Source organism: Abyssibacter profundi (genome assembly GCF_003151135.1).
Taxonomy (GTDB): domain Bacteria; phylum Pseudomonadota; class Gammaproteobacteria; order Nevskiales; family OUC007; genus Abyssibacter; species Abyssibacter profundi.
The window spans coordinates 82501-194718 of sequence record NZ_QEQK01000007.1; the positions used below are offsets into that span (position 1 = coordinate 82501).

The following is a 112218-nucleotide window of genomic DNA, read 5'->3' on the forward strand; positions in this document are numbered from 1 at the left end:
GAAATCATCCCTCTCCAACATCCGCGCCACGGTGTGCTTAGACGCAAGCTGAATCATGTCGCTGGCCTGCATCGATCCAAACCATTCCGAATTGAAGCGAACTTCTGTACGCTCTGCATCCAGAATCTTGAAGACTTGCTCCTTATACGTCTGCGCGTTCTCCGCCACTTGCTCGGGGGTGAGCGCAGGGCGGGTCTCGCTCTTGCCGGTCGGATCGCCAATCATCCCGGTGAAGTCACCGATCAGAAAAACGACACGGTGGCCAAAGGACTGAAAGGCACGCATCTTGTTTAACAAGACGGTATGCCCTAGGTGCAGGTCTGGCGCGGTGGGATCGAACCCCGCCTTGATCGTCAACGGCCGCCCCTCACTGAGCCGCGCCGTCAGGTCCTCTTCGCGAATGACCTCCTCGGCACCACGAAGCAGTTCGGCGAGCTGATCGTCTGTATTGGGCATCAAAGATTCCAGATGTTGATGAAGCACTTTCTAGAAGTGCTTGCTAAGTGTTGGATTTTGTGATTATTTGCGAGGCTTAAGGAGTGGTTAAATCACAGCCCGAGCCCGCGGGAGGAGATGCAAGGCATGCCGATGTCCGGCCGAGATTATAGCTTACGACCCCGACGCACCCGGTCGAAGCTCGTGCCCGTCGTGCTTTCTGCCACGGCGATTTCTAGCGGCAGTCTGGCGGCGGTTCTCGCACTGCTGCCAGCCGAAGAAGCGACGACGCTGGAGGTCGCGCCACCGCGCGTGGGGGACCTTAGCCCCGTGCCCGTGGCGGGCGCACTAACGACACCGGCAACCCCTCGCGACAACTCGCCCATCGAAGCATTGGTCGAGGAGGCCCTGACGACCGAGGTCGCAGCGAACTGGCTGGAAATGACTGTTGCCAGCGGCGACACACTGTCCGGCCTGTTCGATCGTTACGGCTTGGCTGCGGCTGACTGGATGGCCTTGAGCAAAACAGCCGGTGCCGGCGAGGCGCTGACTCGCATCCGCCCCGGAGATCGCCTGCGGATTGATCGTGACGCGTCCGGCCGGGTGACTCGCCTCGAGTATCCACTAGACCAGCTGACCACGTTGACTGTGGAGCGCGGGGACGAAGGCCAGTTCGTGGCTGAGACCCTGACCGTCGACGTAGAGGAGCGGATTGCCTACGCCACCGGTGAGATTCATAGCAGCCTATTTGCAACCGCCAACGCGGCCGGCCTCAGCGACAAGCTGACGATGGAACTGGCGAACATCTTTGGCTGGGACATCGATTTTGCCTTGGACATCCGTCGTGGCGATCAATTTGCCGTGGTGTACCAACAACGATTCCTCGAAGGCGAGAAGATCGCCGACGGCGACATCCTCGCTGCCGAGTTCGTCAATCAGGGGCGGCTCATCCGCGCAGTCCGATTTGAAACACCAGAAGGCGACGCGGATTACTACACCCCGTCAGGCGATTCCATGCGCAAGGCCTTTATTCGCACGCCGGTCGACTTCGCAAGAATCAGCAGCGGCTTCAACCTGAACCGCAAGCACCCCATCCTGAACACAATTCGGGCCCACCGAGGCGTGGATTACGCAGCCCCGAGAGGTACGCCGATCAAGTCCACGGGAGATGGCAAAGTGATCTTTGCCGGAACCAAGGGCGGCTATGGACGCACGGTCATCGTTCAGCACGGGCGTCAGTACACAACGCTCTACGCTCACATGAACAGCTTCCGCAAGGGCATCCGGACCGGGGCACGCGTCCGTCAGGGCCAGACCATCGGTTATGTGGGCAGCAGCGGCCTGGCGACAGGGCCACACCTGCACTATGAGTTCCGCCTGGATGGCGTTCACCGCAACCCGGTCACCGTCCCCTTACCTCGCGCCCACCCCGTTCCGGCAGCTCTCAAGGCCGAGTTCACGCAGGCCACGGCACCCCTGGTTGCGCAGCTCAACGTGTTGTCTAAAACACAAGTCGCAGCTAACACGGCGGAGTGAACGAGCGCTTTGTCGGACTGATCTCAGGCACCAGCGCCGATGGAATCGATGCGGCGCTGGTGACGTTCGACCCAGACGGACGGTTGGCCGAGGCACCCCTCACGCTGACTTTGCCCTACCCAACAGCGCTCCGGCGTTCACTCATCCAATGCATGCGTCGCGACGCGGCGCTTCCACTGGATCGCCTGGGGCAGCTAGACCAACAAGTGGGCTTGGCGTTCTCTGCCGCGACACTGACTCTGCTTGAAGAGGCGAAACTGAGTCCATCGGCGATTCACGCCATCGGCTCACACGGACAGACGCTTTTTCACGCCCCGGATGCCGGGCTACCGCACACGCTACAAATCGGTGACCCCAACCAAATCGCAGCGGGTACGGGCATTCCCGTCGTCGCCGATTTCCGCAGAGCCGACATGGTCGCGGGCGGCCAAGGCGCGCCCTTGGCGCCTGGCCTGCACGCCGCGCTCTGGCGCTGTTCGGGCATCACGCGGGCCGTCATTAACCTCGGGGGCATTGCGAATGTCACGACGCTACCCGGTGACCCTGGCCAGGCCGTGACGGCCTATGACTCCGGCCCGGCGAATTGCCTGCTCGACCTGTGGCACAGCCGTCACCGGGGCGGCCCCGTCGACACCGATGGCGAATGGGCACGGACCGGCAAGCCCGTGGCCTCGCTGCTCAGTGCCATGCTCGCGGATTCCTACTTTTCCCGCCCCGCGCCCAAGAGTACCGGCCGGGAATACTTCGATGGGCAGTGGCTAGACAGTCACCTGGGCGCCCACCTGTCGCCGCTGCCGCCAGAGGATGTCCAGGCCACGCTGCTGGCATTGACGATCGAAACAGTGGCCCAAGCCATTGAGACCACGGCAGCTAAAGAAGCCTATGTCTGCGGCGGCGGCGCTCACAACTCGGCGTTACTGCAAGGCCTACGCATGCGCATGCCCGGTGTAAGCATCGCCGCCACGGACACGCTGGGACTCCCCGCGGACGATGTAGAGGCCGTTGCCTTTGCCTGGCTCGCCATGCGTCATACACGCCAACAAGCCGGCAATCTTCCCAGTGTGACGGGTGCTCGATACGCGGCGATCCTGGGTGGACGCTACCTGCCCCCCATCTCTGCTAGCGACCCAGGTTAGGTGGAGACGCTTGCGACTGCGATCGACTAAACGCCCGCCGCTACCGGCCGCGGCCTCCATACCCTCGTCCGCTAGCGCGGACACCCCCTAACTGAGGGGGAACGGCGCCTGCTAAACAGCAAACGAGTTGCCACAACCACAGGTGGTCGAGGCATTGGGGTTACGGATAACGAACTGGGCGGCCGCTGCGCGGCCGCGATTTGCTCACCGCAAATCGGTACCGGCCGGTCTCCACACCCCCGTCCGCTAGCGCGGACACCCCCTAACTAAGGGGGAACGGCGCCTGCTAAACAGCAAACGAGTTGCCACAACCGCAGGTGGTCGAGGCATTGGGGTTACGGATAACGAACTGGGCGCCGTTGACGTCTTCGCGGTAGTCGATTTCGGCGCCGCCCAGGTAGAGCACGCTCATCGGGTCGACGAGCAGGGTGACTCCGGCGTTCTCGATCTGGGTATCGCCCTCTTCAGGCGCCTTGTCGAATTTGAAGCCGTACTGAAATCCCGAGCAGCCGCCGCCCGTCACAAAAACACGCAGGCATTGCTCCGGATCCGATTCATCACGTAGCAACTCTCGAACCTTGTGCGCCGCGGCGTCAGTAAAAACCAACCCGGCATTCACGTCTGGCGTATGGAGTGATTCGCTCATAAGCATTGAGTGGGGACGGTGACCACCAGACTCAAGATGAAGCGGAAGTCGCCGGCTTACGCTCGGTGACCAGTTCCCGCTCGTCGGTTCCGGCAGGAACTGCCTTGGGCCGCTGATGCGTGATCGCCTCCACCTTGTCGGCGTCCTCGTGAACCATTTGTCCGTTCACTGTGGCGCCGCTGGCCATCTCGATCAGCTTGTAATAAACGTTTCCGTTCACCCGGGCCTTCGCTGACAATTGCAGCCGTTCGCCCGCATGCACATCCCCCTGGACCGTCCCATTCAAATTAACGTGCGGAACGCGCACATCCCCTTCAATAGAGCCGGTCTCGCTCACCGACAGCACGGCGGATTTGTCGGACGTCGCGACAATCTTCCCCTTGACCTTGCCATCGATATGCAAACCGCCAGCGAAGTGGATATCGCCCTGGATCTCGGTCTGCTTTCCGATCAGTGTATCGACGCGCGCACTGCTCACGGGTGCCTCCGGTTTCTCAGCCTTCTTGTTGAACATCTCACCCTCGTAAAATCTCGTCCCAGTCGAACTGGCGCTCGATCCGGTTGTTCGCGCCTTGAGGGTCCGCCGAAATCACCATGCGTGATGGAATAAACCCCTCGGGAAGCGCGAAATCGACGGCAATCTCCTGAAAAAACTTGAAGGAGAAATCGAAGCCGCCGGCATCACCTGACTTGAGTTCCCCCAAGTTTAACCGAAGCGGCTCGTCACCCTGCAGTCCATCGATCACGATGCTGGCTCGGCCGGAGACGCTACGATTGCCTCGCACAGACTGGACCAGGGTGACAACCGTCGTGAAGTGCCGTTCCTCGGACAATGCACGTAGGCTGACCGCATGTACACGCAGGCCTGCCCGCGTTTCATCCGGCTGGACGATGTCGCGGTAGAACACCACCTGCTCTCGCAGTTCCGCAAGCTCGGACTCCAACTCCTTGAGCGACGCCCGCACTGTGGCACAAGCCATTTGATCGATTTCGGCAGAGCGCTCGGTGAAGGTCAGCTGCTCTCGCAGCCGCTGATTCTCGCGCTCTAACTGGGCTGCCTGTTCCTGTAGGGCAGTGCGTTCACTGGCCAGGTCCTGGGCACGGGCACGCATCTTCGCCCAATCCCCACCGGCCACGCTCAAGGCCAGGCCGTACCCACCCCAGAGCAACAGGCCCACGACCACCGCCACGGCGCCCGCGATGGCCCAACGCAACCAGGGGCGCGGCTCGCGCTCATCGATGACAATGCGCGGGGCCATCAGGGCAAGGCCGCGGGCAAGGTGAGACCGGCCGCCTCATCCAGCCCGAACATCAGATTCATGGCCTGGATCGCCTGACCCGAGGCGCCCTTGACGAGATTGTCGATCACGCTGAGCACCGTGACACGACCCGGACGGGTCACATGCACCGCCAGGCGACAAACATTTGTGCCACGCACACTCCGTGTTTCGGGGTGGCTGCCGGCGGGCAGGACATCAACGAATGGCGTCTCCGTATACCGCTGCGCATACACCGCCTGGACATCAGCCACCGGCGCCTTGAGCGTGGCGTACACCGTGGCATGAATACCCCGCGCCATCGGCATGAGATGCGGGGTAAAGGTGATGTCCGCAGCCTGCCCGGCGTGCCGGGTCACCTCCTGCTCGATTTCGACGCTATGACGATGCCCGTCAACGCCGTAGGCTTTCACGTTCTCGCCCGCCTCGGCGAGCAGCATGGGAATCTTTCCACTGCGCCCCGCGCCGGACACGCCTGACTTGCAATCGGCAATGATGGGAGCCTGCGCCAGATACCCCGCCTCGGCCAACGGCAACAAGGCCAGTTGCACCGCAGTTGGATAGCACCCCGGACAGGCCACCAGCCGTGCCGTTGCCAAATCCGATGCCGCCACCTCTGGCAGCCCATAAACCGCCTCGGCCAGCAACTCAGGTGCCGCATGGGGTTGGCCGTACCACTGGGCGAAACACTGGGCGTCACGCAGTCGGAAATCAGCCGACAAATCGATTACTCGGACACCGCTGTCCAACAAGGCCCGCACCTGGTGCATGGCCGTGCCATGCGGTGTGGCGAAGAAGACCACGTCGAGCCCGCGGCCGCCATCGGGTAGCGACTCCACAAAATCCAGTGTGCTGTGGCCGCGTAAATGCGGAAACCAATCCGCAACAGCCGTCCCGGCAGCCTGCCGGGAGGTCACCGCCTCGATACTCAGCTGCGGGTGCCCAGCGGCCAGACGCAACAATTCGCCGCCCGTGTAGCCAGTCCCGCCGACGATTGCCGCTTTGATCATGCGTCTACTCGCTGTTCAGTTTCATACACTATGGCCATGGACCATCCGCCCATGCCCTCATCACCGCCGCCTCACGCCCTGCAGATCGGTCCGTGAGTCGCCAGATCCTGCATCGAGTGCGCGCGCCGCTGGATCGCATGCGCTATCGCCTGAGCGGCCTGGAAACGCCGCCCGGCCTGACGTTGCTATCCTTGCTGGGCACGCTGTGCGGGCTTGCCTGCGGCGGGGTGATTGTCCTCTTTCATGCGCTGATCGACCTGTTCCGCCATGGATCTGCCGGCCTGGATGACATCGCGCTGGGCGCTAGTGTAACGGTCCCACTCGCCGTCTGGCTGCCTATTCTCGGTGCGCTGATCGTCGGACTGGCCTACCAGTGCCTTGCCCGCGACAGCCGCGACGGCGGCATCGTGCATATCGTCGAACGATTGACCTACCACCAGGGAGAGTTCCCCTGGCGCAATGCGCTTGCACAGTTCATTGGGTCGGTGGCCGCCATCTGCACCGGACAAAGTGTCGGGCGTGAAGGTGTGGCAGCCCATATGGGCGCCACGACTTCCAGCTGGGTCGGCCAGTGGTTGCAGCTCCCGAACAACGGCATCCGCACCCTGGTTGGCTGCGGAACCGCGGCCGGCATTGCCGCCAGCTTCAATACACCGCTGGCCGGCGTGATCTTCGCCATGGAAGTGGTGATGATGGAATACACGCTGGCCGGGTTTGCGCCCATTATTCTTGCGGCCATCAGCGCCACAGCGGTCACGCATATCTGGGCCACCGATCATCCACAGCTGCTGGTGGATGCCGCTGAGCTGCAATCGATGATCGAGCTTCCGTACCTGGCACTTTGCGGCTGTGTGCTGGGCACCACCGCGGTGGCCTTTACACGGCTCACCCGGCTGCTAACGCGCTACCTGATGCCGCAGCCCATCTGGCTGCGCATGTTGCAGGCTGGCATTGTCGCAGCTCTCTGCGCCTGGGCGTTCCCGCAAACGTTTCAGTTCGGATTCGAATCCATCAATACCGCACTGGCGGCAGAATTCGCCCTGGGCGTGGCCCTGGGCGTGGCCGCCGCCAAGCTGGTGGCCACAGCGTTTGCCGTCTCCAGCCTGATGCCGGGCGGCATCATCATGCCCTGTCTGCTCATGGGCGCTGCAATCGGCCAGGCATTAGGCCTGATCGCAATGTGGCTGCTCGGCGACAGCGCCGCCGACCCCATGCTCTACGCCTTGCTCGGCATGGGCGCGATGATGGGCGCCGTGCTCCAGGCCCCCCTAACCGCCCTGATCGCCATTCTGGAACTGGCAGGCCGGACCGAGATGGTGTTTCCAGCCATGCTCGTCGTCATCACCGCCATACTCGTCGCCCGCGAGGGCTATCACAGCGAAAGCATCTTTCTGACCCTGCTCCGTGACCGGGGCCGCGACTACAAGAATGACCCGGTGTCGCAGTCGCTGCGACGCTCCAGCGTGGTCAGCTACATGGAACGCTCATTCCGCCTCACTCCGCTGAACATCACCCTGGCTGAGGCCCACGACATTGTCGGGCAGGACGCCCGGTGGATTCTCGCGCGTCGCGATGACGGCCGAAGCGGTTACTTGCTGCCGCTGGCAGATCTGCTGCGCTACATGCTCTCAGAGGCCGGCGAGTCACTGGCCGACGACGACACCATCGCCCTGCACAAGATCCCCGCCGTCAACCGTCTGCAGGCCGGCCCCATTCACCTGCGCGCCACCATGCAGGAAGCATTCGACACTTTGCGCCGAACCGAGGCCGAGGCGCTGTACGTGCAACGGCGGGTCCGTGGCGATGAGCGCACGATTTATGGTGTGCTGACCCGGGATGCCATCGAACGTGCATACCTGCGGTAAGTCGATATCGCCAACCCCGGCCAGCGCTTGCCGAGCGGCTGCCCAGCCCCGATCATCGCCGCCCCCATCCGATGCCCCTACCGATTACCGGAACCCGCCATGCTCTGGATTAAAGCTTTTCACGTCATTCTGATGGTCACGTGGTTTGCCGGCCTGTTCTACCTGCCACGACTATTCGTTTACCACGCGCAGGCGGCCGACCCGATCGGGCAGGATCGGTTCAAGACCATGGAGCGCAAACTGCTTGCCATCATGACCATTGGAGCCGTCGGAACCGTGCTGACAGGACTCTGGCTGCTGCTTGGTTGGTGGGCGGCTGCCTTGCCGCAGGCGGGCTGGCTACACGTGAAGCTCACCGCGGTCATCGCGCTGATCGCCTACCACCTATGGCTTTGGAAGGTGGTCCGTGTGTTTGCTGCGGATGCCAATCGCCGATCCGATCGCTTTTATCGGATCATGAATGAAGTGCCGGCAATTCTGTTGATCGCCATCGTGATCATGGCAATGGTCAAGCCGTTCTAGCAGCGGGGCGCCGCTGCGCACACCTCAAACGACGCGCGAGAGATTGGACTCGGCAGCCGGTACCGGCGCGGCCTCGCGCATCACGTCCAGGGCCGTGGGCAGGCACTTGGCACACTGCGTCCCCACACAAAGCTCACGCCGTAAATCGCGTAACGCACAGGGCGACGCCTGCACGCGCTCACGGATTTCGCGGTCGGAGACTCGATTGCAGACACAGACGATCATGAACCGTATGCAATCGCAAATAAGAGTGATTGTCAATTACATGCAGCAGCAAGGGCGACGAACGGCCGGCCTGTCGGCCTAGCCGGTCGGCGGCTGAATCAGCGGCCCCAATTCGTTCAATGCGCGGCGGTAGACATCCCGCTTGAAGAAAATCACCCGCTCGGCGGGCTCGTCCGGCCCAACCCACTGCCAGCGCTCGAACTCCGGCTCGTCATGGGCATCGAACCGAATGGCTGACTCGTCGCTGCGCAGCCGCAACAGATACCAGATCTGCTTCTGACCGATGCATAACGGCCGCTTGTTGCGGCGGACAAAGCGTTTGGGCAGGCGATACCGCAACCAGCGCTCGGTGCGTCCGAGACACTCGACATCATCGGGGTCCAGCCCCAGTTCTTCGTGCAATTCTCGGTACATCGCCTGCCGTGGCGACTCACCCCGGCTGATCCCGCCCTGCGGAAATTGCCAGGCATCCTGGCCAATTCGCTTGGCGATTAACAACTCACCCTTATCATTGGCGATGATGATTCCGACGTTGGCACGAAAGCCGTCTGCGTCGATCACGGTGGCTTGCCACTTCTGATTCTTGATTCCCCGCATTCTAGTACGAGATCGCATATGGCCCGCAACTTGGCACTTTTCGACCTGGACAACACCTTGCTGCTGGGGGACTCAGACTACAGCTGGGGCGAGTTTCTTGTTCGGGAAGGACTGGTCGATGCGCAGGACTATTTCGAAAAAAATCGAGCATTCCACGAGGACTACAAGGCCGGCCAACTCGACATGAATGCGTTCTTTGCCTTCAGCCTACAGCCCTTAATTGATCACGGGGTCACGACGCTGCAAGCACTGCGCCCCAAGTTCATGGAGACCGTGGTCAAACCGATGATCGCGCCCGGTGCAGCCGCGCTGCTGGACGCACACGCAGCGGACTTCCGCGTCATCATTACGGCCACCAGCAGCTTCATCACCCAACCGATTGCCGAGCATTTCGGCGTGGACCTGCTGATTGCCACGGATCCAGAGATCGTCGATGGCTGCGCCACCGGCCGCATCGCGGGTACGCCCTGCTACCAGGCGGGAAAGATCACCAAGCTACAAGACTGGCTGGCATCGAGCGCGCAGGCGTTTGAACAGAGCTGGTTCTATTCCGACTCCATTAACGACCTGCCGCTGCTGGAATGGTCAGATCATCCGCATGCCGTCCATCCGGATGATCGGCTGCGGGCCATTGCCGAGGCACGAAACTGGCCAATCCTAAGCCTGGAAACGGCCTAGGCAAGATCGATCCACTGAATTGATCGGCAAAGTTTAGCCGTCGCCAAGAACAGCCACTGCAGAGGCGCGCAGACGACCGTTTGTAGCCAATACGCTGGTGGTGTCCAGATCGATGGGGCCACCATCCAGGTCGGTGATGTCGCCACCGGCTTCGCGCAGAATCACGGTCAGAGCGGCGATATCCAGGATGTTCACATCCGATTCGATGACCACATCCAGCTTGCCCGAGGCGAGCAGGTGATAGTGGTAGAAATCGCCATAGCCACGAATGCGGTGGACCTGCTGGATCAGCTGCCCCAAAGACGCCCAGCGCGAACCGGCGGCCAGTGTTGGTACATTGCCGATCGACAGCGTGCTGCGCGCCAGGCTGTCCACATCGCTCACCTGGATCGGTGCACCGTTCAACCACGCACCCTGCCCCTGCTCGGCCCAGGCCACCTGCCCACCATCAAAGCACGGCGCTGACGACACACCCACCAGCAGATCGCCGTGATGCAGCAGCGCGATCTGTGTCGAAAAGAAGGGATACCCCCGGACAAAGCTCTTGGTCCCATCAATGGGGTCGATGAGCCAGACGTACTCTGCATCAATCGATTCGCGCCCCAGTTCTTCACCATAGAAACCATGGTCGGGGAACGCCCGGCCCAGGACAGCCTTGATCGCCTTTTCGCAGGCGATGTCGACCTCCGTCACCGGGCTGTCATCCGCCTTGATCTGCACATCGAACGCGCCTTGATAGCGTGATCGAATGATCTCGGCCGCAGCTTCTGCCGCCTCGAGGGCAGCCTGAACAAAGGGGGACGGGGTGGGTTGCGTCATGTTGGTTCCTGTCAGCTAGCGGGGCCAATGGCGCGGCATGGTCCGCGATTCGCCAGCATCTGCCAAGCCGCATCGTTGACCGCTCACTGAACAACACCGTAGGCTTCGCCGCGTTGTTGGATACGGGAAGTGGGTCATGCGCCAGTCGCGACCAAGCCCACGCTGCCCCCGCAACGGTAGGTGAGAACACCCGTCCGGCCCCTCACGCCACTGCGCCACGCGCGGGAAGGCTGCCGGATGGGCTCACGAGCCCGGAGACCGCCCAACTTCGAGACCCTTGTTCCTCACGGTGGGTGAGGCACTGGTTCCGCCCCGTCCGGCTACGACCGGTCGGCGGCTCGAGTCATGATCGGATGTCGCAGAATCTGTACAGCTTGACTGGCCCCATTACGCTGGCCCGGCACGGCCTGCGCGCAATGGCGTTGGCCGCCGGCGTGCTATGCGCCGCCGTGAGCGCGGCCCAATCCCCGGGCGACAGCCAAACGCTGCCCCCTGTGGAAGTCTCGGGACAGGCCAGCGAGATCGAAACCCTGGGCCATGTGGAGCGAATCAACACGGCTCGGGCGCGCGCCCGGGCCCTGGAACTCACCGACCTGCTCGACCAGCAGGCGGGGTTGCAGGTCCGGCGCAGCGGTGGCTTCGGCAGTTTCGCGACCGTCTCGGCGCGCGGTGCCTCGGCACAGCAGACCACGTTGACACTGAACGGGCTCCCGCTGGCGCCCACGATTTCGGGTGATTTCAATCTGGGGGCGCTCAGCCTCAAGCAAATCGATCACATTGATCTATATGCCGGCTACGCGCCCATCGAGTTCGCCGCTGCCGGCCCTGGCGGGGTCATTGACCTGCGCACGGACCCGGAGGGCTGGATGCCCAGCGGCTACGCCAGCACTGGCTCGGCCAGCACCTGGCAGGCCGGTGCCCGTACAAGCCTCGAGCATGGCCTCGCCCGCCATGGATTCAGCCTCGGCGTGGCGGCAAGCGACAACGACTATTCGATCCGTAACCCCAACCGGGCCTTCGACCCCTCCGACCCCGACCGGCGCCGCGAAGAACCCCGGCGCAATGCGGATGTGCGGCGCGTCCATGGACTGTATGTCGGCCGATGGGGCGCCGATGACGGACCGCGCATGGACAGCCTCATTCAGCTTCAGGATCAGGATCAGGGCATTCCGGACGCCCGCAACAGCACACTCGCCCGCACCCGCCTGGGTAGTCAGCAAGCCAATCTGCAAACCCGCATTCGCTGGAGCGAACCCGGCGTTTGGCCGCTTGGGCTCACAACACGCGGCTTCTGGCAGGCCAGCCGGCTCCGATACGACGATCGCCAGGATCAAGTCGGCATCTCCGCGCAGCTCACCGACACCCGGCAACACCACTACGGCGCGGACTTGCTGGCCAGGACAGAGCTGACACCGGCACTGCACTGGTCCGGTCTGGCCCGGCTGTCCCGCGAGACCTACCGCGCCACCGACCTGCTGCGGAATCGACAGGATAGCGGCGCGCGTCAGCATGCGCAGCTGGCCACCGAACTGCACTGGGAACGAGATTCGGCGCTAAGCAGCAGCGCCACGCTTCGGCACCAGATCGTGGAAGACCGCTTTGCGGCGCAGCGCCACCAGCGCGATACCGCCACGACCTGGCAGCTGGCGGCGCAGTGGTCGCCGACATCCCCCTGGCAACTGCACGTCAACGGTGGCCGGTCGATCCGACCACCCACCTTCTTTGAACGCTTTGGTGATCGCGGACTGTTTATTGGCAACAGCACGCTACGCCCCGAGTCCGGACGCAACCTCAACCTAGGCCTGGGCTGGGTCCATCTGCCCTGGCGCGCCAGCATCGAGGCCTACGCCAGCCTGCTGGACGATGCCATCGTCACCCAGTTCGACGTGCTATCAGGCATCGGACGCGCGGAGAACGCCGACAGCGCACGCGTCTGGGGCGCCGAAGCGCGATTAACCGGCACCTGGGGGCTGGGGCCAGCGGGTCGACTCAACCTGGTGCTACGCGCCGCGGCGCAGGACACCGAGAACACCAGCGCAGGCGTGCTCAACGGCAAGCAATTGCCCGGCCGCTTCCGCCAGAAAGGCTTCTCAAGCCTGACCTGGCTGCTGCCACGCGACTACGAGCTGTTCTACGAGGTGTTACTGGAACGCGGCCGCTTCTACGACAGCCTCAACAGCCGACCCGCCCCCGATGTTCAGGTCCACGACCTGGGCTTGCGCAAAGTGCTCCCACTGGGTCGATACCGCCTCGACCTGGGTGGCGAGATTCGCAATCTCACCGACCAACACACCCAAGATTTCAGCGCCCAGCCGCAACCGGGCCGCCAGTTCTTCGTCAGCCTCGAATGGGTGCTGGCGCCGACGCCCCACCATGGAATGGATTCATGACCCGACAAGCACCTCTCACAACACCCCGTCTGCTCCGCCTAAGCCTCCCCCTCGCAGCAGGCCTGCTCGCCGCCTGCGGCAGCTCTGACTCAGACATCGACCTCATTGTCGATGGGCCGCAACTGGCGGTGGTCACCACCACCGCATCCGATTTCACTAGCGGCGCACATGCTCTGGTCGAGATCGAGGCGCCCTACCAGACCACGGACGATCTGGATGCAGCGGAGTCTGACATCAGCGTGACCACCTACGGCGAACACATTTTCAAGCTCCGTCGCTTCAATCTCGACACGGTCACCAAGTACCGACTCGACGCACCGGCCACTCCGGTCTGGCAGTACTCCACGCTCGATGCCGATGACAGCAGCTCGGCCAATCCCTACGACCTGGTTTTCGCGGCCACCGACAAGGCGTTTCTGCTCCGCTACGGCAGCGACACCGCGTGGATTACCGACCCGAGCGTCGGCGCCAACCAAGAGGCTGACTTCAAGACCGGGGAGCTGGACCTGTCGGCCTACAACCCGCAGAACGAGGACGGCAGCACCGCGAGCAACCCGAACATGGCCGCCGGCCTGGTCGTCAATGGCCAGTTGTATGTCGCCATGCAGCGCTTCGATGACAACTTCAATCTGCATGACGCCTATGTCGCGGTCTTCGATCTCGGCACCGACACCGAAATCCAGACGGGCCAGGACCCGGTACTCCCTGGCATCCCGTTGCCCGTACGCAATCCCATGGCGCTGGACTATGACCCCACGCTAGATCGAATTTTCGTCGTCGGTGCCGGGTCGACCTTCCCGTCCAGCGACTACAGCGGCGGGATCGCCGTGATCGACCCCAGCAGCTTCGAAACCGAATTGCTGATCGATGACACGGCCAGCACCGGCAGTTTTGGCGCCATGGAAGTCGTCAGCCAGGACCGCGGCTACCTCATCACCTCGGCCGGCTTCGCCAACAACACGCTGGTTGCCTTCGACCCGCGCGACGGCAGCTTCTACAACAGCACGGCCGGTCAGCCGGGAGCGGTTGCCGGGTTGTCACAGACCAATCTGACGGCGCTGGCTGCCGATATCGGCGACAGACTCTGGGTCGGTCGTGGCTCGGACAGCAACCCCGGCCTCACCGTCATCGACACGCTGGATGACAGCGTCGTACAGTCGCTGATCCCGCTATCGCGCAACCCGGCGCGCGTGGTGTTCATCCGCGCCCGCTAGGCAGTAGCACGTCGACACCCGGCAGCGACGCTGCCGGGTGCTCACGCCCCACTCCAGAGGAGCCGCTTCCATGGGCCACCGACTCAGCAAGATCGTGACGCGCACCGGCGACGCCGGCACCAGTGGGCTGGCGGACGGCGAGCGTCTGCCCAAGACCCATCCAAGGTTCCAGGCCATGGGCGATGTGGACGAGTTGAACGCATTGCTGGGCGTGTTGTTGGCCCACCACATCGCGGAACGCTTCGCCGCGCCGCTCAGGCCGGTCCAGCATCAGCTCTTCAACCTCGGTGGCGAGCTCGCCATGCCCGGCCAGGCTCTGATCCGCGAGGACCATGTGGCGGCCCTGGAGCAGGCATTGGAACCACTGAATGCCGACCTGCCTCCGCTCAAGGAATTTGTGCTACCCACCGGCCCGCTGCCCGTGGTCACCACCCATCACGCCCGTGCTGTCTGCCGCCGGGCAGAGCGTGCGGTCTGGGCCGTCATGGAGGAGGACGACGACGCCTCACGACTGCCCGCGGTCTACCTGAACCGGCTCTCCGACCTGCTATTCGTCATTGCCCGGCAGCTTGCCCGGGCGGCGAATCCACAGGAACAGACCTGGCAGATCTAACAGCGCTCACGTGATCACATACCCGCTCGGTTCCTAGTAACAACCGAGGTCCTGGCCGGGTCAGCCAATCCGCCGGGATGTGATGCAGCTGTCGTTGGGCCACCGCCGGGATGGCCTCCAGTCGACGCCAGGGCCGCTCTCCGGTCGGGCTGCTGTACAGCAAGAGTTCGGGCCGGGCCGCCAGCACAGCCTCGCGGCTGACCTGCGGCGCAATCACCGGGGCATCGGCAAAGACATTGCGTCCGCCGCACCAGCGAATGACATCCGATGCCACATGCGCATCACTCAGCGTGTAGAGCGGCGACTCCGAGACCTGGTAGAACACGGCCACCGGCCGGCCCGTGCGCACGCGCAGCGCCTCCAGTCGCTGCTCGAATGCCTCGGCAGCCTCGCGACCGGCCTCAGCGCGGCCCAGCAACTGGCCGATGCGGCGCATCGCTGCGGCGACCTCGGGCAAACGTTGGACCTCGATGATCTCGACTGGCAGCTGCAACGCCCGCAATCGCTGGATCTCGGACAGCGGCGTTCCGCCGCCCCAGGCCAGCACAAGCGTCGGGCGTAGCGTGAGGATTTGTTCCTCGTTGAACTGGAATGCATCGCCAACCGAAGGCAAACCGCGAATCTCTGGCGGATGGTCCGAATAACGGCTGACGCCCACCAAATGATCGGCGCCCCCCACCGCCGCGACCAGCTCAGCCAGGTGCGGCGCCAGCGTGATCACGCGAGGGGCTGCGATACCCGTTAAGGGGCTGAGCAGCAGCATCAGCAGCACGGCCCGACAGCACCCGCGCGTCATCCCAGCCAGCCACCAATGGTGGGCAAAGCCAGCAATGCAAGCAGGACCAGCAACGCGCGGCCGCGCAAACCCAGCACGGCCTCCAGCGACGCTTCCAATGAGCGGCTGGGCGGCGACTGGCCACGGTCATCCTGAACGCTCAGCGCGCCGACACCGACAACCGCCAACTGGCGCCAGGTATCCGCCACCCAGTTCACGGCCGGGGTCTGCAGCACACGGTGCCGCTCGGCCAAGGCATCGTCCGTGCTGCCGGCCAGCGCGTAAAGCATCTGCGTGATCCGGGCGGGCACCCAGGCCATGATGCCGTGCAACCGCGTGGCGGGTTCGAGCGCGCGCGGACTGTCGCCCGCATCCTGCAGAACCCGCGGCAGTCCCGAGACGATCCGATACGCCACGGCCCCCACCGGCCCCAGCACGAAGAACCACATCAGTACGGCAAAACTGCGTTCGTGCGCCTGAATGCAAATCGCGGCGATCACGGAGCGGCGATCGTCGCCCTGACAGGCCTGCGTCAGCCGGCCCGGCGTACTCAACAAATCGGCGCGTAAACGATCAACAGCGGCCTGGTCACCATTTTCCTGGGCAGCGAGCAGCGCGTGAATCTCCTCACCCAGGTCCCTGGGCCCCAATGACAGCAGCAACACCAAGGTGGCGAACACGAACTCAAGCACGCCGTAGACCGCATCGGCCAACAGCCACTGCACGGCCAGCGTCACCAGCAGCGTGGGGCCCAGCAGCCACAGCAGCGCCCAGGGGGTATTCCACATGGCAGCCGGCGCGGATCGATGAAACCAGCGAACGTGACGCTCGAACAAGGCGTGCTCGCGCCAGCTCTCCAAATGACTGAGCGCACGCTCCAGCCCCAGCGCCAACACCATCGACAGCAGAATCATGCGGCCACCTCCTCCATCCGTGCCCGATACTGCGCCCAGTCGAACGCCGGGCCAGGGTCGGTTTTGCGACCAGGTGCGATATCGCTATGGCCGACGATACGGTCCGGGGTCACCCCGGGGTACGCATTTCGCAGTACGGCGGTCACCTCGGCAAGTCGCTCGTATTGCGCCGAGGCATACGGCGCGTCATCGACACCCTCCAACTCGATACCAATCGAGAAGTCATTGCAGCGTTCACGCCCGGCAAAACAGGATTGCCCGGCATGCCAGGCCCGCAACACGGTCGGCACGAACTGCAATAAGCCGCCATCTCGACGGATCAGCAGGTGGGCCGACACGCGCAATTGGTGAATCTCCGCAAAATACGGGTGCGCCGCAGGATCCAGTCGATTGGTGAACAAGGCCTCGATCCACGGCCCGCCAAACTGCCCTGGCGGCAGGCTGATGCCATGGATCACCAACAGGTCGATCTCGGCATCATCGGGCCGCTCGTCGCAATTGGGCGAGGGGCAGCGCCGCGCGCCCGACAGCCAGCCGGTTTGTGGATCAAGCGTCACCATGGACGCTAGCTTAACGGGACCGTGCACGGGACACACGCACGTAGCCGCGGCGGCGACCGACTGATGCGTTCGTGCGAAGCCTGCCGAGATTCCCTAGGCTTGCACCCTCTCTTCGTCGACCCGATTCGCATGCGCCCATTGTTGCTGCCACTGCTCGTTGCCGCCCTGTCCGGTTGCGCGGCGTTCACCGCTCAGACCACCGACTCGCCCCGCCCCTCGCCGGCGGTCGAGATTCCGTCGCTGGATATCCCGTACCAGGCCTTCACGCTGGACAATGGCCTGCGCGTGGTGATTCACGAGGATCACAAAGCCCCGATCGTCGCGGTCAATCTTTGGTATCACGTCGGCTCCAAGGACGAAACGCCGGGCAAGACGGGGTTCGCCCATCTGTTCGAACACCTGATGTTCAACGGCTCGGAGCATTACGATGACGAGTTCTTCCGGCCGCTGGAGAACGTCGGCGCCACGGGCCTGAACGGCACAACCAACGTGGATCGCACGAACTACTACGGGACCGTGCCTTCCGGTGCGCTGGACCTTGTCTTGTGGCTGGAGTCGGATCGCATGGGCCACCTGCTGGGTGCCATTACCCAGGACAAGCTCGACGAGCAGCGCGAGGTCGTGAAGAACGAGAAACGACAGCGAGCGAACCAACCTTACGGCCAGGTCTGGGAGCGAATTGCCGCCGCCACCTATCCGCAGGGCCACCCCTACAGCTGGTCGACCATCGGCTCGATGGCCGATCTGGAAGCCGCTTCGCTGGACGATGTGCACGCCTGGTTCCGTCGCTACTACGGGCCGAACAACGCGACGCTGGTCATTGCGGGAGATGTCGACACCGAGCAGGCCCTCGCTCGGGTGCGCCACTACTTCGGGGGCATCGAACCGGGGCCGGCCGTATCGCGCCGAACACAGTGGATTGCTCCCATGCAAGCACCCAAGCGTGAACGGATGGTCGATGACGTCCCCCAGCATCGGATCTACAAGGTCTGGAACATCCCCGGCCTGGACACCCGTGCTGCCAGCGAACTCAACCTGCTCAGCGACGTGCTGGGCAGCGGCAAGAACAGCCGGCTGTACCAGCGACTGGTTTATGAGGACCAGATCGCAACCGATGTCAGCGCCGGCATCTGGCCCAAGGAACTGGGCTCACAGTTCATCATGACGGCCACCGTACAGCCCGGCGGCGACCCGGCTGCGGTGGAAGCGGCCATGACAGAGGAACTGAGTCGCCTGCTCGCCGACGGCCCGCGCAGCGACGAGTTGTCCCGCGTACGAACCCGCGTAACCGCAGGCTTTATCCGGGGCGCCGAACGGGTGGGCGGCAGCTCCGGCAAGTCCGGCATTCTGGCCCGCTCTGCCGTCTTCGGCGGCAGCCCGGATGCCTACAAGCGGTATCTCGATGTACTGGAGAACGCCACGCCGCAGGATTTGCGGGAGGTCGGCCAGCAGTGGCTCGACGCGGGCGTGTACACGCTGGTTGTCGAACCCAAGGCATCGCTCGCCGCAACCACGGACGATCCGGTCGACCGCAGCCAGCTGCCGACGCCCGGCACGCCCCCGGATCTGAGACTTCCGACGGTGCAGACCACCACCCTGGCCAACGGCATCGAGGTCCTGCTCGCGCAGCGCTCGGCTGTTCCGTTGGTCGAGGTCCGCATGCTCTTCGATGCCGGCTATGCCGCCGACCAGTCGGCCCGGCCCGGCACGGCCTCGATGACCATGGCGATGCTCGATGAGGGCACGGCCACGCGCGATGCGCTGGGCCTGTCCGCCGAACTGGACCGTCTGGGCGCACGGCTGTCGGCCGGAGCCAATCTTGACCAGTGCCGTGTCAGCCTGTCAGCGCTGACCCCGCAGCTGCCGGCCGCCCTGGACATCATGAGCGATGTGCTGCGAAACCCGGCGTTTCCCCCCGATGAATTGGCGCGTATGAAACCCCGCTGGCTGGCCTCGATTGCACAAGAGAAGACGCGCCCGAACTCACTGGCGTTTCGCCTGCTGCCGCCACTGCTTTACGGACAAGACCATGCCTACGCGCAACCACTCACCGGGTCCGGCACCGAAGCCAGCATCGCCGCGCTGACCCGGGAGGAGCTCCAGCAGTTCCACCGCAGTTGGATTCGCCCCGAACGTGCAACGCTGGTCGTCGTTGGCGACATCGACATGGCCACGCTCAAGCCCATGCTCGAGCGGCGCTTTGGTGACTGGACCGTCGACGCCCCGGCTGCCCCACCCAAGACGCTCAATACCGTGGCCACACCCCAGCACCCGCGTGTCTTCCTGATCGACCGCCCCGGCGCTGAGCAGTCCGTGGTGCTGGGCGGCCAGCTGGTCCCGCGGCGTGGTGACATCGATGAGGCGGCGCTCCGCGCCATGAACGCGCTGTTCGGCGGCAATTTCACGGCGCGGCTCAACATGAACCTGCGCGAGGACAAGGGTTGGGCCTACGGCGCCAGCAGCTTTGTGCCGGATACAGCCGCACAGCGCCCATTCATTCTGTTCGCCCCAGTGCAAACCGACCGCACCGCTGATGCCATGTTGGAAATGCTGCGCGAGGCCCGGGCCTTCGGCGGGAGCGCGCCGGTGACCTCGGATGAATTGTCGGTAGCCAAGAACGGGCTCACGCTGGAACTGCCAGGCTCCAACGAAACCAGCCGTCAGGTGGCCGGCACGCTATCGGAATCGGTCCGCTTCGGCCTCGATCCGCGCTGGTACGAACAGTTTGTTTCCCGGGTCCAGGCACTGGACACCAGCACCATCGACCGGCTGGCACGCCGCCTGATCACCCCGGACCGGATGACCTGGGTCGTCATTGGCGACCTGGCCCGGATCGAACCGGAAGTGCGGGCACTGAATCTGGGACCGGTCCAGCGGCTGGATGCCGACGGCAAGGTCATCGCCTCGCCATGAGACCGCGCCCCGCCTCCGCGCCCACCGGCCGCTGTTCGAAGGTACAACGCCCGTGTTGATGCTGGCCGTGACCGGGATGCTGCTCGCAGCAGTGGCCGGCGTGATCCTGTTGGCCTGGACAGACGAATCACCGACGCGCAGCTGGCTGCGCGTCGGCCATGTGGTGTTGGGCGTCCTGACATTGACGCTGGTGCTCGTCGGCGCACACGACGCTGGTGTTAGCGCCCAGGGCGCCCTGATCGGCCTGGTGGGCTTCACCACAGCAACTGGCGGCACGCTGTTCCGCCAGCGGATGAAACAGGTCACACGACGCCGCAGAGCCCTGACAGCACATGTCGCGCTGGGCGCGCTGAGTCTGTTCGCGCTACTGGCTCTGGCCGGCGGTCTGGCTTAAGCCCGGAGGGCGGCTATTCGTCGACACCCAGTGGCCGGGTGAACGTGAACCGAGCCGGCTCAACCACCAAGGTGTCCGCGGCGTCCAACGGCGACTTGCCCTGGATGGCGGAAAACGGCACCGACAGCACGAACAGCCCGGCACCGGCCACCGTCGTCACCAACCCGATCGGGCGGACAATCAGCAGATCAAACGCCATGGCACCCGCCGTGGGTTCCTCGTAGGGTGAAGCCGAACTGGCGGCGGTAGCCACCGTCGCACTCAAGCCCAGGACCGTGGCAAACACAATTGCAGTTACTCGCCGCATGACGCACTCCCTAGCAGGTTCAAATCGACAGTAGGCCCGGCTGCAGCACGCTGTCAATCAGACGGGCTCGTCGCGGCGCGGCGGCTGATCCGGCGCGGCCCCGTGCGGTGCGGGCTCGGCAGCCACGGACTGATCCGACAGGGCGCGCCCCCGATCCAGCGGTGCTTCACTCACCCCAAAGCGTCGGGCGCCGGCGGCCAAGTGCGCGTACATGTCCTGGTAGTCGGCCGCCAATCGGTCCATCAACCCTGCGGTCTCGCGCAGATGGGTCTCCACATCGCGCTGGAGATCCGCCTGGGCCTTGGCATGCTCATCCACGGCCTGGCGTTGACGGCTCACACCGGCCCGCCCCACCAGGAAGCCGATCGCCCCGCCAATGACCAGGCCAATAAACAAGGCGACCAAACTGATCTCAGGTCCAAATTCCATGCGCACAACTCCTCGCAGCGATGTGTGAAGCAGCCGCCGCGGCTCGACGGCACGTGGCGGGCGTTTGACCATAGCGGATCAGACACGCTGGCTCCCACTCGGGTTCGTACAGGCCCGTTACAATCCCGCCCATGCAGACGGATGTCACCAACCGGGGCGCGCCGACCCCCATCCCCACATGACCGACGGAACGCCTCACCCATCGCCCCCGACACTGGCCGACTGGCTTGCATTGGAACCCTTTGGCCTGACGCTGTCCTCCGGCTTTTTCGGTTTTTTTGCCCATGCCGGCGTGGTGCAGGCACTGGCCGAGCGCAAGCTCCAGCCCGCCAGCCTTTCGGGGTCTAGCGCCGGCGCGCTGATTGGCGCCAGCTGGGCGGCCGGCCTGTCCCCCTCGGCCATTGCCGAGCGGCTGCTGGTGCTGGACAAGACCGATTTCTGGGACCCCTTCCCTGGGGCCGGCCTGATCCGTGGCAAGCGCTTCGAGCGCCTGCTGGAGAGCTGGTTGCCAGTGCAGCGACTGGAGGACTGCCGCGTTCCGCTGGCCCTGTCGGTGTATGACGTCTTCGCCCGCAAGACCCGCGTGCTCACGCAAGGCCCGCTGGCCCGTGCCGTACGCGCATCCTGCGCGGTACCCCTCATGTTTCACCCCGTGTGGATCCGAGGCCGCGCCTATCTGGATGGCGGCGTACAGGATCGACCCGGACTCGCGGGCATGACGCAATCCCGGGTGCTTTATCACCACCTCGCATCGCGCTCGCCCTGGCGCTCGGCCGACGGGGCGCACACGGTCATCCCCGAACGCCCCGGCCTGATTGCGCTGGTCCTCGACGACTTGCCCCGCGCCGGTCCGGACGCACTCGACCGTGGTGTCGAGGCTTACCACATGGCATTGGCGCTCACGCGTGCTGCATTGGACCAACCGGCGCCCGCCCACGTGCTGCACGTCGGGCCATGATCTGCGTCTACGAGGCCTCGGACCCGGTGAATGCAGAGATCGTCAAAGACTATCTCCTGTCCTGGGGGCTCGATGTCGTCATCCAGGGCCAGTTTGGCTGGGGCGGCCGCGGCGACCTGCCGGCCAACGCCTATCCACAGATCTGCGTCACCCGTGACAGCGACGCAACGCGCGCCCGTGAGTTGGTCAAGCAATGGGAGCGTGGCGAGGATCCGCGCCCGGCATGGACCTGCGGCGACTGCGGCGAGCGACTTGACGGTACGTTTTCGGATTGCTGGCGATGCGGGGCAGAGAAGCCATGAGTCCGCTTGCCATTGCCCTGTTCGAACCCGAAATCCCACCCAACACCGGCAACGTCATCCGGCTATGCGCCAACCTGGGTGCCGAGTTGCACCTGGTCGAACCCCTGGGTTTCGACATGGACGACAAGCGGCTGCGCCGCGCAGGACTGGATTACCACGAATTCGCCCACGTGCAACGCCATGCAAACCTCGAGGCGCTCGCGCAGGCACAGGGCCACCGCCGCTGGCTTTGCTGCTCGACACGGGGGGCCGAACGCTACGACCGGGTGCAATACCAGACCAACGACCTGCTGGTCTTCGGGCCCGAAACCCGAGGTCTGCCCCAGGCCGTGCTGGACGCTCAACCCGCCGGGCAGCGGGTGCGCATTCCAATGCGCCCAGACAATCGCAGCCTCAACCTGTCGAACGCGGTGGCGGTCATCGCCTACGAAGCCTGGCGGCAGCTGGGCTTTATCGGCGGCAGCTAAGCCCGGGCGAGGCTACTCCGTTTCGGCCCGCTGGGGCCGCGAAGACAGACTGAGCACCGCCGCAACAGGGGCAACGTCCTGGTAGAGCACCTGGTACACCTGCTCGGTGATCGGCATCTCGATACCCAGCTCATGCGCCAGCTCACGGACTTCGCGCGTCACCCGGTAGCCCTCGACGACCTGGCCGATGCCCTCAATGGCTTGGTCTACCGATTCCCCCCGGGCCAGTGCCAGGCCGAACCGCCGGTTACGCGATTGATCGTCGGTGCAGGTCAGCACGAGATCGCCCATGCCCGACAGGCCCATCAGGGTCTCGGAGCGCGCACCCAGCGCCTCGCCCAGCCGGCTCATCTCAACCAGCCCGCGGGTAATCAGTGCGGCGCGTGTATTGGCCCCGAGATTCAGCCCGTCAGCAATGCCGACGCCGATCGCCAAGACGTTCTTGACCGCGCCACCGATTTGCACCCCGACGATGTCGTCGGTGGTGTAGGCACGGAAACCAGCCCCGTGCAGGGCATCGGCGAACAGCTCGCCCGTCGCCAGATCGCGCGCACCGATGCTGACCGCGCTGGGCATGCCCTGGCCGATTTCCCGTGCAAACGTGGGTCCAGAAATAACGGCCAGTGGCCAGTCCTCGCCCAGCACCTCCGCAATCACGTCCAACGGCAGCTTGCGGCTATCGGGTTCCAGCCCCTTAGCGGCGCAGGCCACCGGAACACGGTTGTCCAGATGCTTGGCGACTTCGGCACAGGTTTCGCGCAGGGCGTGGCTGGGCACGGCGACAATCACCGCTTCCACACCATCCAGCGCTGCCTGCATCGCGGCCACGGGCTCCAGTGAATCGGGCAGCGGACAGCCGGGCATGTAGCGGGCATTCTCCCGGGCTTCGGCCATTTGCGTCATGGCCTCGGCATTACGCCCCCAGAGACGAACCCCGCGTCCCTGACGCGCCACCTGAATGGCTAGCGCGGTGCCGTAGCTTCCGGCCCCGATGACGGCGATGACGGATGGCGCGCTCAATGTCGGATCCCGTCTCCGTCACCATCGGCCTGCTGGGCCAGGTGCTGCTGGTAAACAGCATCGAAGTTCACCGGCTGCAGCAGCATCTGCGGGAATCCCCCGCGCTGCACGAAATCGTTCACCGCCTCGCGGGTGAAGGGAAAGAGCACGTTCGGGCAGTACGCGCCTAGCACGGCACGGCGCTCGGCATCGTCGGTAATGCCCTGCAGCACAAAAATGCCCGCCTGCTGAATCTCGCAGATGTAGGCGACCTCGGCCTCCTCACCCACCGTGGTGGTCACGGTCACGGTGAGGGTGACCTGGTAGGTCTCGCCCTCGACACGCTGGACGGCCGTATTAATGGACAAGTCCACCTTGGGCTCCCACTTGCGCGTAAAAATCTGCGGGGCCTTCGGGACCTCCAGCGACGCGTCGTGAATGAACACCTTCTGCATGACGACCTGCTTGGCGCCTGCTTGCTCTTCAGCCACTGCTTACTCCGTATCTTGTGAAAGGCCGGCGCGACAAGCACCTGGCCGTAGGTCTAGTTCGCCTGCACCAGTCGCGACAATTCGCCGCTGGCGTCCAGGGCATGCAAATCATCACAACCGCCGATATGCGTTTCGCCGATGAAGATTTGCGGCACGGTCCGTCGCCCGGCCCGCTGGGTCATGGCCTGGCGTGTCGCCGGATCGTCGTCGACCGCGATTTCGTCGTATGCCAGCCCGCGCGCCTGCAGCAGGCGCTTGGCCATGATGCAGTACGGACAGTATCGCGTGGTGTAAATCTGGATGGGAGGATGCATTTAACGCCCCTTGGTAACGGGCAAGCCGGCTCCCTGCCAGGCGTTGAGGCCACCGCGTAGTGGGAACACCTCGTCCCAGCCCTGCTTGAGCAGTTTCTCGCGCGCAGCCCCGGCGGCGGTGCCGATGGCGCAGTACAACAGCACCGGCTTGCTCTTATGCTTGGCGAGTTCCTTGTCGGCATCACCGATTCGCGCAAGCGGCAGGTTGAGAGCACCAATGATGTGGCCCTTGCGGTAGTCGGCTTGGGAGCGCACATCCACAATGACCGGCTCGCGGTCATTGATCAGGCGCACCGCATCAGCCGGTGACAGCTTGTGCCCCGAGCGCAACGCGATGGCGATCTCGTTGCCGATCACCGCAACGAGCACGACAATGAAGGCCGTGGTCAGGACCGGGTGCCGGGCCAGGAAGTCGAGTATCAAGTCCATACGATCGTTTTCGGAAACCGCTTGCGTGCAAAGCACAGGATTATCGCACTCGCCTGCATCGGGTAGAAGGCCGGCCCTCGGTTGCCGCCGCCTGCTCGTCGTGTTGCTGGGCGCCTGCCTGCTGCTGTCGATGCCCGCCAGCCGGGCCCAGGACGACGACCGTATGGCAGAGAATGCGGCCGAGCTCGAGCGCGTCCGGGCCCGCCTACAGGCCCTGAAGAAAGAGGTGGATCGCGACCGATCGCGCAGAGGGCAGCTCTTTGCGGAGCTCGAGGCCACCGAGACTCGGATTGGTGAACTGGCATCGACCATGCGCGCCCTGCAGTCCGACATCGACAGCGAGCAGACCCGCATGCAGGCCACCCGCCGGGATCGCGATGCGGCGCTGGGTGACATGGAGCGCGAGCGCGAGGCGCTGAAACACCAGATTCGCGCGGCCTATCAAATCGGCCGCCAGGGCCGCACCAAACTGCTGCTGAATCAGGAGGACCCGGCTGCCATCGGGCGCGTGCTGACCTATTACGACTATCTGGCCAAAGCCCGCAGCCAGCGCATCCAAGCCTTTGCGGAAGCGGCCCGCACCCTACGCGGGTTGGAGTCCCGGCTGGCACAGGAAATCAAATCGCTCGAAGCCTTGTATGCCAAACGCAAACGATCACTGGAGGCGCTGGAGTCGACAAGGACGCAACGCGAGACCGCGGTGGCCAACCTGGAGGCGAAGATTCGCGACTCCGTGCTGCAGGTGCGCCAGCTGGAGGCCGATGAGGCCCAGCTCACCGACCTGCTGGCCAGCCTCAAGGATGTGCTGGCCGACATCCCGCTGAATCTCGACGACGATCAACCCATCACCCAGCGCCGCGGCGCGGTGGACTGGCCGGTACGCGGCCGCCTGCTGGCCGGATTCGGTCAGCCCAAGGCGGGCAATATCCGTTGGAAGGGCCTCTGGATTGCCGCCGAAGAGGGCACCCCGGTCCAAGCCGTGGCCAGCGGCCGGGTCGCCTATGTCGGGTGGATGCACCGCTATGGCGTCCTCGTCATTCTTGAACATGACGACGACTGGTATTCCTTGTACGGTCACAATCAGACCGCTTTTGTGCAGGTGGGCGAGTGGGTGCGCCAAGGCGAATCGGTCGGCGCGGCCGGCAACAGCGGCGGACACCGCAACAGCGGGCTGTACTTCGAACTACGCAAGGGCCAAAGACCGGTGGACCCGATCCGCTGGCTGGCCGCGCGTTGAACAAGACCGCGCCCGGCGTGGTCACACTGTCGAACTACAGGGTCATCGGCCCGCGCGTACGGGGTTCGATGGGCATGCACCTTGCCTGACCACCCCCATGGTCAGCACGACGGTCCTCCACAGGGCCTGTACTATCATGCGCAGATGGCCGGGCTGCCCACCTATAAGACCCCGGTCCACGGAGAACTGAGATCATGACCAACCCCGTCAAAGCCGCGCTACTGCTCAGCACAGGCGCCGCACTGGGTATGCTGCTCACGCTGTCACAGGGCGTGTTTGCAGGCCGCGAAACCACATCCGAGCTTCCCCTGTCGGAGCTCCAGACCTTTGTGGAGATTCTCAACCGCGTTCAACAGGACTACGTGGAACAGGTTGACGACGACACGCTGCTGGAGTCGGCGATTCGCGGCATGCTGTCTGGCCTGGACCCGCACTCGGCGTATCTGGATGCCGACGAGTTCAAGGACATCACCATCTCGACCTCCGGCAAGTTCGGCGGCCTCGGCATTGAGGTACAGGGTCAGAACGGATTTGTTCGTGTGATCGCGCCGATTGATGACACGCCGGCACAACGCGCGGGTGTCGAGGCGGGCGACCTGATCATCAAGGTCAATGAAAAGCCGGTCAAAGGGCTGACGCTCACCGAATCCGTCCGCCTGATGCGGGGCGAACCCGGCACCAAGGTCACGCTGGAAGTCCTGCGAGAAGGCGAGTCGCAGCCGCTGCAAATCGACATCGTCCGCGACATTATCGAGGTCCGCAGCGTGCGCTCGCGCATGCTCGAACCCGGCTACGGATACCTGCGCATCTCCACATTCACCGGCGGCACAGGCCGGCTGCTAGAAGAGGAGTTGCAAAAACTGCGCGAGCGCAATGAGGGTGCGCTGCGCGGCTTGGTGCTGGATTTGCGGACCAACCCTGGCGGCGTGCTGAATGCTGCTGTGGATGTCTCCGACGCGTTTCTCGGCAAGGGCAAGATCGTGTCAATCAAGGGACGCAGCGATCAGGCCAACCGCATCTTCAACGCCACGCCGGGCGATCTGCTCGACGGCGCCCCGGTTGTGGTCCTGATAAACGAGGCCTCAGCATCCGCCTCGGAAATCGTCGCCGGCGCGTTGCAGGATCATCACCGTGCGGTGTTGGTCGGTGCCAAGACCTTTGGCAAAGGCTCGGTCCAGACCATCGTGCCGCTGAAAAACGACGCGGCGATCAAGTTGACCACCGCGCGGTACTACACTCCCTCTGGGCGCTCCATCCAAGCCGAGGGAATCGATCCGGATATCGTGCTGGAGCGCGTCAAGGTCGAGAAGCGGGATGGCCCACGCGCCATTACCGAAGCGGACTTGGCCGGTCGCCTGGACAACGACCAGGACAGCGACGAAACCGCTGACGACAACGCGATTGAGTCCGACCCCAACCTCGCCGAGAATGATTTCGGCTTGTTCGAAGCGCTCAACATTCTGAAGGGCCTGTCCATTCTGGAGCAGGCACGGCGCTAGAGCATCGTGACATGCGCTCCGGCCAGCGGCCGGGGCGCTGTGTCTCACCGGGGAAGACGCGACTCATGGGGATGAGCGCGTGGCAGACAGGACGAGAGTCAGGTGAAGGGATTCGGGGACATCACGACTTGGGCGCTGGGCGGGTTGCTGGCGCTTGCTGCGGCCACCGTGCAGGCACGCCCGCAGATTGCCATCATCATTGACGACCTGGGCTACGGGCAGGTGTCTGGGCAACGTGTACTCGACTTACCGGGCCCCGTGGCCTGCGCGTTCATTCCGGATGCCCCGCACTCCCCACGCCAGGCTCAACAAGCCCATGTGGCCGGCAAGGAAGTCATGCTGCATCTACCGATGGAGCCGCAGAACGGCGCCCGGGCGCACCCGACGACGCTGACCACGCACAGCACGGCCGATGATGTGGAGCAGATGCTGCACCGGGCCATGCGCGACATCCCCCACGTGGTCGGCGTGAACAACCACCAGGGCAGCCTGCTCACCGAACAGACCACGCATATGCGCTGGCTGATGGATGCGATGGATGCCTATCCGCACCTGTACTTTGTCGACAGCATGACCACACCGCGCAGCGTCGCATTGCGCAGTGCCCAGGCAGCGCTCATCCCGAGCACCCGCCGGAACGTGTTTCTCGACCATGTCCGCAGCCGGCCCGCCATCGAAGCCGAATTCGACCGGTTGCTACGCGTGGCCGAACGCCACGGCAGCGCCCTGGCCATCGGGCATCCCTACGACGAAACGCTTGCGGTGCTGGAAGCGCGCCTTCCGGAATTGGAAGCACGCGGGATCGATCTGGTCCCAGTTAGCGGCCTGATCCGGCTACGGACGGCCCAACGCAGCGACCAGTCTTGGCGGGTCAGCCTGCGCCTCGGCGGCGAGCCGAAAGCCACAATGCCAGTCCGGACCCTGCGAGCAGCCAACTAATCGACGGTACGCCGTTCCAGATCACCGGGCGGTAACCATCCAGGCCGAAAACGATGAGCGCCCCCAGCATCAGCGTGGCGCCGATCACGACCCGGCGATTGCGGCGCTGCTCGCGCACCAGTGTTTGCAGGCTACGATCCAGCTCTTCCCGCGTCACCGAAGCGCCTGCCTCATCCGTACCCAGCCGCGCCAGCATCCGGGGCAGTGATTCCACCAGCTGCGGGCCGTGCCGACGCAACTCGGCCATGGCCCGTTTGGGACTCAGGCGCTCCTGCATCCATTCGGTCATCAGCGGCTTGGCCGTCTTCCACAAATCCAGATCTGGATAAAGCTGCCGACCCAGCCCCTCGACCTGCAGAATCGTCTTCTGCAACAACACCAGCTGTGGCTGCACCTGCATGTCGAATCGCCGCGCCACCTCGAACAGGCGGAGCAGGAATACGCCAAACGACAGTTCGCTGAGCGGCCGGTTGAAAATGGGTTCGCAAACGGAACGAATGGCGCCCTCAAACTCGTCAACGCGCGTGCTGCGCGGCACCCAGCCGGACTCCACATGCAGCTCGGCAACCCGCCGATAGTCCTGGTCAAAGAACGCGACGAAGTTCTCGGCGAGGTAGCGCTGATCCTCGGGCGTCAATGAGCCGACGATGCCGAAATCCAGCGCTAGCCAGCGCGGATTCTCCGGATCGCTCGGGTCCACGAAAACGTTGCCGGGATGCATGTCGGCATGGAAGAAATTGAAGAAGAACACCTCGCGGAAGAAGATCTCGACCCCGCGCTCGGCCAGCAACTGGATGTTGACGTTGCGCCGGCGCAGTTCCGCCACCTCATCCACCGGCAGGCCATTGAGCCGCTCCATGACCATGACGTTCGGCCGGCAGAGGTCCCAGACCACCAGCGGGTGATAAATCATTTCGCTGCCCAGCCAGTTGCGGCGCAGCTGACTCGCATTGGCCGCCTCTCGCAGCAAATCCAGCTCGTCGAAGATCACCTTTTCGTATTCGGCCACGACCTCCTTGGGCCGCAGCCGGGGCGCCAGCGGCGAGAACCACTCGGCCATCTGGGCAAGCCCGTGCAACAACTCCACATCGCGCCGAATCTGGGCTTCAATGCCGGGCCGCACCACCTTGACCACCACGTCGAACCCGGCCTCGCCGTCTTCGCCCGGCAACCGCGCCGCGTGCACCTGGGCGATGGACGCCGACGCCAGTGGCTTGTCGTCGAACATGGCGAACACCTGCCCCACCGGCTTGCCGATTGCGGCCTCTACGAGCGCACGCGCCTCGGCACCGGGGAACGGTGGCACCTGGTCCTGCAGCTTGGACAACTCGCTCGCCAGCTCCGGCGGCAGAATGTCAGGCCGCGTGGACAAGGCCTGGCCGAACTTGACGAAAACCGGCCCGAGCTCCTCCAGCGCCTTGCGCAGGCGCACGCCCACGGGGTCGGGAAAGCTGCGGCGAACCGGACGGCCCAGCGCCTCGGCCAGGCCGTAGCGACGGTAGACGCGCCGAATCTGCCAGAGCCGGCGCCATTGTAGTGGTGAGAGCATGCCGCGCATTCTCGCCGCGTCGACACGCGGCGGCAAACCCGCGACGACCCAACGCCCTGGGCTATACAGATAGGTTGATTAATTGAACGCCGGTGGGCGTCACGTACCATGCAGCGGTCATCGGGGGAAAACCACATGAAAATAATCACGACGGCCGCCGCCGCCATCCTCGCCTGCATCAGTGTTTCCGCGCAGGCGGCCCAAGCCAGCTATCCCGTCAAGGATGATCCGTTCACGCGGACCTTGCGCAGCCCGACACCGGAAGACCTCGCCGCCAAGGGCTTCCCAATGGGTGTCTACGAAGGCTCACCCAAGGTGCTGGCCGACCCGCAGTGGTACGAAGACAACTTCTACAACACGCTGGCTGCAAAGAAGATCTGGCACGACGGCACCGGCCCCGACACGCACGAGCGCAACGGCCCTATTACCTGGGACATTGCCCCCATCGCGCAGGAGCCACCGCCGCCCTGTGACCAGCCGCAGCCCACCCGCTACGACGCCGAGGGCTGCCGGATTGCCGGCGCGCTGTTCAAGGACGTGGAAGCCGAGGACCCGGCGAAGGCGCAGCGCCTGCGCGAGGCCGTGCGGCGCGGTCGCGATGTCTGGTTCAAGGGTACCTTCGGCAACCAGGATCTAAACGACATCCACCTGGCGCGCACCATCGGCGACGAAAACATGCATTACGCCGAATGGATGCACACCAAGCATCGCCCTTATCGCTATACCAAGTGGGGGCTGATCAACGACCCCGACTGCAAGCAGGGTGACGCCTCAACCTACTGGCTCGACGACTGTGCCGACCCGAAATCCACCGGCGTGGTCGGGTATCGCAAGTATTTCCGCGATCCGACGCTGGATGACGAGGGCAACGTGGTTTACGACCCCCGCACCGCGCCGTATGAAGAGGGCGAGATGGAGTCGCAGAAGCGTTTCATGATCGGACACGCCTGTGTCCAGTGCCATGTGGCGTTTGACCCGACCCATCCGCCGGCCGATCCCAACGAGCCCGAGTGGGAAAACCTCATGGGCCTGATCGGCAACCAGTACGTCAACCAGCCGCATGCCGCCTTTCTGTCCGCGGTTCCGCGAGACCACTTCGCGGTCCAGGCCGTGGGATCGGCCCGGGCTGGCACGGTGGACACCTCGCTGAATCCCAACGATTTTCAGCACAATCCAGGCACCCAGAACAACATCACCGACTTCATCAACAAGCGCATCTTCCAGCATGAGATGAAGCACCCGATTACCGGCGAGATCAGCACGGCACCCACCCAGCATGTGCTCAAGGGTGGCGAGGATTCGGTGGGGGACCGCCTGGCGCTGCTGCGCGTGTACATCAACATCGGCATGTGCACCGAGGAATGCTGGGTGCCGAACTTCCCGGTTCCTGGCGACTTCTTCGGCGATGGTTCGACGCAGAAGCCCATGTCCATCCAACAGTGCTCCATTGACTGCGAGGCCTGGAACTACGCCGACGCGAAAATGGATGATCTGGCCGCCTATCTGCTCACCGGCGGGCCCACCTATCTGCTCAACGCCACCGACGTGGATGGCACGCCTGGCAGTACCTTTATCGACCTGGAACAAGTGCCCGAGGGCCGCAAGGTCTACGCACGTAACTGCGCGCAGTGTCACTCCACGAAAGTGCCACCGCAGGCCATCGTCGGCGATCCCGATGCCCTGGAGCGGTTCTACGAGGGCCATGTCTTCGGCGCCGAAGCGTTCTGGAAACATGAGTTCACCGCGGAGCAGCTAGCCTCCGAGCGCTTCCGGACGCAGCATCTGGTCGAGACCGATGACGGTCAATGGCGCCCCCGGCAGTTTGCAGAGAACGGCATGTTCGGTCAGGACTGGCTGGGCAATGATGAGCCCACCCCCTACAACGTTGTCGGCGTCAACAGTTGCCGTGCGCGCCATGACAACCACTCCACCGGCCATATCTGGGAGGAGTTCGCGTCGGAAACCTACCGCCAGCGACCGTCTCCCGGCTCCGAACCCAAGAAGGTCAATCGCATGGTGCCCCTGCTGGGCGGCAAGGCGGTCGGCACCAAGACCATCGGTGGACCTGCCGAGCCCGGGGAAACCTTTGCTGACGATGGTGCCGGGTACTACCGCAACATCTCGTTGATCAATGTCTGGGCCATCGCCCCATTCCTGCACAACAACTCGGTGGGCGAACTCACCTATCTGGAAGACGGCGGCATCGACTACACGGTCGCAGGCCGCATCGCCCAGTACGAAATCGCCATGCAGCGTCTGCTCATGTCGGACGACCCCAATGACGAGCCGCATCGTCCGCAAAAGATCACCGGCACGACGATGGACATCAAGGTTGCGCCTCGCGAAGACGGCCAGGGCCTGATCAAGCTGCCGGTGGCAGAGGGCACACCCGTGGCCTACTTCGCCAGCTCCGACCCCCACAAGCCGCTGTTCCAGAAGTGTGACGACCTGGTCGAGAACAAGGGTCACCAGTTTGGTGTGGACCTGTCGGCAGAGGACAAGGCTGCGCTGACCGAATTCCTCAAGCTGATGTAGTCGTGTGGCCCTGCCGTGCTGAACACGCCCGGCAGGGCCTTGGCGAAGGTTTCACACTGACGGAATGAAGAAAGCACTCTCAGCCGGCCTGATCGCGCTGGCCTGTAGCGGCTGTGGCAGTGAGCCGCCGGCATCCGAGGGCGTCGATGCCCTGGCTGACCGGCTGCCACCGCTTTACGACCCCGATAGCCTGTCCGCGCAGGTGATTCCCAACACCGACCTGCCGCCGCCTGGAACGCGGTCGCTATTCGACCAGTTGGTGGCGCAAAACGGTGCACTGCCGTATCCCTTCGAATCCATCGTCGACTGGATCGCGAGCCTGGATGCACAGGGCGCCCGGCCGACCACGGTGCTCATCCCACATGGCCGGTCGCTGCAAAAGGGCCGATCCTCGTTTGCCGATCCACGCGTGGTGTTGTCCGCTGACATCGCACCGCCCGAGGGGGCCGCGCTGACCCCACCGATCAAAGGCCGTTTATTCCTGGGATTTGTAGACGCTGCCGACGAGATCGAAGTGCTGTCGTACAACGAAGCGGCCGGGCGCTTCGAGTTTCAGCTCGTGCAGGACTATTGCGCCGGCTGTACGCCGCGCATCGTCTACGCCAAGCGCAATGTCTGCCTGACCTGTCACCAGAATGCCTCAGCCATCTTCCCGGTCAGGCCCTGGGAGGAGACCAACGCCACGCCAGACATTGCTGCTCAGATTCGCGCAGCACATCCGCAGGCCCGGCAGTTACACGGCGCGCCGGTGCAGGTACGGCTGGCCGCGCCGGAGGCCATCGACAACGCCACCGATGTCGCGAACATGCTGCCACTGGCCCAGCGCATCTGGCTCGACGGCTGCGGCGCAGGCGAGGCGGGTTTGGACTGTCGGCGCCTGCTGCTGGCGCAGGCGCTGCGCTTTGCCCTGGCGCCCGGCAGCTTCGATCCTGCATCGGAAAACGCACAGCAACTCATGCAACGATTCCGCCGCCAATGGCCGGACCGCGGCTTCGAAATCCCCGACAACGACCTACAGAACCGCGACCCGCTGGAAGATGACCTGTACCAGGGCGGCTGGATCGCAGGACTCAAGCGCGCGATCTTTGGCCGTGATGCCGGCCCCGCCGTCGGCACCGAAGACGGCAAGCTGGAAGAATTCGATGCCCTGCCGCCACTGCCGGCCGAGTTCGACCCGCTGACACGGCGCCCACCACTGCGCTGGTCCCAGCCCCAGGATCTGGACGCGGTATACGCGCTGGCCCAAGCATTCACCGCCCACGACATCCGCCGGCTGGAAGCTGCCGGCACGCTGGACGAGGTGCTGGCGACCGTGAGTGACCCCGCCCTTCAGCCCCATCTGGGCGCGGTGCCCTTCCGGCGCAGTTACATCATGCTGGCGGTCCTCGGCGCACTGGATGTCGACACCCTGCCCGTTCGCTGGGGGCTGCCGGTCGACGAACTGTCACCGCCGATCAGCGAAGGCGAGCCCCCGCTGAACATTGCAGCCGACTCAGAGCTCAAGCCCTTCGAGACTTATTGCTTCGCCTGCCATCGGGACAACCCCAGCGCGCGGCTGAACTTCATGGCCGGCCCCACCGAGGCCGATGTATTGGCGCGCATCCGCGAGACCGACAGTATTCGCGATGCCCTGGACTACAATCGCTATCGTGGCACCCGCAAGGCCGGCCAGCTCATGCCCCCGGAAGGGTCCTGGCAACGTGAACACCTGGAACAGGCGCTGGCGGCCGGTGAAGACCCCCTCACCCCCATGCGCGAGCAGGTGCCCAGCCTGTTCGATTTCTGAGAGACCGCCCATGTCCCAGCGTCACCCCAATCCCGTAGTCACCATGGGCCTCGCTGGCCTGCTTTTGCTCAGCAGTGGCCCGGCACTCGCGGAACCAGCCTTTGCCCGCCAGTACAAGAATCAATATGGCTACATGCCCTCCTGCAACGCCTGCCATAAGGACGGGGGTGGCACGCCGGTGAATCGCTACGGCCAGCAGTTCAAAGACGCCGGACTCAACGCAGGCGCGTTCAACGCGATTGCAGAACTCGATGCCGACGGCGATGGCGCCCGCAACGGCGCAGAAGCCACGGCGCGCTCCAATCCGGGTTCCGACCGCTCCACGCCCGATGCGCCGGGCGACTGGCTGGATACCAGCAACCTTGTCCCCCGCGCCGTCCGTGACCTGTTTCCCGACGTCACGACCTACAAGCTGGTCGACGCCATCTTCACCGACAAGGAGGTCACCCGCGCGGCCGAACGCGGCGTCACGCTCACCGCCGAGGACGAGAACACGATTTATGTCCCGGTGGACAACCGACGCCCGGTCGGAACAGCCATCATCGTGGCCGGCCAGTTCGAAGGACAACAATTCTTCGTGGTGCTCAGCACCGATCGGCAACTGGTCATCACCCACGTCGAAGCCATCGACGCGGGCCCGCTGGAGGCCGCGAGAGACGACGATTTGTACCAGTCCTTCCCGGGACAATCTGTGGAAACGCTGCAAATCGCTGATGACGTCACCGGCCTGCCCCGCGCCGCCCAACAGGCCGTGTTGCGGGCGGCCACCATGTTGCAGGTTCGGCTCAAGCCCTGATCGGCTCAGGGATCGGGTGACAGCCAGCCGTATTCCCAGCGCCAGGGAAAACCGATGTCACCCAGCACCTGCCGCGTGATGTCGCGGTAGATGCGTTCGGCGCGAACATCGTTCGACATCATAACCACACAATCACCGGTGGCCTCGACGCAAACAGCCAGATTGCCGGTCCCGACATCGTGCCCGCCCTTGAACCAGACCTGCCCCGCAGGCCCCTGGTAGGTGATCACGCCCAACCCCGCAGCCAACCCGATCGCCGCATAGGGTGCCGAGAGATCCTCGGTCAGCGTGGGGAACTGGTGCGGCGTGGCGATGACCCGCTGGGGCCGGACCAGCTCCGATCGTGCCCACTGGCTAAGCCCGTCACCGCGCACCAGCGCCGCCCAGAACCGGGCCTGGTCGGCAATGGTCGATGCCATGGACCCGGCGGCGTCGGCACGTGGTCGCTGGTCGAACGGCTGCGCCTGCCCTTGCGCGTCATAGCCGGTGGCCGCCCGCAAGGCGTAGCGTGGCTGCCAGACAAGGCTGGTATCCAGCATGCCCAGCGGCGTGAACACCTCGCGTTCCATGGTCCGCGCCAGACGCAGGCCCAAACCCTGCTCCAACATGAACTGCAGAATCTGGTAACCCTCCCCGGAATAGGCGTAGCGGGTGCCGGGGTCGAAATGAATGCGCAGGCGACCATCTGGCTCAAAATGCCTGAAGTTCGCCAGACCGCTGCCATGTGTCAGCAGGATGCGCGGGCTCCATGCCCGCCAGCGCGCGTCGGCCTTGAGGTCCGAGTAGTCGGCGTCTGCGCGTTGATACTGGGGGAGCGGATTGCGCAGGATCGATGTCGGCCCGGCGTCGAGGTCCAGCCGCCGCTGATCCGCCAGTTGCAGCACGCGGTAGGCCACCGCGGTCTTGGTCCAGGACGCCGCGGCCAAGACGCTCGATTCACGCAGCGGAATGCCGCTGGCGACGTCCTGATACCCATACACGGCCAGTTGCCGGACCTGGCCATTGCGGATCACCGCCATCGCCAGCCCTTGCACCTGCTCTCGGTCCATAAGCGCGCGTACAGGGCCATCCAGTGCCGACTGCGGTGAACTCTGCGGCAACGGAGGCGGGGGCGTGGATGCGCAGGCGCCCAGCAGCATGACAACCATGGCCAAAGCGGCATGCTGCAGTCGGTTGATTCGCGTCATGGACAGGCTCTCGATCCGATCGGTGTCACAGCATCCGACGGCGCCGGATCACGCGCCACCCTCAGCCTGCTCGGAAAAGCACACCGGCCGGCCATAGGCGTAGCCCTGCCCCCAGCCACAGCCCAGCTTGTAGAGCTGTCGCCCCTCGGCTTCGGCCTCAATGCCCTCAGCGACCACCCGCAGCCCAAGTTCCTCGGCCATGGCAGCAATGGCACGGACGATTCGCGCGCCATTGGGTCCGCGCCGGACCTCCCGCGCAAAGCTGAGGTCCAGCTTCAGCACATCGGCCGAAAAATGGTGCAGATAGGCCAGCGAGGAGTAGCCGGTACCAAAATCATCAATGGCAATCGAAATGCCCAGCGCCTGAAAACGGTCCAACAGCTGGGCGGCATACTCCGGATCGCTCATGATCACGCCCTCGGTCAGCTCGATTTGCAGCCGCTCCGGCGGCAACCCGGTGGCCTCCAGCGTACTGGCCACCAGGTCGAAGGCCGAGGGCTGTGCGAACTGACGCCCGGACAGATTCACACTGACATACCCGCGCCGCATCGCCCCGGCATGCTCAACCGCCTGCTCACAGGATCGGCGCAACACCCAAGCATCCAGTTCGAGAATCAGGGAAGTCTGCTCGGCCAGCGGAATAAAGTCTGCCGGGGAAATGACGCGCCCATCTTCCTGCGGCCAACGCACCAGCGCCTCGTAGCCCACGGTCTTGCCCAGGGGAAGCTGCACAATGGGCTGGTAGAGCATTTGCAGACCATCCGTCCGGATCGCCTCCCGCAACCGCGCCTCCATTCGACTTTGCTGCAGGACACCGTGACGCAATGCGGCATCGCCCGGCATGACGGGGAGCGCTTCGGATTCTGGAACCCGGGGCGGAGCGGGCGCCTGCTCGCCCTCCCTGACGCGGTGCATGGCGAGGCGAAAGCGGCCGAGCATGCTATGCAGCACGAGCTGCACCATGGCATCCACCGATTCCAGGCGATCGTTCAGACCTTCACGACTGATCACCGTCAGCCGGGTCATGCCGATGGATCGCACACTGGCCGAACGCGGCCGGGTGTCGATCAACGCCATCTCGCCGACAATTTCACCGGGGCCCAGCGTCGCGAAGACCGTCCGCGTGTCGCCCTGGCCGGTAAAGACCTCAACCGAGCCCTGGTCCACCAAATAGGCCACGTCGCCGACATCCCCTTCGGCAAAGACCAGTTCCCCGTCTTCCAGCGTGCGCTGCTGTGCCACTTGCGCCATGCGCCCTCCCCGTTTGCAGGCAACATACGGCGGCCCACCGAGACAGACAAGCCGTTACCCGACGGCCTGCGTAGACTACGCAGCAAACAAAAGGGGAGCCGACCATGAAATTCATCATTTGGGCGCTGTTTGCGCTGCTGATGCTCGCGCCTGACTGGGCCGCCGCCCAGGGCGATTTGTCAGTACTGGACGCACTCGATATGGACGATCTCGTCGAGGTCGAGCCGCCTGCGCCGGCCTGGCAGGCCGTTGGCGGTCCCATTGCCCTCGGACTGTTCTTCATTTTCGTGCTGTGGCTGGGTCGGGTCTCCGTGCCCTTCCGGGTCAGCAAGGAATCATTGACGCTGTTCTACTACCCCACCGGGGTGAAGCGCGGCCTGGCGCTGGCCATCACGCTCTACGGCATTGCCTTCGCATTTGGCGCCGCCGAGATCAGCTACCAACTGCATTTGCACGGAAGCGCCGAGGCCTATTTCGCCAATATGTCGCAAGGCAAGCTCATCGCCTTTACCCACGCGCATCTGTTCGGCTTCACGACCAGTTTTCTGGTGATCGGCATTCCGTTCTCCATGCAGTTCAATCACCTGTGGATCTACCAGTGGATTTTCCCCATCGGACTGGCCGCCGCGCTCACCGACGTGATCTCCTGGTGGGGTATTAAATATGTGTCGCCGAATTTCGAGGTCATCTCGATCATCTGCGGCATTTTGTTCTCGGTCACATACCTGTACATGCTCATCGGCCTGCTGCGCGTGCTGCTGTTCCCGCAGGTGATCTGGGCAACCGACAAGGACCGCGATCAGCGCCTCAGCAAGAAACAAAGCAATCCAGACAGCCAGACGGGCTACTAGCCACCACCCCCATGCCGTACTACATCGAAGACAAGCTGGTGATCGCCGTGTCGTCCAGCGCGCTATTCGACTTGTCCGAGTCGCATGAGGTCTTCGTCCGGCAGGGGCGCAAGGCCTACAAGGCCTTTCAGGAGCAACATCAGGACAAACCGCTGGGCAAGGGCGTGGCGTTTCCGTTCATCAAGCGGTTTCTGGCGCTGAACCAACGCTTTCCCGATGACCTGCCGGTCGAGGTGGTCCTGCTATCACGCAACTCGGCATCCACGGGCAAGCGCGTGTTTCGCTCCATCCAGCACCATGGTCTGGACATCACGCGCGCGGCATTTATGGAAGGCGAATCGCCCTACGAATACATCCCGGCCTTCAATGCGTCGTTATTTCTGACCGCGAACGAGGATGACGTGCGCAGTGCGATTGCCGCGGGCCACCCCGCCGGCCTGGCCCTGCCCAGCGCGGAGGTCAATGATGACCAGAACGATGTGGGCATGCTGCGCATCGCCTTCGACTTCGATGGCGTCATCGCCGACGACGAGGCCGAAACGGTATTCAAGGGCGGCGATCTGGACGCCTTCGTGGAACACGAAGTTGAAAAATCCGCGATCCCCCATCGACCGGGGCCGCTAGCCGACCTGTTCCGCAAGCTGTCGCAGCTACAGCACCTGGAGGACGACGCCCTGGAACGCGACCCCAGCTATCAGCGGGCGCTGGTCACGGCCATTGTCACCGCGCGCAATGCGCCGGCTCATGAACGCGTCATCCATACCCTGGAAAGCTGGGGCGTCAGCGCCAACAAGACCTTCTTCCTGGGCGGCATGGAGAAACACCGGGTCTTGTCGCGCTTCAAACCGCACATCTTTTTCGATGATCAGCGCGGTCATCTGCAGTCTGGGACAGGGGATATCGCCATGGTCCACATCCCGTTCGGGATCGCCAACCGGTCGGCCATCGACGGCTAAGGTTGCAGCCAGCCCGCCACCACGGCCTGTTCCAGCCGTGCACGCAGCCAGTCCCAGACCGCCGGAAGCGGCCCTGCAATGCCGGCGTTACGCGCCAACACCTGCTCCAACCGAATCCCGTGCGCGCGCCATCCCTTGCCCTGGGTTGCGAGATTCAGCATCACCGGGTTGACCCGGTCCACGGCCTTGGCAAAGCGGGCATCCGGGGTCTGGCCGGCTTCGAATTCGTCCCAGAGCGCGCGGTCGGCCCGAGACTGGTCTGCTGGGAGCAGCCCGAACAAGCGATCGGCCGCCGCGCATTCGCGCTCGGCCTGATCAGCGCTGGCCACGGCGTCGTATAAGAAGGTGTCGCCCGCATCGATCTCCACCAGATCGTGTAGCAGCAGCATGCGGATCGCGCGATCCACCTGGATGGGCTCGCGGGCAAACGGGGCCAGGACCATCGCGGTCAATGCCGCGTGCCAGGAGTGCTCGGCGGCGTTTTCCTGGCGCGACGCGTCGGTCAGCCAGGTCTGGCGATCCACCGACTTGAGCCGATCAGCCTCGACCAGAAACGCCAGCGCCTGATCCAGCGCCGTCACGACATCAGGCCTCGGCCAGCTTGCGTTCCAGCCGCCGAATCCGCGCCTCTAGCCGGTCGGTGTCGCTGCGCAAACCGTCGACATCATCCATCCAGATTTCCACATCCTCGGCGTGGACCAGGTCGCCGGTCTCTTCGCGCAGGAACTCCACGGCATCCTCACCCAGCGTGGCGGCTGCCTGACGCCCCCAGCCCAGGAAACGCCTTGCCGCCTGCCCCATCCGGTGGGCCGCAATGGGGCCGAACAGACGTTCCAGCGGGGCTTCGAGATCCAGGTCCAGTTCGTCGAATACCTCGGCGAAACGCTGCGCCAGAATTGCATCGCCCTCAATGCGCACACCGCCTGAGAGCAGTTCCGCCTGCTTGTCCGCACCGGCAGCCGCCAGCCGCGCAAAATCGCCGACCCGACCGATCAACCGAACCTGCGCCGCCTCCGGCCAGGTCGTCGCGAGCTGCAGACGGTCGCCAATCGGCACGCAGTACACCGTCTGCTCCAGACCGGTGAGCGTCACCGCCACAACACGACCGTCCAGCTTGCGCAAACGCTCGCCTACCGCCGGATCCAGCGCCAGCGCCCGATTGAGGCCGGCCTCCACCACCGCCAGCGCGTTAGCGACGACACTCATGGTCGGGCCTCGCCTGACAAGACTTCGCATAGAGTTAACATGGTGTCGATTATCGCACTCTCGGCGTGAAAACGTCGGCCTGCAGGTGCGAGGGGAATGGGGACAGGGGAGGTGTAATGATGCTCAAGCATCGGCTTGCCGCAGCAGCTGCGGCGACGGTTGTGTGGACGATGCCCGCCGTGGCTGGCGCCCAGCTGCCACCGGCGGCCAACCAGGATCGCAGCGTGGAACTGCTGGAAGATCCACAGGACATGCCCACCACGCCGGAGCAGGCACAGGAACGCGGCAAGACCCTGCTGACCTACCTGGAGCAGGTTGCGCCGGTCCTGAAAGGCCGACCCGCAGACCCCAGGGGCTGCGCCGACACGGTGACGACGATTATGGAATCACTGGACAACCCGGCGCTGTGGCAACCCCACGTCGATGACTACGTCCGCGTACTCGATCGCCTTCAGCCCGCATTGGCGCAAAGCGCCCTGCCGGGCACCGGCGCGCTGCGCGATCAGACCGCCAAGCTTCAGGCCCGGATGCGCACCACCGTGCGAGCGCAGGCACAAAACGCACCCGAGTATGGTTTGAACGCAGGCGTGCGGTATCAGCTGACACCCAGCGGCGCCTGACGCTCGGGCGTGCTGGTCAACTACCGCGCCACCGCCAAGGCCGTGCCCTGCGAGTCCCGGTTCCTCTGCGACCGTTTTCGCACCTATCTGGACCTGGACTTCGGCTACCACGCCGGCGGCAGCGATTCCGCACTGGACCCGAACGGCGACGAAGAGGGAAGCCAGACCAGCGTCAACCCCTTCGAAGCCGAAGGCGGTGTTGCGCGTATCGAACTTGGCTGGATCGGGCTTCGCAGCCATGCCCTGGGCTTGGGGGTTCGCGGCGGGATCAGCAGTCTGATCACCGACCGGGAAGACAACGAGTCCACCGTTGTGCGTGTCGAGCCTCACTGGGCGATCGGCCCGCAAACCTTCACCCGTTACGTCGATGGGGCGGTGGGCACCATGTTTGTCGGGATCGGCCAGGACTACCGGTGGCAGCAGGAAGATACCGGCACAACGGACGCCATCTGGCGCGGTGTCTTCGATGGCCGCCTACAGCTGGCCCGGCTGGGCGCTAACTGGCAGTTGCTGGCCCAGGCCGAAGCCTCAGTGCCCCTTTCCGGTAACGCAGGTTCCGAACTGGCTGTGGCCCTGCTGCTCAATTACGAACTCGGCAAGCTCCTGCCCGGACTGGGCGGTGGCGCGGCCACACCATGATTCGCTACCAGCGCCGTCGGCGGTACAAGTACACGCTGACCTCACGGTATACACACCCCACGGACCTGCTCCCCTCGCAGGCCATTCAACGACGTTATCTACAACTGGATGCCGATGGACTGCTGACCATTCAGCCCGGCTACGCCTGGGACGGCCCCAGCGGACCGACCCTGGATACACCCAGCTTCATGCGCGGCTCCCTGGTTCATGACGCGCTTTATCAGCTCATGCGGGAAGGAGACCTACCCATTGAGGCGCGGCAAAGAGCCGACGCGTTGCTACGGGATATCTGCCTGGCTGCTGGCATGTGGCCGCTGCGTGCACGGTACGTGTATTGGTTTGTCCGCCGCTTCGGCGCCCGCCATGCCGGCGATCAGACGCGGCGCGCGCCCTAGCGGCGCCTCGGGCTATGCGCCGAAGCCGCGGTGCACGGCGCAGATGCCGCCCGCCAGGTTGTAGTACTGGCAGCGCAGGAAACCGGCCGTTTCCATCATGCCCTTGAGCGTGTCCTGGTCCGGATGCATGCGGATGGATTCGGCCAGGTAACGGTAGCTGGCCTCGTCCTTGGCCACGTAACGCCCCAGGCGAGGCAGCACTTTGAAGGAATACTCGTCGTAGAGCTTGCCGAAGCCGGCAGAGGTGGGCTTGGAGAATTCCAAGATCAGCGCCCGTCCACCGGGCCGCGTCACGCGCTGGATTTCAGCGAGGGCCGCGTCTTTGTCGGTCACATTGCGCAGCCCGAACGCCATGGTCACGCAGTCGAAGTGATCCGTGGGAAACGGCAGTTCCTCGGCATTGGCCAACACGTAATCCATGGCCTGGACGATGCCGCGATCCATCATCCGGTCGCGGCCAACGCTGAGCATGGACGCATTGATATCCGAGGCGATCACCTGGCCCTGGGGCCCGACCTGTCGAGCAAACTTGCCGGCCAGATCGCAGGTGCCGGAGGCCAGGTCCAGCACGCGTTCGCCCGGTCGCACGGCCGCCAGATCGATGGTGAACCGCTTCCATACCCGGTGGATACCCATCGACATCAGATCGTTCATCACGTCGTAGCGCGAGGCCACCGACGCAAAGACTTCACCGACCCGCTCCGTCTTTTCCGTGGTGCTGACGGTCTCGTAGCCGAAATGCGTGGTCTTGCTCATGCGGGTTTCGATCCCTTCGGAGTGTATTGACGGACCACCGAGTCCAGCGAGCGCACACCGGGATCACGACCGACCCCAGCCTCTTCGAGCCGGGCCTCATAGGCCTGCCACAGGCGGGCCTGATCGGTACACAACTCGTGGATGAGGCCCCAGCCGAACAGCCCGCTGTCGTGACCGTCATCAAACACCGGGCGGATGGCATAGCCACCCACAGGCTCGATGCGCTCGATGCCCACACCACGTTTACCCCAGACCAGCTTCTCCTGGCCCGGCCCATGGCCTTTGACCTCCGCCGACGGCGAATACACACGCATCAGTTCGGCAGGTACCTGATAGGTCTGGCCGTCTTCGTAGATCACATCCAGCACGCGGGAGGCGCGATGCAGGGTGAGCTTGGTCGGAACCGGAATCATTAAATCGTTGTTGGCTTGGCGCAATTCAGGCGCGCACGATAGCACCGCCGGGGCCTGGCTCACGAGCGTTGACCGCCGGCATCATGCCCAGCCACGTCGCTGGGCGCCTGCCCGGTCCAGCGCTTGTAGGCGCGCGCGAAGCTGCTCGCGTCCGAAAACCCGACCAGATAGGCCACTTCGGTCACCGACACCTGACCGGCCCGCAAGTGGCGATCCGCCAGCTCGCGGCGCGTGCGTTCCAGCTGCTCGCGAAAGCTGGTGTGTTGTTCGGCCAGCTTGCGCTGGAGGCTGCGCAGGCTCAAATGCAAGGCCTCCGCCACCGCCTGCTGGGTACAGCGACCGCCAGGCAGCAACCGGGAGATGGCATCTCGGACCTGCGATGCCAGATCGTCCCGGGTCCGGCTGCGCAGCATGTCGTCCAACAGGGCTTCGTTGACCGCACGCAGGGCGGGGTTGGCCGTTTCCAGCGGCATTTCCGCACTGGCCCGGTCGAAGACGATGCGGGTATGCGGCCCGGCAAACGTGAGCGGGCAGCGGAACACCTGCTCGAAGGCCACCAGATTCCGGGGCTGCGGCCGGGCGAATACGGCGCGCACCGGCAGACACTCCGGCCCCACCAGCGCCCGCGCGGTGCGGACGAAGATCGCGGCGAACGCGTCGATGGCCTGCCAGGCCGGCGGCGGTTCCACCGGCAGGTGGCCCAGGTCCATCCAGCATTGGGTGGCATCGCCACCAACCGATGTCCCGGCCGCGTCGGTCACAACGCGGCTGTAACGCACGGTGCGCTCCATGGCGTCGAGCAGGGTGTCGCTGACCAGCGTGGTGACGGTCAGGGCATGGAAGGTGGTCTGATTGACATGCCGCGCCACGCGCAGGCCGAAGGCATCATCTCCGGTCGCCGCCACCACGGCCTCCCACAGTCGGGTCGTGTGGCTGAGCGGAATCCGCGCCTCGGGATCGGCCAATGCCTCGGGAGCAATCCCCGCCTGGTCAAACAGCGGTTGCCAGTCGATCTCGGCCTGCACCAAGGCCGCGCGAATCGCACGCGCCCAACTGGCCAGCGTGGTCAGTTCATCTGCGGAGTTCATGGTACGCGGTGGCCACAAGATGACCGCATGGCCCTGGTTTGGCGCATCCGGTCATGCGATTGGCGGATTCGGCCCTGCGACGGAGACCGGCCATGCCGATACTGCCTCCAGACATTCTGGAGACTCTCATGAGCAGACAAGCGATATCCGACCTGGATCGAAGCCGCATCCAAACCATCCGCGCCGCGATTAGCGCCGCGTCCGACGACGTGCGCGCACGCCACAGCTGGTTGCGCCATCAGGACGCCATCGGCGCGCTGATCATGGCCCTGTCGATTGCCGGTGCCGTGGCCAGCGGCTGGGCCTACGTGGCCGATGTGATTCCCTGGTATGTCTGCGTCCCCCTGACCGCCGTGTTCCTCTCGTTCATTCATGAACTGGAGCACGATCTGATCCATCAACTCTACTTCCGAAACAGCCCGCGCGCCTACAACCTGATGATGGCGCTGTGCTGGATTACGCGGCCGAGCACGATCAGCCCCTGGGTGCGCAAGCGCATGCACCTGCATCACCACAAGTTCTCGGGCACGGAATCGGACATCGAAGAGCGCGGCATCACCAATGGCGAACGCTGGGGTTTGCGCCGCCTGATCATGACCGGCGACAACATGCTGGCGGTGTACCTGCGGCCAAAGACCATCTACAAAGCCGCGCGCGCCTTTGTGATCGCCCAGAACCCGCAATCAGAAGAAGAACTCAAGCAGCTGGCGCACGAACAGCGTCGCGGCTATTTCCCGCTGGGCCTCATCCATTACGCGTTCTGGCACGGTTTCGTGCTGTTCCATCTGGCCAATGGCATCGCCCTGCTGTTCGGCTCCGGCATCCCGCTGTCCAGCGGCATGGAAACCTTCATCGCCGGGCTGAACACCGCCGCCGTGGTCTACATGGGCCCGAACATGCTGCGCACGTTCTGCCTGCATTTCATCAGCTCGAACATGCACTACTACGGTGACGTCGAAGCGCGCAATATCATCCAGCAGACCCAAGTCCTCAACGCCTGGTGGTTGGCGCCGATGCAGCTGTTCTGCTTCAACTTCGGGTCGACCCACGCCATCCATCACTTTGTCGTGAAGGAGCCGTTCTACATCCGTCAGGCCACGGCCAAGCGTGCCCATGCGGTCATGCGCGAAAACGGTGTGCGCTTCAATGACATGGGCACCTTCCGGCGCGCCAATCGCTATGCCATGGCAGACGATGCGCAGCCCGCGATAGCGTCTACGGAAGTAGTCGACGGCTAGTCTGCACTCCCGTGGGGGCGGCCTTTGTGCCCCCCATGTCGGGTGTGATCCGCAAAGGCGTCACATCCACAAAAGCCCGCCCACCGGTACCGGTGGGTGGGCTTTTTGTTGCCAGATCATTCGAGTTCGATTCGCGCCAACTCGCTGCCCGCATCGGCGTCAGTCACGACAAGAAACGCGTCGGAGAGGGTGTACACCGTCTGTTGCAACAGGCCTGTCGCGATCGCCGAGCGCAGTGGCTGGTTGTAGAACACCGGGGCAAAACTCGTGCAACCACCCTCACCGCCCTCGGCAGTGGGCGGGCAGCTGTCGCCACCACCGGTTTGTTTGTGGTCGATCCGCAGGGCTTCCTCGATCAGCCCGGCGGTGTCGATACGCCAGGTCATGAAGCCCGAAAATGCACGCGATTCCGATGGTGATCCGATCTGCGCCGGTATGCTCAACAGGCCGGCCGTATCCGTTGACGGCGCGTAGGTGAAGGCCAGCGGCTCGTGCTCGGCCAGCGAGTACGCCCAGTCATCCGGTTCGATGGTCGGGGTCGCAGCGGCGATCCGGGCCGGCTGGGTTAGATCGGAGACATCGAAGATCTGCAACTGGAAGGCATTGCCGGTGCCGACCCCGCCTTCGCCACCCGCGCGCCCGATGGTCAACAAATGATCCTCCGACAGCGGATAGATGTAGGAAGAAAAGCCGGGGATCTCCACCTCACCCAATAGCGTCGGATCGGTGGGATCGGACAAATCGAAGGTAAATAGGGGGTCGATTTGCTCAAAGGTCACCACATAGCCCACATCCCCGACAAAGCGGGCGGAAAACACACGCTCGTTATTCCCAAATCCGGTGACGTTTCCGACCTGGGTCAGGGCGTCGTCGTCCAGTCGTAGCACCGTGACATCGTTCGTCGGGGTCATCACCGCAGGACAGGCCGTGTCTGGATTCGTGCTCTGGCAGCTGTCCTGTCGGGATGTCGCCAGGCGCAGATGGCCGTCATGTTCGCTCATGGAAAACCGATTGAGCAGCCAGCCGTCGACCACACCAGAGCCACGCGGCACGGCCGGACCGTCCTCGCTGACCTCGAATCGATAAACCGCCGTCTGATCCACCTGGAACGGCGCAAAAAACCAGCCATTGCTGGTCTGTGCCAGATAGAGGTTGTCGGCTGAGGCGTAGACCTCCCAGGCGTTGTTCACCGAGGCGATCGTAGAGGCATTGCTGCCATCCGTATTCACGCTGGTAATGGAGAGCGTCGCCATCGCCGTGGGGACGTCCGGCTTATAGATCGCAGCGCAGTCCAGGGGCACAGCACTGGCACCCACGCCGCTGGCCCGGTTTGGAACCAGCGTGGACAGCGGCGCGGTGTTGGCGGCGTCCAAGGCCAGTGTCACCAGTTGCTCACGAATCGCGTCCGCGCGCTCCGTATCGCCCTCGGCCTGGGCATCAAACCAGGCGTTGACGCGGTCGGTATAGGCAGACTGCCCGTACAAGCCGTCCAGCCCATTGAAGTAGTGGCTGGCGATTAGATGCAGGCGATCGTCGATGCGCCTGGAGCTGAGGTAATAGCCGTCGATCCGGTATCGATTCAGCTGCACCGGATTCCCTGGATCCGATACATCGAAAAAGTCGACTTGCGTCCCCTGCTGACTCCGCGCAATCGTCGTCAAACGTTGGCGCTCGGTGTCGAGATACATGCCATACAGGCCATCAACGCCCGCCAGATCAATGCGCCCGACCTGGGCCGTGGATCCAGCCGGCACCGCATCGAATATCCGCACACTGGCCGAGGGTCGATGGCCGGCGAACAACAGGCCTCGCGCGCTATCCGTCTCCAGCAGATCGGCCTCGTCGACACCGGCCTCCTGGGTGTTCGTTTCGGTGAACTCGGGCGCGCCGGCCGCAACATCTTCCGCGGCCCCCGGTGTCGCCACATCGCCATCGGCCGCGAAGGCGTACACCGGACTAATCGATTGCTCCACAAAGCTTTCGGCAGCAAAGGCCCGCCAGTCGTCACAGTCTGCGGCCGGGCGAATCTTGAGATCATCAGCCGGCGTGCGCTGGGCAATCAGGCGGCTAAGCGCCGAGCTCCCACCGCCGCTGCCGCCGCAGCCTGTCAATCCGATCGTGGCGCCGGCCAGTACGGCCACACAAAGTTGTTGCTTGTTCATCGAGCTCCTCCTGCTGAAGCCTGTCCCCAGTGTGCGATGGTGACCGTGTGTTCGGTGCCATCCATCCGCGTGCCGGTGCCGCTGACCCGGCCCGTGGTGCCATCGGCAACAAAACTCGCGTTGAAGATCACCACTCGTGACGCGTAGGTCTCCGGATCGGCGCTGGCATAGTCGTAGCTACCCGCCAGCGCATCGGCGTCCACTTCGACGATGGCGCCGGCTTCGCTGGCCTGGAAGGCCACCAGCGGTGCGGTCAGGGTTTCATCGAACCGACCGTCGTCGCTGGTCAGCTCCAGCTGCACGGTCAGCACGACGAAATCCGGGCAGCCGGCGCCGGGCGAGGATTCACCCGGCGACGCATCGACAAACTCCGCGACCTCGCCGAGATCAGACACCGTCACGGTCAAACCGCTGGTGTCGCCGGGTTGCGTGGAGGTGGAGAAATCCAATGTCGCCCGCTGACTGCCCGCGGCCAAGTCCAGCATGTCCTGCGCCGTGAAACCGAGCGTGGTCGGCTCATCGCGCCCGATGGCGTGGCGACTGGCCTCCACACAGCCCGCCAGCCCGGCGTCCGTGGCCGGTGGCTCTTCGCCTGTCCCGACCGGGCTTTCGCTGCCCGACTGACCACCCGCGCAAGCGCCCAATACCAGCGAGGCGATCACGGCATGCGCAAGCATTAAATGACGAAACAGACGGTGCGGCATCGGACAGGCTCGGTCGATTCTTCGACCTTCATTATTCGCCCAATCCGCGTAACGAGCTACAGCTTTAATGCACGTTTCATGTGGCGGATACGCGTTTTTCTGTGCATATTTGCTAGATGAGCGACGATTACGATCTACATGCCATCAGCCGCGAGTTGCTGCGCAGTTGGCGCGGCCAACGCTCCCAACCGGCTCAGTCCCGGCGGTTGGGTTATCGCAGCAACGTGGTCTACGCCTGGGAGGCAGGCCGACGCTTTCCGACCGCCGCCGAGGCGCTGCGTGCCGCAGGCCTGGGCGAGCGTTCCGCTGTGCGTATCTGGGAATCGTTCTACGGCGCAAGGCCCGGCTGGTTGGATCACATTGCTCCCGATACCCCCGCTGGCGTGGTCGCGGCGCTGAATGACCTGCGTGGCCGCACGCCCATCGATGACATCGCCACACGAGCCGGGCTCAGCCGTTTCGCCGTATCCCGCGCCTTGTCCGGGCAAACCCAACCGCGGCTGCCGACCTTCTTGGCACTGATCGATGCCCTGAGTCTGCGGCTACTGGATTGGCTGGCCGCGGCGGCTCCGATTCAATCGCTACCCAGCGTGGGGCCGGCCTGGTCCCGGCTGGAGGCGCAACGCCGCGCTGCCTATGCCCTGCCCTGGACACAGGCTGTGCTGCGCGTCATCGAACTACAGGCCTACCAGCGCCTGCCTGTTCATGAGCCGGGCTGGATCGCCAAGCGCATCGGACTGCCACCGCAGGTCGAGGCCGATTGCCTCACGGCACTCGAAGCCGGTGGACAGATCAGCTGGGACGGTCGGCGGTGGCAGTTATCGGGCAGCGAGGCCCTCGATACCCGACGCGACCGCGCCTTGGGCGTGCGCAACAAGCAATTCTGGGCGCAGACAGCCCTGGACCAACTCAGCGCGGACTCCGATGGGTTGTTCTCCTACAACGTTTTCTCCGTCTCCGAGCGCGATGTCGAACGCCTGCGGCGCTTGCATCTGGGGTACTTCCGCCAGTTGCGGTCCATCGTGGCCGAGTCCACCCCGGCAGAACGGGTCCTGGTCGCCAATGTTCAACTCTTTGCGCTGGACCAAGGCCCGCTGGGACCTCCGGCACGGCCGACCACGCCCGTGCGCCCAAATCCGCAGCCAATCGAAGGCGAGGACTGATGCACCCATCGACAACCCGGCGGTGCCGCCGGCACACTCGCTGAATGCCAGCATCCCAGCCCAGGTCCGGACCATCAACGCGGCGCGCCCATGTCTGACGCGCTGATCACCAGCCCATTCTGGCTCGGTTTACTGGGCAGCACCGCCGCCGGAGCCTGCACGGCCGTGGGCGCGGCGGGCGTGTTCGCCATCCAGCGGCTGTCGCCCAAGCTTGAGGACATGCTGCTAAGTGCCGCCGCCGGCATCATGCTGGCCGCCTCCTTCTTCTCATTGATACTGCCTGGCCTGGACATCGCCAACGCCCGCCTCGATCACGAGGTCCTGGCAGCGCTCATCGTGATTGGAGGCGTCATGCTGGGTGCCATCGGGCTTTGGCTGCTGCACGAACACCTGCCGCACGAGCACTTTGTGCTGGGACGGGAGGGACCGGACCAGGTGCAGCTAAAACGGATCTGGCTGTTCATCATCGCGATCACCCTGCACAACCTGCCGGAGGGTATGGCGGTGGGTGTCGGATTTGCCACTGGCGACCCCGGCAATGGCGCCGGGCTGGCCGTGGGCATCGGCCTGCAGAACATTCCCGAAGGTCTGGCCGTTGCGGTGTCCCTGCTGGCGATTGGTTACTCGCGCAAAGCCGCGTTCGGCTGGGGCGCACTGACCGGCGCCGCCGAACCCCTTGGCGGCCTCATCGGCGCCGCGGCGGGAAGCCTGGCAGAACTGGCCCTGCCAGCCGTGCTGGGAGCAGCCGCCGGCGCGATGCTCTACATCATCAGCGACGAGATCATTCCCGAAACCCATCGGCGTGGATTCGAGACGCCAGCCACCTTCGCGCTCATGACCGGCATGGTGGTGATGATGTTCCTGGATACGACACTGGGCTGAACCCGCGCCGACGCCCGGCCAGTTACTCCGGTCGACCGTGTTCCTTCAGTTTGCGCGTGAGCGTATTGCGCCCCCAGCCCAGCAGGCGGGCCGCCTCCTGCTTGTGGCCGTGACTATGCTCCAGCGCGACATCCATCAGCGTTTGCTCGACCTGCGCCATGGCTGCCTGGGCCACGCCTGTCGAACCATCGGCCAGCCGCTGCCGTGCCCACTGCGCCAGCTGATCATCCCAATGGCCTGACCCAGCCACTGCCGGTGCGTCCCCAACGGTCGGCGCAGCCGCGTCTGTCGGCGGTGGTGGCACATCGCCGCCCAATACTTCCGGCGGCAGGTCATCGGCGTGAATATCCTGACCCGGGGCCATGACCGTCATCCAGCGGCACACGTTCTCGGCTTGTCGCACATTGCCCGGCCAATCGAAGGCCTGCAGTCGATGCATGGCGTCGCTGAGAATTCTCTTGGGCTCGACATCCAGCTCACGCGCGGCGCGGGCCATGAAATGCGTCATCAGGAGCGGTAGGTCGGACTTGCGTTCGCGCAACGGTGGGATACGGACCCGGATGACATTGAGCCGGTGGTACAGGTCCTCGCGGAAACGCCCCTCTTCGACGGCCGACTCCAGCTCCTGGTTGGTGGCCGCGATGACTCGCACGTCCACCTGCACCGGCACATGACCGCCGACACGGTAGAACTGCCCGTCCGACAACACGCGCAACAAGCGCGTCTGCAGGTCGGCCGGCATATCCCCGATTTCATCGAGGAACAGGGTGCCGCCATGCGCCTGTTCAAACCGACCACGGCGGAGCGCGGTTGCACCGGTAAATGCACCCTTTTCGTGCCCGAAAAACTCGGACTCCATCAAATCCTTGGGGATGGCCGCCGTGTTGACCGCGATGAACGGCTTGCCGGCACGGGGGCTATGTTCATGCAAGGCGCGCGCAACCAACTCCTTACCGGTGCCGGACTCGCCCGTAATCATCACCGTGATCTGCGAACGCGCCAGCCTTCCGATGGCGCGAAATACCTCCTGCATGGCCGGCGCCTCACCCACGATGATGGCATCGCGTTGCTGGGCATCCAGGCCGTTTTCCTGCGCATCACCTGCAATGCGGGCCGCGCGCTGCACCAGCTCGACGGCATCATCAACGTCAAAGGGCTTGGGCAGGTACTCGAATGCCCCCTTGCGATACGCCGCCACGGCGCTGTCCAGGTCCGAATGCGCGGTCATGATGATGATGGGCAGATCCGGCGCCTGTGCCTTGACCCGCTCCAGCAGCTTCAAGCCATCGATACCCGGCATGCGGATGTCGGTGAGCAACACGTCAGGCATGTCGCTCTCCAGCTCATCCAACATCTCCACACCGCCCGGGAAGCTCTTGACGTCCACGTCATGCGCGCCCAGTGCGCGCTGCAGCACCCAGCGAATTGATTCGTCATCGTCGACGATCCATGCCTTCACGTGTTGCGGCCCTCCGGCGATATCGGGAGATACACGGAAAACACCGTGCGACCCCGCCGACTGTTGCATTCGATGAATCCCCCGTGGTTCTGGACCAGGTACTGAGCAATTGACAGGCCAAGTCCCGTGCCATCGGCGCGGGAGGTCACCAGGGGGTAGAAAATCTTGTCCTGCATGTCGCGGTCGATGCCCGGGCCGTTGTCCTCGACATCCACTTGTGCGACCAGGCGATGACGCGTGGCCCCGATCGTGAACTGGCGTCGCGCACGCGAACGAATGTGAATGGTGCCGCAGCGCACCGCGGTGGCAGCCAACGCCTGCACCGCATTGCGCAGAATGTTCAGGAACACCTGGATCAGCTGCTCCCGATCGCCATAGACATCCGGCAGGCTGGGGTCGTAATCGCGAACGATGTCGATATCGCTGAACCCGTCGATCTCCACGAGTTGGCGCACATGCTCCAGCACCTCGTGAATATTGAGTTCCGTGGGATGCGGCCGCCGTGACGGACCCAACATTTGATCCACAAGCCGCTGCAGCCGGTCAGCCTCGCGAATGATGATCCGCGTGAACTCCGCCAGGCTTTGATCGGGCAGCTCGCGCTCCAGCAGCTGCGCGGCGCCGCGCAACCCGCCGAGCGGATTCTTGATCTCATGCGCCAGCCCGCGGACGATTTCACGATTGAGCTTCTGATGCGCCAGGGTTTGCTCATCCCGGGTGATGCGCATGTGCCGATCGAGGCGGAAGAATTCCAACAACAACAATGGGCGACGCTTCGAGTCCGCCTGGGGCGAGAACGTGCAATCGACGATGATCGCGTCCTCGCCGCTGCGTCGCAGGGAGATCTCGCGCTCGATCATCGGTGCCCCCAGTTCCAGCACCTCGCGGCAGCGGGACTCCAGTGGCGCAATCAGCGGAACCCCGCGACTCACCGGCTCGCCCAACACATGCCGGGCGCCGGTCGCGAACAGCATTTCAGCCGCCGCGTTGAGATAAACGACGTTAAGCGCCTCGTCCAGGCAGACGATGGCCGTGCTCAGGCCATCGAGGACCGTGCCGAGTTTTGGAGACGTTGCACCACGAGACAACATGCAGACTCCCAAGCAATGAACAGGCCATAGCCGACCCCACAGTGCGCACCATAACAGTGCGCCTCACCATCGATCTCTGCACCCGCAGGGGCGGCGTCAGTTCACCGACGGGGGCTTCATGAACACGGTGCGGCGTTCCGTCTGTGCCAACTGCCGCCCCGATCCATCGACCACAACCACCTGCACCGTGTGTGTTCCTCGGTAAACCTCGGTCAGCGTCCGGCTGGTTGACGTGGTCGGTGCCCCAGCCGGCTGGCCATCGAGAAAATACTGCAGGCGATGACCCAACTTGGTGCGCAGCGGCGGGGCGACTTGCACCGACACGGTGAGCGTGTGGCTGGGGTCACGAATGGTCTGCTCCGATGCGGGACGCATCAGCTGCACGCGCTCGTAACCAACCTCGCCGCGGTCATCTGACTCGCGCCGGGGCGCCCGCGGCTGGGTCTGCAGGCGGCGACCTTCATAGGTCTGCACGCCGTCCAGAGTCAGCGCCTCGGCCTTGCGCTCGTACTGCGGCGGCGGCTCATCCGTGTAGTGCACACGCCCCTGCTCATCGACATAGCGATAGATTTCGCCGGCTGCGACCAGCCCGGGCAGCGCGCCCAGCCAGCACAAGAACACGATGTACTTGGTCATATTGCTTCGACCTGTTTGGCCCGGTGGAGTGCCCCGCGCCTGATCATACGCCGCCCCGCCAGACCACGGCGGCCACGGTTTCGTGGCGCTGAAACGAACAGGCCCCGGTCCAATGCCGGGGCCTGTTGGCTGTGCCCGCATCGCGGACACGACCGGACTCAATCCGGCCTGAAGTCTCAAAAACACCGGCCGGGCAATCCATCAGGCCCGACCGGTGAGGAGACCGATTTACAGCGAGTAGTACATCTGGAACTCGACCGGATGCGTGGTCATCTTCATCAGCGAGACCTCTTCGCTCTTCAGCTCAATGTAACCGTCGATGAGATCGTCGGTAAACACGCCACCGGCCTTCAGGAACTCGCGATCCTTGTCCAGCGCGTCCAGCGCCTGCTCCAGGCTGTAGGCCACCTGCGGAATCGCCTTTTCCTCTTCCGGCGGCAGGTCGTAGAGATCCTTGTCCATCGGGTCGCCGGGGTGGATCTTATTCTGGATGCCGTCCAGGCCAGCCATCAGCATCGCGGCAAAGGCGAAGTACGGGTTGGCGGTGGAATCCGGGAAGCGCACCTCGATCCGGCGGCCCTTCGGGTTGGCGATGTACGGGATACGGATCGAAGCCGACCGGTTACGGGCCGAGTAGGCCAGCAGCGTCGGGGCTTCAAAGCCCTTGACCAGGCGCTTGTAGCTGTTGGTCGAGGCGTTTGCGAAGGCGTTGATCGCCTTGGCGTGCTTGATGATGCCGCCGATGTAGTACAGCGCGGTTTCGGACAGCCCGCCTACGCCGTCACCGGAGAACAGGTTCACGCCGTCCTTGGAGATGGACTGGTGCACGTGCATTCCGTTGCCGTTGTCGCCGACCAGCGGCTTGGGCATGAAGGTGGCGGTCTTGCCGTAGGCGTAAGCCACGTTCTGTACGGCGTACTTGAGCGTCAGCACCTCGTCGGCCTTCTTGACCAGGGTGTTGAACTTGACGCCGATTTCGCACTGACCGGCCGTGGCCACCTCATGGTGATGCACTTCGGTCGGGATGCCCATGTCTTCCAGCGCCAGGCACATGGCCGAGCGGATGTCCTGCAGGGAATCGACCGGCGGGACCGGGAAGTAACCACCCTTGACGCCCGGGCGATGGCCCAGGTTGCCGTCTTCGTAGACCTTGCCGGAGTTCCAGCTGGCCTCTTCGGAATCGATGGAATAGAAAGCACCCTTCATGTCGGCGCCGTACTTCACGTCTTCAAAGACGAAGAACTCGTTTTCCGGACCGAAGAAGGCGGTGTCGCCGATGCCGGTGGACTTCAGGTAAGCCTCGGCACGCTTGGCCAGGGAACGCGGATCACGCTCATAGCCCTGCATGGTGGACGGCTCGACCACGTCGCAGCGAATGATCAGCGTGGACTCTTCGTAGAAGGGGTCCATCACGGCGGACTCGGTGTCCGGCATCAGGATCATGTCGGACTCGTTAATGCCCTTCCATCCGGAGATGGAGGACCCGTCGAACATCTTCCCGCCTTCAAGTTCATCCGCATCCACCGTATGCGACGGCACGGTCACGTGCTGTTCCTTGCCGCGCGTATCGGCAAAACGGTAGTCGACAAACTTGACGTCTTCGTCCTTGATCAGCTTGAGAACGTCTTCGGCTTTCATCCACCCTCTCCAACAATGTTTGTGTAAGTGCGAATGCCAGCGCATTTGCGACCGACATCCGGGCTGCAGGAAAAGCAGCATTTATGCCAACGGTCCGAAAGCCCCGCACCCGCAGCCGGACCGCCACGCCGGTATACTCGCGCGCTCTCCAACCCAGATGAAACGCCTCGTCGCATGCAACGGCTGACTTTTCAGGACCTGATCCTACGCCTTCAGAACTACTGGGCAACTCGCGGCTGCGTGATTGTCCAGCCACTGGACATGGAGGTCGGCGCCGGCACCTTCCACTGGGCCACCTTTCTGCGCGCCATCGGCCCCGAACCGTGGAACACGGCGTATGTGCAGCCGTCGCGGCGGCCGACCGACGGCCGTTACGGCGACAACCCCAACCGGCTGCAGCACTACTACCAGTTCCAGGTCTTGATGAAGCCCTCGCCGCCCGATTTCCAGCAGCTGTATCTGGATTCGCTGGCGGAGCTGGGCCTGGACCCGCTGGTCCATGACATCCGCTTCGTCGAGGACAACTGGGAATCGCCGACGCTGGGCGCCTGGGGCCTGGGCTGGGAAGTCTGGCTCAACGGCATGGAAGTCACGCAGTTCACCTATTTCCAGCAATGTGGCGGCATTGAATGCAAGCCCGTCGCCGGGGAGATCACCTACGGGCTGGAGCGCCTGGCCATGTACCTCCAGGACGTGGAGTCGGTCTACGACTTGGTCTGGGCCGAGACCCCCAACGGCACGGTGACCTACGGCGATGTGTTCCACCAGAACGAGGTCGAGCAGTCGACCTACAACTTCGAACACGCCAACACCGATGCCCTGTTCACCCAGTTTGCCGAATGCGAAGCGGCCTGCGCCCGGCTGGTCGAGGCCAAGCTGCCGCTGCCGGCCTATGAGCAAATGCTCAAGGCCAGCCACCTGTTCAACCTGCTGGACGCCCGCAAGGCCATCTCCGTGACCGAACGGCAGAACGTCATCCTGCGCGTACGCGCCATGGCCCGTGATGTGGCCAAGGTCTACTACGAGGCACGCGAGGCCCTGGGCTTCCCCATGCTGCAACAAGCCGTCGACGCGGCCTGATCGATCCCGAACCCATGAACGCAGATCTCTTGTTTGAACTCGGCTGCGAAGAGCTGCCGCCCGCCCCGTTGCAAGCCATGGCCAAGGAGCTGGGCCAACGCGTCAGCGATGGCCTGGCCGAGCTGGGCGTGGAGGCCGGCGAGGCCCGCATCTTCGCCACGCCGCGCCGCCTGGCCGTGCTGATTCGCGATGTTGCAGACCGCCAGCCCGACCGCGATATCGAACGCCGCGGACCGGCCACCAAGGCCCCTGAGAAAGCGGTCGCCGGCTTCGCACGCTCCTGCGGCGTCGAAGTCGATGCGCTGGACACCATCGAAACGGACAAGGGCCCGTATTACGTGTTCCGTGGCCAGGAAATCGGCCAGCCACTGGCGGATATCCTGCCCCCGCTGATCATCGAGTCCATCCGCAAGCTGACCACGCCCAAGCGCATGCGCTGGGGCAGCCTGGACGAGGGCTTCCTGCGTCCCGTGCAGTGGATGGTCTGCCTGCATGGCCACACCGTTATCCCGGTGGAGCTGTTCGGCCTGACCGCCGACCGCCTCACCTCGGCGCATCGCTTCCACGCCCCCGAGCCGATCGCGCTGGAACAGGCTGGCGACTACGAAACCACCTTGTTCGACCACCAGGTCATCGCCTCCTTCGAGGAGCGCCGCAAAATCGTCGCCCAGCAGGTCAAGCGCACGGCCGAACGCGCCGGCGGGATCGCGCAGATGGATGCGGCGCTGGTCGATGAGGTCACGGCGCTGGTCGAATGGCCTGTCGCCCTGTCAGGGCAGATTGATGAACGCTTCATGGCCATGCCGCCAGAGGTGTTGATCACGACCATCGAAAGCCACCAGCGCTACTTCCCCGTGCGGAATGCCGAGGCGGGGCTACTCCCCCGCTTCGTCACCGTCGCCAATGTCGAGTCACTGGACATCCAGCAGGTGGTGTTGGGCAACGAACGCGTGGTCCGCCCGCGCCTGGAAGACGCCCTGTTCTTCTGGGAGAAGGACCGCAAGCAGTCGCTGGCCCAGTTCGGCGAACGACTCGACAAGGTCACCTTCCAGAAAGGACTCGGCAGCTATGCCGACAAGACCCGTCGCCTGGAAGCCCTGGCCGCTACGCTGGCCGAATCCCTGGGCGCGGATTCCGACACCGCCACGCGCGCCGCCGCACTGGCCAAGGCCGACCTGGTCACCGACATGGTGTTCGAGTTCACCGAGCTCGAAGGCATCGTCGGCGGCTACTACGCCCGCGAGTCCGGTGAACCCGAAGCCGTTGCCGGCGCCATTGCCGAGCACTACCAGCCGCGCGGCCCCTCCGACGCCATTCCCGCCACGCCTGCCGGCCGCGTGCTGGCCCTGGCCGACAAACTGGACACCCTCGCCGGCCAGTTCGCACTGGGCAATCGCCCCACCGGCGACCGCGACCCGCTGGGCTTGCGTCGCGCTGCATTGGGCGTGCTGCGCATCTTGCTCGAAGCCGAGCAGCCCTTGGATTTGCGTATTGCACTCGCCGCCGCAGTGGCGCATCAGCCAGTGGATGGCGAATCCGATACCCCTGATGCCCTGCAGGCGTTCTTCGCCGACCGCCTGCGCGGCCTGCTGGCCGATCAAGGCATGGGGGCGGATGTGTTCGACGCCGTCACGGCGCTGGAGCTAGCCGACCCACTGGACATCCAGCACCGCTGCCAAGCCGTGCGAAGCTTTCAGGGCTCGGCGGCAGCCGCCAGCCTGGCTGCTGCGCATAAGCGCGTTCGCAATATCCTCAAGAAATCGGGGGCCGATACGGCGACCGTCGAAACCCCGCTGTTCGAGGCCGATGCCGAACGCGACCTGTTCGACACCATGAGCCGACTGGCCGAACAGGTCACCGCCTTTGTATCGCAAGGCGACTACGCCGCCGCCCTGGAACAGCTGGCCACGCTGCAAGCACCGGTGGATCAGTTCTTCGAGGAGGTGATGGTCATGGCCGACGATGCCGCCGTACGCAGCAACCGCCTGCGCCTGCTCACGCAGCTCGACGCGCTGCTGCGCCAAGTCGCCGACTTCTCGCATCTCTCCGGCTGAATCGCGCGCTACACTGGCCACCATGAAGCTGATCATTCTCGGCCGTGATGGCGTGCTCAACGAACCTGTCGATGGCGGTGTTCGCCGCCCCGCCGACTGGCGCCCGTTACCGGGCAGCCTGGAAGCCGTGGCACGGCTGAATCAAAGCGGGGTGCGCGTCTGCGTGGTCACCCACCAACCCCAGCTCGGCTCGGGTGACATGACCCATGACGAGCTCTTCGCCATACACCAACGCATGCAGGAGGCCGTGGGGCAGTTTGCCGGGCGCTTTGACGCCATTGCCTTCAACCCCCACGCCGACGCCGAGGACCGCCAGGCCGGCAAGTCAGCGCTCATCGCTGACATCGCTCGGCGCATGCAGATCGACGCCCAGACCATCCCGGTGGTGGGAGACGAGTGGAGCGATGTCGAAGCCGCCCGGACAGCCGGCGCCCAACCCGTGTTGGTCCGCACAGGCCACGGGGCGGCGACCGAAGAGGCCCACCGCGACACCCTGCAATCCGTCGACGTGTTCGACGGCCTGCCCGCGTTGGTTCAGGCGCGCCTGGGTTGACGCCCTATCACCCGGCCAACGCTAACGCGGCGACCAGCTCACCCGTGTGAGCGCGCCGGGCGGCACATCGGCCGCCATCTCCGCCCAAAGCTCGGCATAGCTGCGCCCCACGACAGGATGTCGGGCCTCTGGCGCCAGGTCGGCCAGCGGTTTGAGCACGAACGGGTACTGAAGAATTTCTTCGCGCGGCACATCGATTGCCGGATCGGTCGACACGAAATCACCGTAGATCAGCAGATCGAAGTCCAGCGTCCGCGGACTGAACTTGGGCCCCGAGCGATCGCGCCCGCAGGCGTCCTCAACGGCGCGCAGCCGCCGCATGCACTCGGCCATCGGCACATCGGTTTGCAGGCCGATGACAAAGTTCAGGAAATCATCGCCATCAAAGCCCACGGCCGGATTGCGATAAACCGGCGAGCAGCGCAGAGGCCCCAGCGCGTCTTCCAGCAAGGCCACACCCTGGGCGAGATGCTGTTCGGCGCGGTCGTTACTACCCGCCCCGACGAACACGTCAGGCACTGGCATAGTCCTCGGTGCGCCGCTCGATAATCACGCCGACATCCCGCGAGCCGCGCACCGCACCCTGCTTGTTCACGACCACTTTGACGTAAGGCACGTCGAACTCGGTGACGATAATGCGGGCGATGCGATCGCTCAGGGTCTCGACCAGTTGGAAGCTTGATTCGCCAACAAAGCTGATGATGCGCTTGGCCACCGACTTGTAGTCCAAGGTGTCTTCGATGGCGTCGGTTTCGGCGGCGCGGCGAATATCGGCCCCCATTTCCAGGTCGATGACGACCGTCTGTTTGATTTCGCGCTCCCAGTCGAAAATGCCGATGACGGTCTCGATGCGCAGATCGCGCAGGTAGATCAGGTCCATGCAAACTGTCCGGGTGGTTCCAGGGTATCCAGCGGCCAGCGCGGTCGCGCCAGCATGCGGGTCGGCTGCTCGATGGCATCGGCCAAGCGCAACGCGCCAGCGTGGGCAATCATGGCGCCATTGTCGGTGCACAAGGCCAATGGCGGCGTATGCAGCCGAACGCCCGGCAATGCCGCCAGCGCTTGGCGCAACCGCGTGTTGGCCGCCACGCCGCCGGCAATGAGCAGATCGGCGCAGCCTGCCTGAGCCAGCGCCCGCTGGCATTTCGTGGCCAAGGTCTCGACCACAGCCTCCTCGAAGGCGCGGGCAATGTCGGCCGGCGATTCGGGGTGATCCTGCGCCAGCAGGTACACCGCCGTCTTGAGCCCGGAGAATGAGAAATCCAACCCAGGCTTGTCGAGCATAGGCCGGGGCAGGCGAAAACGGGCCGGGTCGCCCTGCTCGGCCAGCCGCGCCACGGCCGGCCCGCCGGGGTAATCCAGCTGCAATAGCTTGGCGGTCTTGTCGAAGGCCTCGCCCACGGCATCATCGCGCGTCTGGCCCAGCAGCCGGTAGCGGCCAATCCCCTCGACCTGGACCAGCAGCGTGTGCCCGCCCGAAACCAGCAGCGCCACAAACGGAAAATCCGGTGCTTCGCCCGTCATCAACGGGGCCAACAAATGGCCTTCCATATGATGAATGGGGATCACCGGTCGCCCCCAGGCCGTCGCCAACCCGGTGGCGAAGGACGCACCAACCATCAGCGCACCGATCAGCCCAGGCCCGGCGGTGTAGGCGATACAATCTGTCTGCTCGACGCCGGCCGAAGCCAATGCCTCGTCCACCAACCCGGCCAGCCGACGCACGTGGTCCCGCGAGGCCAGCTCCGGTACCACGCCCCCATGTTCGGCATGCAGGGCGATCTGGCTGAACAAGGCCTCGGACAGCAGCCCGCGCTGGCTGTCATAGACCGCAACGCCGGTTTCGTCGCAAGAAGTTTCGATGCCGAGAACAGTGGTCACGCGTCGGGGCTGGGCTGATCACGAAGCCGCCTGGCGGCAGCTCGCCGAGTGAATGGAAGGGGGCGGATTATCCGGGGAATTCGCCCGTTGTAAATTTGCCGTTGAAAAACGCAAACCACGCCATTAGAATCCGCGTCCCTTTCTGAACCTAGCCTGGCTAACAGGCCTCGGAGTTGTACCCAACATGCCAGCCGTACGCGTCAAAGAAAACGAGCCTTTCGAAGTTGCCCTGCGCCGTTTCAAGCGCACCTGCGAGAAGGCCGGAGTGCTGTCGGACGTACGGAAGCGTGAGTTCTTCGAAAAGCCGAGCCAGGAACGCAAGCGTAAGAAGGCCGCTGCGGTTAAGCGCCACGCCAAGAAGCTGTCTCGCGAGACGGCCCGCCGGACGCGCCTCTACTAGAGGCCGCCCGGGCGCTGGCAGCGCCTACATTGCGTGAAGTGACTAGCGGCCGCGAGCCGCTAGTTTCGTTTTAAGCCACCGAACACGACAAGGAAGCACCATGTCCGCACTCAAGGACCGCATCACTGCCGACATGAAGACCGCCATGCGCGAGAAGGACAAGGAGCGCCTGGCCACGATCCGCATGCTCACCGCCGCGATTAAGCAACGTGAAGTCGATGAGCGCATCGAGCTCACCGACGACGACGTGGTGGCCATCGTCGAAAAGCTGGTCAAGCAGCGCCGCGAAGCCGAAGCCCAGTATCGCGCGGGTGATCGTCCCGAATTGGCGGATCAGGAAGCCGCCGAAGCCGCACTGCTGACGCCTTATCTGCCCGCCCAGCTGGATGAAGCGGAGATCGATGCGCTGATCGAACAGGCCATGGCCGACACCGGCGCCGAATCCATGCGCGACATGGGCAAGGTCATGGGCCAGCTCAAGCCCAAGGTCGCCGGCCGCACCGACATGTCCGCGCTCTCGGCCAAGATTAAAGCCCGCCTGGCGGGCTAATTCAGCCTGCGCCGGAACACCACCGGCCATCCGCGGTCTTCTGCAGCAGACACCACACGCTGCCGGAGACCGCATGCCCCAACCTGGCCCCAAGCACCCGTCGACCCGAAACCGGGATTCCGACGACGCAGCGGAAAGCCACGCGCCCGACCACGAAGCGAAGGAGGACGCGCTGGCCGATGAAGCCGGCGACGAATCCTTCCCGGCCAGTGATCCACCGGCCTGGACACCGGGCAAACCCGGCTCACCCGCAGGTTGAAGCCCGCCCATCGCCCATCGCATGATCGGCGCATGAGCTCTACGACACGCCATGGCCGCAACATCGCCCTTGCAATGCTGGCGGCGGCCCTGAGTGCCTGCGTCACCACCGGCGCGGGCGGCGGCTTGCATACTCCAGTCTCCTTAGGCTCGGCGTCGGAACTGGCGCAAACCCTGAACCACGTCTTCCAGCCCCAGCCCAGCCCTGACGAGGGTCTGCGCAGAGCCACCCATGTCGCAGACGGCGAACTGGACAACGAATCGGCGGCCCCGGCAGCCGCCACAACGGAACAGCCGGTCGCCCTCGCCACGCAGACCGCATCGCCCGGCAACAGCGACACCACCAAAGACGACCCTTGGCGGTGTGCCCGCACGCCGGGGGCGCGTGGCTGCGAGCGTCGCCACGGCGAAGACCTAGTCATCGCTCAACCCGACATCCACGCCGCTCCCGGCGGGCTACCCGCCCCAGCCGAAGCCGCCCGCTCTTGCCGCATTCAGTGTGATGGCCAATGGCACAGGGTCAGTTGCGCATCAGACGCGGAAGCTCGTTGCGACTGCCATGCCGAGCCGGTGGCCCAGTGCGTGGACAAACCGCTCTAGACGGACCCACCCACCTGCTCATCTAAGCCGACGGGGCCGGGCAGGCTAGAATGCCGGTCCATTTCGCGCTGCGAGCCACCATGTCCATCTACGACTTTTCCGCCCAGACCATTGACGGCACGGAGCAGTCGCTCGCCGACTACAAGGGCCAGCCGCTGCTCATCGTCAACACCGCGAGTAAGTGTGGCTTCACGCCGCAGTACGAAGGCCTGGAAGCGCTCTACCAGCAGTACAAGGACCAGGGCTTTGCGGTTCTGGGCTTTCCCTGCGATCAGTTTGGCCACCAGGAGCCGGGCGACGAAGAGGAGATCAAGTCGTTCTGCTCGCTGACCTATAACGTCAGTTTCCCGATGTTCGCCAAGATCGAGGTCAATGGCGACAACGCCCACCCGCTGTACCAGCACCTTAAGCAGGCCAAGCCCGGCGTGCTGGGCTCACAAGGCATCAAGTGGAACTTCACCAAGTTTCTGGTCGACGGCCAGGGCGAGGTGGTGAAGCGCTACGCCCCCACCGACAAGCCGGCCTCGCTGACCCAGGACATCGAAGCCCTGCTCTAGCCTCATCACTGCCGAGCCCCCGCGTGGCCCGAATCCCGCAAAACTTTCTCGACGACCTGCTGGCGCGGACGGATATCGTCCAGCTCATCGACGGCCGCGTGCCGCTCAAACGCCAGGGCAGCGAGTACGCCGCCTGCTGCCCGTTCCACGACGAAAAATCGCCCAGCTTCACGGTCTCGCCCACCAAGCAGTTCTATCACTGCTTCGGCTGCGGGGCGCATGGCACGGCCATCAGCTTCTTGATGGAGTACGACCGCCTGGAGTTTCGCGATGCGGTGGACGAGTTGGCCAAGCTGGCGGGTGTCGAGGTGCCGGTGGACGCCGCCGACAGCGGCCCGCGCATCGACCCGCGCATCTGGGAGGCATTGACGACCGCCCAGCAGATTTTTGCGCGGGCACTGCGGAGCTCGCCCAAGGCCATCGACTACCTCAAGGGCCGGGGGCTTGATGGCCAAACCGCCAAGCGCTTCGGCATCGGCTACGCACCCGACGCCTGGCAAACCGTTACCGACGCCGTGGGCGACAGCCGCATTGCCACCCAGGCGGGCCTGGCCATCCGCAAGGATGATGGCCGTGCCTATGACCGGTTTCGGGATCGCGTGACCTTTCCCATCCACGACCTGCGCGGCCGGGTCGTTGGCTTTGGCGGCCGGGCCTTTGGCGACGAAAAACCCAAGTATCTGAACTCGCCCGAAACCCCGGTGTTCCACAAGGGCAACCAGCTCTACGGCCTGTACGAGGCCCGCCAGGCCAACAAGACGCTGGAACACCTGCTGGTTGTCGAGGGCTACATGGATGTGGTCGCGCTGTCGCAGTTCGGCATTCACTGCGCGGTGGCCACCCTGGGCACGGCGACCACCACGGAGCACATCAATCTGATGTTCCGCTCCACCTCGCGCATCGTGCTGTGTTTTGACGGCGACCGGGCGGGCCGCGAGGCCGGTTGGCGCGCCGTGGAGCGCGCACTGCCCGCCATGCGCGACGGCCGCGAAATTCGCCTGCTGTTTCTGCCCGACGGCGAAGATCCCGACACGCTGGTGCGCAAAGAGGGGCCGGAGGCGTTCAACACCCGTGTGGCCGAGGCCGAACCGCTGTCGCAGTTCCTCCTGGACCAGCTGACCGAGCAGGTCGACCTGTCCTCGGTCGACGGCCGCGCCCGATTGGTTGCGCTGGCCACGCCGCACCTCGAAGCCCTGGCGCCGGGCGCGTTCCGCAAGGGGCTGGAGCAACAGGTGTCGCAAATTGTTGGCTTCGACATCCACGACATGACCGCCGTGGCCCCGCCACCACCGCCCCGGGCGCCGGAGCCCACACCCGACGCCGGGGCCGACGAATTCGAAGCCCCCACCCTGACGCCACGCCTGCGCCGCGCCGCGCGCGCGTTGCTGGAACAACCGGCCCTGGCCGCCGAGCTGCCCGAGATCCCGCGCCTGGCCGATGACCCCGGTCAGCAGTTTCTGGAACAGCTACTGCACGCGTTTGCCGCTAACCCGCAGCTCACGGCCGCCCAGTACACCGAACGCCTGCGCGGCGAACCGGACGAGGCCACGCTGGACGATGTGCTTGCCGGCCCGCCGTTTCCACCGGGTTTCGACGCAGCGGCCGACTTTCGGGAAGTGCTGAAACGCATCGTCGCGGACAACGCCAAACAGCGTGTCCAAACCCTGATGCAGCTGGCACAGGAACGGGAACTGACCCAGGCCGAGCGCGACGAGCTGCGCGCCGGCTACCAGCGTGGATAATTTTTTTCGCCCCGCCCCTTGAACTTCGAAAATCACCCCCTATCTAACTAGGCCGCGTGAGGGCGCCCGGGCTTTGCGACGACGATTCGCAGTGGCTTGCAGTCCACACCCTCGATGCCGATCGGGCCTTAACACGCTGGGACGTCGCCTGAAGACACGCGCAGTTTGCGCCGTCTACGGGCCTGACCGTCCAGGTGCTTTTGCACTGAGCCAACCGGCCTACAAGCCGGCACAACCTGCCTGGGCCCGCGCGTGATCGCTGGCCTCGCATCCCTTGTCGATGGCGGCAGGTCTTGCCGCGCCTTGCCTAAGCTGGTAATGGCTCAGTAAAATGGCGTGTTCTGCCGGCGTCTTAGCGCCGGCTTCCTACTTTTAAGACCGGATCCTATGACCGTCGAGAAGCAATCTCAGCTCAAAGCGCTGATCGCCCGAGGCAAAGAGAAGGGCTACCTCACCTACGCCGAAGTCAACGATCACCTGCCGGACGACATCGTCGACCCCGAGCAGATCGAAGACATCGTCAACATGATTGCCGACATGGGCATCACGGTGCACGAAGAAGCGCCGGACGAAGATCAGTTGATGATGGCGGACAACCCCGTCACCGACGACGAGGATGACGACGAAGCCGCCGAAGAAGCCGCCGCCACCCTGGCCGCGCTTGATTCGGAACTCGGTCGCACCACCGACCCCGTGCGTATGTACATGCGCGAGATGGGCACGGTTGAGCTGCTGGACCGCCAGGGCGAAATTCGCATCGCCAAGCGCATCGAAGAAGGCCTGGCCGAGGCCATGTACGCCCTGGCCTTTCATCCCGAAACCGTCGCCATCCTGTTGGAAGAATGGCAGAAGGTCGAAGATGGCGACCGCCGCCTGACCGACTTCATGGTCGGCTTCGTCGACCCGGACACCGGCGACCCGGTGGTCAACGAAGAGCCGGAAGACGAAAAGAACAGCGACGATGATTCCGGGTCAGACGGCGACGATGACGACGACGATTCGAAGGACGAGAAGCCGGTCGACACCGGCCCTGATCCGGAGGAATGCCGCGCCGCCTTCGAAGCCCTGCAAGGCCATTTCGACAAGGTCGTCAAACTGCTGGAAACCAAGGGCACCGGCCATCCGGACACCCAGGCGGCCCGCGAAACACTGGCGCGCGAGTTCATGCGCTTCAAACTCACGCCGCGCACCACGGACCAGCTGACCGGCAACCTGCGTGAAGCCATCGACAAGATCCGCACCGCAGAGCGCGAGATCCTCGACATCTGCGTGAATCGCGCCGGCATGCCGCGCAAGACCTTCATCGACAGCTTCCCCGGCAACCTCACCAACGAGGCCTGGGTCGACAAGCTCGTGCGCGCCAAGCGCAAGTACTCCTCGGGCATCAACCAGCACGTGGAAGAGCTGCATCGCATCATGGCCCGCATGAGCCAGATGGAAGCCGACACCATGCTCACGGTCGACGAGATCCGCGACATCTACAAGAAGATGTCGCTGGGCGAGGCCAAGGCCCGTCGCGCCAAGAAGGAAATGGTCGAGGCCAACCTGCGCCTGGTGATCTCGATTGCCAAGAAGTACACCAACCGCGGCCTGCAGTTCCTGGACCTGATCCAGGAAGGCAACATCGGCCTGATGAAGGCCGTGGACAAGTTCGAATTCCGCCGCGGCTTCAAGTTCTCCACCTACGCCACATGGTGGATTCGCCAGGCCATTACCCGCTCGATTGCCGACCAGGCCCGGACCATCCGTATCCCGGTCCACATGATCGAAACGATCAACAAGCTCAACCGCATCTCCCGCCAGATGCTGCAGGAAATGGGCCGCGAGCCCACGCCGGAAGAGCTGGCCGAGCGTATGGAGATGCCGGAAGACAAGGTTCGTAAGGTGCTGAAAATCGCCAAGGAACCGATCTCAATGGAAACGCCCATCGGTGACGACGAAGATTCGCACCTCGGCGACTTCATCGAAGACCAGAACGCCGAATCACCGGCGGACTCGGCCACCACCGAAGCACTGGGCGAAGCCACGCACGAAATCCTCGCCAGCCTCACCCCGCGTGAGGCCAAAGTGCTGCGCATGCGCTTCGGCATCGACATGAACACCGACCACACGCTGGAAGAAGTCGGCAAACAGTTCGACGTGACACGCGAGCGTATCCGCCAGATCGAAGCCAAGGCCCTGCGCAAACTGCGTCACCCCAGCCGTGCGACCTACCTCAAGAGCTTCCTCGACGAGAACTAGGCGCCCGACAGGGTAGAATCAACGCCCCGGTCCGCCGGGGCGTTTTCTTGTCAGACCGGGTGGCGTGCAACGCGACCACCCCGCAACAACACGATGGGCCTATAGCTCAATTGGTTAGAGCAGCGGACTCATAATCCGTTGGTTCCAGGTTCAAGTCCTGGTGGGCCCACCATATATTTCAAAGAGTTATATCGCACTGTGACGATCGGCTCATAAGCTGGCCACTCGGCCACATTATGCCGCCACTTACAGTTGGGGGTTCTACCCCGTTCTCGCGGACACTTTCAAGAAGCCTGATACTGGGCCAAAGGAGTGTTTATGTCGAAGCGTAGGAAGTTCAGTCGAGAGTTCAAGCAAGGGGCTGTGGAGCAGACCTATCAGCCGGGTGTGACGTGTGCGCAGGTTGCCCGTGAGCTTGAGATTGGCGCCAATCTGCTGACCCGCTGGCGACGGGAAGCCGAGGCAGCTGGTTTGGCGGCATTCGGTGGTACCGGATCCGCTCGAGATGCCGAGTTGATGCGCCTGAAGCGCGAGCTGGCGCGGGTCAAGAAGGAACGGGATTTTTTAGCAAAAGCGGCAACGTTCTTTGCCAAGGAATCGTCCTGAGATATCAGGCGATCTGGCGTTGTCGCGATGAGTTTCCAATCCGCATAATGTGCCGCTGTCTGCAGGTTTCGCCGAGCGGCTATTACGGTTGGGTTGATCGCCCGCCGAGTGCTCGGCAGCGCGACAATGAGCGTCTGCTGGTGCGGATGCGGCAGATGCACGAGGACAGCCAAGGTGCGATCGGCGCCCCACGCATGTGGGAAGACCTGGTCGAGGAAGGCGAGACAGCGAGCCTAAACCGGGTCGCTCGCGTAATGGCCGCCGATGGCTTGCAGGGTCGGCCGCGTAAGAAGATGCGTGGCCAGAAGGGTCAACCCAGCTTGCCCGAGCCTGGTGTGGAGAATCTACTGGAGCGTGATTTCACGGCACTGGAGCCGGAAGCCAAGTGGGTCACGGATATCACCGAGATCCCGACCGGCGAAGGAAAGCTCTTCCTGTGTGTTGTGATTGATCTCTTCAGCAAGCTGGTGATCGGCTGGTCGATGCATCACCGTCAGGATCGGCAGATGGTGCTGCGAGCGGTCGAGATGGCGATCTGGCAGCGGCAAGGCAGCAGCTCTGTGATCTTGCATTCGGACCGCGGCAGCCAATTCCGCAGCGGTGATTACCAACGATTTCTCAAGCGCAATACGCTGATCTGCTCAATGAGTGCCGTTGGCCATTGTGGCGACAACGCCGCCTGCGAGGGCTTCTTCGGATTGCTCAAGCGTGACCGTGTCCATCACGCGAGGTACCCGAGCCTGGATGCCGCCAAGGCCGACGTATTTGACTACATCGAGCGATTTCACAATCCTCGGATGCGGCGCAGAGTCGCCAGGCAAGATCGAAAGTTTTCAGACCTTTTCAAACCGTCCGTGGAAACGGGGTAGAACCCAAACCCCTCTATAGGCGCTTACGCAACTCGCACAGCGACCATTCGGTTGCTTCGCGAGATACGCTGCGGGACCCTACAATTAGCTACGAACGCACGAGCAGTTTCGGCCTCGTCAGGTTCAAGCGACTCGAGGCTACGACAAAGGCGGAATTGCTGGGCGCTTACCGAAGCATGGCACCTTTATGGTGACCCGAAGTAATCCCACTGCCAGTTGCGTATTGAGATTGGATGCACTTAGCTCAACTAACATTCCAAAGCGGGAGAACCAACCATGGCAGAAAAGAAGTGAGGGATTCGTCTTGAGAGCAGCTTCGTTCAGAACAGATGATCGCTTACTTGAGGAACGACGTAAGCTGGGCGCGTTCTACACTCCCGTGGCCCTCAGCCAGATCCTGTCAAATTGGGTCATCCGCTCGGCGTCTGACACCGTGCTCGAACCAAGTTTCGGGGGTTGCGGCTTCCTGCAAGCGGCTCGCAACCGCCTGTCGGCGCTAGGTTGCGCATCTCCCAAGTCCCAGATCTATGGATGCGATATCGACCCAGTAGCGTTCGATTATTTGGCCGCCGTGCTGGGTACGCCCGTCGATCTGATACGGTTTTCCCAATCCGACTTTTTGTCTGTGTCTCCTGGCGCGCCTTGGCCAGATCGCTTCTCAGGCATTCTCGCCAACCCACCCTACATTCCTTACCAAGCCTTGGGCACTAACTTGCGGAAGAACTTATCAAACCGCGAGTGGCCGATTGCGGGAATTGGCGGTCGCGCAAGCCTTTGGGCCTATTTCATCGCGCACGCTGTATCGTTTCTTGCCCCGAAAGGACGGATGGCGTGGGTCTTGCCTGGAGCCTTTCTACAAGCCGACTACGCGAAGCCTATCCGGAGGTACCTTGCCTCTTCATTCGAACGTACCTCGGCAATTGTCCTGCGCGAACGTATCTTCCTTGATGCTGGGACGAACGAGGAGACTGTTGTCCTGCTAGCAGACGGATACGGATCGACTGAAGCCCCAGCACCGATCCAGCTCGCTGAAGCAACTACCTTGTCCGACCTGATCCGTATGATCGGCAAGTGGGATGGTGGAAAGCGAGTCGCCTGCCAGATCGAAGAAGCTAGGCCGGCGTCTTTGAGCCTCAATACCCGTGAGCGTGCGCTACTGACCGCGATCGAGGCTCGTCAAGACTGCATCACCTTCGGCGATATCGCGAACGTACGGATCGGCCTCGTTACGGGGGCTAACAAGTTCTTCGTCCTGTCGATAGATGAAGTGGAGGATGCTGGCCTTGATGCGCTCGACTGTACACCCATCCTAGCCAAGTTTCTTGCCGCTCCGGGGGTCTCCTACACCTCGACGGATCATGAAAATTTAGCAGGTAGCGGTGCCCGGTGTTATCTCGTCGGCCGCCCCGGAAACGAACGCTCAGCGCCCTTAGTCGCGTATCACGAAACCTTCGACAAGGCCGCACGGGTGAAAACAAGTACCTTCCGCAAGCGCAAGATCTGGTGGCAGCCCAACGACGGCAGGGTTCCAGATGCCTTCTTCCCGGTCATGCACCACTTCGGCCCCAGACTAGTGCTGAACCCAGACGGCCTAACCAACACCAACACAATCCATCGCGTCTATTTCCGGGAGAACATGTCACAGCTGAGTCGGCGACTGGTTGCGGTCTCGATGCTGACGACATTTGCTCAGGTTTCCGCTGAAATGGTCGGGCGGCGTTATGGATCGGGGGTGTTGAAGCATGAGCCCCGCGAAGCCGAGCGCATTCGGATGCTAGTGCCAGCAGGTCTGACCGTACGCTCGATTAACACCGCCTTCGAGAGGATCGATCGTTTGTTGAGGGCAGGCAGGCGGGACGAAGCGACAGCTGCCGCCGACGCCTTGATCATGAAAGCCCCGGGTTTGCCTGACAGTGCGACCGAAACCCTCTCGAAGATGCTGCTCGATATCCGTCTGCGGCGGCGGCCGCAATCTCGAACAGCCAGTCGCTAAGAGTCTCGCCAAGCGCTCGCCCACATCGTGTTTAGGGTGGTCGTAGAGCTTTGCGACAGAGAACTTGTTAGTCGCTGAGCATAATGCTTATAGCAGAGCTTTTGAAACAGCGTGATCGCCCGGCACCAGTTCGGATCATCTCGCATATCCAACCAATTCGCCTCATAGAAGTTTGCCGCGACCAATTCGCTTAGCAAGGCGAGCTCCATCGGCGGATGACACCAGCGGGGCACTCGAAGCGGATGGTCGAGATGGCCAGCATCGTGGTGATGGCCGCCATACTGAAGGTGAAAGAGAGGACCATTTTGCGCCACGCCGCCGTGTACGTTGGCGAGGTCAAGGTGCCATCGTGATACGGGATTGCCTTGATCGTCATCAATCTCCAACGCCAGATCAAGGGAGGCGAACGGCGGAGTTGTTCGCTCTTTCTGGTCAACCCAGATCTTCTTGGCCGTGATAGCAGGAGCAATTGTCTTGCCACCCCTGTCTTTATGTTTGACGAAACGAATGGGGTCGCCCCGATCAACTTCGGTTACCCACGAGACGGCATTCTTGTGCCGCTTCAATTCGCCCGAGATCCGAGACAAAACAGTATAGCCTTCCGGTTCGACAATTTCGCTGTGAAGCAACTTGTTCGCGACTACGGAGAGCGCGTCACCTGCTGACTCCGCTGTAATCGGCATCAGTCTTCCCGGTTTTGGTTGTCAGGCCGAGCCCTACCGCGAACCTCATGCGCAAGACTTGCATCAATTTCATCGATCACCAACGCAGGTGCAGCTTGAAGATATCGGTCGGTTTGGACACAGTCCCAGCAAATTCGCCGACGTCTTGCGAACCTTGGTAAATCGGCCTCGAAAGCCGCCACCGAATGCCTCATCTCAATCCCCCGACGGCATGAAGCACACGCTATCGCGACGAGCTCATCTTCAGAACCGCTCCAAGGCGAAATAGCCGCCTCGAAGCGCGACCCGAACCGTTCGGTCAGGAGACGGGCTCGCTCGGAAGCCGCTAACCCTGTCGCGCGAGTCGAAAATACTTCTAAAGCGAAGGCTTCGACACGGTGACTCCACCATCGCGGCCAAGCGTCGCCAAACAGCCCGCGATAATTGGCACGGTGCGACTCGAGCACCTCCGCAAGCTTTAACCCGCTTTCAAGGCTGACACCCAAGTGGGCACAGACATCGTCCAGATCGAGAAGCGGGCCTGGCCGATCAATTAATTTGTTCAAGATCAGCTTGACCGCAAGATGCGGTGCTTTAGCCTCTGCCAGATGCAGAGTCAATGCCTGGATGTCGATCGCGTGCCGGTCATCAGGCTCTGCTGACATAAGCTCGGCGAGGTCATAGTGCCCTTGCTTGTGGCGAAGGCAATCGTAGGCGGCGCAAAGACTCAGCAACTCTCGCCTGACCGTGCGGCGTTGGTCGTTAATTTGATCTTTCACATAGACGCGGTCGAATAAATCGTGAGCCGTCTGATCTGGTTGGAAAAGGGTTCGTATCTTGTCCTCGGCGGATACCAGAACGATGGCGAAATCTCGCTCGGGCGCCTCGATTGAGGCATCGCGGAGATGTTGCGCCAGGGCGCTGCCCTTGAAGGTTTGATCGGCTGGAAGACCAGCCGGGGCCTCGTCCAACCGATAGTCGAGAGCGACTAACATCGGTTGCTTGTCGCGGATTGCGCGGGCCAAGGCTGTCGGCTCCTGTACGGCAAGGAACTCTATCTCAAGCTGACCGTGGGTCGACAGTTGTTCGGCGAAGACATCATCCTCGTCGTCAACGAACACGCCGTGATAGGTCATGACGAAGGGGCCTCTGCGAGAATCCGAAACTCGAACCGACAAGTGAATCCTGCGGAAGGGTCCACAACTACGGCGTTCCCCCCGTAGCTAGCGGCGATGTCTGACACAATTCTTAGACCAAGGCCCGTCCCGGGCCCGGCGATACCATCGTCATCGGCCGCCATGGTCGTCGTATAGAAGGCGTCGAATACCCGCGCGCGAGATTTCTCGTCGATGCCGAGGCCGTTGTCTTCAAATCCGATAACAACATGCGCGCCATCGGCGCGGGCGTCCATACGGACCTTACGCTTTGCGACCTTAGCCTGCCGCATCGATTTGATCGAATTGGTCAGGAAGTTTAGGAGAACAGAGTCGAGTTCGCTTGCGTGCATCAATGTCGTTCGGAGGGTCGACGGTCGGACGTCAATTTGAAAGGCCACTTGTTGCTTGCGCATGTAGTTCGAGAACTGATCGGCAAACCGATTTAGGGCACCAAGCACGGACAGTGAACGCAGCTCACGGCTCTCGGTGCTAGACATCAGTCCGGCGATGTATCCTCCGATGTCGAACAGCCTCGCGGATGCTGCTTGGAGTTGGCTTTGCTGTCGCTCGAGGCGGCGTCGCAAAGTTACGTCGCCAACCTCCGCAATAGCATCAGCCAGCAAGGCGAGGCGAGCAGACAGAGAAGTCTCGGCACCCTTCACCTCGTGTCCGAATACACTGATCGATAAACCGAGCGACGCCAGAAGCCTCAACATTTCCTCATATTCAAGTGCTGCTGCGCGCTCCTTCTCGATTTTTTCCTCGTAATCAGAGGCTGCGGCAGCGGCAGCAGCCAAGGCCTCAGCGGAGACGCCGCCCTTTGTGGCCGCTCCCTGCTCATCGAGCAGCCCCTGCAAGACTTCTGATGGGCGGCGAGGCTGAGCGACAAAGTCCTTTTGTCCGGCGTCCTGCTTCCGGTTTCGTGTAGCCGCTATCCGCTTCGCCGACCATTCGACCGCGTTGCGCACGAACCTGCGGAGTTCATGAAAGGCTTCGTTCTCCAGCAAGCCCTCCCGGCTACTCGTCTCCTCAAAGAGAGGGTTGCAGTCGGTTGTCAGCTCGACGTGCCCAAAAAAGTTTCGATTGTTCGCCGGAACCAGCAGATCGCGGCGTGATACATCGAGATCCAATTGAAGCCAGTCATCCGAGGCCTGACCGTAGGGAAGAACCCGGAAACCATTCCGGTAAATCCTTATGCCACCGAAGGTCCGGCCCATCTCGGCAGCTGCACTCTGCGTCATTCCAGACAAGGTGCTAGAACTGTATATGAAGTAATGCGTTGTAAATTCTACGGGGCCTGTTAAGAGATATTGCTCCGGAAAGGTTTGAGCATCATCCACTCCCAACTTAGACGACACCAATCGAACCGTTGCGACGCCCGAGCCGTCTACCGACGCAGTGATTGTGGCGATAGCCTGGGAGAGGAAAGATTGATCGATCGAGAACTGAACGCTCTTTTCCGCGCGCGACGTGCCATTGATGACAACGGCAAACCCTGGATCCTGCACGCGACCCACAACGTCGGAAGCACGGCGAGAAATCGGAAAGGGCGGCTGGAGGAGGAGTACTGATCGCCACACGCGGGAGATGGCCTTATCGTTCCAAGCATCCCTCAGATCCTCGATCTCGAGCGTGGTGCCGACGTGATCTGGAGCTTTGTCGAATCTTTCAATTCGATTGAACACATCGTGTAGATCGCGCCCTGGTTGAAATTCCTCATCCCAATTGAAGAAGACTCGGAAACCATCTCGGCTTCCGCGCGGCCGGGTTTCCAATCGCAGCCTCTTTCCCAAGCGTTGCACCGAAAAACGACCAATCCCTTTCCGCCCAGCACGGACACGACGGAAGATCGGAGACAATGGCTGATCGACTTTTGATGCTGTTGAAATCCGCATCCAGCTGGATCGGATCACATCGTCGCTCATACCAGACCCGTTGTCGGTGATTGTTAAAGACCCCCCGGCTTGATCTTGATCTTTAAAATCCAATGTCACAGACGTAGCGTCTGAATCGAAGGCGTTCTTGATCAATTCCGAAAGCGCTGTGTCCTGCTTTCCGACCAGCTCCGCTCCGAGGCGTTGAATATGCCCCGCGTCGACCGTGAAGCGAACCGTGCTCGGATTACTGTCGACCTGACCGCGGCTAGCGTTTTCGATCAAAGCCCAATCGGGATCAGACTTCTGGAGTTCCAGCTCGATCAGCGCGCGAATTTTCTTGTCTGTCACTCAGGATATGCCTGCGATATAGAGTTAGAGAACAATAGTATGAGCATCAATCATGTGCCAATCGATCTTCACGACCTTCCGCACCCGTTCCGAGACCATCGAGGTGCACTTATCGCCATTACGGCTGCTTGGAACCGGTTGCAGACGTAGAGAAGGTCGGAGGGGATGGCCGTATTTGGTTTCTTCTCATGAGTAAACCGGATCACCACCGACCCGTATTTGCAACGCGCGCCTGCATGTGCGTGGTTGGCATCAGTCATAATCTTGTAGCGGTGAATGGTTTACCACCCGTTTACACGGAAGGTTTGAACAAGGCTGAAAACTTCTGTTCCTGAGCTTGGAGCCTACGGCGCATTCTCAGGCTGCGGAAGGCCTTGATGTAGCGAAAAACTTCGGTTCTGGCCTGGTCCTGGCTCTGGTGCCGCTGCTTGTTGTTGCGCTCGCGCTTCAGCACACCTAAAAAGACCTCGCAGGTCAGGTGACTCCACCGTGCCCCGTCGAGCCCGAGTCATTCTTCCCGGTACGCCGCTGCACGTGATTCAGCGCGGCAACAACCGATGTGCCTGTTTCTTCGACGATTGAGAACTGAACGACGTAATAGTCCGCTACCGGCACCGGGCAGTCCGTCGCCGGCTTACTAAGAGCAATGCCTGATCCTCAGCACGGTAGTTATTCATTGTCGGAGAGTCTTCGAGGTGCATCCATCCGGTCGTGCATGACACGAATGACGACCAGCTGGTTTTCGTCTGTGCGATAGAAGACCCCGTGGCGACCGACCTGGTAGCGCTGCACACCAGGACCAACGTGTGAGTAATCCGTCCCTAGGGGTGGATTCTCAGCGAGCAGTGCGAGTCGCTGCTCAATCTGGTCGAGATAGTTGTCTGCCTGATCGACATTCCGTGATTGGGCCGTGTGGCGCCATATATCTTCCAAGTCGGCAACCGCCAGCGGTCGTAGCGAAACGCTTAGGCTGTTGCCAGTCATCTAGGGTGCCGCTTTGCGGCGCGCAGACGCCTTGATCGCATCCATATCAAGCGGGACGGGGTCGCCACTTGCCTCGCCAAGGGCGAGTACTTGTCGGAGATCTGCCAGTGCCTGCTTTTCCATTCGATCCTGACGGATTAACTCTCGGATGTATTCGCTGTCATTGCCGAATTCGCCGGATTGAATCTGGCTGCGAATCCACGACTCTTGTTGGTCAGTCACGGTAATGGTCTTTCTTTTCATTGCCACGGTTCGATCTCCTGACAGATGTTTGTATGAATTCATCATACCGTTCTGACGGAGAGCGGACTCATCAGGTAGTCACCAATGAGGCGTAGTCGTGCTCTCTCATCAAGTAGAACCCTGGAACAAGAACAAGCTCATCGGCCAGAAAGCGCCGCTGCGGCTCAATGAAATAGGGGGACCCGCGTCCGCCTAGAACTCGAAGGCAAGATTCGCGATCTAGCCCTGTTCAACATGGGCGTCGAGGTAGACGACGCCCTGCAACTCGCCGAGCAGATGGAAGTTTAAGCGTTCATCTGGCGGCTGCGTTCCGGCGGCACCAGCCCATAGCTGTCACTGCCATGCGTTGACGGAGGCCAGGCGGCTCCTTACTTTACTCAAACAAGTAAGGGATGAGCGATGTCAGAAGCAACCGTCACAAGCAAAGGTCAGATCACCATTCCCGTGGACGTGAGGACGTCTCTGTCCCTAAAGGCCGGGGAGCGGGTGGAGTTTACGACGCTCGATGACGGCACGGTCATCATGCGGCCCAAAAATCGGTCACTCCTGGAACTGGAAGGCATGTTGCAGGGCGCCGGCAGGCGGAAGGGGAAGGTTAAGGCCGAGCACATGAACATCGGCGGTAGCTGATGGCGAGTCTGGATACGAATGTCCTTGTGAGGCTGCTCGTCAAAGATGACGAACGACAGGCAGCTCAGGCAAGAAAACTTGTTCAAGCTGAGTCGGACCGTGGCGAAACGCTGTTTGTCCCGATCACCGCGGTGCTGGAACTGGAGTGGGTTCTCCGCTCCGTCTACGAAATGCCGAAGTCGGCCATCCTCGGCGCGTTCGTCGCACTGCTCGAAACGCGGGAACTGGTGTTCCAGTCCGAGCCGGCAATCGAGCGTGCGCTTGAGCATTTCCGGAAGGGGTCTGCGGGTTTCGCCGACTGCGTGCATCTCGGCATTTGCGGTGCTGATAGCGAATTACCCCTCGTGACCTTCGACCGGAAGGCGGCCCGGATGGAGGGTGCTCACCTCGTCGGGGCAGCAATCGGCTAGGTCCGCTTTTGGCACTTTGCGGACACAGCTCATCGAACTTCTGATCGTCCGGTTCGGGCGCAAAGTGGACCTCAGCCCTGAGTTGACAACAAGCTGAACCCTCTATCAAACTCGTACAATATGCTGTACAAGTCTGCATTATGAAAGTCGTCAACTTTTCAGAAGCGCGGAAGGGCTTGAAGGGCGTCATCGATTCCGTCGTCGAAGATGCCGACTACACGGTCATTTCGCGTCGTGACGCGCCTGACGCTGTGGTGATGTCGCTGGACACATTCAACAGCATCATGGAGACGGCTCACCTTCTTGGCTCGCCGGCCAATGCCGCGCATCTGGCGGAATCGATCGCCCAGCATCGACGCGGCGATGCGGTCGAACAATCGCTGACAGATGATTGAAAGGCTCGCGTGGACTCCCGCCGCCTGGTCTGACTACGAGTATTGGCAAGCCCAAGACAAGAAGACGCTGAGGCGCATCAACAAACTGATTCGAGACACCATGCGGGAGCCGTTCGCAGGGATCGGCAAGCCGGAGCCGTTGCGTGAGAATCTCAGCGGCTATTGGTCTCGTCGAATCGATGAGAAAAACCGACTGGTCTATGCCGTGGATGACAGCATCCTGACGATAGTTTCCTGTCGCTACCACTACTAATCGGCACGACGCCTTTCGGCACGCCTGAGGGATCTATCTGGAAACGGGAAGGTCGTGCGGGCACTTTCGAGCTACTTCATCGCAGACGACACTCCGAATGGTTTGCCCACTAGGGTAACGAGCCGCCGGATGCCGGGGGTCATCCCTGACCATCTCGGCGTAGCGCCCGTGACCTCTGCCTAGATTCCGCCCACTTTGAACACGGTCATCCGATCTGGTCCGCATCCATGCAGGGACACCGACGGTTCAATCACCGCGGCCCCTGACCGCGCGAACGCATCCCCGCCCGCAGCACCCTGCCATCCAATCGCGTGAGCCCACGCAAGCCGACCCCCAGCACCCGCACCGAACCGCCGCAGACTGTGCCGGCGTAGTCCACATGGTGATGCCCGTGCACCACTGTGGTGGCACCCAGGCGGCGAGCGAGTTCATCAATGCCGGCGAAGCCGTGGGCGTGAGATGTGGGGGCTTCGTGCGTGACCAGCAGATCTGCCCGGTCGCACGCCAGTTGCGCCCACATGGAATACCAGATGGCCCCTCGCATTCTTCTAGAGCTTCCGGCACCCGGCCGGTCTTTCTTGGGCAGGGTGCGAATGTAGTCTTCGGGCGAAGGGTACTCGGGCGCGGTCAGACGCTTTTGTGGATACCACATCCGCTGCTTAAAAATACCGCCAAGCCCGGCCACCCGCAGCTTGCCGATCTGCAAGACACAACCATGCAGACAACGCCCGGCCAGCGCTGGATCTTCAAGCAGGCACTCGCGATACGCCGGCCTGTCGTAATCATGGTTGCCGGGGATGAAGTAGAAACGCTCGAGTACGCCCGGGGGCAGCAGTTCGGAGACGGGCCGATCCACGGGCGCAAAGTCACCGACGTGGATGATGATGTCGTCCGGAGGTGCTTCTATCAGGTGGTCCAAACAACCGTGCGTATCGCCCGCAAAGGTGATACCCGGATGATTCAAGACGCCATGCCTGGCTGCAGCGACCCCGAGTGGCCCTGGCCGCCACATTTCCAGCGTTTGAGAGAGATGTCGCCAATAAGCGCGATCTTCATGGTGATTTAGCCTGCGAAATGACCCTGGATAGGACTGCCGAGCATCGCTAGCGGGGGCATCGTGCACGGCAGGGCTCGGCCCACCGCGGCGCGGGGGCGCTTAATCGGACTTGCAGGGTGATATTCGCAGCATGACGTCAGGCTACAGGAATATCGAGGCGCGCCAAGCCCGCGTCCGAATCGAGTGCGATAGGGGCGCGCCAACATCGATGATGGCATTCATCGGGCTAGCGGTGGCGTCGCGCTTATCCGGCCGTCGGCGAGTGCGCGCGTTCAAAGCCGCCAGCGAATACCCAGCCGCACGGACCGCGGCTCGACTGGATGAATATGAAAATCATCCACTCCGGAAGCCGGTTCGCCCTGCAGGAGCGACATGTAGAAGTAGGTGATGTCGTTGTCATTTGCATCGAACAGGTTGAATACCTCCGTCCGCAGTGTGATGGCTGGCGTCGCCTGGTAAGACAGCTGGGCATTGAAGATCGTCGTGGCATCGGAACGGGCGCTGTTGTCTTCGATGAGTGGCGCCTCCCCTAGATACCGCACGCGCAAGCCACCTGAGAACGCCGCACGGTCGAGTAAGGTCAGGCCCGCAGACGCGACACGTTCGACAGCGTTCGGGATACGGTCACCGTTATCGAATCGAGCACGGCTGACAGCGACATCTAGCGAACTCCTTGCGGATTCAGCTCCAGCGCGAATGGATCACACCGGTCGTCAAACACGGCTGAGCATGGCGAGCGCGCTGCTGGCTGTACAACGCCGCCAGCCTGCCGACGCGAAAACCCCAGATGATCTGGAGCTGCGGGTCCAAGCCCTGCTGGCCCCCGCTGCACCCACCGATGCCGGCCGCGTTCAAAAACTAGGGCTGTGGACACTTGCCGGTGCCCTGGCCGCGCTGCTGGCCACGGTGGCCCTCTCCCCTGCTCACGACTTGATCGAGCGCGTGCTGCAGTGGCTGCACTAGGCGACATCGGGGCAGCACCCGATACCGCCCGGCATCAGCCCCACGCTCACCCCTGAAGCGCTGCTGTGATGCAAGTGCGCGTCCTTCGCGCGATGCGAAATCGCCTCCGTCGGTCAACGTGACAGCTCCCCGTGCCTGCACGAAAGCAGCCGAGCGTCGATTGACACCGCTGGTCAGTCCGCCGCGACCTGCGGGAGAGAGACTACGCTGGCTGGGGCAGCGCTACCGCGCTGCCGCGTACATCGCCTCGCCCGCGGCCAGCGGCCCCTGGGCTTGATATGCCTCCACCCATTCCATGTAGTTATGCACGGTGGGCACGTCTTCGGGGTGAAAGCCGGGGCGGTAGTAGCGGGCGATCATCGGCAAGAGCCGGCCCAACACCTTGCCGAACAGCCAGGGGGTGTTCTGGACGTAGAGCTTAAATGCCTCGGCGGGGCTGTAGCCGTCCATGCGCAGCATGAACCAGGGTGAAATCAGCGTGTAGAGGCTGAAGGCAAAGGTGGCGTGCGTCATCGCGGCGCAGCGCTTGACGTAGCCCACCTTGGCAACCTTCTTCATCACGTCGAAGGCAACGGCCTTGTGCTCCATCTCTTCGATGGCATGCCAGGCAAACATGGCGCGCACGCGTTCATCGGCGTCCGCCAACATGGATTTTTCGGCGAAGAACAGGTCCGCCATCATGGCGGTGAAATGCTCCAGTGCGGCGGTCATGGCCAGGTTGTACTCGGGCGAGTACCGCTTGCGCCGCACCTGCTCCACTCGACGGGTATGCCGGGTGAAGGCATCGGTGACGATGCCCTGCCGGTCCAGGCGCCGGTTGTACTGGGTATGCACCATGCCGTGCTGGCCTTCCTGGCGCATGAAGTCCTTCACGTCCTGCAGCAGAGCCGGGTCGTCGATGCGATCCCGAAAGGCGCGCACCGAATTGATGAAGTAGCGTTCGCCGTCGGGGAAGGTGGCCTGCACCGCGTCAAACACGCGGGATTTCAGCGGGTTACCGGCCATCCAGTACTTGGGGATGTCATCGCCGTCCAGCTGAAAATCCAGTTGTTCGCGCACCACGATGGGTTCCTTGTGCGCTGGGCGCTTGCTCATTTTGGTCTCGCTCCGTCGACTGCGGGTGGTTACAGATTAACCAAAGGGGCCCACCGATGCAGCGCTGGAGACCCCACCCCCCGCCGCTCCGCAGATTGCCACCCTCGGTCAGGCCGCTGCCGGCTGATTTGGCACGCCTATGGCTTATTATTCCCACATTCTCCGGTCGACCACCTCGACCGAGCTGGCCGCACGGCGGACCTTGGTGGTAGGCGCAATCGCGCCTGCCCCGCCGTGATCCACTGCGAACAATGGGGGTAACACAAGATGCTCAAGCAGCTCTCGGCGCGCCGACGCGTCACACGCAATCTGGCCATTTGCTTGGCCGCAGGTCTGGGTGCGATAACGGCGCCAGCAGCACTGGCGCAGATGGTGAACTGGGCGCCCGGGCCGGGCGAAGTCGCCTATGAGGACCGCGCGGCAGGCGATACCTACATCGTGCTGCACCAGGCCGACCCACTGGCGCTTTACGCCGGCGATATCGACGGGCTAGTCGCAACCACGCCGCGGCTGCGGGGCGAACGCCGTTTAGATGTGCATTCAGCCGATGCCGTGGCCTACCTCGGCTTTCTCGATGCGCAGCATGATGCGCTCATCACCGCAGCCGAGGCGGCGCTAGGACGTGACCTGACGATCCGCCGTCGGCTTCGCTATGCGCTCAGCGGGTTTACCGCCGTGATGAGCCCCGAAGAAGCCCGTGTGGTCGCAAGCTTGCCGGGCGTGCGGCGCGTCGAAGCTGGCGTGGCGCTGACCCTGCAAACCGACAACGGACCGGCCTGGATTGGTGCGGACGGCGCCTATGACGGCACCGGCACCCATGACGGTATCGGCACGCGTGGCGAAGGCATTATCGTGGGTGTCATCGACTCCGGCGTGAACCACGACCACCCCTCGTTTGCCGCCACCGGCCCGGTCGACGGTTACGTCCACGAAAACCCGCTGACCGACCCGATCACCGGCCTGCCCACTTATGTCGGCGCCTGCGATCCGGTCACCGGCCAGCCGTTCTGCAATGACAAGTTGATCGGTGTCTGGGATTTCACCGGCACCACCCCGCATGACGACAATGGCCACGGCAGCCATACGGCGTCGACGACCGCGGGCAATGTCGTGGATGCCGTGCTCACCGCGCCCACCATCGACCTGGACCGCCGCATCAGCGGTGTGGCACCGCATGCCAACATCATCTCCTACAAGGGCTGCATCACCACCCCGGCCATCGGCACCTGCCTGACCCCCGAAACCGATGCCGCCATCGATCAGGCCGTGGCCGATGGAGTCGATGTCATCAACTTTTCGATTGGTGGGCCAGCCGGTGACCCGTGGAGCGACTCGGGCGCCCTGGGCTTTCTTGCGGCACAAGCGGCGGGGATCTTCGTGGCAACCTCGGCCGGCAACGACGGCCCCAAGGCTGCGACCCTGGGCTCACCGGCCGACGCACCCTGGCTGACCAGCGTGGCCGCCTCCACCCATGATCGCTCGCTGGGCAACCGCCTGATCGGCATGGCCGGTGGGCAGTCCGCACCGCCGGCAGACATCGCCGGCAAAAGCCTGACCAGCGCCCTGCCCGAAACCCGCATCGTCTATGCCGGTGACTACGGCGATCCGCTGTGCCAGACGCCCTACACCGCGGGCACATTCAACGGCGAAATCGTGGTCTGCGACCGCGGCATCAACGCCCGTGTCGAAAAAGCCGAAAACGTCGAAGCCGGCGGCGCGGGCGGCTTTGTGCTGGCCAATGATTCCGCCAATGGCAACAGCTTGGTGGCGGATGGCTATGTCATTCCCGGCGTGCACATCACCTACGATGACGGCGTGGTGCTCAAGGCGTGGCTGGCCGATGGGGGCGACGATCATGTCGCCCAGATCGAGGGTACGACGGCCGTTGCGGCCCGCGAGAATGGCGACGTGATGGCCGGCTTCAGCTCGCGTGGCCAGAACCCGTCCGCCCCCGGCCTAGTCAAGCCCGACATCACCGCTCCAGGCGTGGACATACTGGCCGCCGTGCTCACCGACCTGACCAACCCGTCCACCTCCCCTGAATACGGCGTCATCAGCGGCACCTCGATGTCCAGCCCCCATACCGCTGGTGCCGCCGCGCTGATCCGGGCGCTGCAGCCCGACTGGACACCCGATCAGGTCAAATCGGCGCTGATGACCACGGCCTACGTGGTGCGCGGCAAGACCGGCACCGATGGCCTGGTGAAAGAAGACGGCGTGACCCCGGCAGACGCACTCGACCTGGGTGCCGGTCGGGTCGATCTGACCCAAGCCGCCCGTGCAGGCTTTTTGATGAGTGAGATCGAGGCCAACTACACCGCTGCCGATCCGGCCGCAGGGGGCGACCCGACCACCCTGAACCTGCCCAGCCTGGGTCATGGCAACTGCCTGGGCAGCTGTAGCTGGACGCGCACGCTGACGGGTGCTGTGGCAACCGACTGGACCGTGTCCGTGAGCTCGCCCGACGGCTTGCCCGTGACCGTGGAACCCGCCAGCTTCAGCCTGGGCGCGGGTGAGGACATCACCCTGTCCGTCACCGCCGATGTCGAAGGCCTGCAAATCAATCGCTGGGCGTTTGCCGATCTGGTCTTCACACCGGCCGACGCCGCCATCCCTGTCGCACACCTGCCCATGGCCGTGCGCATCGGCCCGATTCCGGAGACCCGCAGCTTCGATATCACCACCTACCAGGGCAGCGTCACGATCGAGGACTTTGTCTCGCAGATCGACATCGCCTCTTTCACGCCCACCATCTCGGGCATGCAGCGTGGGCTGACGACCGAGCGCACGATGACCCAGGACCCGACGGTGCTGGATCCCTACGACGGCCCCCACAGCGGCCCGGACGATCCGGACCCCGCAGCGGGCACATTCTTCGTGCTGGTTGACGTCCCCGAGCCAGGCGGCAAGCTGCTGGATACGCGCATCAGCGAAACCACGTCGGCCGATATGGACCTCTTCGTCGGCAAGGACAACAACGGCGATGGCCTGCCGGACGAGGGTGAGGAACTCTGCGCCGCCGCAACGGCAGCCGCCCTGGAACAATGCACGCTGGTGGCACCGGAAGCCGGCACCTACTGGATTCTGGTGCAGAACTGGCTGACCGGCAGTGGTGCTGATGCCGTGACGCTTTCCACCACCGTGATCCCGGCTGAAGACCTGGGCAATCTAACGGCCACTGCGCCCAGCCCGGTGGGTGCCGGCGAGCCCTTTGATATCACCCTCGCATGGAGCGAATCCGACTTCGAAGTCGGCGATACCTGGGTGGGTCTGGTCGAGGTCAATTCGGGGAGCAGCAGCGTCACCGACGTGGCCATCATGGTGGTCGAGTTCAACGTCACCGACCTCACCGACACCCCGCCGGATGACGACCCCACACCGGGCGATGACCCCGCTGACCGGAACCCGCCCACAGGCAGTGGCGGTGCACTGGGGTGGGCGACTCTGTTCGCGCTGCTCGGCGCGTTCCTCAGACGCCGGCGGGTGTAGGCCTGAGGGACAGGCTAGGGCCTGGCGCGCGCGCCGGGCCCTTGCACACACCAGGGACGCACTCCAGTGCGATGACCCGGAGCAGGCACCACGCTGCATTCATCCGGCCTACGGCGAGTGGATTGACGATTTGCTGGATGAGATCCCGTTCGCGGCTCGGCAAATAGAGGTCATCTCCAACGCCCGACGCCCGGTTGGCGATTAATGAGCACCACCCTGGTCAAGCGCTAGCACCCACCGCAGCCCATCCCCACCATCGGCGTAGTAGCCAGGCAGGCGCTTCGCTTCGATGAACCCATGGCGGGCATACAGCCGACACGCAGCGGTGTTTGATGCAGCCACCTCGAGACTCAGCCGGTCGCAGTCACCCAGCCGGGCCAGTTGAATGGCGTCATCGACTAGCGCGTCACCCAGGCCCTGCCCGCGGGCTGAGGGCGCCACGACGAGCGAATACAGGCGGGCGACCCGGCTGCCGCGACGGGTGAGCAGAATCGATGCCCCGGCCAATCCGCCGCTGTGGTCAATCACTCGGATTTGCGCCGTGGGCCGCTGCAGCAGGCGACGCATGGCCCGCGGTGAGATGCGGTCGCTGTCGAAGCCCGCCTCCAGCGCCACCAGCGCGGGTAGGTCCGCCGGCATTGCCGAGCGAATCAGCGGCCGATGATTCACTGCCGACGCGTCCGCTCATCCAGCCGGTCCAGCATGTGCTGCATGACGATGCGGTAGAGATCATTCCCCAGCACCTGGTCCTCCACGCCAGCATCAATGCTTGGGTTGTCGTTGACCTCGATCAGCGCCACTCGTTTGCCGAATTGCTTGAGATCAACGCCATACAGGCCCTTACCGACTGTGGCGGCGGCCTTCATGGCCACGTCCAGCACCCGCGTGGGCACGGCATCGATCGGCAGCGTCTCGGCATCGCCCTCCTGTTTGCCCGCCTCATCACGCTTGATGATCTGCCAATGCGAAGGCGCCATGAAGTAGCGACAGGCGTACAGCGGCTGGCCACCCAACACGCCGATGCGCCAGTCGTACTCGGTGGGCACAAAGGCCTGCACGACGAGCAGGTCGGAACGCTCCAGCAGCTCACGGGCCACACGACGGAGCTCGGCTTCGTCGTCGATCTTGACCACACCGCGCGAGAACGCGCTGTCAGGTTGCTTAAGCACACAGGGAAAACCAATCTGCTCCGCCACGTCCTTGAGATTGCCGCGGTGCAGGATCAAGGTCTGGGGCGTGGGCACACCCGCCCGCGTCATACGCTGTGCCAGCCAGACCTTGTTGGTACAACGCAGAATGGAGTCGGGGTCGTCGATAACCACCAGATCGTCCTGCGCGGCGCGGCGCGCAAAGCGATAGCTGTGGTGATTCACCGCTGTGGTCTCGCGGATGAACAGGGCGTCAAATTCCAGCAGCCGGCCGAAGTCGCTGCGCTCCAGCATCTCCACGCCAAAACCCAGATCTTCAGCCGCGTGTCGGAACAGCTTGAGCGCCTTGGGGTTCGACGGAGGCTCTTTCTCTGCCGGGTTATGCAGAATCGCCAGATCGTAATGCGCGCGCTTGACCCGCTTGCGTGTGGGCCGCTTGCCCGCGAAGTAATCGCTGGCCGCCGCCTGCATGAAGGCGCGCTGACCCGGCGCGACCTCATCCAAGGCAATGGCGGACAAGCCGATAATCTCCCAACGCTGCTGTCGCTTGAAGCGTGCCCGAAGCAGCGGGGCGGGAAACAGGTTGAACAAGGCCCGTGCCAGGCGGGCGTGCCGCTTGGCCTGGCAACGGCCGAAGTACACGTCTAACTCGTAGCTGTCCGACTCCAGCGGCGCCAGGCTGGTCTGCACCAGATCATCGGTTTCCGCGCGAAACACCCTGGGTCCATCACGCCCCTTGAGATCCTGGACCGTCGTGATGTCCGGTAGCGGCTGGTGCCCGCGCGCCCCGGCCAGCAGCGAGACGTAGTAACCGGCGCTCTGATAACGGTAGGAGTCACAAAGATTGTAGACACGACGCCGCCCGCCGCCGGCGTGGCGGTCGTCGGTCAAATAGTCGGCAGCCGTGATGACGCTCACCTCTGCCGGTGGGTCCGGCCAGTCTGCCAATCGATCCACCACGACCAAACCGGTCATCTGACCGTCCCGAACGCAGCAACAGCGGACAACGGACTCACGGGCGACGCTCCTGGCAGCAAAGCGCGCATTGTAGGGCCGATGACAGCCACCGAGCGGCCGTCAGTCCCCCGTTGGTCAGCTGGATTGCACCCTGTCTCGCACGACTTGCCAGGCAGTCAGTTTTTGCTCGAAACGCAGGCTGGCATGGGCCGGACTGGTCGAGGGAAGGCGGGTCGCCGGCAGCTGGCGGATGTCGGTATCGGCCGGATGATGCCGGCGAAACAGCGTGGCGGCTGCACCACCGTTGAAGAACACATGACCGATGCCTGGGCAGCGACGTAGCAGCCCGTCAAGATCGGTAGGCTGAACCGTGGGCGCCCGGATGGCGGCGTCGAGGCTACCCGGTCGCTGCGCCTGGGCGGCGACATCCCAGACCGCGACGCCTGCCGCCTGCAATGCGGCGCATCGCTCGCTGTACTGTGCTGTCGCGTCGAACCCGAACAGGCGCCCCATGATGGGCCAGAAGGCGTTGCGCGGATGCCCGTAATACTGCCCCACCAGCACGGACGCCACGCTGGGCAGGGAACCCAACACCAGCACGCTGGCCGTCGCATCGGCCAGCGGCGCGAATCCAATCACAACAGGGTTACCCATTGGGCGGCAACGGCGAATGCCCCTGCTCGACCAGCACCTCATCAATCAAGGCTCGCCAAGGGCCTGTTGGGGTCCACAGGGCGAGCAAATCCGGCAGGGCCACCGCCGGTGCGATATGCAGATGCCGAACCCGATGCATGAACAGCATGGCTGACACCCGCATGTTGTAGGCGCAGTGGACGAGCGTACTGGTCTGAGCGTGGGCCGACAGCGTCTGACCCAGGCGGTCGAGATGAGCCCGCGATGGGGCGTCAAAATCGATGGGTTGATGGCTGTAGACAATGCCCTGTGCCTGCAGGCGCTGGGCCTCGTCCGGCACGGCATGGTCGGAATCGGTCAGCGCCAGATTGATCACCAAACCGATTCCGGCCTCACCCAATTGATCCAGCTGCGCCGCCGTTGGCTGGCCGGCGCTGTGCAGGTGCTCGCCGAGGCGACGGTACTGACGGATGGCGGCGAGGGCCTCCGACATCACTACATGCCGGCAGGCGTGTGCCGATCGATAAACGGCCCGTAGAGCTCCACGGTCGCCCGCGGGTCTTCGATCATCGGCACATGGCCCATGTTCTCCATGACGACCAATTCGGAGTTGGGCAGCAAATCGTGCATGACGCGCGCGGCTGACACGTGAATCAGCCGATCGGTGTCGCCCCAGAGCACCAGGGCCGGTGTCTGGATCTCGGGCAACAGCGGCTCCAGGCGCAGCATGTTCTGGCGGTACTCGACAAAGACCTTCTGACGAAAATTGGCGTTCTCGATAGCCCGCTCGGCCAGCGCGTCCACGGCAAATGGCGGCACATAGGGCTTGTCGACAAACACCATGTCCATCAGGTGGTCGTACTCCTCGCGGGTCCGCGGGATGAGCGATACCTTGCCGGTGGCCTCGTACTCGCGAGCCAGATCGCTGGGCACCGGCGATTCCACGCCGGCCGCATTGAACAGGCCCAACGACAACAGCTGCTCGGGATAGGCGTGGGCATAGGCCGCCGCGAGATTTCCCCCCATGGAATTACCGGCTAGATGAAACCGTTCCAGCCCCATGGCCTGCACGAAGGCCGCAAGCCGCTCGCGCTGCGACGCGATGTCGTAGGCCTGATCCTCGTGCCGGGCGTTGTCTCCAAAACCGGGCAGGTCGGGCGCGATGACGCGGTGGTCAGGGGTCAGATGGCCCGCGAAGCGGGTCCAGTTGTCCTTGTCGCCGCCGAAGCCGTGCAGCAACAGCACGACATCGCCGCTACCGCCCTCCAGATAGGGCCAGCGATCTTCGCCCACCTGCACCGACTGCTCGGTCAGCATGGACCGCTCGCGCTCGGCACTCATGGCCAAGGCCAAGGCTTCCTGCGGGTGGGTCTCGATATAGGCGTAGGTACCGATCCCGAGCACGCCGATCACGATGGCAACGGCGATCAAGAACTTCGACATGACATCCCTGCGTTTGAAAAACGTTCCAACTGACCATATTACTCAATGCTGAAGCCAGGACCGACCTGGCCACCAGCCCAGGGGAAGGCGGGACAATGCGGGAACCGTTGTTCAATCACGTTGGACGGTATTTCTTCGGCTGCTTGCTGTTCATCTCCGCCGTCGCGAAGCTGTTTGATCCAAACGGCTTCGTGTCAGTCGTCGCCAGCTATCAAATGATGCCGGACTGGGCCGTCCCTCCGGCGAGTTATGCGCTGGTACTACTCGAGGGCGCGCTGGCCATCTGGCTGTTCAGCGGGCGCAAGGCCTCACTGGCCACGCTTTGCTTGGTCTGCCTCTATGTCATTTACTGCAGTTGGGTCGGCTTTGCCTTTCTTGACGGTCGACGTCTGGATAACTGCGGCGCCTTCGGTACGCTGTTCGAGCGCCCGATCACAGCCGGGCTGGTGGTCGAATATCTGGTCTCGCTGGGCGTGGCGTTTTTCCTGTGGTCGGCCACCACCGCCTACAAGCTGCGGCAGCAGTTGGCGATCACCCCAGAGCTCGGCGCGATTCCGGTGGACGACATGAAACCGCCGCCGCCCACCGGGACCGCCTGACCTCCGGCGCCTAGATCACCGCAGCCAATTCGCTGGCCTGGCGAATCGCACGCTTGGCATCCAGCTCGGCTGCCACATCGGCACCCCCGATGAGATGCACCGAGGCTCCGCCGGCTTCCAGGCCCTCCACCAGCTCCCGTAGCGGTTCCTGACCGGCACAAATCACGACATGATCCACGGCCAGGGTCTTGGGTTCATCGCCCACGACCAGGTGCAGGCCCTCATCATCGATGCGCTCGTAACTGACGTTGCCCATCATCTGGACCTGTTTGTCGATCAGGCTGGTGCGATGCACCCAGCCGCTGGTCTTGCCCAGACGCTTGCCCAGCTTTTCGTCCTTGCGCTGCAGCAGGTACACGGTGCGGGCCGGCGGCTCCGGTTGTTTCGGCAACAGGCCACCCGGTGCCGAAACCGTCATGTCGACACCCCATTCGGCCTGCCAGGCCTTGAGGTCCAGGGTTGGCGACTCGTCTTGGACCAGGAACTCCGACACGTCGAAACCGATGCCGCCGGCACCGACCACGGCCACGGTCTTGCCCACCGGCGCATTGTGACGCAGCACATCGGTGTAGATCAGCACCTTTTCGTGATCAATACCGTCAATTTGTGGCACCCGTGGGCTGACGCCTGTGGCCAGCACGACTTCGTCGTACCCGCCGGCCAGCAAGGACTCTGCCGTGGCCTCGGTGCCCAGTTGCACCGTGACGCCCGCCAGCTCCAACTGACGCTCGAAGTAGCGCAGCGAATGATCGAACTCCTCCTTGCCGGGGATCCGCTTGGCCATGTTGAACTGACCGCCGACCTCCTCGGCCCGTTCGATCAGGGTGACCTTGTGACCCCGTTTGGCCGCCTCGACTGAAAACGCCAGCCCGGCGGGGCCAGCGCCCACCACGGCGATGGATTTGGCGGTGGTCACGGGCTCGAAGTTCAGCTCGGTCTCGTAGCAGGCGCGGGGATTGACCAGGCAGCTCGCACGCTTGAGCTGGAAGGTGTGATCCAGGCAGGCCTGATTGCAGGCGATACAGACGTTGATTTCATCCGCCTTGCCCGCCGCGGCCTTATTGACGAAGGCAGCATCGGCCAGCAACGGCCGCGCCATCGAAACCATATCGGCCTTGCCACTGGCGATGATGTCCTCACCGACCTGCGGGTCGTTGATGCGGTTGGTGGTGATAACCGGTATCGACAGCTCGGCCTTCATCCGGTGGGTGACATCCACAAAGGCCGCGCGGGGGACGGACGTGACGATGGTCGGGACCCGCGCCTCATGCCAGCCGATGCCCGTATTGATCAGCGTGGCCCCTGCGGCCTCGACGGCCTTGCCCTGATAGACGATCTCGTCCCAGGTATTGCCGCCCTCGACCAGGTCCAGCATGGACAGGCGGTAGACGATGATGAAGTCCTCGCCGACCGCCTCGCGGACATGCTTGACCACCTCCACCGGCAGCCGACAACGATTCTCCACCGGCCCACCCCATTCATCCTTGCGCTGGTTGGTGCGGGGGCAGGTGAACTGATTCAGAAAATAGCCTTCGCTGGCCATGATCTCCACGCCGTCGTAGCCGGCCTCTTTCGCCAACTTGGCCGCGCGGGCGTAGGCCTTGATCTGACGCCAGATGCCCCAGGTCGACAGTCCCCGTGGGCGGAATGGATTGATCGGAGCCTTGGCGCTGGACGCCGAGACCGACAGCGGGTGGTAGCTGTAGCGCCCGGCATGCAGCAACTGCAGGCAGATCTTGCCGCCCTCCTCATGCACCGCATCGGTGACCTGACGGTGGCGCCCCAACTCGCGGCGTGAGGACAGTTTGGAGGCCATGGGATACAACCAGCCCTCCATGTTCGGCGAAAAGCCGCCCGTGACGATTAGCCCGACGCCGCCTGCGGCGCGCTCACGAAAATAAGCCGCCAGTTTGGGGAAGTCTTTGACCTTGTCTTCCAGGCCGGTATGCATCGACCCCATCAGGACGCGATTACGCAGGGTGGTGAAGCCGAGATCCAGGGGTTCCAGCAGATGCGGGTAGGGCGTGGCACTCATGTGAAGATTTCCTTAAGGCGTGGCACGGGCCTTGCTCGCCGGCTCAGCCGTGCATCGCCCATATCCGGAAACGGACCGCCCTGGGAACCGGGCTGGGGTCGCACTGCCAACGCCGGGTAGTCGCCCGGTGACGTTCTTGGATGAAACAACAAAAGGATGTTGAAGATGAAAATCGTGAAACAGGTCATTGCCGCTGCCGCCCTGTCGGCCGCCATGAGCACCGCCGGCGCCGCTGACAGCACACAGTCCGATCTGGCCATCTGCTTTGCCCCGTCTCCGGTCGGCAAGGTGACCGACGTCATTGGCGTGACGATCGACGCGTTGGCCTGTGTCGTGAACCAGTTGGTCTCGCCCGAGTAAGCGAACCAAGTCGGCATCCAGCGTGGCCGGCAATGCCGCGCTGGATGCCTGATCGCTGCGCCATGCGAGCGCGCAGTGCACCTCATTCATGCAGCTGGCTCCCTCAGCCCAGTTTGCGCGGCTGATAGGGCGTCGAAGCCTCGCCGCGTTCGGACTGAGCCATTTCGGTATTGCGCTTGGCGGCGATCCGCTGGTTCTTGCGCCCCATCACCCGGCGCTGCCATCGGCGCTCCGCCGCCAACGCATCTTCATCACTGGCCAGCCAAGCTTCTTGCAGCAAGGCCTTCCCGGCGGCGACGGCGTCCGGCGAGCGCTGGACGATCTCTGCGACCAGCGCTTCGGCCCGGGCCTGCGGATCAGCGTCGACATGCGTCACCAACCCCAGCGCGTGAGCGGCCTCGCCGGAGAGCACGCGCCCCGTAAAGGTCAGCTCCTTGGCAACATCCAGCGGTAGCAGCTCACGCAGCGTGACCGTTCCACTCATGTCGGGCACCAGACCCCACTTGGCCTCCATGACCGACAGCTTGGCGTCCGGCGTGGCAATCCGAATATCGGCCGCCAGCGCGAGCTGAATCCCCGCACCGAAGCAGTTGCCGTGGATACAGGCGATCACAGGCACCGGTAGCTCGCGCCAGGCCATACCCCATTGCTGGAAAATGTTGGCGACCGGGCTGTGCAACGCGGCGAAGCCATGCGCCATGCGCTTGGGGTCGGCAAACATCGCCTTGACGTCTAGACCCGAGCAAAAGCTCGGGCCGTTGCCGGACAGCAGCACCGCGCGAATATCGCGATTCTTCTTGAGCTGCTGCGCGGTCTTGACCACAGCCTTGAGCAGCGCGAAATCCATGCCGTTGTGCTTCTCGGGCCGGTTCAGGCGCACGTAGGCCACCGGGCCCTTGATCTCCAGTTCGACGCGATCGCTCACGACGCTCCCTCATCCGATGCATGATGGGCTCGACGTTATATGCACCTTGTTGCATAGTCAAACCCATGTCGCTCAAACACGCCATGCTGGTTTCACTGGCCGAACGCCCTGCCTCGGGCTACGACCTGGTCCGTCGATTTGACCGCTCCGTCGGGTATTTCTGGCGCGCCAGCCATCAACAGATCTACCGCGAGCTACCCAAGCTGGAGGCCGCCGAGTGGGTTTCCGCGGAGGCCGTGGCCCAAACCGGCAAGCCCGACAAGCGGGTGTATGCCATCACCACACAGGGGCGCGATGCGCTCGAAGCCTGGCTCGCCCGCCCTGTCGGGCCGGAACCGGTGCGCGAAAGCCTGATGGTGAAGGTGCGGGGTGCCGCGCTACTGGGCGTCGATTCCGTGCTCGATGAAATCCGGCGCCATCGGCAGGTCCACGCGGACAAGTTGTCCCTGTTCAGGAAGATCGAACAGGAGGACTTTGCCCAGGGGCCGGGAGACAACCGCAAAACGCGATGTCGCTACCTGGCCCTGCGCAGCGGTCTGCTCTACCACGAAAGCTGGGTAACCTGGTGCGATGAAGCGCTGGCGCTGCTCATGGAGGCCTAGGGGGGCCTAGGGAGGCTCTGATTGATTCGCGCCACCAAGACGGTGCCGAACGACGCTCGCCCCGGCCCAGCCGCCAGGGTTCATACGGACACCCCAGCTCGAACATCCACATCGACCCACCGACACGCTGATGCCACTGCCCATCGTCTATCACCCGATTTACTCGAATGTGCGGCTACCGGAGCGGCATCCGTTTCCGATGAGCAAGTTCGCCATGCTTCGAACCCACCTCATCGAGACCGGGGTCGCCGGCGATAACCAGTTCAGCGAGCCCGCGCCCGCAGAGCGCGCCCTGCTGGAGACGGTCCACGACAGGGACTATCTGGACCGTTTCATTCACGGCGATCTGACACAGGCGGAAATCCGGCGACAGGGTTTCCCTTGGTCCGAAGCCCTGGTGGCCCGATCCATCACCGCCGTCGGTGGCACGCGTCACACCCTGGAATTGGCGTTCGAGCACGGCCTGGCCACCCACTGTGCCGGCGGCACGCACCATGCCCATCGCGATTTCGCCTCGGGTTACTGCCTGCTCAACGACCTCGCCGTGGCAGCGGCCTGGGCGCTGGACAGCGGCCGGGCCAAGCGTGTGCTGATCATCGACTGCGACGTGCATCAGGGTGACGGCACGGCGCGCATTTTCGAACAGCAGCCGGCCGTGTTCACGCTGTCCTTCCATGCCGGGAGCAACTTTCCGGCACGCAAGGCAGACAGTGACCGGGATGTCGTCCTGCCCCGCGGCGCCGGGGACACCGAGTACGCCACCGCCCTGGCCGCCCATATCCCGGCAGTGCTCGACCGCTTCCAGCCCGACTGCGTGTTGTACGACGCCGGCGCCGATGTGCATGCCGATGACCGGCTGGGGCACCTGAGCCTCAGCGACGCCGGGATGCGGGCGCGGGATCGCTATGTCATCGAACAATGTGTGCGCCGGCGCATTCCGGTCGCCTGCGTCATCGGTGGCGGCTACGATCGGGATGTTCCGGCGCTGGTACGCCGACACGCCTTAGTCCACGAACAGGCCAGTGCATGCTTCGAGCAGTTCCTTTCCACAGACGCGGCCTGACAGCCACCGGGCGGCTGGTGGCGCTGCTGCTCGGCCTGTCGTTGGCGACCGGCTGCAGCACGGCCACACGCTTTGGCTACAACCACCTCGACTGGTTCGCCAAGCGCGAAATCGGCAAGTACTTCGACATGACTGCCGAGCAGGAAGACTGGTTCGAGCAACGATTCGACACCTTGTGGCAGTGGCATCGCCGCGAGCAGTTGCCGCTGTACGCCCGTGACTTGCGCCAGCTGGCCGAACAGGCACGCGCGCCGCTGAGTCGAGACGCCATCGAGCAGGCACTGGCCATGGTCGAGGCCCATATCAATGAAGCCCTGCGACGCGCGACCGACGACACCGTGACAATGCTCAGCATGCTGAACGATGACCAGGTCGCAGCCGTGCTGGAACGCATCGACAAGAACATCGAAGACGCCGCTGAAGAACTCGCCGAGCAGGACGACATTGAACGGCGTGAAGCCGCTGCCAAGCGGGTGCGTAAATGGATGGAAGAGCGATACGGTCGCCTGTCACGCGAGCAGCGAAATCTGATCGATGCCTGGGCGGGCGAGCGCGAATACTCGCCCGAGGCTTGGCTTGCCCGCTCTCGTCAATGGCGCGATGCATTGGCCGAGGCCCTGGACCAACGCCAGAGCAGCGGGTTTGCCGATCGCGTCACCTATCTGCTGTTCGACGATACGGCCCTGGTACCCGAGCCTCTCGAAGCCGAACGCAGGCGCAACCGACACCGCTGGCTGGACCTGGCCGCCGAGATCAGCGCCATGACCAGCGAGCGCCAGCGCGACCATCTGGTCGAGTACATCAGCGACTTTGCCGAGGATTTCGAAGCACTCGCGCAGCGCTGATCACCCCCGATAGACCGTGCTGCGCCACGCTGCCTGTCCAACCTCGTTCCTGGGCGCTTTGCTAAGTTGTGAGGACAGCTTTGAGGAAGGAGCAGCCCATGTCGAAACATCGCATTGGCGCACTGATGGCGCTGGCCCTGGTTGCCTGCGGCAACCCATCGTCGCCCCCGGCAACCGATCCAACCGCCGGGCCGATTGTCGATCTCGAGCAGATTCGCGACATGGGGGTCTTGCGTGTCGCCACGCGTAACGCCCCGACCACCTGGTACATCGATCGCACGGATCAACCCGCGGGCCTGGAGTATGACCGAATCCGTGCACTGGCCACGGCTCTGGGGCTTGATCTGGAAATCGTCGAAGCCGCCTCCACGCAAGCCGTGCTGGCACTGGTGCGTCGCGGGGAGGCGCACCTGGCAGCGGCCGGTATCACCATCACCCCGGCGCGGCAGACTTCGCTGCAGTTTTCGTCCCCGACGCTACAGGTCACCGAGCAGCTGATCTGTAACCGGGAAGGCCTGCGCGTCACCGATCGGGCCGAACTCGCCGGGATGACGCTCACCGTGGCAGAGGCCACCAGTTATGCCGACACGCTGAACACGCTGAGGGACACCGCGCCGGGGCTCACGGTACGAACCGTCGACACCACAACCGAGGCCTTGCTGCGCCAGGTTTGGCAAGGGGCACTGGACTGTACCGTGGCCGACTCCCATGTCTTTGCACTGAACCGTCGCTACTTTCCCACCCTGGTGGCCGAGTTCGACCTGACAGAGACACGCGCGCTGGCCTGGGCCGTGCACCCCGACGCCAGCGAACTGCTGCAAGCCGTCAACCGTTGGCTGGATCAACCCGCCACGCAGGCCCTGCTTGCGGAGACCCGTGCAAGGTACTTTGCGCCGGCGGAACGGTTCGACTTTGTCGATTTGCGGGCGTTTACCCACCGCATCGAGCACCGCTACCCCAAGTACGACCAGTACTTCATGGCAGCCGCGCAAGACCACGACATCGACCCCTTGCTCCTGGCCGCCCAGGGCTACCAGGAGTCGCATTGGGACCCTGAGGCAACCAGCCCGACTGGTGTCCGGGGCATCATGATGCTCACGCGACCGACGGCGCGATCGGTAGGCGTGACCGACCGGCTCGACCCGGTGCAAAGCATCGAAGGCGGCAGCGCCTACCTCGCCAAGATGAAAACCCGATTCTCCAATGAGGTCACCGAGCCAGACCGCACCTATCTTGCGCTGGCGGCCTACAACATCGGACGCGCCCATCTGCACGATGCCCAGAAGCTCGCCCGCGAGCTGGGCAAGAGTCCGCACCACTGGGACGACATGAAAACAGTGCTGCCGCTGCTGTCTGACAAATCGGTTTATCCGAAGCTGAAATACGGCTATGCCCGGGGTCACGAACCGGTGCGATACGTCGAGCGCATTCGCAGCTACCAGGACATTCTGGCCGCGCACGCACCGACCGAGAGCTAACGCCACGGGCGGCAACCACCGCCGGGCCCGGGGTGGTCACCGTTGGTCCGCCACGACTGTAGTGTTCCTGCAGATGGCCGATGACCCCTGACTTGGTCGGGCGCCTGCCGGCGCTTGGCACAGAACCAAACTCGCGCCTGCGCTCGTCGCTCGCGTTGCCGCCTGAAAACAAGACCGCCCCGGGACACCGACGCTGGATACTTTGTACAGAATTGGTTGGCGACGCCCGCCACGTCGCCTTGAGACCCAGCTCAGCCTGGCGCTGACACTGCTGGCGATGGGCGTGGCCACCATCGTGGCGGCCATGATGCTGCGCGTGCTGCATTCAGCACATGAGCAATCGCTGCGGTCATCGCTGCAAGATGCCGCTCACGTCACGGCTGATGCAGTGACGCGCTTTGTCGAGGACCACCGCCGCGCGGTGGCGGCGGCGGCGATCGCCATTGAGCACGGCACCGACCAGGCCACCCTACTGCCCGCGCTGCATCAGGCGTATCCCGGCCTGTTAACCATGGCCGTCACCGATGCGACCGGTACGGTTGTCGCAGCCTCTCCAACCCTGACGCCCTCCGGGCAACCCGTCACCCAGCAGGGCTTCAACATTGCAGATCGCCCCTACTTCGTCGCTGCCCGGCAGAGCACCGACGTGCATGTCTCCGAGGTGTTCCGTGGGCGGGGGCTGGGTGACGATGTCATCGTGGCCCTGGCGGTCGCCTTGCAGGACGAACAGGGGGCGTTTTCCGGCGTGCTTCAGGCTGCGCTGGATCTGACGCAACTCGGCGAGATACTCGGCGACACGGCTGATGACCCCTACAGCTACGTGGTGATCGACAACCACGACAGAGCCATTTTTGCCTCGAGCAACCAGACCATTCAGCCCTTGGACTCTGTCGCGGACCGCGATTGGTTGGCCACGGGGCGCTCGGTCCCGAGCGGGGACATTTTCACGCTGGAAGAAGCCGATACGGACTGGCTGGGCATTTTCATGCCTTCGGCGCAGGGGTGGACGGTCGGCATCGGCACACCCAAGGCGCGCCTGTACCAGTACGGACCGGGCACGCTCGTCGCGACTGGCCTGCTGCTCATCGCGGTTTCGCTGATGGCCTGGCTGCTGGCACGTTGGCTGGCACGCCGGGTGTCTCGCCCCGTTGCCCATGTCGCCCGCGCCATGGCAAAGGCCGACCTGGACGACCCGTCCCCTTCCATTCAGCTGCCGGCAAGCGGATCCAGCGAGGTGCAGGACCTGGTCCAGAGCCTGCAGACCTTGCTGACCCGACTGGCGGACTCGCACACCCGGTTAAAGGAAGCGCTGACGCGTGAATCCAGCGCGCGCGAATTGCTGCAGATCGAAATGGAAGATCGCGAGCAAATCATCAAGGCGCGAACGCTGGAATTGCATGAGGCCAATATGGCCCTGGAGCAACTCAGTCGCCAGGACGGGCTGACCGGCCTGGGCAACCGGAGACTGCTCGACGAACGCCTCGAACTCGCCTGGGAAAACTGCGCCCGTGACGGCGAGTGGCTTACGGTGGTTCTGGTGGACATCGACCACTTCAAGGCATTCAACGACACCTATGGGCATCAGGCCGGCGACCAGGCACTCAAGCAGGTGGCCCGTGCACTACAGCGTTGCACCCATCGCGCCAGTGACCTGGCCGCGCGTTACGGCGGGGAAGAGTTCTGCATTCTGCTACCTCGGACCGCGCAGGACGGCGCCGAGCGGTTCGCAGAGCACATCGTCGAGGCCGTTCGACAGCTGGCTATCATTCATGGCGGCGGCATCAATGGTCTGGTGACCATCAGCGCCGGCGTGGCCACCCAGCGGCCGGAGTCCAGCGGCAGCGCCACCGACCTGATCGGGCGAGCTGACGCGGCGCTATACCAAGCCAAAGCCCGCGGCAGAGACCGCTGGGTTTGCGCCAAGAGCCTGCAGCTGGTCGCGGGACGAGACTAAAGAGCAGCTCGACCAGCCTGTTGGCTACAGCCCCCCGCGCGACAGCGACTCCGTGTAGGCCCGGCAGGCGGCGAAGATGTCCGCTGCCCGGGGTCCGGCGGACTCCACGATCTCCCGAAGGCAATACGCCGGCTGCGGCAAATAGTCCCCCATCACCTCGATCGGTGGCGTGCCCTGCGGCACGTTGTGGATGGCCTGCTCGAAACGCGTGTCGGGCAGCATGTGCCGGTAGATCAGCAGGGCATCCACGTAGGGCCCCCAGGGCATCCAGTCGATTGCGTTCTCGGCGACCGCATTGGTGGGTCGGTCCGCTGCATCGGAGACCATCATGGTGAAGTAGCCCTGCTCATCGAGATGAGCCTGATAATCCGCCACGCAGCCCACGTAACGCTGGGTGGGCAAGTCGTTCTGACACACTGACCAATAACGTAGCTGTTCGTCGCCCAAGGCAACGCCGGGCTGCTCCCGGAATGTGGGTGCCTTGGCCCGGATCATCACGATATTCCCGTAGGTGCGGCTGAACAGGTTGGTGGAATAGGCATTGTGGATGTTGGACAAGAAGCCGCCGCCGGCCGGTAACGCGGTTTCCACGCCCTCCGGTACGGGTAGCCCGAATACGCCACGCAAGACGTTCACGACCGTACTGGGTAGACCGTAGAACACGCGGGAATCCGACTCAGGGTCGCCGATCGGCACGGTGCCGGGGCGCGCCAGAAACGGATCGTCGATGAAATCGGCGTCTTCCAGCACGTCGTTGAAACCCAGCGATGGCACGGTGTCACCCAGCGTCGGCAGCAACGGTTCCACGCAATCGGCGGTCGGCAGCAATTCGATATCGCCATCGCGGGTCTCGAGCGTCAGGATGGGCAGTCCCACGCCACCGTCGAAATCCAGACCCTCGTCAGGGATGTACACACGATAAATCAGCGCGGTCAGGGCCGGCTGGGGCACAGGCAGGGGGCCGAGCGAGGTCTCGCCGGCATAAAGCGTGTTCGGCGAGGGCGAATCGGGTTGTCCGGTAAACTCCACATACGCCGTGTAGGGGTCACCCCAGGCATCCGCGGCCGGCCGGCGCGTCTGGACGAAAGGATTGAGCCCGCCTGTCACCGGCGCGATCTCGCGATCCGCCAGGGCATCGGTCGGCCGTAGAATCGGATCGTAGACGTTGTACGAGAAGTAGCGTGCCTGGGGGTAGGCGCCGTCGATGCGCAGTCGGGTCTCCGGCAGCATGGGCACCAACGCCACCCAGTACTTTGCGGATTCATCGGGAAAAGCGATGTTGGCGGTGTCGATGTTACTGGCCGCCTGCCAGCCGCAGGCCACGCCAAACGGGTACTGATCTCGAACAGGTCCGCTCGCTGGCTCACCGGACGCCCCGCCTGCTGCTGATTGGGTTTCGCCAGCCGGCTCGGAATCCGAACCGGCACAGCCAACCAAGCCTAGGCTTAGCAGCAACGCCAGACCGGCCGCGCGCATCGAGTCGATCGTCTTGTCCATGTTGTCGTCTCCAGTCGTTGCAACCCGCCGCTCTAGTGGCCGTGGTGTTGCGGGCTTAGGTCACAGGGCCGAGGGCGCCTGCAGGCCTGCTGATACGTATTCGATAAAGCCTTCGGCCAGGGTGGCCTCGTCCAGGGTGTAGCGACGCTCGCCGTCGGCGGTGTCGGGCAGGCGCCACAACAGGGTCTGGTCCACCATGCCGTTGACGACGCTGTTAATGGCCAGAAAAACGTGCAGCCGCAGCGCCCGGGCAGACTTGTGCGGCAGCAGCGTTGCTAGCTGGGCTTCCATACGCCAGATCAGTGGACCCATGTGCCTCAGCAGCAGGTCCTGTCCGACCTCGCCCTCTTCCCGGATCAATCGCGCCAGCAGCCAGACTGCGCGCTCGTGACGTTGCAGCAAACCGTGCAGCGATAACACCAGCGCCGTGACCACGTGGCTGACCTTTAGTCGCCCCTCGGCCTCGATCGCGTCGACCTCCGCCCAAGCTTCGTCCGCCAAGGGTTCATGCCACTGGGCGATTCGAGCGACGCAGGCGTCCAGCAGGCCCTGCTTGTTGCCGAAGTAGTAGCGGACCGCGGCCTCGTTGAGCACGCCTGCCTCACGCTGGATCTGCCGCGCGGACACCGCATGGCAGCCCCGCTGGCCGTACATCGCAATGGCTGTGCTCACCAGCCGGTCTGGCACGCTGCCGCCGGCCTCGGCATTCCGCTCTGCAGGTTCTGCTCGGTCGAACACGCGGTCTCCAGGTCCAATGCGAGAGCTTGCAGTCTAGCGGTTAACCCGATTGAGTCAACTCAGTTGGGTTAGCAATGGCGCAGGACTGGAATCGACGCCAAGACCGGGTTGAAATCTAAGCTGCGGAGGACACCGCACAGGCGGACAACAGGCGCTCCGTCGCACCCGTGCCCAGCCCGGTGGCGAGCAGTGCTGGGCTGACTGCCGGTGTCGGCCGCTGCCAGACCAATTGCGAAGCCGCGTCTTCCAGCGGAATGGTCGTGACAATGCGAGCCAGTTGGCGGGATCGCTCGGCGGCTTCGCGCTGCTCTTCGAGCAAGCGGCGCAGGCGCTTAGCGCCCCGAACCGGGAGGTCCAACACCTGATCCAGGTCGGCGTAAATCGCATCGAGCGAGCCGAAGTGCGTCAGCAACGCGACCGCCGCCTTGGGGCCGATACCGGCAATGCCCGGAATATTGTCCACGGTGTCACCAACCAGCGCCTGGTAATCGAGCATCTGCGCCGGTGTCACGCCGAACTTCTCGATGATGGCCGAGGCGTCCAGCCAGTCGTTCTTTGCGAAATCCCAGATCACGTCATCGTGGTCCAGCAATTGGGCCAGGTCCTTGTCGGGGCTGACAATGACCCCCGGCAAGCCCAGCCCCCGCGCCACATGCAGCAAGGTGCCGATGTAATCGTCGGCCTCGTATTCCTCGCAGGCCAGGTTGTACAACCCGATGGCATCGCAGACTTGGCGGGCCATGCGGAACTGGTGCTTGAGCTCCTCTGGCGCCGATTCACGGTTGGCCTTGTAGGCCGGGTCAATGCGATTGCGGAACGAGGAGGTCAGGCTTTCATCAAACGCCACGGCGATGTGAGTCGGCGACTGCGATCGGATCAGCCGGGCCAGCATGTCGGCAAACCCCGTCAGGGCATTGATCGGCCGGCCCGATGCATCGGTCATCGAGTCGGGCAGAGAGAACCACGCACGGAAGATGTAAACGGATGCATCGATCAAGTAGACTCGCCGGTCCATCGATTCGACGGTCTGATTTGCCTGCTTCATATGGATTCCTGATGCGCACCCTGCTGTTTGCCTGCGTCGCGAGCGTAGCACTGCCCGCTGCTGCGGATACCGTGCTGTCGTTCGACACGACGGACCAGCAAACCGCGTCCACCGTTCGAATGGTGGATGGCGCGGTGCGTATTGATGGCCAGCAAGCGGGGGAATGGATGCTCTATCAGGCAGACGAGAACGCCTTGTTCATCGTCAGTCCGCGCGACCGCAGCTATACCCGCATGGATGAGGCTGGCATTCGCCAGTTGGGCGGCCAGATGGATGCCGCCCGCTCCGAGTGGGAAGCCGAACTCGCGAAGCTGCCTCCCGAGCAGCGCGCTATGGCAGAGCAGATGATGCAACGCATGACCGGCGGACGATCACTGGAAAAAACCGCACCACCCGAACCACAGCCGACTGGCTCCTCCCAGACTGTGGCCGGCGTGCAGTGCGCGAACTATGTCGTGAAGCAAGGCGGCGCCAGCGAATCGCTGTGCGTGGCCAAACCGGAAGCTCTCGGCTTGTCTGAAGAGGAGTACGCCACGGTCCAGGCAATGTATCGCCTGCTGGCCAAGCTCAGCGAAGCCACAGGCTTTGCGGGCAGTGCGGCGCCTCGTGCGGACAAGCTGCCGGGCGTACCGGTGCTCATCGAACGTGAAGGCGGCAAGAGCAGGCAGCGACTCACCGGGGTCACACACCCCAATCTGGAGTCCAGCGTGTTTGCGCTACCCAGCGGTTACACCGAACGGGACCCGAGCAGCTTGCGCTAGCCCGGTCGGTGTTCGACGACACACAGGGAGACATGAATCGACTTGTCCGGCAACCACGCCCAGGGTGGGGTTTGTCCGCGACAACAGGAGGAGAGCATGGTGGCCCCGCCACAGGCACGAGCACTGACCGGACCAGGCCTGAGTGGCCTGTCACTTCGGTTTCGATCCAGCCCATCCACATTCAATTTGTTTGATCCGAGGAGCGCTTCCACATGACTGTGAAGCTGTTTGTACCCAAGGAGTCTGCGAGCGGAGAAAAGCGCGTGGCCATGGCCCCGGCCGTGGTGGATCGCGTCGTGCGTTTAGGCACGGAACTCTCTGTCCAGGCCGGTGCCGGCGCGGGTAGCCGGATTCCTGACGCCGCGTTCGAAGCCAAGGGCGCCAAGATCGTCAAGACCAAGGCCTCGCCGCTGAAGTCTGCAGATGTTGTGTTGCGCGTGGCGCCGCCGACGGCAGCCGACATCAAAGGCATGAAGGCCGGCTCGATTCTCGCCAGTTTCGTCTACACGAACCGCAACCCGGATGTGGTGAAAGCACTGGCCGAGGCCAAGGTCACCACCCTGGCCATGGAGCTGATTCCCCGCATTACCCGCGCCCAGGCCATGGACGCCCTGTCCTCGCAGGCCGCAGCGGCCGGCTACAAGGCCGCGCTCATTGCTGCCAGTGAGCTGGAACGCTTTCTGCCCATGCTGACCACGGCGGCGGGCACGATCCGGCCGGCCAAGGTGCTGGTCATTGGTGCCGGTGTCGCCGGCCTGCAGGCCATTGCCACCGCCCGCCGCCTGGGTGCGATGGTCGAGGCCTACGATGTGCGGACGGCCGCCAAGGAACAGGTCGAATCGCTGGGCGCCAAGTTCGTGATGGCCGACATCAAGGCCGATGCCGAAGGCGGTTACGCCCGTGAGCTCACCGATGAGGAAAAGGCCGCGCAGCAGGCGATGCTCGAAAAGCATGTCGCGGCAGCCGATGCCGTCATTACCACGGCCGCGATCCCCGGTCGGCCGTCGCCGAAGATCATCTCGAAGGCGATGGTCGAGTCGATGAAGTCCGGCGCGGTCATCGTTGACCTGGCCGCCGAAGGCGGCGGCAACTGCGAGCTGTCCGAGCCCGGTAGCACGACCACGGCCGGTGAGGTGACGATCTGCGCCCCGCTGAACGTGCCGTCCATGTTGTCGGAACACGCCAGCGAAATGTACGCCCGCAACCTGCTGAACCTGATGGAATTGTTCATCAAGGATGGCGAGCTGACGCTGGATCTCGAAGACGATGTCATCAAGGGCGCGCTGCTGACCCATGATGGCGAAGTCGTCAACGAACAAGCCAAACAGATTCTGGAGGGCTCCAAGTGACACCCGAACTTGCACTCACGGGCTTTGTCGCCCTGTACATCTTCATGCTGGCCGCGTTCACCGGCTACGAAATCATCGGCAAGGTGCCGGCGATTCTGCATACCCCGCTGATGTCCGGCTCCAACTTCGTGCACGGCATCGTGCTGGTCGGCGCCATGGTGGCGCTGGGCCATGCCGACACCATTCTGGAACAGGTGATTGGTTTCGTCGGGGTGGCACTGGCCGCGGGCAATGCGGTCGGCGGTTATGTCGTCACCGAGCGCATGCTCGAAATGTTCAAGTCGAGCAAGGACTAAGGGGGCCACATGTCATTTCTGATTCAGGCGAGCTACTTCGTCGCCGCCGTCCTCTTCATCCTGGGCCTCAAGCGCATGGCCTCGCCCAAGACCGCTGTCAGCGGCATCAAATGGGCGGGCATCGGCATGGTCCTGGCCGTGCTGGCGACGTTCTTCTACCCCGACCTGCATAACGTCGGGCTGATCGTTACCGCCATCGTCATCGGTAGTGCCGCGGCATGGATCTCCGGCAAGAAGGTCGAGATGACCGACATGCCGCAGATGGTCGCGCTGTACAACGGCATGGGGGGCGGCGCCGCCGGTGCCATCTCGGCCGTGGAGCTGTACTCCGGCAATGCCACGGCGCATGGATCCGGCCTCGCATCACTGGCCGTGATCGGTGGTGTCATCGGCGCCGTCTCGCTGTCCGGCTCCTGCATCGCCTACGCCAAGCTCCAGGGGTTGATGAAAAAGGCCTGGTCGGCACCGATGCACCAGGGGCTGAATGCGTTGATGGTCATTCTGCTGTTCGGCATCGGTCTGGCCCTGGCGACGTCCGTGGAGCCCGGTCCGTTCTGGATTACCGTGTTCTTCCTGATCGCGCTGGTGCTCGGCATTTTCATGACCACGCCGATTGGCGGGGCCGATATGCCGGTGGTGATCTCGCTGTACAACGCCCTGACCGGCTTGGCAGTCGCCTTCGAAGGCTTCGTGCTGGGCAACGCCGCGATGATCATTGCTGGCACGGTTGTCGGCGCCGCCGGTTCGCTGCTGACACTGTTGATGGCCAAGGCCATGAATCGCTCGCTGGCCAACGTGCTGTTCTCAGGCTTCGGCGCCAGCGACGAAGCAGCCGGTGATGGCCCGTCCGGCACCATGACCTCGGTCGAGGCCTCCGATGCCGCCATCTCGATGAGCTATGCCGGCAAGGTCATCATCGTGCCGGGTTACGGCATGGCCGTGGCCCAGGCGCAGCACAAGCTCTGGGAGTACGTGCAGATGCTGACCAAGGCCGATGTCGAGGTGAAGTTCGCCATTCACCCGGTGGCCGGCCGCATGCCCGGGCATATGAACGTGCTACTGGCCGAAGCCGGCGTGCCCTACGACATGATCTTCGATCTCGACGAGATCAACGAGGAGTTTGCACAGGCCGACGCAGCATTGGTCATCGGTGCCAACGATGTGGTGAACCCGGCGGCTCGGACCAACGAGTCCAGCCCGATCTACGGCATGCCCATCCTCAATGTGGATCAGGCCCGCGAAGTCTTCGTGATCAAACGCGGCAAGGGCACGGGCTTCTCCGGCGTGGAGAACGAGCTGTTCTTCGGCGAGAACACCAACATGGTGTTCGGAGATGCCAAGGAAGTCTGCAACCAGATGATCACGGGCCTCAAAGAGCTCTAGATCGTCATCGAACGCCGGCCGCGCGACCGCGCGGTCTGGCCTTCGTGATTCAGCGGCCCGCCTTGTGCGGGCCGTTTTTGTTGGAGCGGCGATTAATTCGACGCCGGCCAGGCGATCTCCTCGGTCAGCTGGCCGCGGCGCTGAATCAGCCACAGCGACATCTCCACGGTTGGCATTTCACCCAGGGTCACCAGTCCCATCTGCGCATGCACGGTATCCGTGATGACGGCGGGCACCGGCGCCGCGCCCAGACCCGAGGCACAGAGGCTTTTCATCAGCGCAGTATCCACACAACGGGCCGCGATTCTTGGTCGCACCCCCCGCTGGTCCAACCATGCGGACACCTGACTGGACATGACCGACCCCGCCTGCCAGAGGATGACCGGTTGTTGATGCAAATTGGCGGGAAACCCATCGGCGAGTCGATCGGCGAATGCCTCGGTCGCAACCCAGGCCAGCGGCGAGCGGACCAGCAGCCGGATGTCGAAATCGCTCAGGTCACCGGTCGCGGGCTCTCGGTCGGACACGATGGCGTGCAGCCGACCCGACAGCAGCCGACCCTGCAAGTCGTCCAGCGGGCCCTCGACGAAAATGGCCTCGCGCCGCTGATCACCGCGGATCAACGCTGCCGTGCAAGCCACCGCCATCGATTTGGGCACGCTGTCGGTGAGACCGATGCGGCAGGGAATGGCCAACTCGCCCGGATGGTCGACCAGCACAGCCGCCAGCTCATCCCCCAGCTCGAAGATCTGGCGTGCATAGGCCATCGCCATCGTCCCGGCATCCGTCGGCCTCAGCGCGCGGCCGTGGCGTGCCAGCAGTGGCTGCCCCGCCTGCGCCTCTAGCTGCTTGAGCTGCGCACTCACCGCCTGCGGAGAAACATGTAGCGCAACGGCAGCCGCCTGTACGGAACCCAGCCGAACCGTCTCGTAGAGGTAGCGAAGGTGCTTGTAATTAATCTGCGCCACGATCAATCCATAGTTGATAAAGACTCAATATTAATGTGCTTTTATTTGATTTTTTGCTCCGTACACTGCTGAGTCTCATCCTGATGAGGCATAGCCATGCAACTGGATATACAGGCGCTGTACTTCGACATGACGCCCGGCATTGAGGGTGCGATCACCCGCGCAGCCGAGCAGCACATGGACCGCTTCGACCATGCGGTCAAGAAGCTCACGGTGCGCGTCTATGACACCAACGGCCTCCGCGGGGGCGTGGATAAAGGCTGCCGCATCCATTCCGATCTCGGGCGGGCGCGGGCACTCGTGGTCGAAGCTGTCGATGAGGATCTTTACACGGCGATCAGCCGCGCCTTTGAAAAGGCCGAGCGGGCGACCAGCGGCCGGCTGCAGCGTCAGCGCAGACCCACCGACCGACGGCTACGCGCCACCATTCGCCGCGGGCTGGAGCCCATGGTCGCACAGCCCCTAGGCTAAACCGCTCCCCACACCATCTACGACAAGCCCCGCCCGGCCCCTGCGCCAGGCGGGGCTTGCTGCCGAGAGCCCCCATGAACTGGAAAGCCCTGCAATCCAACGAAGCCGCCCCCGGCATTTTGTTGATGATCTGCGCCGTCGCCGCGTTGCTCATCGCCAACTCGCCCCTCTCAGCGCTCTACGACCGCCTGATCCAGACCCCCCTGGCGATCACCCTGGGCACGGCCGGACTGGAGAAACCGCTGCTGCTCTGGATCAACGATGGCCTGATGGCGTTGTTCTTCCTGCTGGTCGGCATCGAACTCAAGCACGAGTTGCTATTCGGGCACCTGCGTAACCGCCGACAAATCGCGCTACCCGCCGCGGCCGCTGTGGGCGGCATGCTGGTGCCCGCGGCTGTGTACCTGGCCTTCAACTGGCAGGACCCGATCGCGCGAAACGGCTGGGCGATCCCGGCGGCAACCGACATTGCCTTTGCACTGGCGATCTTCGCCATGCTGGCCAAGCATTTGCCCAGCGAGGTCAAAATCTTCCTCCTGGCAATCGCCATCATCGACGATATCGGCGCGATTCTGATTATCGCGCTGCTCTACACCGCAGACCTCAGCCTGTTGTCCCTGTTGATGGCCGCCGGCCTGACGGCCCTGCTGTTCCTGCTCAATCGAAAGGTTCAATCGTCCGCCGCCCCCTTCATCATCGTCGGGACCGTGTTGTGGGTAGCGACGCTAAAGTCCGGCGTCCACGCCACATTGGCCGGCGTGGTCGTCGGGTTAATGCTGCCCCTCCGGGTCAAGAGTACGGATCAGGTGTCTGCGGGCTATCGGGTGGAGCATGGCCTCAAGCCCTGGGTGTACTTCCTGGTGTTGCCCCTGTTCGCCCTGGCCAATGCCGGAGTCAACCTGCAGGGCACCGCCATCGGTGATGCCTTCACACCCGTCGTGCTGGGGATTGCAGCCGGCCTGCTGATTGGCAAGCCCCTCGGGGTCATGGGGGCGGTCTGGCTTGCTGAAACCTGCCTACGGATCAAGCGCCCCGCCCTGCTCACCTGGCCGGTCGTGCTCGCCGTTGGCTGTCTCTGCGGGATTGGCTTCACCATGAGCCTGTTCATCGGGTCGCTGGCTTTCGAGCATGCGCCCTCCATGAATTTGGGGGACGAGCGGGTAGGCATTCTGGCCGGATCCACGCTGTCCGCTGCCCTGGCTGCATGCGTGCTCAGCCGGACCCGGGCCACCTCTTCCAACTAATCCATTTGCGACCATCATGACACTCGACGCGCTCGCCAATCTCCCATTTCTGCTCTTCATCCTGGGTGCGCTGCTGGCTTTTTTCGGGCGGATGATCGCGATCCCGGTGGATGCGAACAGCTGGTTGGGGACTCTGCTCGTTCTGCTGCTGGGGCTTAAAGGCGGCGTCGGGCTGGCGCAGACGGAATCGCTCACCGTCGGCGGGGCGGCCATCATCGCCGGCCTGCTTGCGGCCGTGATCGTGCCCCTGCTCTGTCACCCGGTGCTGCGCAGGCTGGGCGGTTGGCCCCGGGAACTCTCTGCGGCCGCCGCCGGGCATTATGGTTCGATCAGCGTGGCCACGTTCGTCGCGATGATGGCCTACCTCGAGTCTCGTGGGGCGCAGGTCGACTCGGTCATGATTGCCGTGATGGCCCTCATGGAGGCGCCGGCACTGCTGATCGGATTGATGCTGGCCAGCCCACAGGGGGCCGACCACCGCAAGACATTCAAAGCGGCGCTGAGCAATGCCCCGATGCTCTTGCTGCTGGGCAGCATGGCCATTGGCTGGACCGTGCATTCGGTCCAGCCGGACGCAGCCGATGTGCAATCGATTCTGGGCTGGATACCCGGCCTGCTCAGCATCTACCTGTTGCTGCTGGGCCAGAAGGCTGGCCTGTTGCTGGCCCGTGAGCGCCTACCCGTCGGCGACCTGAGCTTTGCAATGGTCTGGCCATTCGTCAGTGGCACGCTGGCCTTTGGTATCGGCAGCCTGTTTGGGCTGGAGCCCACGAGTCTGGCCTTGCTCTGCATTCTGTCGGCGAGTGCAAGCTATATCGTTGCGCCCGCCGTGCTGTCACTGGCGATGCCCACGCTGGAACTGACCCGCATCCAGGTCATGGTCATCGGTGTGACCTTCCCGGTGAACCTGCTGGTCGGCATTCCACTGTGGACCTGGGCGACTGGCGCCGCCGCTGGTTAGCGCGCCGTCGGCCCAGGGAAGCGCTGATCGATTCCCTCGATACCTGTCAGGCAGATGCCATGCTGTTCGGTAATCGCCGGGTCGGCGGCAGTCGCACCTGCACAGAATTACCACCGCTGCGCTGCGCCTGCTCCAGCGCTGCCTCGGCCATCGACATCAGACGATGCACGGACAGCTCATCGATCTGAGCCTCGTGCTCGATGGATGTCAGGCCGACGGAAACCGTGACGCGACGTTGCGAGATGCCGCAGGGCATGGCCGCGACGGCCTGACGAATCGACTCGGCATGCCGCTGCGCCTTCTCATCCTGCATGCCGCGCAGCGCCACGGCGATGCGCCCGCCACCGAAATGGTAGCTGGTATCGCCCGAGCGCCGCGTCCGCTCCGAAATAACGCGCGCAAGGGCCTGCAGCAGGTCTTCCACGTCACCGTCCTGATCAAAGGCGTCAAACTCATCAACGCCGATGAGCAACAGACTGAATGGCAACCGGGCGCGCAGCCCACGACCCCACTCGCTGACGAACTGTTCCTCGAACAGGCGGCGAGTGAACAAATCGGTTGCCGGGTCACGCACGCTGCGGTGCCGCATCAACAGGGCGTCTTCGATGAGGCGCGCACCATCCACCAAGGCACGCCGAACGACGGGTGTACCCAGATCAAGCCGGCGCGAGGAATACACGCTCAGAACCCCCACCAGTGCACCGGTGGCGTCAACAACGGGCTCTCCTGCGCAGACCTGCGCCAGCGGCACACGTGGTCCGGCGGATTCGCTCGTCGAGTCCGGCGCCCAGATCACGGTTTCTTCGGCCTGCCGCACGCGCTGACTCAGCGCGTGCTCGGGATCAATGCTGGCCACCCCGCCTCCGTGTGCGGCCGCGATCATCCATTGAGGCCCCTCGGCCATCGTGAGCGATGCGTATTCGCAGCCGGTCGCCAGCGCCGTCATACGAACCACGCGCTCAAGCGTGAAGTCTTTGTGCGCGTTGCCCCCGATTTGTGCCTCCGGTTGGCTCTGCATTACGGCCACTCCCTCGTTTGGTCCCTGGCTCCATCGTGACCGCTGCCCTGCTCGCAGCGCAACCATGCGTAGGACAGCTAACCAATCCGCTGGCCGAGCGTTTACTCTCTGGACATGGATGGGATTTATCTCCCTTTACCCGGCGGATTTCAAGGCTCGTTGAATGGTGTAGGGTCCGGTGAAACCGGCTTTCCCCCTTTGGACCCCTCCGTGCTTTCGCATCGAGTTCGTTAAAACATCACCGATGCCCAAACGCCTGCCTCAGTGGTTCCAAACGCATTTTCTGCAGATCGACGCGGATCGGGAACACGCGTTCAAGCGTTCGTTTCTGCACTCGGGCCGTGGCCGCCGCGAGCTCGGCATCGTGCTGTTGCTGCTCCTTGTCCCCACGCTACCTTGGTACGGCCCGCACCTACTTGCCATACCCGAGTCGGTGTTCGCCGCCCTGCCCGTCGCGCTTCAGTGGGCAAGCCTGATCACCGCTTTGCTTGCGCTGGTGGTCAACCGCCTCGCCCGCGGTCATCTGCGCGTGGTGCTGACCGTGGCGACGATGAATCTGGTCGCCATCATCTTTCTCACCGCACTGCGCGTGGTGGGCAGCCACCAGGGGTTCGAGATTCCGATTGCGATTCAAGCCACCCTGGTTGTGGGTGTCGGCGTGATGGCCGGCATGACCGCCCGCCACAATCTGGTGTTCTTCGGTACCGTGCTGCTGGGTATGACCGTGGCCGAGCTGTGGTGGGTGGAGAACCCCAGCAACCAAGTCATCGAAATCTACGCCATTGTGATGATCAGCGGAATCAGCCTGATCGGCGCGCTGGCTGTGGAACATGCCGCGCGCGGCGCCTGGAAAGATCAGGCCTCGCTGGCCTACCGCGCCAACTACGATGATCTCACCGGCCTGGCCACGCGGGCATTTTTTAGAGAACAAATCGAGTCGCTGTTAAGAGCCGCCCGCCGCGACGAGCGACCGGTGGCGCTGGCCATTGTCGATATCGACCATTTCAAGGCCATCAACGACACCCACGGGCATCTGGTCGGTGATGAGGTCATCCGTAGTGTCGCCGAGGAAATACGCCTGCTCTGCCGCCGATCCACCGATCTGGCCGCACGATTGGGAGGAGAGGAATATGCGCTGTTTCTCTACGGTGCGGATGCGCCCGATGCCCAGCGACTGCTCACCGAACTGCTCGATCGCATCCGCGCCTTGCGGTTTCACGACACCAACGGCCGCCCCCTGTCCCTCAAAACCACGGCAAGCTGTGGTCTGGTGACCGCGCCGCCGGGCATGACGGTGACGCGCAACGGCCTGCTGCTGTCTGCCGACAGTCAGCTCTATGTGGCCAAGCGGTCCGGCCGCGATCGGTTGAGCTGGGAACTCTACAAAGGTGAAACCATCAGCCACACCCGCTAGGGAAGCCCCCGACGACTAGCGCGGCTCCACCACCACCCGATCGCCGCCCTGCTGCCGGGCCAATGCCAGCGCATGCTCCGCTTGCAGCAGGACGCGCTCCAGTCGGTCCGACTGGCGTCCCTCGTAATCGCTGATGCCGATGCTTGCGGTCAGCACGTCACCCTCCAACGGAATCATGCGCAGACGGTATTGC

Annotated in this window: 115 protein-coding genes, 1 tRNA gene and 1 riboswitch (2 of these 117 cut by a window edge); of the genes, 61 read left to right on the forward strand and 55 right to left on the reverse strand. The window is 63.5% G+C overall.

Annotated elements, in window-relative coordinates:
• On the reverse strand, positions 1 to 456 hold the start of the coding sequence (gene tyrS, locus DEH80_RS09100) for a tyrosine--tRNA ligase (protein WP_109720184.1). Its footprint begins 753 nt before the window's first position; 456 of the gene's 1209 nt are visible here — the first part of the coding sequence; the start codon lies at positions 454 to 456; the stop codon falls past the left edge of the window.
• 192 nt (positions 457 to 648) lie between these two features.
• On the opposite strand from tyrS, the gene DEH80_RS09105 reads away from it, so the two are divergent.
• Positions 649 to 1971, forward strand: coding sequence for an OapA family protein (locus DEH80_RS09105; RefSeq protein WP_207774545.1), 1323 nt, complete (start codon positions 649 to 651; stop codon positions 1969 to 1971).
• Positions 1968 to 3107, forward strand: coding sequence for an anhydro-N-acetylmuramic acid kinase (locus DEH80_RS09110; RefSeq protein ID WP_109720186.1), 1140 nt, complete (start codon positions 1968 to 1970; stop codon positions 3105 to 3107). The genes DEH80_RS09105 and DEH80_RS09110 overlap by 4 nt, the downstream gene beginning before the upstream one ends.
• 286 nt (positions 3108 to 3393) lie before the next feature.
• On the opposite strand, the gene erpA is transcribed toward DEH80_RS09110, so the two are convergent.
• From erpA to argC, 4 genes are read right to left on the reverse strand one after another with little or no spacing between them, the layout of a single operon-like run.
• Positions 3394 to 3753 carry an iron-sulfur cluster insertion protein ErpA gene (gene erpA / locus DEH80_RS09120; protein WP_109720187.1) on the reverse strand — a complete coding sequence of 120 codons (360 nt, stop codon included), beginning with the start codon at positions 3751 to 3753 and terminating at the stop codon, positions 3394 to 3396.
• A 31-nt stretch (positions 3754 to 3784) separates the two neighbouring features.
• A complete protein-coding gene (locus DEH80_RS09125) occupies positions 3785 to 4267 on the reverse strand; it encodes a bactofilin family protein (protein ID WP_109720188.1) in 483 nt (160 codons plus the stop codon).
• Between the two features lies 1 nt (position 4268).
• Complete coding sequence (locus tag DEH80_RS09130; protein ID WP_109720189.1) at positions 4269 to 5012, reverse strand: DUF6776 family protein; 744 nt, start codon at positions 5010 to 5012, stop codon at positions 4269 to 4271.
• The gene (gene argC / locus DEH80_RS09135) at positions 5012 to 6040 is read right to left on the reverse strand and encodes an N-acetyl-gamma-glutamyl-phosphate reductase (protein WP_109720190.1); all 1029 of its coding nucleotides are present in this window, start codon (positions 6038 to 6040) and stop codon (positions 5012 to 5014) included. The genes DEH80_RS09130 and argC overlap by 1 nt, the downstream gene beginning before the upstream one ends.
• 92 nt (positions 6041 to 6132) lie before the next feature.
• On the opposite strand from argC, the gene DEH80_RS09140 reads away from it, so the two are divergent.
• Together DEH80_RS09140 and hemJ are read left to right on the forward strand one after the other, a co-directional pair.
• A complete protein-coding gene (locus tag DEH80_RS09140) occupies positions 6133 to 7905 on the forward strand; it encodes a chloride channel protein (protein ID WP_109720191.1) in 1773 nt (590 codons plus the stop codon).
• Positions 7906 to 8004: 99 nt separating this feature from the next.
• Positions 8005 to 8427 (forward strand): protoporphyrinogen oxidase HemJ, encoded by a 423-nt coding sequence (gene hemJ, locus DEH80_RS09145; RefSeq protein WP_109720192.1) that lies wholly within the window; start codon positions 8005 to 8007, stop codon positions 8425 to 8427.
• A 24-nt stretch (positions 8428 to 8451) separates the two neighbouring features.
• Here the strand turns inward: hemJ and DEH80_RS09150 are convergent, their stop codons facing one another.
• Complete coding sequence (locus DEH80_RS09150) at positions 8452 to 8652, reverse strand: (2Fe-2S)-binding protein (protein WP_109720193.1); 201 nt, start codon at positions 8650 to 8652, stop codon at positions 8452 to 8454.
• Between the two features lie 78 nt (positions 8653 to 8730).
• Positions 8731 to 9213: an RNA pyrophosphohydrolase gene (locus DEH80_RS09155; RefSeq protein ID WP_109720342.1), complete on the reverse strand. Its 483-nt coding sequence runs from the start codon at positions 9211 to 9213 to the stop codon at positions 8731 to 8733.
• A gap of 54 nt (positions 9214 to 9267) precedes the next feature.
• Between DEH80_RS09155 and DEH80_RS09160 the strand changes: the two genes are divergently transcribed.
• Complete coding sequence (locus tag DEH80_RS09160) at positions 9268 to 9927, forward strand: histidinol-phosphatase (RefSeq protein WP_109720194.1); 660 nt, start codon at positions 9268 to 9270, stop codon at positions 9925 to 9927.
• 33 nt (positions 9928 to 9960) lie between these two features.
• On the opposite strand, the gene DEH80_RS09165 is transcribed toward DEH80_RS09160, so the two are convergent.
• The gene (locus tag DEH80_RS09165; RefSeq protein ID WP_109720195.1) at positions 9961 to 10746 is read right to left on the reverse strand and encodes an inositol monophosphatase family protein; all 786 of its coding nucleotides are present in this window, start codon (positions 10744 to 10746) and stop codon (positions 9961 to 9963) included.
• A gap of 100 nt (positions 10747 to 10846) precedes the next feature.
• Positions 10847 to 11027, forward strand: a riboswitch (cobalamin riboswitch).
• 72 nt (positions 11028 to 11099) lie between these two features.
• On the opposite strand from DEH80_RS09165, the gene DEH80_RS09170 reads away from it, so the two are divergent.
• From DEH80_RS09170 to DEH80_RS09180, 3 genes are all read left to right on the forward strand, one after another.
• Positions 11100 to 13136, forward strand: a complete 2037-nt coding sequence (locus DEH80_RS09170; protein ID WP_109720196.1) for a TonB-dependent receptor plug domain-containing protein — start codon at positions 11100 to 11102, stop codon at positions 13134 to 13136.
• Positions 13133 to 14350, forward strand: coding sequence for a Kelch repeat-containing protein (locus DEH80_RS09175; RefSeq protein ID WP_109720197.1), 1218 nt, complete (start codon positions 13133 to 13135; stop codon positions 14348 to 14350). Before DEH80_RS09170 ends, DEH80_RS09175 begins: the two co-directional genes overlap by 4 nt.
• A gap of 70 nt (positions 14351 to 14420) precedes the next feature.
• Positions 14421 to 14963: a cob(I)yrinic acid a,c-diamide adenosyltransferase gene (locus DEH80_RS09180; protein WP_109720198.1), complete on the forward strand. Its 543-nt coding sequence runs from the start codon at positions 14421 to 14423 to the stop codon at positions 14961 to 14963.
• On the opposite strand, the gene DEH80_RS09185 is transcribed toward DEH80_RS09180, so the two are convergent.
• Genes DEH80_RS09185 through ampD form a run of 3 tightly spaced genes read right to left on the reverse strand, consistent with a single transcriptional unit; the run spans position 14905 to position 17212 of the window.
• A complete protein-coding gene (locus DEH80_RS09185; protein WP_109720199.1) occupies positions 14905 to 15759 on the reverse strand; it encodes a helical backbone metal receptor in 855 nt (284 codons plus the stop codon). The two genes, DEH80_RS09180 and DEH80_RS09185, sit on opposite strands and share 59 nt — an antisense overlap.
• The gene (gene ampE, locus DEH80_RS09190) at positions 15756 to 16652 is read right to left on the reverse strand and encodes a regulatory signaling modulator protein AmpE (protein WP_109720200.1); all 897 of its coding nucleotides are present in this window, start codon (positions 16650 to 16652) and stop codon (positions 15756 to 15758) included. The genes DEH80_RS09185 and ampE overlap by 4 nt, the downstream gene beginning before the upstream one ends.
• Entirely contained in the window at positions 16649 to 17212 is a 564-nt protein-coding gene (gene ampD / locus DEH80_RS09195; protein ID WP_109720201.1) for a 1,6-anhydro-N-acetylmuramyl-L-alanine amidase AmpD, read from the reverse strand. The genes ampE and ampD overlap by 4 nt, the downstream gene beginning before the upstream one ends.
• A gap of 129 nt (positions 17213 to 17341) precedes the next feature.
• On the opposite strand from ampD, the gene DEH80_RS09200 reads away from it, so the two are divergent.
• Together DEH80_RS09200 and DEH80_RS09205 are read left to right on the forward strand one after the other, a co-directional pair.
• Positions 17342 to 20125, forward strand: coding sequence for a M16 family metallopeptidase (locus DEH80_RS09200; RefSeq protein WP_109720202.1), 2784 nt, complete (start codon positions 17342 to 17344; stop codon positions 20123 to 20125).
• Positions 20126 to 20177: 52 nt separating this feature from the next.
• On the forward strand, positions 20178 to 20519 hold the full coding sequence (locus DEH80_RS09205) for a hypothetical protein (protein ID WP_133249189.1): 342 nt from the start codon (positions 20178 to 20180) through the stop codon (positions 20517 to 20519).
• Between the two features lie 13 nt (positions 20520 to 20532).
• On the opposite strand, the gene DEH80_RS09210 is transcribed toward DEH80_RS09205, so the two are convergent.
• Both DEH80_RS09210 and DEH80_RS09215 read right to left on the reverse strand, forming a co-directional pair.
• Positions 20533 to 20826 (reverse strand): hypothetical protein, encoded by a 294-nt coding sequence (locus DEH80_RS09210; RefSeq protein ID WP_109720204.1) that lies wholly within the window; start codon positions 20824 to 20826, stop codon positions 20533 to 20535.
• A gap of 57 nt (positions 20827 to 20883) precedes the next feature.
• A complete protein-coding gene (locus DEH80_RS09215; RefSeq protein ID WP_165831389.1) occupies positions 20884 to 21255 on the reverse strand; it encodes a Z-ring associated ZapG family protein in 372 nt (123 codons plus the stop codon).
• Positions 21256 to 21433: 178 nt separating this feature from the next.
• Here DEH80_RS09215 and DEH80_RS09220 point away from each other — a divergent pair, with 178 nt between their 5' ends.
• Genes DEH80_RS09220 through trmL form a run of 3 tightly spaced genes read left to right on the forward strand, consistent with a single transcriptional unit; the run spans position 21434 to position 22982 of the window.
• The gene (locus DEH80_RS09220; protein ID WP_109720206.1) at positions 21434 to 22213 is read left to right on the forward strand and encodes a patatin-like phospholipase family protein; all 780 of its coding nucleotides are present in this window, start codon (positions 21434 to 21436) and stop codon (positions 22211 to 22213) included.
• A complete protein-coding gene (locus tag DEH80_RS09225; RefSeq protein WP_109720207.1) occupies positions 22210 to 22515 on the forward strand; it encodes a putative signal transducing protein in 306 nt (101 codons plus the stop codon). Before DEH80_RS09220 ends, DEH80_RS09225 begins: the two co-directional genes overlap by 4 nt.
• Complete coding sequence (gene trmL / locus DEH80_RS09230; protein ID WP_109720208.1) at positions 22512 to 22982, forward strand: tRNA (uridine(34)/cytosine(34)/5-carboxymethylaminomethyluridine(34)-2'-O)-methyltransferase TrmL; 471 nt, start codon at positions 22512 to 22514, stop codon at positions 22980 to 22982. The genes DEH80_RS09225 and trmL overlap by 4 nt, the downstream gene beginning before the upstream one ends.
• 12 nt (positions 22983 to 22994) lie before the next feature.
• Here the strand turns inward: trmL and DEH80_RS09235 are convergent, their stop codons facing one another.
• The 4 genes from DEH80_RS09235 to DEH80_RS09250 are packed head-to-tail and all read right to left on the reverse strand — an operon-like array spanning position 22995 to position 25215.
• Entirely contained in the window at positions 22995 to 24002 is a 1008-nt protein-coding gene (locus DEH80_RS09235) for an NAD(P)H-dependent glycerol-3-phosphate dehydrogenase (protein WP_109720209.1), read from the reverse strand.
• Positions 23999 to 24472 carry a protein-export chaperone SecB gene (gene secB / locus DEH80_RS09240; RefSeq protein WP_109720210.1) on the reverse strand — a complete coding sequence of 158 codons (474 nt, stop codon included), beginning with the start codon at positions 24470 to 24472 and terminating at the stop codon, positions 23999 to 24001. The genes DEH80_RS09235 and secB overlap by 4 nt, the downstream gene beginning before the upstream one ends.
• A 53-nt stretch (positions 24473 to 24525) precedes the next feature.
• Complete coding sequence (grxC, locus tag DEH80_RS09245) at positions 24526 to 24786, reverse strand: glutaredoxin 3 (RefSeq protein WP_109720211.1); 261 nt, start codon at positions 24784 to 24786, stop codon at positions 24526 to 24528.
• Entirely contained in the window at positions 24787 to 25215 is a 429-nt protein-coding gene (locus DEH80_RS09250; protein WP_109720343.1) for a rhodanese-like domain-containing protein, read from the reverse strand.
• 25 nt (positions 25216 to 25240) lie between these two features.
• On the opposite strand from DEH80_RS09250, the gene DEH80_RS09255 reads away from it, so the two are divergent.
• From DEH80_RS09255 to DEH80_RS09265, 3 genes are all read left to right on the forward strand, one after another.
• Positions 25241 to 26452: a murein hydrolase activator EnvC family protein gene (locus DEH80_RS09255; protein WP_165831390.1), complete on the forward strand. Its 1212-nt coding sequence runs from the start codon at positions 25241 to 25243 to the stop codon at positions 26450 to 26452.
• A 194-nt stretch (positions 26453 to 26646) separates the two neighbouring features.
• Positions 26647 to 27951: a S41 family peptidase gene (locus DEH80_RS09260; RefSeq protein ID WP_109720213.1), complete on the forward strand. Its 1305-nt coding sequence runs from the start codon at positions 26647 to 26649 to the stop codon at positions 27949 to 27951.
• Positions 27952 to 28053: 102 nt separating this feature from the next.
• A complete protein-coding gene (locus tag DEH80_RS09265) occupies positions 28054 to 28890 on the forward strand; it encodes a divergent polysaccharide deacetylase family protein (protein ID WP_109720214.1) in 837 nt (278 codons plus the stop codon).
• On the opposite strand, the gene ubiB is transcribed toward DEH80_RS09265, so the two are convergent.
• Entirely contained in the window at positions 28823 to 30439 is a 1617-nt protein-coding gene (gene ubiB / locus DEH80_RS09270; protein ID WP_109720344.1) for a ubiquinone biosynthesis regulatory protein kinase UbiB, read from the reverse strand. The two genes, DEH80_RS09265 and ubiB, sit on opposite strands and share 68 nt — an antisense overlap.
• 135 nt (positions 30440 to 30574) lie before the next feature.
• Between ubiB and DEH80_RS09275 the strand changes: the two genes are divergently transcribed.
• From DEH80_RS09275 to DEH80_RS09285, 3 genes are all read left to right on the forward strand, one after another.
• On the forward strand, positions 30575 to 32974 hold the full coding sequence (locus tag DEH80_RS09275) for a hypothetical protein (RefSeq protein ID WP_109720215.1): 2400 nt from the start codon (positions 30575 to 30577) through the stop codon (positions 32972 to 32974).
• A 64-nt stretch (positions 32975 to 33038) separates the two neighbouring features.
• On the forward strand, positions 33039 to 34760 hold the full coding sequence (locus tag DEH80_RS09280; RefSeq protein WP_109720216.1) for a hypothetical protein: 1722 nt from the start codon (positions 33039 to 33041) through the stop codon (positions 34758 to 34760).
• Positions 34761 to 34770: 10 nt separating this feature from the next.
• Positions 34771 to 35556 (forward strand): hypothetical protein, encoded by a 786-nt coding sequence (locus DEH80_RS09285; RefSeq protein ID WP_133249190.1) that lies wholly within the window; start codon positions 34771 to 34773, stop codon positions 35554 to 35556.
• A 5-nt stretch (positions 35557 to 35561) separates the two neighbouring features.
• On the opposite strand, the gene DEH80_RS09290 is transcribed toward DEH80_RS09285, so the two are convergent.
• Together DEH80_RS09290 and DEH80_RS09295 are read right to left on the reverse strand one after the other, a co-directional pair.
• Positions 35562 to 36743, reverse strand: a complete 1182-nt coding sequence (locus tag DEH80_RS09290; protein WP_207774546.1) for a serine hydrolase domain-containing protein — start codon at positions 36741 to 36743, stop codon at positions 35562 to 35564.
• Between the two features lie 48 nt (positions 36744 to 36791).
• Complete coding sequence (locus tag DEH80_RS09295; RefSeq protein WP_109720218.1) at positions 36792 to 37994, reverse strand: EAL domain-containing protein; 1203 nt, start codon at positions 37992 to 37994, stop codon at positions 36792 to 36794.
• Positions 37995 to 38098: 104 nt separating this feature from the next.
• Between DEH80_RS09295 and DEH80_RS09300 the strand changes: the two genes are divergently transcribed.
• Positions 38099 to 38845, forward strand: a complete 747-nt coding sequence (locus DEH80_RS09300) for an Aq_1264-related membrane protein (protein WP_109720219.1) — start codon at positions 38099 to 38101, stop codon at positions 38843 to 38845.
• Positions 38846 to 38856: 11 nt separating this feature from the next.
• Positions 38857 to 39801, forward strand: a complete 945-nt coding sequence (locus DEH80_RS09305; protein WP_109720220.1) for a 5'-nucleotidase — start codon at positions 38857 to 38859, stop codon at positions 39799 to 39801.
• Here DEH80_RS09305 and DEH80_RS09310 read toward each other — a convergent pair.
• The gene (locus DEH80_RS09310) at positions 39798 to 40382 is read right to left on the reverse strand and encodes an HD domain-containing protein (protein ID WP_109720221.1); all 585 of its coding nucleotides are present in this window, start codon (positions 40380 to 40382) and stop codon (positions 39798 to 39800) included. The genes DEH80_RS09305 and DEH80_RS09310 overlap by 4 nt on opposite strands.
• Positions 40383 to 40386: 4 nt before the next feature.
• Positions 40387 to 41007, reverse strand: coding sequence for a ubiquinone biosynthesis accessory factor UbiJ (locus DEH80_RS09315; protein WP_165831391.1), 621 nt, complete (start codon positions 41005 to 41007; stop codon positions 40387 to 40389).
• A 116-nt stretch (positions 41008 to 41123) separates the two neighbouring features.
• Between DEH80_RS09315 and DEH80_RS09320 the strand changes: the two genes are divergently transcribed.
• From DEH80_RS09320 to DEH80_RS09330, 3 genes are read left to right on the forward strand one after another with little or no spacing between them, the layout of a single operon-like run.
• Entirely contained in the window at positions 41124 to 41627 is a 504-nt protein-coding gene (locus DEH80_RS09320; protein ID WP_109720223.1) for a hypothetical protein, read from the forward strand.
• Positions 41628 to 41636: 9 nt separating this feature from the next.
• Positions 41637 to 42266, forward strand: coding sequence for a hypothetical protein (locus DEH80_RS09325; protein WP_109720224.1), 630 nt, complete (start codon positions 41637 to 41639; stop codon positions 42264 to 42266).
• Positions 42263 to 42661 carry a hypothetical protein gene (locus DEH80_RS09330; protein WP_207774547.1) on the forward strand — a complete coding sequence of 133 codons (399 nt, stop codon included), beginning with the start codon at positions 42263 to 42265 and terminating at the stop codon, positions 42659 to 42661. Before DEH80_RS09325 ends, DEH80_RS09330 begins: the two co-directional genes overlap by 4 nt.
• 12 nt (positions 42662 to 42673) lie before the next feature.
• Here the strand turns inward: DEH80_RS09330 and ubiE are convergent, their stop codons facing one another.
• Genes ubiE through DEH80_RS09345 form a run of 3 tightly spaced genes read right to left on the reverse strand, consistent with a single transcriptional unit; the run spans position 42674 to position 44918 of the window.
• A complete protein-coding gene (gene ubiE / locus DEH80_RS09335; protein WP_109720225.1) occupies positions 42674 to 43417 on the reverse strand; it encodes a bifunctional demethylmenaquinone methyltransferase/2-methoxy-6-polyprenyl-1,4-benzoquinol methylase UbiE in 744 nt (247 codons plus the stop codon).
• Positions 43414 to 43830 carry a gamma-butyrobetaine hydroxylase family protein gene (locus tag DEH80_RS09340; protein WP_109720347.1) on the reverse strand — a complete coding sequence of 139 codons (417 nt, stop codon included), beginning with the start codon at positions 43828 to 43830 and terminating at the stop codon, positions 43414 to 43416. The genes ubiE and DEH80_RS09340 overlap by 4 nt, the downstream gene beginning before the upstream one ends.
• Before the next feature lie 59 nt (positions 43831 to 43889).
• Positions 43890 to 44918, reverse strand: a complete 1029-nt coding sequence (locus DEH80_RS09345) for an AraC family transcriptional regulator (protein WP_109720226.1) — start codon at positions 44916 to 44918, stop codon at positions 43890 to 43892.
• A 128-nt stretch (positions 44919 to 45046) separates the two neighbouring features.
• On the opposite strand from DEH80_RS09345, the gene DEH80_RS09350 reads away from it, so the two are divergent.
• The gene (locus DEH80_RS09350) at positions 45047 to 46156 is read left to right on the forward strand and encodes a fatty acid desaturase (RefSeq protein WP_109720227.1); all 1110 of its coding nucleotides are present in this window, start codon (positions 45047 to 45049) and stop codon (positions 46154 to 46156) included.
• A 116-nt stretch (positions 46157 to 46272) separates the two neighbouring features.
• Here the strand turns inward: DEH80_RS09350 and DEH80_RS09355 are convergent, their stop codons facing one another.
• Together DEH80_RS09355 and DEH80_RS09360 are read right to left on the reverse strand one after the other, a co-directional pair.
• Complete coding sequence (locus DEH80_RS09355) at positions 46273 to 48318, reverse strand: beta-propeller domain-containing protein (protein ID WP_109720228.1); 2046 nt, start codon at positions 48316 to 48318, stop codon at positions 46273 to 46275.
• Positions 48315 to 49022, reverse strand: a complete 708-nt coding sequence (locus DEH80_RS09360; RefSeq protein ID WP_109720229.1) for a hypothetical protein — start codon at positions 49020 to 49022, stop codon at positions 48315 to 48317. Before DEH80_RS09360 ends, DEH80_RS09355 begins: the two co-directional genes overlap by 4 nt.
• Before the next feature lie 116 nt (positions 49023 to 49138).
• Here DEH80_RS09360 and DEH80_RS09365 point away from each other — a divergent pair, with 116 nt between their 5' ends.
• Together DEH80_RS09365 and DEH80_RS09370 are read left to right on the forward strand one after the other, a co-directional pair.
• Positions 49139 to 50185 carry a DUF4423 domain-containing protein gene (locus DEH80_RS09365; RefSeq protein ID WP_109720230.1) on the forward strand — a complete coding sequence of 349 codons (1047 nt, stop codon included), beginning with the start codon at positions 49139 to 49141 and terminating at the stop codon, positions 50183 to 50185.
• Positions 50186 to 50275: 90 nt separating this feature from the next.
• A complete protein-coding gene (locus DEH80_RS09370) occupies positions 50276 to 51067 on the forward strand; it encodes a ZIP family metal transporter (protein ID WP_109720231.1) in 792 nt (263 codons plus the stop codon).
• A gap of 22 nt (positions 51068 to 51089) precedes the next feature.
• On the opposite strand, the gene ntrC is transcribed toward DEH80_RS09370, so the two are convergent.
• The 4 genes from ntrC to glnA form a co-directional block, all read right to left on the reverse strand.
• Positions 51090 to 52526 carry a nitrogen regulation protein NR(I) gene (gene ntrC / locus DEH80_RS09375; RefSeq protein ID WP_243412781.1) on the reverse strand — a complete coding sequence of 479 codons (1437 nt, stop codon included), beginning with the start codon at positions 52524 to 52526 and terminating at the stop codon, positions 51090 to 51092.
• Complete coding sequence (gene glnL, locus DEH80_RS09380; RefSeq protein WP_109720233.1) at positions 52523 to 53617, reverse strand: nitrogen regulation protein NR(II); 1095 nt, start codon at positions 53615 to 53617, stop codon at positions 52523 to 52525. The genes ntrC and glnL overlap by 4 nt, the downstream gene beginning before the upstream one ends.
• Before the next feature lie 96 nt (positions 53618 to 53713).
• Entirely contained in the window at positions 53714 to 54253 is a 540-nt protein-coding gene (locus DEH80_RS09385) for a DUF4124 domain-containing protein (RefSeq protein ID WP_165831392.1), read from the reverse strand.
• A 228-nt stretch (positions 54254 to 54481) separates the two neighbouring features.
• Positions 54482 to 55891, reverse strand: a complete 1410-nt coding sequence (gene glnA, locus DEH80_RS09390) for a glutamate--ammonia ligase (protein WP_109720235.1) — start codon at positions 55889 to 55891, stop codon at positions 54482 to 54484.
• A 174-nt stretch (positions 55892 to 56065) separates the two neighbouring features.
• On the opposite strand from glnA, the gene glyQ reads away from it, so the two are divergent.
• The 3 genes from glyQ to DEH80_RS09405 are packed head-to-tail and all read left to right on the forward strand — an operon-like array spanning position 56066 to position 59578.
• On the forward strand, positions 56066 to 56971 hold the full coding sequence (gene glyQ, locus DEH80_RS09395; protein ID WP_109720236.1) for a glycine--tRNA ligase subunit alpha: 906 nt from the start codon (positions 56066 to 56068) through the stop codon (positions 56969 to 56971).
• Positions 56972 to 56985: 14 nt separating this feature from the next.
• Positions 56986 to 59025, forward strand: coding sequence for a glycine--tRNA ligase subunit beta (gene glyS, locus DEH80_RS09400; protein ID WP_109720237.1), 2040 nt, complete (start codon positions 56986 to 56988; stop codon positions 59023 to 59025).
• A gap of 22 nt (positions 59026 to 59047) precedes the next feature.
• On the forward strand, positions 59048 to 59578 hold the full coding sequence (locus tag DEH80_RS09405; protein ID WP_165831393.1) for a D-glycero-alpha-D-manno-heptose-1,7-bisphosphate 7-phosphatase: 531 nt from the start codon (positions 59048 to 59050) through the stop codon (positions 59576 to 59578).
• A gap of 21 nt (positions 59579 to 59599) precedes the next feature.
• Here DEH80_RS09405 and folK read toward each other — a convergent pair whose 3' ends face one another.
• Genes folK through tsaD form a run of 3 tightly spaced genes read right to left on the reverse strand, consistent with a single transcriptional unit; the run spans position 59600 to position 61459 of the window.
• Positions 59600 to 60097, reverse strand: a complete 498-nt coding sequence (folK, locus tag DEH80_RS09410) for a 2-amino-4-hydroxy-6-hydroxymethyldihydropteridine diphosphokinase (protein ID WP_109720348.1) — start codon at positions 60095 to 60097, stop codon at positions 59600 to 59602.
• A complete protein-coding gene (gene folB, locus DEH80_RS09415) occupies positions 60090 to 60458 on the reverse strand; it encodes a dihydroneopterin aldolase (RefSeq protein ID WP_109720239.1) in 369 nt (122 codons plus the stop codon). Before folB ends, folK begins: the two co-directional genes overlap by 8 nt.
• Positions 60449 to 61459, reverse strand: coding sequence for a tRNA (adenosine(37)-N6)-threonylcarbamoyltransferase complex transferase subunit TsaD (tsaD, locus tag DEH80_RS09420; protein ID WP_109720240.1), 1011 nt, complete (start codon positions 61457 to 61459; stop codon positions 60449 to 60451). Before tsaD ends, folB begins: the two co-directional genes overlap by 10 nt.
• Before the next feature lie 184 nt (positions 61460 to 61643).
• Between tsaD and rpsU the strand changes: the two genes are divergently transcribed.
• The 10 genes from rpsU to DEH80_RS09470 all read left to right on the forward strand — a co-directional run bounded on the left by rpsU (position 61644) and on the right by DEH80_RS09470 (position 71275).
• Positions 61644 to 61859, forward strand: coding sequence for a 30S ribosomal protein S21 (gene rpsU, locus DEH80_RS09425; protein WP_109720241.1), 216 nt, complete (start codon positions 61644 to 61646; stop codon positions 61857 to 61859).
• A 100-nt stretch (positions 61860 to 61959) separates the two neighbouring features.
• Positions 61960 to 62409: a GatB/YqeY domain-containing protein gene (locus tag DEH80_RS09430; RefSeq protein ID WP_109720242.1), complete on the forward strand. Its 450-nt coding sequence runs from the start codon at positions 61960 to 61962 to the stop codon at positions 62407 to 62409.
• 73 nt (positions 62410 to 62482) lie between these two features.
• Positions 62483 to 62668 (forward strand): hypothetical protein, encoded by a 186-nt coding sequence (locus DEH80_RS09435; RefSeq protein WP_109720243.1) that lies wholly within the window; start codon positions 62483 to 62485, stop codon positions 62666 to 62668.
• 32 nt (positions 62669 to 62700) lie between these two features.
• Complete coding sequence (locus tag DEH80_RS09440; RefSeq protein WP_133249191.1) at positions 62701 to 63267, forward strand: hypothetical protein; 567 nt, start codon at positions 62701 to 62703, stop codon at positions 63265 to 63267.
• 80 nt (positions 63268 to 63347) lie between these two features.
• Complete coding sequence (locus DEH80_RS09445) at positions 63348 to 63824, forward strand: glutathione peroxidase (RefSeq protein ID WP_109720349.1); 477 nt, start codon at positions 63348 to 63350, stop codon at positions 63822 to 63824.
• A gap of 23 nt (positions 63825 to 63847) precedes the next feature.
• On the forward strand, positions 63848 to 65566 hold the full coding sequence (gene dnaG, locus DEH80_RS09450; protein ID WP_109720245.1) for a DNA primase: 1719 nt from the start codon (positions 63848 to 63850) through the stop codon (positions 65564 to 65566).
• A gap of 387 nt (positions 65567 to 65953) precedes the next feature.
• Positions 65954 to 67807 carry an RNA polymerase sigma factor RpoD gene (gene rpoD, locus DEH80_RS09455; protein WP_109720246.1) on the forward strand — a complete coding sequence of 618 codons (1854 nt, stop codon included), beginning with the start codon at positions 65954 to 65956 and terminating at the stop codon, positions 67805 to 67807.
• Between the two features lie 95 nt (positions 67808 to 67902).
• Positions 67903 to 67979: transfer RNA gene (locus tag DEH80_RS09460), tRNA-Ile, on the forward strand.
• A gap of 146 nt (positions 67980 to 68125) precedes the next feature.
• A protein-coding gene (locus DEH80_RS09465) for an IS3 family transposase (protein ID WP_109720247.1) occupies positions 68126 to 69282 on the forward strand; the annotation gives its coding sequence in 2 pieces (ribosomal slippage) (positions 68126 to 68378 and positions 68378 to 69282; 1158 coding nt in all).
• 229 nt (positions 69283 to 69511) lie between these two features.
• A complete protein-coding gene (locus DEH80_RS09470; protein ID WP_165831394.1) occupies positions 69512 to 71275 on the forward strand; it encodes an HsdM family class I SAM-dependent methyltransferase in 1764 nt (587 codons plus the stop codon).
• Here the strand turns inward: DEH80_RS09470 and DEH80_RS17180 are convergent.
• The 5 genes from DEH80_RS17180 to DEH80_RS09500 all read right to left on the reverse strand — a co-directional run bounded on the left by DEH80_RS17180 (position 71272) and on the right by DEH80_RS09500 (position 76546).
• Positions 71272 to 71958 carry a hypothetical protein gene (locus DEH80_RS17180; RefSeq protein ID WP_133249192.1) on the reverse strand — a complete coding sequence of 229 codons (687 nt, stop codon included), beginning with the start codon at positions 71956 to 71958 and terminating at the stop codon, positions 71272 to 71274. The genes DEH80_RS09470 and DEH80_RS17180 overlap by 4 nt on opposite strands.
• Positions 71958 to 73073, reverse strand: a complete 1116-nt coding sequence (locus DEH80_RS09480; protein ID WP_109720250.1) for a hypothetical protein — start codon at positions 73071 to 73073, stop codon at positions 71958 to 71960. Before DEH80_RS09480 ends, DEH80_RS17180 begins: the two co-directional genes overlap by 1 nt.
• Positions 73070 to 75319, reverse strand: coding sequence for a sensor histidine kinase (locus DEH80_RS09485; protein ID WP_109720251.1), 2250 nt, complete (start codon positions 75317 to 75319; stop codon positions 73070 to 73072). The genes DEH80_RS09480 and DEH80_RS09485 overlap by 4 nt, the downstream gene beginning before the upstream one ends.
• A gap of 669 nt (positions 75320 to 75988) precedes the next feature.
• Positions 75989 to 76303 carry a type II toxin-antitoxin system RelE/ParE family toxin gene (locus DEH80_RS09495; protein ID WP_109720252.1) on the reverse strand — a complete coding sequence of 105 codons (315 nt, stop codon included), beginning with the start codon at positions 76301 to 76303 and terminating at the stop codon, positions 75989 to 75991.
• Positions 76304 to 76546 (reverse strand): type II toxin-antitoxin system ParD family antitoxin, encoded by a 243-nt coding sequence (locus tag DEH80_RS09500; protein WP_243412788.1) that lies wholly within the window; start codon positions 76544 to 76546, stop codon positions 76304 to 76306.
• A gap of 399 nt (positions 76547 to 76945) precedes the next feature.
• On the opposite strand from DEH80_RS09500, the gene DEH80_RS09510 reads away from it, so the two are divergent.
• From DEH80_RS09510 to DEH80_RS09525, 4 genes are all read left to right on the forward strand, one after another.
• Positions 76946 to 77176, forward strand: a complete 231-nt coding sequence (locus tag DEH80_RS09510; RefSeq protein ID WP_109720254.1) for an AbrB/MazE/SpoVT family DNA-binding domain-containing protein — start codon at positions 76946 to 76948, stop codon at positions 77174 to 77176.
• Positions 77176 to 77586 carry a type II toxin-antitoxin system VapC family toxin gene (locus tag DEH80_RS09515; protein ID WP_109720255.1) on the forward strand — a complete coding sequence of 137 codons (411 nt, stop codon included), beginning with the start codon at positions 77176 to 77178 and terminating at the stop codon, positions 77584 to 77586. The genes DEH80_RS09510 and DEH80_RS09515 overlap by 1 nt, the downstream gene beginning before the upstream one ends.
• Before the next feature lie 140 nt (positions 77587 to 77726).
• Entirely contained in the window at positions 77727 to 77981 is a 255-nt protein-coding gene (locus DEH80_RS09520) for a type II toxin-antitoxin system Phd/YefM family antitoxin (protein ID WP_109720256.1), read from the forward strand.
• The gene (locus DEH80_RS09525; RefSeq protein WP_109720257.1) at positions 77974 to 78234 is read left to right on the forward strand and encodes a Txe/YoeB family addiction module toxin; all 261 of its coding nucleotides are present in this window, start codon (positions 77974 to 77976) and stop codon (positions 78232 to 78234) included. Before DEH80_RS09520 ends, DEH80_RS09525 begins: the two co-directional genes overlap by 8 nt.
• Positions 78235 to 78484: 250 nt before the next feature.
• Here the strand turns inward: DEH80_RS09525 and DEH80_RS09530 are convergent, their stop codons facing one another.
• Together DEH80_RS09530 and DEH80_RS09535 are read right to left on the reverse strand one after the other, a co-directional pair.
• Positions 78485 to 79198, reverse strand: coding sequence for a metallophosphoesterase family protein (locus tag DEH80_RS09530; RefSeq protein WP_165831395.1), 714 nt, complete (start codon positions 79196 to 79198; stop codon positions 78485 to 78487).
• A gap of 365 nt (positions 79199 to 79563) precedes the next feature.
• The gene (locus DEH80_RS09535; RefSeq protein ID WP_109720259.1) at positions 79564 to 79989 is read right to left on the reverse strand and encodes a TonB-dependent receptor; all 426 of its coding nucleotides are present in this window, start codon (positions 79987 to 79989) and stop codon (positions 79564 to 79566) included.
• Here DEH80_RS09535 and DEH80_RS09540 point away from each other — a divergent pair.
• Positions 79988 to 80254 (forward strand): hypothetical protein, encoded by a 267-nt coding sequence (locus tag DEH80_RS09540; RefSeq protein WP_109720260.1) that lies wholly within the window; start codon positions 79988 to 79990, stop codon positions 80252 to 80254. The genes DEH80_RS09535 and DEH80_RS09540 overlap by 2 nt on opposite strands.
• Positions 80255 to 80476: 222 nt before the next feature.
• Here DEH80_RS09540 and DEH80_RS09545 read toward each other — a convergent pair whose 3' ends face one another.
• A complete protein-coding gene (locus tag DEH80_RS09545; RefSeq protein ID WP_109720261.1) occupies positions 80477 to 81349 on the reverse strand; it encodes a metal-dependent hydrolase in 873 nt (290 codons plus the stop codon).
• Between the two features lie 267 nt (positions 81350 to 81616).
• On the opposite strand from DEH80_RS09545, the gene DEH80_RS09550 reads away from it, so the two are divergent.
• Entirely contained in the window at positions 81617 to 84838 is a 3222-nt protein-coding gene (locus tag DEH80_RS09550; RefSeq protein WP_109720262.1) for a S8 family serine peptidase, read from the forward strand.
• A 201-nt stretch (positions 84839 to 85039) separates the two neighbouring features.
• Here DEH80_RS09550 and DEH80_RS09555 read toward each other — a convergent pair whose 3' ends face one another.
• From DEH80_RS09555 to DEH80_RS09575, 5 genes are all read right to left on the reverse strand, one after another.
• Positions 85040 to 85507, reverse strand: a complete 468-nt coding sequence (locus tag DEH80_RS09555) for a GNAT family N-acetyltransferase (RefSeq protein WP_207774549.1) — start codon at positions 85505 to 85507, stop codon at positions 85040 to 85042.
• Positions 85504 to 86961: a RimK family ATP-grasp domain-containing protein gene (locus tag DEH80_RS09560; RefSeq protein ID WP_109720263.1), complete on the reverse strand. Its 1458-nt coding sequence runs from the start codon at positions 86959 to 86961 to the stop codon at positions 85504 to 85506. The genes DEH80_RS09555 and DEH80_RS09560 overlap by 4 nt, the downstream gene beginning before the upstream one ends.
• A 117-nt stretch (positions 86962 to 87078) precedes the next feature.
• On the reverse strand, positions 87079 to 87597 hold the full coding sequence (locus DEH80_RS09565; protein ID WP_109720264.1) for a DNA-deoxyinosine glycosylase: 519 nt from the start codon (positions 87595 to 87597) through the stop codon (positions 87079 to 87081).
• Positions 87590 to 88069, reverse strand: a complete 480-nt coding sequence (locus DEH80_RS09570) for a protein tyrosine phosphatase family protein (protein ID WP_109720265.1) — start codon at positions 88067 to 88069, stop codon at positions 87590 to 87592. Before DEH80_RS09570 ends, DEH80_RS09565 begins: the two co-directional genes overlap by 8 nt.
• A 2-nt stretch (positions 88070 to 88071) precedes the next feature.
• The gene (locus tag DEH80_RS09575) at positions 88072 to 89019 is read right to left on the reverse strand and encodes an alpha/beta fold hydrolase (protein ID WP_109720266.1); all 948 of its coding nucleotides are present in this window, start codon (positions 89017 to 89019) and stop codon (positions 88072 to 88074) included.
• Positions 89020 to 89114: 95 nt separating this feature from the next.
• Between DEH80_RS09575 and DEH80_RS09580 the strand changes: the two genes are divergently transcribed.
• Positions 89115 to 89618 carry a MauE/DoxX family redox-associated membrane protein gene (locus DEH80_RS09580; protein WP_109720267.1) on the forward strand — a complete coding sequence of 168 codons (504 nt, stop codon included), beginning with the start codon at positions 89115 to 89117 and terminating at the stop codon, positions 89616 to 89618.
• A 10-nt stretch (positions 89619 to 89628) separates the two neighbouring features.
• Here DEH80_RS09580 and DEH80_RS09585 read toward each other — a convergent pair whose 3' ends face one another.
• On the reverse strand, positions 89629 to 91653 hold the full coding sequence (locus DEH80_RS09585; RefSeq protein ID WP_109720268.1) for an oxidoreductase: 2025 nt from the start codon (positions 91651 to 91653) through the stop codon (positions 89629 to 89631).
• Between the two features lie 165 nt (positions 91654 to 91818).
• On the opposite strand from DEH80_RS09585, the gene DEH80_RS09590 reads away from it, so the two are divergent.
• Positions 91819 to 92013, forward strand: coding sequence for a hypothetical protein (locus DEH80_RS09590; RefSeq protein ID WP_133249194.1), 195 nt, complete (start codon positions 91819 to 91821; stop codon positions 92011 to 92013).
• Between the two features lie 103 nt (positions 92014 to 92116).
• On the opposite strand, the gene DEH80_RS09595 is transcribed toward DEH80_RS09590, so the two are convergent.
• Complete coding sequence (locus DEH80_RS09595) at positions 92117 to 92938, reverse strand: crotonase/enoyl-CoA hydratase family protein (RefSeq protein WP_109720270.1); 822 nt, start codon at positions 92936 to 92938, stop codon at positions 92117 to 92119.
• Between the two features lie 65 nt (positions 92939 to 93003).
• Here DEH80_RS09595 and DEH80_RS09600 point away from each other — a divergent pair, with 65 nt between their 5' ends.
• From DEH80_RS09600 to DEH80_RS09620, 5 genes are all read left to right on the forward strand, one after another.
• Positions 93004 to 93540, forward strand: a complete 537-nt coding sequence (locus tag DEH80_RS09600) for a PadR family transcriptional regulator (RefSeq protein WP_109720271.1) — start codon at positions 93004 to 93006, stop codon at positions 93538 to 93540.
• Between the two features lie 130 nt (positions 93541 to 93670).
• Entirely contained in the window at positions 93671 to 94603 is a 933-nt protein-coding gene (locus DEH80_RS09605; protein WP_109720272.1) for a histone deacetylase family protein, read from the forward strand.
• On the forward strand, positions 94567 to 95448 hold the full coding sequence (locus tag DEH80_RS09610; protein ID WP_133249195.1) for a DUF6279 family lipoprotein: 882 nt from the start codon (positions 94567 to 94569) through the stop codon (positions 95446 to 95448). The genes DEH80_RS09605 and DEH80_RS09610 overlap by 37 nt, the downstream gene beginning before the upstream one ends.
• 98 nt (positions 95449 to 95546) lie before the next feature.
• On the forward strand, positions 95547 to 96926 hold the full coding sequence (gene mltF / locus DEH80_RS09615) for a membrane-bound lytic murein transglycosylase MltF (RefSeq protein ID WP_109720274.1): 1380 nt from the start codon (positions 95547 to 95549) through the stop codon (positions 96924 to 96926).
• A gap of 202 nt (positions 96927 to 97128) precedes the next feature.
• Positions 97129 to 98880, forward strand: a complete 1752-nt coding sequence (locus DEH80_RS09620; RefSeq protein WP_133249196.1) for a diguanylate cyclase domain-containing protein — start codon at positions 97129 to 97131, stop codon at positions 98878 to 98880.
• A gap of 24 nt (positions 98881 to 98904) precedes the next feature.
• Here DEH80_RS09620 and DEH80_RS09625 read toward each other — a convergent pair whose 3' ends face one another.
• The 3 genes from DEH80_RS09625 to DEH80_RS09635 all read right to left on the reverse strand — a co-directional run bounded on the left by DEH80_RS09625 (position 98905) and on the right by DEH80_RS09635 (position 102160).
• Positions 98905 to 100377: a hypothetical protein gene (locus DEH80_RS09625; RefSeq protein WP_109720276.1), complete on the reverse strand. Its 1473-nt coding sequence runs from the start codon at positions 100375 to 100377 to the stop codon at positions 98905 to 98907.
• 60 nt (positions 100378 to 100437) lie between these two features.
• Positions 100438 to 101115, reverse strand: a complete 678-nt coding sequence (locus tag DEH80_RS09630; protein WP_109720277.1) for a TetR family transcriptional regulator — start codon at positions 101113 to 101115, stop codon at positions 100438 to 100440.
• 115 nt (positions 101116 to 101230) lie between these two features.
• A complete protein-coding gene (locus tag DEH80_RS09635) occupies positions 101231 to 102160 on the reverse strand; it encodes a 5'-3' exonuclease (RefSeq protein ID WP_109720278.1) in 930 nt (309 codons plus the stop codon).
• An 11-nt stretch (positions 102161 to 102171) separates the two neighbouring features.
• Between DEH80_RS09635 and DEH80_RS09640 the strand changes: the two genes are divergently transcribed.
• From DEH80_RS09640 to DEH80_RS09655, 4 genes are all read left to right on the forward strand, one after another.
• The gene (locus DEH80_RS09640) at positions 102172 to 102921 is read left to right on the forward strand and encodes a hypothetical protein (protein ID WP_109720279.1); all 750 of its coding nucleotides are present in this window, start codon (positions 102172 to 102174) and stop codon (positions 102919 to 102921) included.
• A gap of 212 nt (positions 102922 to 103133) precedes the next feature.
• Positions 103134 to 104270, forward strand: coding sequence for a Re/Si-specific NAD(P)(+) transhydrogenase subunit alpha (locus DEH80_RS09645; RefSeq protein ID WP_109720280.1), 1137 nt, complete (start codon positions 103134 to 103136; stop codon positions 104268 to 104270).
• A 44-nt stretch (positions 104271 to 104314) separates the two neighbouring features.
• Positions 104315 to 104566 carry an NAD(P) transhydrogenase subunit alpha part 2 gene (locus DEH80_RS09650; RefSeq protein WP_109720351.1) on the forward strand — a complete coding sequence of 84 codons (252 nt, stop codon included), beginning with the start codon at positions 104315 to 104317 and terminating at the stop codon, positions 104564 to 104566.
• A 9-nt stretch (positions 104567 to 104575) separates the two neighbouring features.
• Entirely contained in the window at positions 104576 to 105949 is a 1374-nt protein-coding gene (locus DEH80_RS09655; protein WP_109720281.1) for an NAD(P)(+) transhydrogenase (Re/Si-specific) subunit beta, read from the forward strand.
• Between the two features lie 92 nt (positions 105950 to 106041).
• Here the strand turns inward: DEH80_RS09655 and DEH80_RS09660 are convergent, their stop codons facing one another.
• The gene (locus DEH80_RS09660; RefSeq protein WP_133249197.1) at positions 106042 to 106917 is read right to left on the reverse strand and encodes a LysR family transcriptional regulator; all 876 of its coding nucleotides are present in this window, start codon (positions 106915 to 106917) and stop codon (positions 106042 to 106044) included.
• Positions 106918 to 107013: 96 nt separating this feature from the next.
• Between DEH80_RS09660 and DEH80_RS09665 the strand changes: the two genes are divergently transcribed.
• The 3 genes from DEH80_RS09665 (at position 107014) to DEH80_RS09675 (ending at position 109593) form a co-directional block, all read left to right on the forward strand.
• Complete coding sequence (locus DEH80_RS09665; protein WP_109720283.1) at positions 107014 to 107388, forward strand: HPF/RaiA family ribosome-associated protein; 375 nt, start codon at positions 107014 to 107016, stop codon at positions 107386 to 107388.
• 74 nt (positions 107389 to 107462) lie between these two features.
• Positions 107463 to 108632 (forward strand): Na+/H+ antiporter NhaA, encoded by a 1170-nt coding sequence (gene nhaA, locus DEH80_RS09670; RefSeq protein ID WP_109720284.1) that lies wholly within the window; start codon positions 107463 to 107465, stop codon positions 108630 to 108632.
• A gap of 16 nt (positions 108633 to 108648) precedes the next feature.
• Positions 108649 to 109593, forward strand: coding sequence for a sodium-dependent bicarbonate transport family permease (locus DEH80_RS09675; RefSeq protein ID WP_109720285.1), 945 nt, complete (start codon positions 108649 to 108651; stop codon positions 109591 to 109593).
• Positions 109594 to 109639: 46 nt separating this feature from the next.
• On the opposite strand, the gene DEH80_RS09680 is transcribed toward DEH80_RS09675, so the two are convergent.
• Positions 109640 to 110611: a GGDEF domain-containing protein gene (locus DEH80_RS09680; protein ID WP_165831396.1), complete on the reverse strand. Its 972-nt coding sequence runs from the start codon at positions 110609 to 110611 to the stop codon at positions 109640 to 109642.
• A 244-nt stretch (positions 110612 to 110855) separates the two neighbouring features.
• Between DEH80_RS09680 and DEH80_RS09685 the strand changes: the two genes are divergently transcribed.
• Positions 110856 to 112025, forward strand: a complete 1170-nt coding sequence (locus tag DEH80_RS09685) for a GGDEF domain-containing protein (RefSeq protein ID WP_109720287.1) — start codon at positions 110856 to 110858, stop codon at positions 112023 to 112025.
• Between the two features lie 15 nt (positions 112026 to 112040).
• On the opposite strand, the gene DEH80_RS09690 is transcribed toward DEH80_RS09685, so the two are convergent.
• Positions 112041 to 112218 carry the 3' portion of a sensor domain-containing diguanylate cyclase gene (locus tag DEH80_RS09690; protein WP_109720288.1) on the reverse strand. 956 nt of this gene lie beyond the right edge of the window, so only the last 178 of its 1134 coding nucleotides appear in the window; its start codon lies off the right edge, out of view — the gene reads right to left on this strand; it ends in the stop codon at positions 112041 to 112043.

Coding starts and splice junctions, on each gene's coding strand:
- erpA (WP_109720187.1), bottom strand. CDS start 3,753: ATGAGCGAATCACTCCATACGCCAGACGTGAATGCCGGGTTGGTTTTT.
- DEH80_RS09125 (WP_109720188.1), bottom strand. CDS start 4,267: ATGTTCAACAAGAAGGCTGAGAAACCGGAGGCACCCGTGAGCAGTGCG.
- DEH80_RS09130 (WP_109720189.1), bottom strand. CDS start 5,012: ATGGCCCCGCGCATTGTCATCGATGAGCGCGAGCCGCGCCCCTGGTTG.
- argC (WP_109720190.1), bottom strand. CDS start 6,040: ATGATCAAAGCGGCAATCGTCGGCGGGACTGGCTACACGGGCGGCGAA.
- hemJ (WP_109720192.1), top strand. CDS start 8,005: ATGCTCTGGATTAAAGCTTTTCACGTCATTCTGATGGTCACGTGGTTT.
- DEH80_RS09150 (WP_109720193.1), bottom strand. CDS start 8,652: ATGATCGTCTGTGTCTGCAATCGAGTCTCCGACCGCGAAATCCGTGAG.
- DEH80_RS09160 (WP_109720194.1), top strand. CDS start 9,268: ATGGCCCGCAACTTGGCACTTTTCGACCTGGACAACACCTTGCTGCTG.
- DEH80_RS09165 (WP_109720195.1), bottom strand. CDS start 10,746: ATGACGCAACCCACCCCGTCCCCCTTTGTTCAGGCTGCCCTCGAGGCG.
- DEH80_RS09170 (WP_109720196.1), top strand. CDS start 11,100: ATGTCGCAGAATCTGTACAGCTTGACTGGCCCCATTACGCTGGCCCGG.
- DEH80_RS09175 (WP_109720197.1), top strand. CDS start 13,133: ATGACCCGACAAGCACCTCTCACAACACCCCGTCTGCTCCGCCTAAGC.
- DEH80_RS09180 (WP_109720198.1), top strand. CDS start 14,421: ATGGGCCACCGACTCAGCAAGATCGTGACGCGCACCGGCGACGCCGGC.
- DEH80_RS09185 (WP_109720199.1), bottom strand. CDS start 15,759: ATGACGCGCGGGTGCTGTCGGGCCGTGCTGCTGATGCTGCTGCTCAGC.
- ampE (WP_109720200.1), bottom strand. CDS start 16,652: ATGATTCTGCTGTCGATGGTGTTGGCGCTGGGGCTGGAGCGTGCGCTC.
- ampD (WP_109720201.1), bottom strand. CDS start 17,212: ATGGTGACGCTTGATCCACAAACCGGCTGGCTGTCGGGCGCGCGGCGC.
- DEH80_RS09200 (WP_109720202.1), top strand. CDS start 17,342: ATGCGCCCATTGTTGCTGCCACTGCTCGTTGCCGCCCTGTCCGGTTGC.
- DEH80_RS09210 (WP_109720204.1), bottom strand. CDS start 20,826: ATGCGGCGAGTAACTGCAATTGTGTTTGCCACGGTCCTGGGCTTGAGT.
- DEH80_RS09215 (WP_165831389.1), bottom strand. CDS start 21,255: ATGGAATTTGGACCTGAGATCAGTTTGGTCGCCTTGTTTATTGGCCTG.
- DEH80_RS09220 (WP_109720206.1), top strand. CDS start 21,434: ATGACCGACGGAACGCCTCACCCATCGCCCCCGACACTGGCCGACTGG.
- DEH80_RS09225 (WP_109720207.1), top strand. CDS start 22,210: ATGATCTGCGTCTACGAGGCCTCGGACCCGGTGAATGCAGAGATCGTC.
- trmL (WP_109720208.1), top strand. CDS start 22,512: ATGAGTCCGCTTGCCATTGCCCTGTTCGAACCCGAAATCCCACCCAAC.
- grxC (WP_109720211.1), bottom strand. CDS start 24,786: ATGCATCCTCCCATCCAGATTTACACCACGCGATACTGTCCGTACTGC.
- DEH80_RS09250 (WP_109720343.1), bottom strand. CDS start 25,215: ATGGACTTGATACTCGACTTCCTGGCCCGGCACCCGGTCCTGACCACG.
- DEH80_RS09260 (WP_109720213.1), top strand. CDS start 26,647: ATGACCAACCCCGTCAAAGCCGCGCTACTGCTCAGCACAGGCGCCGCA.
- ubiB (WP_109720344.1), bottom strand. CDS start 30,439: ATGCTCTCACCACTACAATGGCGCCGGCTCTGGCAGATTCGGCGCGTC.
- DEH80_RS09275 (WP_109720215.1), top strand. CDS start 30,575: ATGAAAATAATCACGACGGCCGCCGCCGCCATCCTCGCCTGCATCAGT.
- DEH80_RS09280 (WP_109720216.1), top strand. CDS start 33,039: ATGAAGAAAGCACTCTCAGCCGGCCTGATCGCGCTGGCCTGTAGCGGC.
- DEH80_RS09285 (WP_133249190.1), top strand. CDS start 34,771: ATGTCCCAGCGTCACCCCAATCCCGTAGTCACCATGGGCCTCGCTGGC.
- DEH80_RS09290 (WP_207774546.1), bottom strand. CDS start 36,743: ATGACGCGAATCAACCGACTGCAGCATGCCGCTTTGGCCATGGTTGTC.
- DEH80_RS09295 (WP_109720218.1), bottom strand. CDS start 37,994: ATGGCGCAAGTGGCACAGCAGCGCACGCTGGAAGACGGGGAACTGGTC.
- DEH80_RS09300 (WP_109720219.1), top strand. CDS start 38,099: ATGAAATTCATCATTTGGGCGCTGTTTGCGCTGCTGATGCTCGCGCCT.
- DEH80_RS09305 (WP_109720220.1), top strand. CDS start 38,857: ATGCCGTACTACATCGAAGACAAGCTGGTGATCGCCGTGTCGTCCAGC.
- DEH80_RS09315 (WP_165831391.1), bottom strand. CDS start 41,007: ATGAGTGTCGTCGCTAACGCGCTGGCGGTGGTGGAGGCCGGCCTCAAT.
- DEH80_RS09320 (WP_109720223.1), top strand. CDS start 41,124: ATGATGCTCAAGCATCGGCTTGCCGCAGCAGCTGCGGCGACGGTTGTG.
- DEH80_RS09330 (WP_207774547.1), top strand. CDS start 42,263: ATGATTCGCTACCAGCGCCGTCGGCGGTACAAGTACACGCTGACCTCA.
- ubiE (WP_109720225.1), bottom strand. CDS start 43,417: ATGAGCAAGACCACGCATTTCGGCTACGAGACCGTCAGCACCACGGAA.
- DEH80_RS09340 (WP_109720347.1), bottom strand. CDS start 43,830: ATGATTCCGGTTCCGACCAAGCTCACCCTGCATCGCGCCTCCCGCGTG.
- DEH80_RS09345 (WP_109720226.1), bottom strand. CDS start 44,918: ATGAACTCCGCAGATGAACTGACCACGCTGGCCAGTTGGGCGCGTGCG.
- DEH80_RS09350 (WP_109720227.1), top strand. CDS start 45,047: ATGAGCAGACAAGCGATATCCGACCTGGATCGAAGCCGCATCCAAACC.
- DEH80_RS09355 (WP_109720228.1), bottom strand. CDS start 48,318: ATGAACAAGCAACAACTTTGTGTGGCCGTACTGGCCGGCGCCACGATC.
- DEH80_RS09360 (WP_109720229.1), bottom strand. CDS start 49,022: ATGCCGCACCGTCTGTTTCGTCATTTAATGCTTGCGCATGCCGTGATC.
- DEH80_RS09365 (WP_109720230.1), top strand. CDS start 49,139: ATGAGCGACGATTACGATCTACATGCCATCAGCCGCGAGTTGCTGCGC.
- DEH80_RS09370 (WP_109720231.1), top strand. CDS start 50,276: ATGTCTGACGCGCTGATCACCAGCCCATTCTGGCTCGGTTTACTGGGC.
- glnL (WP_109720233.1), bottom strand. CDS start 53,617: ATGTTGTCTCGTGGTGCAACGTCTCCAAAACTCGGCACGGTCCTCGAT.
- DEH80_RS09385 (WP_165831392.1), bottom strand. CDS start 54,253: ATGACCAAGTACATCGTGTTCTTGTGCTGGCTGGGCGCGCTGCCCGGG.
- glnA (WP_109720235.1), bottom strand. CDS start 55,891: ATGAAAGCCGAAGACGTTCTCAAGCTGATCAAGGACGAAGACGTCAAG.
- glyQ (WP_109720236.1), top strand. CDS start 56,066: ATGCAACGGCTGACTTTTCAGGACCTGATCCTACGCCTTCAGAACTAC.
- glyS (WP_109720237.1), top strand. CDS start 56,986: ATGAACGCAGATCTCTTGTTTGAACTCGGCTGCGAAGAGCTGCCGCCC.
- DEH80_RS09405 (WP_165831393.1), top strand. CDS start 59,048: ATGAAGCTGATCATTCTCGGCCGTGATGGCGTGCTCAACGAACCTGTC.
- folB (WP_109720239.1), bottom strand. CDS start 60,458: ATGGACCTGATCTACCTGCGCGATCTGCGCATCGAGACCGTCATCGGC.
- rpsU (WP_109720241.1), top strand. CDS start 61,644: ATGCCAGCCGTACGCGTCAAAGAAAACGAGCCTTTCGAAGTTGCCCTG.
- DEH80_RS09430 (WP_109720242.1), top strand. CDS start 61,960: ATGTCCGCACTCAAGGACCGCATCACTGCCGACATGAAGACCGCCATG.
- DEH80_RS09435 (WP_109720243.1), top strand. CDS start 62,483: ATGCCCCAACCTGGCCCCAAGCACCCGTCGACCCGAAACCGGGATTCC.
- DEH80_RS09440 (WP_133249191.1), top strand. CDS start 62,701: ATGAGCTCTACGACACGCCATGGCCGCAACATCGCCCTTGCAATGCTG.
- DEH80_RS09445 (WP_109720349.1), top strand. CDS start 63,348: ATGTCCATCTACGACTTTTCCGCCCAGACCATTGACGGCACGGAGCAG.
- rpoD (WP_109720246.1), top strand. CDS start 65,954: ATGACCGTCGAGAAGCAATCTCAGCTCAAAGCGCTGATCGCCCGAGGC.
- DEH80_RS17180 (WP_133249192.1), bottom strand. CDS start 71,958: ATGCCGATTACAGCGGAGTCAGCAGGTGACGCGCTCTCCGTAGTCGCG.
- DEH80_RS09480 (WP_109720250.1), bottom strand. CDS start 73,073: ATGACCTATCACGGCGTGTTCGTTGACGACGAGGATGATGTCTTCGCC.
- DEH80_RS09495 (WP_109720252.1), bottom strand. CDS start 76,303: ATGACTGGCAACAGCCTAAGCGTTTCGCTACGACCGCTGGCGGTTGCC.
- DEH80_RS09500 (WP_243412788.1), bottom strand. CDS start 76,546: ATGAAAAGAAAGACCATTACCGTGACTGACCAACAAGAGTCGTGGATT.
- DEH80_RS09510 (WP_109720254.1), top strand. CDS start 76,946: ATGTCAGAAGCAACCGTCACAAGCAAAGGTCAGATCACCATTCCCGTG.
- DEH80_RS09515 (WP_109720255.1), top strand. CDS start 77,176: ATGGCGAGTCTGGATACGAATGTCCTTGTGAGGCTGCTCGTCAAAGAT.
- DEH80_RS09520 (WP_109720256.1), top strand. CDS start 77,727: ATGAAAGTCGTCAACTTTTCAGAAGCGCGGAAGGGCTTGAAGGGCGTC.
- DEH80_RS09525 (WP_109720257.1), top strand. CDS start 77,974: ATGATTGAAAGGCTCGCGTGGACTCCCGCCGCCTGGTCTGACTACGAG.
- DEH80_RS09540 (WP_109720260.1), top strand. CDS start 79,988: ATGGATCACACCGGTCGTCAAACACGGCTGAGCATGGCGAGCGCGCTG.
- DEH80_RS09545 (WP_109720261.1), bottom strand. CDS start 81,349: ATGAGCAAGCGCCCAGCGCACAAGGAACCCATCGTGGTGCGCGAACAA.
- DEH80_RS09550 (WP_109720262.1), top strand. CDS start 81,617: ATGCTCAAGCAGCTCTCGGCGCGCCGACGCGTCACACGCAATCTGGCC.
- DEH80_RS09560 (WP_109720263.1), bottom strand. CDS start 86,961: ATGACCGGTTTGGTCGTGGTGGATCGATTGGCAGACTGGCCGGACCCA.
- DEH80_RS09565 (WP_109720264.1), bottom strand. CDS start 87,597: ATGGGTAACCCTGTTGTGATTGGATTCGCGCCGCTGGCCGATGCGACG.
- DEH80_RS09570 (WP_109720265.1), bottom strand. CDS start 88,069: ATGTCGGAGGCCCTCGCCGCCATCCGTCAGTACCGTCGCCTCGGCGAG.
- DEH80_RS09575 (WP_109720266.1), bottom strand. CDS start 89,019: ATGTCGAAGTTCTTGATCGCCGTTGCCATCGTGATCGGCGTGCTCGGG.
- DEH80_RS09580 (WP_109720267.1), top strand. CDS start 89,115: ATGCGGGAACCGTTGTTCAATCACGTTGGACGGTATTTCTTCGGCTGC.
- DEH80_RS09585 (WP_109720268.1), bottom strand. CDS start 91,653: ATGAGTGCCACGCCCTACCCGCATCTGCTGGAACCCCTGGATCTCGGC.
- DEH80_RS09590 (WP_133249194.1), top strand. CDS start 91,819: ATGAAAATCGTGAAACAGGTCATTGCCGCTGCCGCCCTGTCGGCCGCC.
- DEH80_RS09600 (WP_109720271.1), top strand. CDS start 93,004: ATGTCGCTCAAACACGCCATGCTGGTTTCACTGGCCGAACGCCCTGCC.
- DEH80_RS09605 (WP_109720272.1), top strand. CDS start 93,671: ATGCCACTGCCCATCGTCTATCACCCGATTTACTCGAATGTGCGGCTA.
- DEH80_RS09610 (WP_133249195.1), top strand. CDS start 94,567: ATGCTTCGAGCAGTTCCTTTCCACAGACGCGGCCTGACAGCCACCGGG.
- mltF (WP_109720274.1), top strand. CDS start 95,547: ATGTCGAAACATCGCATTGGCGCACTGATGGCGCTGGCCCTGGTTGCC.
- DEH80_RS09625 (WP_109720276.1), bottom strand. CDS start 100,377: ATGGACAAGACGATCGACTCGATGCGCGCGGCCGGTCTGGCGTTGCTG.
- DEH80_RS09635 (WP_109720278.1), bottom strand. CDS start 102,160: ATGAAGCAGGCAAATCAGACCGTCGAATCGATGGACCGGCGAGTCTAC.
- DEH80_RS09640 (WP_109720279.1), top strand. CDS start 102,172: ATGCGCACCCTGCTGTTTGCCTGCGTCGCGAGCGTAGCACTGCCCGCT.
- DEH80_RS09645 (WP_109720280.1), top strand. CDS start 103,134: ATGACTGTGAAGCTGTTTGTACCCAAGGAGTCTGCGAGCGGAGAAAAG.
- DEH80_RS09650 (WP_109720351.1), top strand. CDS start 104,315: ATGCTGGCCGCGTTCACCGGCTACGAAATCATCGGCAAGGTGCCGGCG.
- DEH80_RS09655 (WP_109720281.1), top strand. CDS start 104,576: ATGTCATTTCTGATTCAGGCGAGCTACTTCGTCGCCGCCGTCCTCTTC.
- DEH80_RS09665 (WP_109720283.1), top strand. CDS start 107,014: ATGCAACTGGATATACAGGCGCTGTACTTCGACATGACGCCCGGCATT.
- nhaA (WP_109720284.1), top strand. CDS start 107,463: ATGAACTGGAAAGCCCTGCAATCCAACGAAGCCGCCCCCGGCATTTTG.
- DEH80_RS09675 (WP_109720285.1), top strand. CDS start 108,649: ATGACACTCGACGCGCTCGCCAATCTCCCATTTCTGCTCTTCATCCTG.
- DEH80_RS09680 (WP_165831396.1), bottom strand. CDS start 110,611: ATGCAGAGCCAACCGGAGGCACAAATCGGGGGCAACGCGCACAAAGAC.
- DEH80_RS09685 (WP_109720287.1), top strand. CDS start 110,856: ATGCCCAAACGCCTGCCTCAGTGGTTCCAAACGCATTTTCTGCAGATC.